This is a genomic window from Micromonospora sp. WMMD729, from assembly GCF_049315225.1.
Classification (GTDB): Bacteria; Actinomycetota; Actinomycetes; order Mycobacteriales; family Micromonosporaceae; genus Micromonospora.
The window spans coordinates 6,632,467-6,745,452 of record NZ_CP186059.1; the positions used below are offsets into that span (position 1 = coordinate 6,632,467).

109 protein-coding genes, 3 tRNA genes and 1 pseudogene (2 of these 113 cut by a window edge) are annotated in these 112,986 nt (G+C 71.6%); 57 read left to right on the forward strand and 56 right to left on the reverse strand.

Going from position 1 to position 112,986, the window contains the following annotated elements:
• Positions 1-18 carry the 5' portion of a winged helix-turn-helix domain-containing protein gene (locus ACN263_RS30630; protein ID WP_421473917.1) on the reverse strand. 210 nt of this gene lie to the left of the window's left edge, so only the first 18 of its 228 coding nucleotides appear in the window; its start codon is at positions 16-18; its stop codon lies beyond the left edge, outside the window.
• 13 nt (positions 19-31) lie between these two features.
• Between ACN263_RS30630 and ACN263_RS30635 the strand changes: the two genes are divergently transcribed.
• Entirely contained in the window at positions 32-175 is a 144-nt protein-coding gene (locus tag ACN263_RS30635; RefSeq protein WP_422740908.1) for a hypothetical protein, read from the forward strand.
• A gap of 71 nt (positions 176-246) precedes the next feature.
• Here ACN263_RS30635 and ACN263_RS30640 read toward each other — a convergent pair whose 3' ends face one another.
• Positions 247-1,380 carry an epoxide hydrolase family protein gene (locus tag ACN263_RS30640; protein ID WP_422737662.1) on the reverse strand — a complete coding sequence of 378 codons (1,134 nt, stop codon included), beginning with the start codon at positions 1,378-1,380 and terminating at the stop codon, positions 247-249.
• An 85-nt stretch (positions 1,381-1,465) separates the two neighbouring features.
• Here ACN263_RS30640 and ACN263_RS30645 point away from each other — a divergent pair, with 85 nt between their 5' ends.
• From ACN263_RS30645 to ACN263_RS30685, 9 genes are all read left to right on the forward strand, one after another.
• Positions 1,466-2,101: a TetR/AcrR family transcriptional regulator gene (locus ACN263_RS30645; protein ID WP_422737663.1), complete on the forward strand. Its 636-nt coding sequence runs from the start codon at positions 1,466-1,468 to the stop codon at positions 2,099-2,101.
• Positions 2,102-2,186: 85 nt separating this feature from the next.
• Positions 2,187-4,778 carry an ATP-dependent chaperone ClpB gene (clpB, locus tag ACN263_RS30650; RefSeq protein WP_422737664.1) on the forward strand — a complete coding sequence of 864 codons (2,592 nt, stop codon included), beginning with the start codon at positions 2,187-2,189 and terminating at the stop codon, positions 4,776-4,778.
• A gap of 101 nt (positions 4,779-4,879) precedes the next feature.
• Entirely contained in the window at positions 4,880-5,257 is a 378-nt protein-coding gene (locus tag ACN263_RS30655) for a hypothetical protein (RefSeq protein WP_422737665.1), read from the forward strand.
• A 145-nt stretch (positions 5,258-5,402) separates the two neighbouring features.
• Complete coding sequence (locus ACN263_RS30660) at positions 5,403-5,981, forward strand: DUF4178 domain-containing protein (protein ID WP_422737666.1); 579 nt, start codon at positions 5,403-5,405, stop codon at positions 5,979-5,981.
• Positions 5,982-6,071: 90 nt separating this feature from the next.
• A complete protein-coding gene (locus tag ACN263_RS30665; RefSeq protein ID WP_422737667.1) occupies positions 6,072-6,911 on the forward strand; it encodes a hypothetical protein in 840 nt (279 codons plus the stop codon).
• Between the two features lie 72 nt (positions 6,912-6,983).
• On the forward strand, positions 6,984-7,640 hold the full coding sequence (locus ACN263_RS30670; RefSeq protein ID WP_422737668.1) for a hypothetical protein: 657 nt from the start codon (positions 6,984-6,986) through the stop codon (positions 7,638-7,640).
• Positions 7,641-7,650: 10 nt separating this feature from the next.
• The gene (locus tag ACN263_RS30675) at positions 7,651-8,460 is read left to right on the forward strand and encodes an SDR family NAD(P)-dependent oxidoreductase (protein WP_422737669.1); all 810 of its coding nucleotides are present in this window, start codon (positions 7,651-7,653) and stop codon (positions 8,458-8,460) included.
• 168 nt (positions 8,461-8,628) lie between these two features.
• Entirely contained in the window at positions 8,629-9,168 is a 540-nt protein-coding gene (pyrE, locus tag ACN263_RS30680; RefSeq protein WP_355048453.1) for an orotate phosphoribosyltransferase, read from the forward strand.
• A gap of 57 nt (positions 9,169-9,225) precedes the next feature.
• A complete protein-coding gene (locus ACN263_RS30685; RefSeq protein WP_007454255.1) occupies positions 9,226-9,603 on the forward strand; it encodes an ArsR/SmtB family transcription factor in 378 nt (125 codons plus the stop codon).
• Positions 9,604-9,774: 171 nt separating this feature from the next.
• Here ACN263_RS30685 and ACN263_RS30690 read toward each other — a convergent pair whose 3' ends face one another.
• Together ACN263_RS30690 and ACN263_RS30695 are read right to left on the reverse strand one after the other, a co-directional pair.
• A complete protein-coding gene (locus ACN263_RS30690) occupies positions 9,775-10,602 on the reverse strand; it encodes a DedA family protein (RefSeq protein ID WP_422737670.1) in 828 nt (275 codons plus the stop codon).
• 140 nt (positions 10,603-10,742) lie between these two features.
• Positions 10,743-12,311 carry an LPXTG cell wall anchor domain-containing protein gene (locus ACN263_RS30695; RefSeq protein ID WP_422737671.1) on the reverse strand — a complete coding sequence of 523 codons (1,569 nt, stop codon included), beginning with the start codon at positions 12,309-12,311 and terminating at the stop codon, positions 10,743-10,745.
• 181 nt (positions 12,312-12,492) lie between these two features.
• Here ACN263_RS30695 and ACN263_RS30700 point away from each other — a divergent pair, with 181 nt between their 5' ends.
• Both ACN263_RS30700 and ACN263_RS30705 read left to right on the forward strand, forming a co-directional pair.
• On the forward strand, positions 12,493-12,978 hold the full coding sequence (locus ACN263_RS30700) for a SigE family RNA polymerase sigma factor (RefSeq protein WP_422737672.1): 486 nt from the start codon (positions 12,493-12,495) through the stop codon (positions 12,976-12,978).
• Positions 12,975-14,039, forward strand: a complete 1,065-nt coding sequence (locus tag ACN263_RS30705) for an LCP family protein (RefSeq protein ID WP_422737673.1) — start codon at positions 12,975-12,977, stop codon at positions 14,037-14,039. Before ACN263_RS30700 ends, ACN263_RS30705 begins: the two co-directional genes overlap by 4 nt.
• 72 nt (positions 14,040-14,111) lie before the next feature.
• Here ACN263_RS30705 and ACN263_RS30710 read toward each other — a convergent pair whose 3' ends face one another.
• Both ACN263_RS30710 and ACN263_RS30715 read right to left on the reverse strand, forming a co-directional pair.
• Positions 14,112-15,665, reverse strand: a complete 1,554-nt coding sequence (locus tag ACN263_RS30710; RefSeq protein ID WP_422737674.1) for an LPXTG cell wall anchor domain-containing protein — start codon at positions 15,663-15,665, stop codon at positions 14,112-14,114.
• Between the two features lie 146 nt (positions 15,666-15,811).
• Positions 15,812-16,024, reverse strand: coding sequence for a hypothetical protein (locus tag ACN263_RS30715; protein ID WP_422737675.1), 213 nt, complete (start codon positions 16,022-16,024; stop codon positions 15,812-15,814).
• Positions 16,025-16,146: 122 nt separating this feature from the next.
• Here ACN263_RS30715 and ACN263_RS30720 point away from each other — a divergent pair, with 122 nt between their 5' ends.
• Both ACN263_RS30720 and fbaA read left to right on the forward strand, forming a co-directional pair.
• On the forward strand, positions 16,147-16,530 hold the full coding sequence (locus ACN263_RS30720; protein WP_421473934.1) for a phage holin family protein: 384 nt from the start codon (positions 16,147-16,149) through the stop codon (positions 16,528-16,530).
• A 135-nt stretch (positions 16,531-16,665) separates the two neighbouring features.
• Positions 16,666-17,691: a class II fructose-bisphosphate aldolase gene (fbaA, locus tag ACN263_RS30725; RefSeq protein WP_422737676.1), complete on the forward strand. Its 1,026-nt coding sequence runs from the start codon at positions 16,666-16,668 to the stop codon at positions 17,689-17,691.
• Positions 17,692-17,742: 51 nt separating this feature from the next.
• On the opposite strand, the gene ACN263_RS30730 is transcribed toward fbaA, so the two are convergent.
• Positions 17,743-18,936, reverse strand: coding sequence for an LOG family protein (locus ACN263_RS30730; protein WP_422737677.1), 1,194 nt, complete (start codon positions 18,934-18,936; stop codon positions 17,743-17,745).
• Between the two features lie 248 nt (positions 18,937-19,184).
• On the opposite strand from ACN263_RS30730, the gene ACN263_RS30735 reads away from it, so the two are divergent.
• Positions 19,185-19,613 (forward strand): DUF3151 domain-containing protein, encoded by a 429-nt coding sequence (locus ACN263_RS30735; protein WP_422737679.1) that lies wholly within the window; start codon positions 19,185-19,187, stop codon positions 19,611-19,613.
• A 45-nt stretch (positions 19,614-19,658) separates the two neighbouring features.
• On the opposite strand, the gene ACN263_RS30740 is transcribed toward ACN263_RS30735, so the two are convergent.
• Together ACN263_RS30740 and ACN263_RS30745 are read right to left on the reverse strand one after the other, a co-directional pair.
• The gene (locus ACN263_RS30740) at positions 19,659-21,968 is read right to left on the reverse strand and encodes a chromosome partitioning protein (RefSeq protein ID WP_422737680.1); all 2,310 of its coding nucleotides are present in this window, start codon (positions 21,966-21,968) and stop codon (positions 19,659-19,661) included.
• Between the two features lie 71 nt (positions 21,969-22,039).
• Positions 22,040-23,050 (reverse strand): hypothetical protein, encoded by a 1,011-nt coding sequence (locus tag ACN263_RS30745; RefSeq protein WP_422737681.1) that lies wholly within the window; start codon positions 23,048-23,050, stop codon positions 22,040-22,042.
• Positions 23,051-23,174: 124 nt separating this feature from the next.
• Here ACN263_RS30745 and ACN263_RS30750 point away from each other — a divergent pair, with 124 nt between their 5' ends.
• From ACN263_RS30750 to purD, 3 genes are all read left to right on the forward strand, one after another.
• On the forward strand, positions 23,175-24,464 hold the full coding sequence (locus ACN263_RS30750; RefSeq protein ID WP_422737682.1) for an adenylosuccinate synthase: 1,290 nt from the start codon (positions 23,175-23,177) through the stop codon (positions 24,462-24,464).
• A gap of 168 nt (positions 24,465-24,632) precedes the next feature.
• Entirely contained in the window at positions 24,633-25,568 is a 936-nt protein-coding gene (locus tag ACN263_RS30755; RefSeq protein ID WP_422737683.1) for a type IV toxin-antitoxin system AbiEi family antitoxin domain-containing protein, read from the forward strand.
• A 148-nt stretch (positions 25,569-25,716) separates the two neighbouring features.
• Entirely contained in the window at positions 25,717-26,967 is a 1,251-nt protein-coding gene (purD, locus tag ACN263_RS30760; protein WP_422737684.1) for a phosphoribosylamine--glycine ligase, read from the forward strand.
• Positions 26,968-27,148: 181 nt separating this feature from the next.
• On the opposite strand, the gene ACN263_RS30765 is transcribed toward purD, so the two are convergent.
• Positions 27,149-28,216, reverse strand: a complete 1,068-nt coding sequence (locus ACN263_RS30765; protein ID WP_422737685.1) for a DUF418 domain-containing protein — start codon at positions 28,214-28,216, stop codon at positions 27,149-27,151.
• 146 nt (positions 28,217-28,362) lie between these two features.
• On the opposite strand from ACN263_RS30765, the gene ACN263_RS30770 reads away from it, so the two are divergent.
• Both ACN263_RS30770 and ACN263_RS30775 read left to right on the forward strand, forming a co-directional pair.
• Positions 28,363-29,508: a sensor histidine kinase gene (locus ACN263_RS30770; RefSeq protein ID WP_422737686.1), complete on the forward strand. Its 1,146-nt coding sequence runs from the start codon at positions 28,363-28,365 to the stop codon at positions 29,506-29,508.
• A 29-nt stretch (positions 29,509-29,537) separates the two neighbouring features.
• Positions 29,538-30,144, forward strand: a pseudogene (locus ACN263_RS30775) (response regulator).
• A gap of 7 nt (positions 30,145-30,151) precedes the next feature.
• On the opposite strand, the gene ACN263_RS30780 reads toward ACN263_RS30775, so the two are convergent.
• On the reverse strand, positions 30,152-31,714 hold the full coding sequence (locus ACN263_RS30780) for an AMP-binding protein (RefSeq protein ID WP_422737688.1): 1,563 nt from the start codon (positions 31,712-31,714) through the stop codon (positions 30,152-30,154).
• Between the two features lie 391 nt (positions 31,715-32,105).
• Here ACN263_RS30780 and ACN263_RS30785 point away from each other — a divergent pair, with 391 nt between their 5' ends.
• The gene (locus tag ACN263_RS30785) at positions 32,106-32,543 is read left to right on the forward strand and encodes a peptidase inhibitor family I36 protein (RefSeq protein ID WP_422737689.1); all 438 of its coding nucleotides are present in this window, start codon (positions 32,106-32,108) and stop codon (positions 32,541-32,543) included.
• 116 nt (positions 32,544-32,659) lie between these two features.
• On the opposite strand, the gene ACN263_RS30790 is transcribed toward ACN263_RS30785, so the two are convergent.
• Both ACN263_RS30790 and ACN263_RS30795 read right to left on the reverse strand, forming a co-directional pair.
• Positions 32,660-33,874, reverse strand: coding sequence for an acyl-CoA dehydrogenase family protein (locus tag ACN263_RS30790; protein ID WP_422737690.1), 1,215 nt, complete (start codon positions 33,872-33,874; stop codon positions 32,660-32,662).
• A gap of 1 nt (position 33,875) precedes the next feature.
• A complete protein-coding gene (locus tag ACN263_RS30795; RefSeq protein ID WP_422737691.1) occupies positions 33,876-34,328 on the reverse strand; it encodes an SCP2 sterol-binding domain-containing protein in 453 nt (150 codons plus the stop codon).
• Between the two features lie 68 nt (positions 34,329-34,396).
• On the opposite strand from ACN263_RS30795, the gene ACN263_RS30800 reads away from it, so the two are divergent.
• Entirely contained in the window at positions 34,397-35,035 is a 639-nt protein-coding gene (locus ACN263_RS30800) for a TetR/AcrR family transcriptional regulator (RefSeq protein WP_422737692.1), read from the forward strand.
• An 11-nt stretch (positions 35,036-35,046) separates the two neighbouring features.
• On the opposite strand, the gene ACN263_RS30805 is transcribed toward ACN263_RS30800, so the two are convergent.
• On the reverse strand, positions 35,047-35,670 hold the full coding sequence (locus ACN263_RS30805; RefSeq protein WP_422737693.1) for a DedA family protein: 624 nt from the start codon (positions 35,668-35,670) through the stop codon (positions 35,047-35,049).
• Between the two features lie 170 nt (positions 35,671-35,840).
• Between ACN263_RS30805 and ACN263_RS30810 the strand changes: the two genes are divergently transcribed.
• Positions 35,841-36,992, forward strand: coding sequence for a sensor histidine kinase (locus tag ACN263_RS30810; RefSeq protein WP_422737694.1), 1,152 nt, complete (start codon positions 35,841-35,843; stop codon positions 36,990-36,992).
• Complete coding sequence (locus ACN263_RS30815) at positions 36,989-37,630, forward strand: response regulator (protein WP_422737695.1); 642 nt, start codon at positions 36,989-36,991, stop codon at positions 37,628-37,630. The genes ACN263_RS30810 and ACN263_RS30815 overlap by 4 nt, the downstream gene beginning before the upstream one ends.
• Before the next feature lie 12 nt (positions 37,631-37,642).
• On the opposite strand, the gene ACN263_RS30820 is transcribed toward ACN263_RS30815, so the two are convergent.
• Both ACN263_RS30820 and ACN263_RS30825 read right to left on the reverse strand, forming a co-directional pair.
• Positions 37,643-38,263, reverse strand: coding sequence for a DedA family protein (locus ACN263_RS30820; protein ID WP_422737696.1), 621 nt, complete (start codon positions 38,261-38,263; stop codon positions 37,643-37,645).
• Positions 38,264-38,353: 90 nt separating this feature from the next.
• Positions 38,354-39,325, reverse strand: coding sequence for an SMP-30/gluconolactonase/LRE family protein (locus tag ACN263_RS30825; protein ID WP_422737697.1), 972 nt, complete (start codon positions 39,323-39,325; stop codon positions 38,354-38,356).
• A gap of 110 nt (positions 39,326-39,435) precedes the next feature.
• Here ACN263_RS30825 and ACN263_RS30830 point away from each other — a divergent pair, with 110 nt between their 5' ends.
• Positions 39,436-39,936 (forward strand): Lrp/AsnC family transcriptional regulator, encoded by a 501-nt coding sequence (locus tag ACN263_RS30830; protein ID WP_422737698.1) that lies wholly within the window; start codon positions 39,436-39,438, stop codon positions 39,934-39,936.
• A 3-nt stretch (positions 39,937-39,939) separates the two neighbouring features.
• On the opposite strand, the gene ACN263_RS30835 is transcribed toward ACN263_RS30830, so the two are convergent.
• The 6 genes from ACN263_RS30835 to ACN263_RS30860 all read right to left on the reverse strand — a co-directional run bounded on the left by ACN263_RS30835 (position 39,940) and on the right by ACN263_RS30860 (position 46,377).
• Positions 39,940-41,202: an adenylosuccinate synthetase gene (locus ACN263_RS30835; protein ID WP_422737699.1), complete on the reverse strand. Its 1,263-nt coding sequence runs from the start codon at positions 41,200-41,202 to the stop codon at positions 39,940-39,942.
• Positions 41,199-42,158: a hypothetical protein gene (locus tag ACN263_RS30840; protein ID WP_422737700.1), complete on the reverse strand. Its 960-nt coding sequence runs from the start codon at positions 42,156-42,158 to the stop codon at positions 41,199-41,201. The genes ACN263_RS30835 and ACN263_RS30840 overlap by 4 nt, the downstream gene beginning before the upstream one ends.
• Before the next feature lie 9 nt (positions 42,159-42,167).
• Positions 42,168-43,139: a serine/threonine protein kinase gene (locus tag ACN263_RS30845; RefSeq protein ID WP_422737701.1), complete on the reverse strand. Its 972-nt coding sequence runs from the start codon at positions 43,137-43,139 to the stop codon at positions 42,168-42,170.
• Positions 43,136-43,891, reverse strand: a complete 756-nt coding sequence (locus ACN263_RS30850) for an NUDIX hydrolase (protein WP_422737702.1) — start codon at positions 43,889-43,891, stop codon at positions 43,136-43,138. The genes ACN263_RS30845 and ACN263_RS30850 overlap by 4 nt, the downstream gene beginning before the upstream one ends.
• Positions 43,892-43,978: 87 nt before the next feature.
• Positions 43,979-45,031 (reverse strand): MaoC/PaaZ C-terminal domain-containing protein, encoded by a 1,053-nt coding sequence (locus ACN263_RS30855; protein WP_422737703.1) that lies wholly within the window; start codon positions 45,029-45,031, stop codon positions 43,979-43,981.
• A complete protein-coding gene (locus ACN263_RS30860) occupies positions 45,031-46,377 on the reverse strand; it encodes a 3-oxoacyl-ACP reductase (protein WP_422737704.1) in 1,347 nt (448 codons plus the stop codon). The genes ACN263_RS30855 and ACN263_RS30860 overlap by 1 nt, the downstream gene beginning before the upstream one ends.
• A 54-nt stretch (positions 46,378-46,431) precedes the next feature.
• On the opposite strand from ACN263_RS30860, the gene ACN263_RS30865 reads away from it, so the two are divergent.
• The gene (locus ACN263_RS30865; RefSeq protein ID WP_422737705.1) at positions 46,432-47,724 is read left to right on the forward strand and encodes an acetyl-CoA C-acetyltransferase; all 1,293 of its coding nucleotides are present in this window, start codon (positions 46,432-46,434) and stop codon (positions 47,722-47,724) included.
• Between the two features lie 54 nt (positions 47,725-47,778).
• Positions 47,779-49,203 carry an adenylosuccinate lyase gene (gene purB, locus ACN263_RS30870; RefSeq protein WP_422737706.1) on the forward strand — a complete coding sequence of 475 codons (1,425 nt, stop codon included), beginning with the start codon at positions 47,779-47,781 and terminating at the stop codon, positions 49,201-49,203.
• Between the two features lie 98 nt (positions 49,204-49,301).
• On the opposite strand, the gene ACN263_RS30875 is transcribed toward purB, so the two are convergent.
• Together ACN263_RS30875 and ACN263_RS30880 are read right to left on the reverse strand one after the other, a co-directional pair.
• The gene (locus tag ACN263_RS30875; protein ID WP_422737707.1) at positions 49,302-49,865 is read right to left on the reverse strand and encodes a YbjQ family protein; all 564 of its coding nucleotides are present in this window, start codon (positions 49,863-49,865) and stop codon (positions 49,302-49,304) included.
• 23 nt (positions 49,866-49,888) lie between these two features.
• Positions 49,889-50,572 (reverse strand): S1 family peptidase, encoded by a 684-nt coding sequence (locus tag ACN263_RS30880; protein ID WP_422737708.1) that lies wholly within the window; start codon positions 50,570-50,572, stop codon positions 49,889-49,891.
• A gap of 357 nt (positions 50,573-50,929) precedes the next feature.
• On the opposite strand from ACN263_RS30880, the gene purS reads away from it, so the two are divergent.
• Genes purS through ACN263_RS30900 form a run of 4 tightly spaced genes read left to right on the forward strand, consistent with a single transcriptional unit; the run spans position 50,930 to position 55,394 of the window.
• Positions 50,930-51,193, forward strand: a complete 264-nt coding sequence (purS, locus tag ACN263_RS30885; protein ID WP_007454310.1) for a phosphoribosylformylglycinamidine synthase subunit PurS — start codon at positions 50,930-50,932, stop codon at positions 51,191-51,193.
• Positions 51,190-51,873 carry a phosphoribosylformylglycinamidine synthase subunit PurQ gene (gene purQ / locus ACN263_RS30890; RefSeq protein WP_422737709.1) on the forward strand — a complete coding sequence of 228 codons (684 nt, stop codon included), beginning with the start codon at positions 51,190-51,192 and terminating at the stop codon, positions 51,871-51,873. The genes purS and purQ overlap by 4 nt, the downstream gene beginning before the upstream one ends.
• A gap of 55 nt (positions 51,874-51,928) precedes the next feature.
• Complete coding sequence (gene purL / locus ACN263_RS30895) at positions 51,929-54,634, forward strand: phosphoribosylformylglycinamidine synthase subunit PurL (RefSeq protein ID WP_422737710.1); 2,706 nt, start codon at positions 51,929-51,931, stop codon at positions 54,632-54,634.
• A 4-nt stretch (positions 54,635-54,638) separates the two neighbouring features.
• Positions 54,639-55,394, forward strand: coding sequence for a 2-phosphosulfolactate phosphatase (locus ACN263_RS30900; RefSeq protein WP_422740881.1), 756 nt, complete (start codon positions 54,639-54,641; stop codon positions 55,392-55,394).
• 188 nt (positions 55,395-55,582) lie between these two features.
• Here ACN263_RS30900 and ACN263_RS30905 read toward each other — a convergent pair whose 3' ends face one another.
• Complete coding sequence (locus ACN263_RS30905; protein ID WP_422737711.1) at positions 55,583-57,610, reverse strand: hypothetical protein; 2,028 nt, start codon at positions 57,608-57,610, stop codon at positions 55,583-55,585.
• Positions 57,611-57,770: 160 nt separating this feature from the next.
• Between ACN263_RS30905 and ACN263_RS30910 the strand changes: the two genes are divergently transcribed.
• From ACN263_RS30910 to amcA, 5 genes are all read left to right on the forward strand, one after another.
• Positions 57,771-58,124: a sterol carrier family protein gene (locus tag ACN263_RS30910; RefSeq protein ID WP_422737712.1), complete on the forward strand. Its 354-nt coding sequence runs from the start codon at positions 57,771-57,773 to the stop codon at positions 58,122-58,124.
• A 168-nt stretch (positions 58,125-58,292) separates the two neighbouring features.
• Positions 58,293-59,831, forward strand: coding sequence for an amidophosphoribosyltransferase (gene purF, locus ACN263_RS30915; protein ID WP_355048409.1), 1,539 nt, complete (start codon positions 58,293-58,295; stop codon positions 59,829-59,831).
• 62 nt (positions 59,832-59,893) lie between these two features.
• On the forward strand, positions 59,894-61,048 hold the full coding sequence (gene purM / locus ACN263_RS30920; RefSeq protein WP_355048408.1) for a phosphoribosylformylglycinamidine cyclo-ligase: 1,155 nt from the start codon (positions 59,894-59,896) through the stop codon (positions 61,046-61,048).
• Between the two features lie 126 nt (positions 61,049-61,174).
• Complete coding sequence (amcB, locus tag ACN263_RS30925) at positions 61,175-62,278, forward strand: cyclophane-forming radical SAM peptide maturase AmcB (RefSeq protein ID WP_422740882.1); 1,104 nt, start codon at positions 61,175-61,177, stop codon at positions 62,276-62,278.
• Positions 62,247-62,483, forward strand: coding sequence for a multiple cyclophane-containing RiPP AmcA (gene amcA, locus ACN263_RS30930; protein ID WP_422737713.1), 237 nt, complete (start codon positions 62,247-62,249; stop codon positions 62,481-62,483). The genes amcB and amcA overlap by 32 nt, the downstream gene beginning before the upstream one ends.
• Before the next feature lie 142 nt (positions 62,484-62,625).
• On the opposite strand, the gene ACN263_RS30935 is transcribed toward amcA, so the two are convergent.
• Complete coding sequence (locus ACN263_RS30935) at positions 62,626-62,841, reverse strand: DUF3073 domain-containing protein (protein WP_007454329.1); 216 nt, start codon at positions 62,839-62,841, stop codon at positions 62,626-62,628.
• A gap of 302 nt (positions 62,842-63,143) precedes the next feature.
• Positions 63,144-64,226 (reverse strand): Glu/Leu/Phe/Val family dehydrogenase, encoded by a 1,083-nt coding sequence (locus tag ACN263_RS30940; RefSeq protein ID WP_422737714.1) that lies wholly within the window; start codon positions 64,224-64,226, stop codon positions 63,144-63,146.
• A gap of 194 nt (positions 64,227-64,420) precedes the next feature.
• Between ACN263_RS30940 and ACN263_RS30945 the strand changes: the two genes are divergently transcribed.
• Together ACN263_RS30945 and ACN263_RS30950 are read left to right on the forward strand one after the other, a co-directional pair.
• A complete protein-coding gene (locus ACN263_RS30945) occupies positions 64,421-65,260 on the forward strand; it encodes a hypothetical protein (RefSeq protein WP_422737715.1) in 840 nt (279 codons plus the stop codon).
• A gap of 251 nt (positions 65,261-65,511) precedes the next feature.
• Complete coding sequence (locus tag ACN263_RS30950) at positions 65,512-65,721, forward strand: BldC family transcriptional regulator (protein WP_007073996.1); 210 nt, start codon at positions 65,512-65,514, stop codon at positions 65,719-65,721.
• 87 nt (positions 65,722-65,808) lie between these two features.
• Here the strand turns inward: ACN263_RS30950 and ACN263_RS30955 are convergent, their stop codons facing one another.
• Positions 65,809-66,204 (reverse strand): PPOX class F420-dependent oxidoreductase, encoded by a 396-nt coding sequence (locus ACN263_RS30955; RefSeq protein ID WP_422737716.1) that lies wholly within the window; start codon positions 66,202-66,204, stop codon positions 65,809-65,811.
• Between the two features lie 53 nt (positions 66,205-66,257).
• Between ACN263_RS30955 and ACN263_RS30960 the strand changes: the two genes are divergently transcribed.
• A complete protein-coding gene (locus tag ACN263_RS30960; protein ID WP_422737717.1) occupies positions 66,258-67,037 on the forward strand; it encodes a class I SAM-dependent methyltransferase in 780 nt (259 codons plus the stop codon).
• A 45-nt stretch (positions 67,038-67,082) separates the two neighbouring features.
• Here the strand turns inward: ACN263_RS30960 and ACN263_RS30965 are convergent, their stop codons facing one another.
• A complete protein-coding gene (locus ACN263_RS30965; protein WP_422737718.1) occupies positions 67,083-67,373 on the reverse strand; it encodes a hypothetical protein in 291 nt (96 codons plus the stop codon).
• 160 nt (positions 67,374-67,533) lie between these two features.
• On the opposite strand from ACN263_RS30965, the gene ACN263_RS30970 reads away from it, so the two are divergent.
• Both ACN263_RS30970 and ACN263_RS30975 read left to right on the forward strand, forming a co-directional pair.
• On the forward strand, positions 67,534-68,391 hold the full coding sequence (locus tag ACN263_RS30970; protein ID WP_422737719.1) for a 3-hydroxyacyl-CoA dehydrogenase family protein: 858 nt from the start codon (positions 67,534-67,536) through the stop codon (positions 68,389-68,391).
• On the forward strand, positions 68,388-69,131 hold the full coding sequence (locus ACN263_RS30975; RefSeq protein ID WP_422737720.1) for an enoyl-CoA hydratase/isomerase family protein: 744 nt from the start codon (positions 68,388-68,390) through the stop codon (positions 69,129-69,131). The genes ACN263_RS30970 and ACN263_RS30975 overlap by 4 nt, the downstream gene beginning before the upstream one ends.
• A gap of 66 nt (positions 69,132-69,197) precedes the next feature.
• On the opposite strand, the gene ACN263_RS30980 is transcribed toward ACN263_RS30975, so the two are convergent.
• Positions 69,198-70,541, reverse strand: a complete 1,344-nt coding sequence (locus ACN263_RS30980; protein WP_422737721.1) for an ABC transporter substrate-binding protein — start codon at positions 70,539-70,541, stop codon at positions 69,198-69,200.
• Between the two features lie 155 nt (positions 70,542-70,696).
• Between ACN263_RS30980 and ACN263_RS30985 the strand changes: the two genes are divergently transcribed.
• Positions 70,697-71,086 carry a hypothetical protein gene (locus ACN263_RS30985; RefSeq protein ID WP_422737722.1) on the forward strand — a complete coding sequence of 130 codons (390 nt, stop codon included), beginning with the start codon at positions 70,697-70,699 and terminating at the stop codon, positions 71,084-71,086.
• A gap of 39 nt (positions 71,087-71,125) precedes the next feature.
• Here the strand turns inward: ACN263_RS30985 and ACN263_RS30990 are convergent, their stop codons facing one another.
• Complete coding sequence (locus tag ACN263_RS30990) at positions 71,126-71,575, reverse strand: hypothetical protein (protein WP_422737723.1); 450 nt, start codon at positions 71,573-71,575, stop codon at positions 71,126-71,128.
• A gap of 128 nt (positions 71,576-71,703) precedes the next feature.
• On the opposite strand from ACN263_RS30990, the gene ACN263_RS30995 reads away from it, so the two are divergent.
• Positions 71,704-72,408, forward strand: a complete 705-nt coding sequence (locus ACN263_RS30995) for a DUF2786 domain-containing protein (protein ID WP_422737724.1) — start codon at positions 71,704-71,706, stop codon at positions 72,406-72,408.
• 12 nt (positions 72,409-72,420) lie between these two features.
• On the opposite strand, the gene ACN263_RS31000 is transcribed toward ACN263_RS30995, so the two are convergent.
• The 9 genes from ACN263_RS31000 to ACN263_RS31040 form a co-directional block, all read right to left on the reverse strand.
• Positions 72,421-72,942 carry an SRPBCC family protein gene (locus ACN263_RS31000; protein WP_422737725.1) on the reverse strand — a complete coding sequence of 174 codons (522 nt, stop codon included), beginning with the start codon at positions 72,940-72,942 and terminating at the stop codon, positions 72,421-72,423.
• A 384-nt stretch (positions 72,943-73,326) separates the two neighbouring features.
• Positions 73,327-73,400: transfer RNA gene (locus ACN263_RS31005), tRNA-Phe, on the reverse strand.
• A 99-nt stretch (positions 73,401-73,499) separates the two neighbouring features.
• Positions 73,500-73,573, reverse strand: a tRNA-Asp gene (locus tag ACN263_RS31010).
• Between the two features lie 31 nt (positions 73,574-73,604).
• Positions 73,605-73,677 (reverse strand) — tRNA-Glu (locus ACN263_RS31015).
• A 143-nt stretch (positions 73,678-73,820) separates the two neighbouring features.
• Complete coding sequence (locus tag ACN263_RS31020) at positions 73,821-74,627, reverse strand: polysaccharide deacetylase family protein (RefSeq protein WP_422737726.1); 807 nt, start codon at positions 74,625-74,627, stop codon at positions 73,821-73,823.
• A 76-nt stretch (positions 74,628-74,703) separates the two neighbouring features.
• A complete protein-coding gene (locus ACN263_RS31025; protein WP_422737727.1) occupies positions 74,704-75,648 on the reverse strand; it encodes a MerR family transcriptional regulator in 945 nt (314 codons plus the stop codon).
• Positions 75,638-76,258, reverse strand: a complete 621-nt coding sequence (idi, locus tag ACN263_RS31030) for an isopentenyl-diphosphate Delta-isomerase (protein WP_422737728.1) — start codon at positions 76,256-76,258, stop codon at positions 75,638-75,640. Before idi ends, ACN263_RS31025 begins: the two co-directional genes overlap by 11 nt.
• The gene (crtI, locus tag ACN263_RS31035) at positions 76,255-77,736 is read right to left on the reverse strand and encodes a phytoene desaturase family protein (RefSeq protein WP_422737729.1); all 1,482 of its coding nucleotides are present in this window, start codon (positions 77,734-77,736) and stop codon (positions 76,255-76,257) included. Before crtI ends, idi begins: the two co-directional genes overlap by 4 nt.
• Before the next feature lie 28 nt (positions 77,737-77,764).
• Positions 77,765-78,907, reverse strand: a complete 1,143-nt coding sequence (locus ACN263_RS31040; protein ID WP_422737730.1) for a polyprenyl synthetase family protein — start codon at positions 78,905-78,907, stop codon at positions 77,765-77,767.
• Positions 78,908-78,971: 64 nt separating this feature from the next.
• Between ACN263_RS31040 and ACN263_RS31045 the strand changes: the two genes are divergently transcribed.
• Both ACN263_RS31045 and ACN263_RS31050 read left to right on the forward strand, forming a co-directional pair.
• Complete coding sequence (locus ACN263_RS31045) at positions 78,972-79,895, forward strand: phytoene/squalene synthase family protein (RefSeq protein ID WP_422737731.1); 924 nt, start codon at positions 78,972-78,974, stop codon at positions 79,893-79,895.
• The gene (locus tag ACN263_RS31050) at positions 79,892-81,217 is read left to right on the forward strand and encodes a cryptochrome/photolyase family protein (RefSeq protein ID WP_422737732.1); all 1,326 of its coding nucleotides are present in this window, start codon (positions 79,892-79,894) and stop codon (positions 81,215-81,217) included. The genes ACN263_RS31045 and ACN263_RS31050 overlap by 4 nt, the downstream gene beginning before the upstream one ends.
• On the opposite strand, the gene ACN263_RS31055 is transcribed toward ACN263_RS31050, so the two are convergent.
• On the reverse strand, positions 81,218-82,294 hold the full coding sequence (locus ACN263_RS31055; protein WP_422737733.1) for a serine hydrolase domain-containing protein: 1,077 nt from the start codon (positions 82,292-82,294) through the stop codon (positions 81,218-81,220).
• Between the two features lie 90 nt (positions 82,295-82,384).
• Here ACN263_RS31055 and ACN263_RS31060 point away from each other — a divergent pair, with 90 nt between their 5' ends.
• The 8 genes from ACN263_RS31060 to ACN263_RS31095 all read left to right on the forward strand — a co-directional run bounded on the left by ACN263_RS31060 (position 82,385) and on the right by ACN263_RS31095 (position 97,224).
• Positions 82,385-83,860, forward strand: coding sequence for a dihydrolipoyl dehydrogenase family protein (locus ACN263_RS31060; RefSeq protein ID WP_422737734.1), 1,476 nt, complete (start codon positions 82,385-82,387; stop codon positions 83,858-83,860).
• Positions 83,861-83,961: 101 nt separating this feature from the next.
• On the forward strand, positions 83,962-84,966 hold the full coding sequence (locus tag ACN263_RS31065; RefSeq protein WP_422737735.1) for a LacI family DNA-binding transcriptional regulator: 1,005 nt from the start codon (positions 83,962-83,964) through the stop codon (positions 84,964-84,966).
• Between the two features lie 291 nt (positions 84,967-85,257).
• A complete protein-coding gene (locus tag ACN263_RS31070) occupies positions 85,258-86,637 on the forward strand; it encodes an ABC transporter substrate-binding protein (protein WP_422737736.1) in 1,380 nt (459 codons plus the stop codon).
• Positions 86,638-86,719: 82 nt separating this feature from the next.
• Positions 86,720-87,676, forward strand: coding sequence for a carbohydrate ABC transporter permease (locus ACN263_RS31075; RefSeq protein WP_422737737.1), 957 nt, complete (start codon positions 86,720-86,722; stop codon positions 87,674-87,676).
• A gap of 11 nt (positions 87,677-87,687) precedes the next feature.
• Positions 87,688-88,575, forward strand: a complete 888-nt coding sequence (locus tag ACN263_RS31080; RefSeq protein ID WP_422737738.1) for a carbohydrate ABC transporter permease — start codon at positions 87,688-87,690, stop codon at positions 88,573-88,575.
• A gap of 98 nt (positions 88,576-88,673) precedes the next feature.
• Entirely contained in the window at positions 88,674-90,335 is a 1,662-nt protein-coding gene (locus ACN263_RS31085; protein WP_422737739.1) for a glycoside hydrolase family 13 protein, read from the forward strand.
• A 153-nt stretch (positions 90,336-90,488) separates the two neighbouring features.
• Positions 90,489-93,380 carry a discoidin domain-containing protein gene (locus ACN263_RS31090; RefSeq protein ID WP_422737740.1) on the forward strand — a complete coding sequence of 964 codons (2,892 nt, stop codon included), beginning with the start codon at positions 90,489-90,491 and terminating at the stop codon, positions 93,378-93,380.
• Positions 93,381-93,513: 133 nt separating this feature from the next.
• Positions 93,514-97,224 (forward strand): discoidin domain-containing protein, encoded by a 3,711-nt coding sequence (locus tag ACN263_RS31095; RefSeq protein WP_422737741.1) that lies wholly within the window; start codon positions 93,514-93,516, stop codon positions 97,222-97,224.
• Between the two features lie 31 nt (positions 97,225-97,255).
• Here the strand turns inward: ACN263_RS31095 and ACN263_RS31100 are convergent, their stop codons facing one another.
• Entirely contained in the window at positions 97,256-98,026 is a 771-nt protein-coding gene (locus tag ACN263_RS31100) for a crotonase/enoyl-CoA hydratase family protein (RefSeq protein ID WP_422737742.1), read from the reverse strand.
• Between the two features lie 186 nt (positions 98,027-98,212).
• Between ACN263_RS31100 and ACN263_RS31105 the strand changes: the two genes are divergently transcribed.
• Positions 98,213-99,067 (forward strand): Rieske 2Fe-2S domain-containing protein, encoded by an 855-nt coding sequence (locus ACN263_RS31105; protein ID WP_422737743.1) that lies wholly within the window; start codon positions 98,213-98,215, stop codon positions 99,065-99,067.
• 337 nt (positions 99,068-99,404) lie between these two features.
• Here the strand turns inward: ACN263_RS31105 and ACN263_RS31110 are convergent, their stop codons facing one another.
• Genes ACN263_RS31110 through ACN263_RS31165 form a run of 12 tightly spaced genes read right to left on the reverse strand, consistent with a single transcriptional unit; the run spans position 99,405 to position 108,547 of the window.
• On the reverse strand, positions 99,405-100,700 hold the full coding sequence (locus ACN263_RS31110) for a LysM peptidoglycan-binding domain-containing protein (protein ID WP_422737744.1): 1,296 nt from the start codon (positions 100,698-100,700) through the stop codon (positions 99,405-99,407).
• 14 nt (positions 100,701-100,714) lie between these two features.
• Positions 100,715-101,149: a pilus assembly protein TadG-related protein gene (locus ACN263_RS31115; protein WP_422737745.1), complete on the reverse strand. Its 435-nt coding sequence runs from the start codon at positions 101,147-101,149 to the stop codon at positions 100,715-100,717.
• Positions 101,146-101,613 (reverse strand): TadE/TadG family type IV pilus assembly protein, encoded by a 468-nt coding sequence (locus ACN263_RS31120; RefSeq protein ID WP_422737746.1) that lies wholly within the window; start codon positions 101,611-101,613, stop codon positions 101,146-101,148. Before ACN263_RS31120 ends, ACN263_RS31115 begins: the two co-directional genes overlap by 4 nt.
• The gene (locus ACN263_RS31125) at positions 101,610-102,056 is read right to left on the reverse strand and encodes a TadE family protein (RefSeq protein WP_422737747.1); all 447 of its coding nucleotides are present in this window, start codon (positions 102,054-102,056) and stop codon (positions 101,610-101,612) included. The genes ACN263_RS31120 and ACN263_RS31125 overlap by 4 nt, the downstream gene beginning before the upstream one ends.
• A gap of 5 nt (positions 102,057-102,061) precedes the next feature.
• Positions 102,062-102,265, reverse strand: coding sequence for a hypothetical protein (locus tag ACN263_RS31130; RefSeq protein ID WP_422737748.1), 204 nt, complete (start codon positions 102,263-102,265; stop codon positions 102,062-102,064).
• A gap of 25 nt (positions 102,266-102,290) precedes the next feature.
• Entirely contained in the window at positions 102,291-103,160 is an 870-nt protein-coding gene (locus tag ACN263_RS31135; protein WP_422740883.1) for a type II secretion system F family protein, read from the reverse strand.
• 37 nt (positions 103,161-103,197) lie between these two features.
• Entirely contained in the window at positions 103,198-104,100 is a 903-nt protein-coding gene (locus tag ACN263_RS31140) for a type II secretion system F family protein (protein WP_422737749.1), read from the reverse strand.
• Between the two features lie 4 nt (positions 104,101-104,104).
• Positions 104,105-105,640 (reverse strand): CpaF family protein, encoded by a 1,536-nt coding sequence (locus tag ACN263_RS31145; RefSeq protein ID WP_422737750.1) that lies wholly within the window; start codon positions 105,638-105,640, stop codon positions 104,105-104,107.
• Positions 105,630-106,430: a ParA family protein gene (locus tag ACN263_RS31150; RefSeq protein ID WP_422737751.1), complete on the reverse strand. Its 801-nt coding sequence runs from the start codon at positions 106,428-106,430 to the stop codon at positions 105,630-105,632. The genes ACN263_RS31145 and ACN263_RS31150 overlap by 11 nt, the downstream gene beginning before the upstream one ends.
• A 2-nt stretch (positions 106,431-106,432) precedes the next feature.
• On the reverse strand, positions 106,433-107,092 hold the full coding sequence (locus ACN263_RS31155; protein WP_422737752.1) for an SAF domain-containing protein: 660 nt from the start codon (positions 107,090-107,092) through the stop codon (positions 106,433-106,435).
• A gap of 34 nt (positions 107,093-107,126) precedes the next feature.
• Complete coding sequence (locus ACN263_RS31160) at positions 107,127-108,029, reverse strand: hypothetical protein (protein ID WP_422740884.1); 903 nt, start codon at positions 108,027-108,029, stop codon at positions 107,127-107,129.
• Positions 108,030-108,037: 8 nt separating this feature from the next.
• Positions 108,038-108,547: a hypothetical protein gene (locus ACN263_RS31165; RefSeq protein WP_422740885.1), complete on the reverse strand. Its 510-nt coding sequence runs from the start codon at positions 108,545-108,547 to the stop codon at positions 108,038-108,040.
• 580 nt (positions 108,548-109,127) lie between these two features.
• Between ACN263_RS31165 and ACN263_RS31170 the strand changes: the two genes are divergently transcribed.
• Positions 109,128-109,985, forward strand: a complete 858-nt coding sequence (locus tag ACN263_RS31170) for a prepilin peptidase (RefSeq protein ID WP_422737753.1) — start codon at positions 109,128-109,130, stop codon at positions 109,983-109,985.
• A 4-nt stretch (positions 109,986-109,989) separates the two neighbouring features.
• Here ACN263_RS31170 and ACN263_RS31175 read toward each other — a convergent pair whose 3' ends face one another.
• Together ACN263_RS31175 and ACN263_RS31180 are read right to left on the reverse strand one after the other, a co-directional pair.
• Positions 109,990-110,616 carry a phosphatase PAP2 family protein gene (locus ACN263_RS31175; protein WP_422737754.1) on the reverse strand — a complete coding sequence of 209 codons (627 nt, stop codon included), beginning with the start codon at positions 110,614-110,616 and terminating at the stop codon, positions 109,990-109,992.
• 87 nt (positions 110,617-110,703) lie between these two features.
• A complete protein-coding gene (locus tag ACN263_RS31180) occupies positions 110,704-111,168 on the reverse strand; it encodes a hypothetical protein (RefSeq protein WP_422737755.1) in 465 nt (154 codons plus the stop codon).
• A 143-nt stretch (positions 111,169-111,311) separates the two neighbouring features.
• On the opposite strand from ACN263_RS31180, the gene ACN263_RS31185 reads away from it, so the two are divergent.
• Both ACN263_RS31185 and ACN263_RS31190 read left to right on the forward strand, forming a co-directional pair.
• Positions 111,312-112,109 carry an SAM-dependent methyltransferase gene (locus ACN263_RS31185; protein ID WP_422737756.1) on the forward strand — a complete coding sequence of 266 codons (798 nt, stop codon included), beginning with the start codon at positions 111,312-111,314 and terminating at the stop codon, positions 112,107-112,109.
• 73 nt (positions 112,110-112,182) lie between these two features.
• Positions 112,183-112,986, forward strand: partial view of a low temperature requirement protein A gene (locus ACN263_RS31190; protein WP_422737757.1) — the 5' portion only. It continues 360 nt past the right edge of the window; the window shows 804 of its 1,164 coding nt (coding positions 1-804); the start codon lies at positions 112,183-112,185; its stop codon lies beyond the right edge, outside the window.

The following is a 112,986-nucleotide window of genomic DNA, read 5'->3' on the forward strand; positions in this document are numbered from 1 at the left end:
ATACTGCTGCTTGGGCATACACACTCCCCGGATGGCACGCCCATTCGATCACGCGACCACCCAGGGCGTACGGCACCGGGTCTTCTGCGACCGACGGCTGGACGGTGGTCGGCGCTGCGTGCTCCGCGCCGACCACGAGACGCCCTGCACGGCCCGCCTACCCCGGCGAGCCTGATCGACTCGACATCACGCAAGTCGGGGTGTCCGGACGCCCATGACACCCCGACTTCCGGGAACACGAGTCGATCAAAGAGTCGCGAAGAACTCGCGGATGTCGTCGACCAGGACGTCGGTCGCCTGGTGGGCGGCGTAGTGGCCGCCGACGTCGCCGCGCCCCTCGACGTCCGTGCCGTACACCGTCCAGCGGACGATGTTCGCGTGGTCCCGCTCGGCGAAGCGGCGGATGGACTGGAAGTCGCCGGGGAACATGGCCACCGCGGTGGGCGCCGTGGTCGGCTCGGCCGGCTGCTCCCCGGCGTGCGCGTCCTCCCAGTAGAAGCGGATCGCCGAGGCGGCGGTGCCGGTGAACCAGTAGAGGGCCACGTTCGCCAGGATGAACTCGGCGTCCAGGCTCTCGTCGAAGAGTTGCGCGTTCCAGGCCAGCAGCCCGACGGGCGAGTCGGCCAGCGCGTACGCCAGGGTCTGCGGCTGCTGGCTGTGCACCTGGTTGAAGGAGAACTTGTTCTCGTAGAACCACTGGAGGTGCGCCAGCGCCGCCTGGTCCGCCTCGGACAGGTCGGCGAACTCGGCCGGGTCGCCGGACGGGAACGAGAAGATCTGGGTGACGTGCACGCCGAGCACATGCTTGCGGTCGATCCGGCCCAGCTCCGGCGAGATCAACGAGCCGCCGTCGTTGCCGACCGCGCCGTAGCTGTCGTACCCCAGGCGGTTCATCAGCTCGGCCCAGGCGCGGGCCGTGCGGTGCCGGTTCCAGCCGGCGCTGCGGGTGGGGCCGGAGAACCCGAAGCCCGGCAGCGACGGGATGACCACGTGGAAGGCCGGCGCGGCCGGGTCGTTCGGCTCGGTGAGCGGGCCGATGACGTCCAGGTATTCGAGCACCGAGCCCGGCCAGCCGTGGGTGAGCACCAGGGCGGTGGCGTCCGGTCGGGACGACCTGACGTGCAGGAAGTGGATCTGCTCGCCGTCGATCTCGGTGACGAACTGCGGGTGGGTGTTGAGCCGGGCCTCGACGGCTCGCCAGTCGAACCCGTCGCGCCAGCGGTCGGCGAGCGCGCGGACCCGATCGCCGCTCATCCCGTACGTGTCGCCGACGCCGGGCAGCTCGGCGGGCCAGATCGTGCGGCCCAGGCGGGCGGCCAGATCGTCGAGGGCGGTCTGCGGGATCTCGACGCGGAACGGACGGATCGCGGTGCCGGTCATCTCGGTACTCCTTCGGAACGGAATGTTTCGTTCTGCAACCACGGTAGCAGACCGGAACGATCCGTTCCAGTGTTAGGCTCAGGTCATGTCGACGAAACCTCTGGCCGGCCGCCGCGCCCAGGCCGCCCGTAACGACGAGGTGATCCTCGAAGCCGCCCGCGCCGTCTTCCTGGACGACCCGAAGGCCCCGATCGCCGCCGTGGCGGACCGCGCCGGCGTCGGGATCAGTGCGCTCTACCGGCGGTACGCGGGCAAGGAGGCGCTGCTGCGTCAGCTCTGCCACGACGGCCTGCGCCGCTACATCGCCGTGGCCGAGGAGGCGCTCGCCGAGCCGGACGACTGGGCCGCCTTCGCCGGGTTCCTGGCCCGGGTGGTCGACGCCGACGTGCACTCGCTCACCGTCCACCTGGCCGGCACGTTCACCCCGACCGAGGAGATGGGCCGGGACGCGGTCCGCGCCGGCGAACTGGCCTCGGACCTCGTCGGGCGGGCGCACGCCAGTGGGCGGCTGCGCCCCGACGTGGTCGTGCAGGACCTGGGGCTGGTGTTGGAGGCGTGCGCGGCCGTGCGCGTACCCGACGCGGAGCGCACCCGTGAGCTGCGCCGCCGGCAGCTCGCGGTGCTGCTGGGCGGCCTGTCGACGGCACCGGACCTCGGCGCGCTGCCCGGCCCGGCGCCGGCGGCCGGAGAGTTCGACTGGCGGTGGCGACGCCGGGAGTGACGGGCGTCACACGGTAAGGTTGAGTGGAATACGCTCAACTCTGGTTGCGTCCACAACAGTGGACAACGCCGATCCGGGGGAGCCCATGAACACCGAGAAACTCACCACCAAGAGCCGCGAGACCATCACCGGTGCCGTGTCGGTGGCCAACCAGCGTGGCCACGCCACCGTGGAGCCCTGGCACCTGCTGCTGTCCCTGCTCGACACCGAAGGCTCGACCGCCGCCGGTCTGCTGCGCGCCGTCGGGGCCGACCCCGCCGAGCTGCGCCGGGCCGCCGAGCGGGCGGTCGACGCCCTGCCGGCCGCGCGGGGCTCCAGCATCGCCGAGCCCACGCTCGCCCGCGAGTTTGTCAACGCCATCGGCGCCGCCGAGCAGATCGCCCGGCCGCTGGGTGACGAGTACACCTCCACCGAGCACCTGCTCGCCGGCCTGGCCCGGGTGGGTGGCGCGGTGTCGGCGGCCCTCAAGTCGGCCGGCGCCACCGAGGAGGCCCTGATCGCGGCCTTCCCGAGCGTCCGAGGCGGAGACCGGCGGGTCACCACCGCTGACCCGGAGCAGACCTACCAGGCGCTCAGCAAGTACGGCGTCGACCTCACCGCGAGCGCCCGCGACGGCAAGATCGACCCGGTCATCGGCCGGGACTCGGAGATCCGCCGGGTCATCCAGGTGCTCTCCCGGCGTACGAAGAACAACCCCGTACTGATCGGTGAGCCCGGCGTCGGCAAGACGGCCATCGTCGAAGGGCTCGCCCAGCGGATCGTGGCCGGTGACGTGCCCGAGTCGCTGCGCGACAAGAAGCTGGTCTCGCTGGACCTCGGCGCGATGGTCGCCGGTGCCCAGTACCGGGGCCAGTTCGAGGAGCGGCTGAAGTCCGTCCTGGAGGAGATCAAGAACTCCAACGGGCAGGTCATCACCTTCCTCGACGAGCTGCACACCGTCGTCGGCGCGGGCAAGGGCGAGGGCTCGATGGACGCCGGCAACATGCTCAAGCCGATGCTGGCCCGTGGTGAGCTGCGGATGGTGGGCGCCACCACGCTCGACGAGTACCGCGAGCACATCGAGAAGGACCCGGCGTTGGAGCGCCGCTTCCAGCCGGTGCTGGTCGGCGAGCCGACGATCGAGGACACGATCGGCATCCTGCGCGGGCTCAAGGAGCGCTACGAGGTGCACCACGGCGTACGGATCACCGACGCCGCGCTGGTCGCCGCCGCCACGCTCTCCGACCGGTACATCACCGACCGGTTCCTGCCGGACAAGGCGATCGACCTGGTCGACGAGTCCGCGTCCCGGCTCCGGATGGAGATCGACTCCCGGCCGGTCGAGGTGGACGAGATCGAGCGGGCCGTGCGCCGGTTGGAGATCGAGGAGATGGCGCTGGCCAAGGAGCCCGACGCCGCCTCCGCCGAGCGGCTGGAGCGGCTGCGCCAGGAGCTGGCCGACAAGCGCGAGCAGCTCACCGTGCTCTCCGAGCGCTGGCAGACCGAGAAGAGCCACATCACCAAGCTCTCCACCGCCAAGGAGGAGTTGGAGCGCCTGGGCGGCGAGGCCGAGCGGGCCGAGCGCGACGGCGAGCTGGAACGCGCCGCCGAGCTGCGGTACGGCCGGATCCCGGCGCTCAAGGTCGAGCTGACGCAGGCCGAGGAGGAGCTGGCCCGACTCCAGGCCGACGGCGCGATGCTCAAGGAGGAGGTCGGCTCGGACGACATCGCCGCGGTCGTCGCCTCCTGGACGGGCATCCCGGCGGGTCGGCTGCTCGAGGGCGAGACGGCCAAGCTGCTGCGGATGGAGGAGTCGCTCGGCGACCGGGTGGTCGGCCAGACCGAGGCCGTCGGCGCGGTCTCCGACGCCGTACGCCGGGCCCGGGCCGGTGTCGCCGACCCGGACCGCCCGACCGGCAGCTTCCTCTTCCTCGGCCCGACCGGTGTGGGTAAGACGGAGCTGGCCAAGGCGCTCGCCGAGTTCCTCTTCGACGACGAGCGGGCGATGGTCCGCATCGACATGAGTGAGTATGGCGAGAAGCACTCCGTCGCCCGCCTGGTCGGCGCCCCGCCCGGCTACGTCGGCTACGAGGAGGGCGGCCAGCTCACCGAGGCCGTTCGCCGCCGGCCGTACTCGGTGATCCTGCTGGACGAGGTGGAGAAGGCGCACCCGGACGTCTTCGACGTGCTGCTCCAGGTGCTGGACGACGGTCGGCTCACCGATGGCCAGGGCCGGACGGTGGACTTCCGCAACGCCATCCTGATCCTCACCTCCAACCTCGGGTCGTCGGTGATCAGCGACCTGACGCTCGCCGAGGAGCAGCGCCGCGAGGGCGTCCTCGCCGTCGTCCGGTCGCACTTCAAGCCGGAGTTCCTCAACCGGCTCGACGACATCGTGGTGTTCGCGGCACTGCGCGGGGACGATCTGCGCGCCATCGTGGACATCCAGCTCGACCGGATGCGACGCCGTCTGGCGGACCGCCGGCTCGGCCTGGAGATCACCGACGCCGCCCGTGGGTGGCTGGCCGAGCACGGCTACGACCCGATCTACGGTGCCCGCCCGCTGCGCCGACTGGTCCAGACCGCCATCGGCGACCAGCTGGCCAAGGCCCTGCTCTCCGGCACCATCCGGGACGGCAACACGGTCAAGGTCGACCTGAACCCCGCTGGAAACGCCCTGACGGTCACCCCCGCCTGAGCCCCGCGATCAAGAGGTTTGCGTCATCGGGACGTCTTCCCATGACGCAAACCTCTTGATCAACAGGGTGAGCGACGGGCCGGCGGGGAAAGGATGAGGACATGTTCGGGATGAGTGGGTGGGAACGCGAGCTTCGTGCCGCGACGGACGAGCTGATGACCGCCGACACGTTGGCCTTCGGCGGTGTCGGGTTCGCCGGTGAGGTGCTGCCGGTGACCGAGGCGTACCACCGCGTCGAGGCCGCGGTCGACAAGCACCCCGAAGAGGTACGCCGCCAACTCGATCGGCTGCTGGCCGAAGGCTCGCCCGCCGGCCGGGCGTACGCGGCGACGCTGCTGGAACGACTCGACCCGGCGGCCGCCCAGACGGCCTGGACGTCGCTGCGCGACGACTCCACCGAGTTCACCACCTTCGTCGGCTGCGTCATGGGCCGTTCCACCCTCGGCGACTACGCCACCCAGCGACTCGCCGCGGCCTGACGATCGCCCGCCACTCCACAGTGGCAGCCATCGACGGCCACCCCGGCGGTCCGCCGTCGGTAGCTGAGCTTTCGGTCACGACGCGACTCGTTCCGGTGCGCCAGGTTGTTACCGTCTGCGCCGACGTACCTGGGGAGGTGGTCGGGTGGACGGGTTGCTGGCGTCCCTGGTGGGGGCCGTCGTCGTACTCATGACGGTCGTGCTCGTGGTCGTCGTGCGCGCCCGGCGGCGGGCCGCCGCCCGGGCCACCGTCCGCCCGCCGACCCGTCGCCTGGCGCCGGGTGATCGCGTGCGGATCCGCCAGACGGAGTACGTCGTGAGCGGCACCATCCGCCTGGTCGAGGGGGGCTGGACCTGGGTGCAGCACCTCCTCGACGACGCCTCCGGCACGCCGCACCGGCTCTCCGTCGAAGGTGACGGTGGTCCCGAACTGGAGTTGGTGCTCTGGACCGCCGAGCCGGGCGCGACCGTCACCCCCGGCGCCCCGGAGATCGACCTCGGCGGGCGGCGGTACACCTGGGCCGAGACCGGGCAGGCGCGCTACACCGCCACCGGGGAGACCGGCCTGCCCGCCGCGGGGACGATGCGCTACCACGACTACGAGTCGGGTGGGGGTGCCCGGCTCTCCTTCGAGGCGTACGGCGAAGAGGGCTGGCGGGTCGCGCGCGGCGACCTGCTCGACCCGGCCGACCTGGCGATCCGACCCGCCGCCGACGCGGGCTGAGCGACCTCGCCGGGCGTGCCGCTTTCGTCACGGCATGCCGGAGTGGCCGGTTGCCGATACGGTGTGGGCCCGATCTAGGAAAGGAGAATCGTGGTCGACTCCCCGAGCACGCCGGCCCGTCAACGGCCCTCCACCGTGACGATTTCCAGCTATCTGCTCTACCTCTTCCTGGCGTGCCAGGTGATCAGTCTCATCATCACCCTCTCCACCATCGGCAAGACCCGGGACGTGCTCCGCGATGCATACGCGGGCAGCAGCGCCGACGGTGCCGATCAGGTGGCGAACTTCTTCTACGCCTTCGGCCTCGGCAGCGCCATCCTCGTACTCCTGCTGGCGGTCGTGCTGGGCGTGCTGGCCATGTTCAACAACCAGGGCAAGAACGGTGGCCGGATCACCACCTGGATCGTCGGCGGCATCATGGTCTGCTGCACGGGTGGCAGCCTGCTCAGCGGTGCGGCCGGCGGCTTCAACACCGGTGGGAACACCGGCGACGGCATGCCGAGCGCCGAGGAGATCCGGCGTCGCCTCGACGAGGCGCTGCCTGGCTGGGTCACCCCGGTCAGCCTCCTGCTCGGCGTGATCAGCCTGCTCGCGCTGCTGGCGGCTCTGGTCCTGCTGGCCCTGCCGAAGTCCAACGAGTTCTTCCGCAAGCCGGCCGCCGGGTGGGAGCCGCCGACCCCGGGCGCCAGCTACCCGGCCTACCCGCAGGCGTCCGGTCAGCCCGGCTACCCGCAGGTTCCCGGCCAGCCCGGTTACCCGTCGACCCCCGGACAGCCGTCGAGCGGAGAGCCGGCCTACCCGTCGACTCCCGGCCCGGCGTCCGAGCCGGAGCAGCCGACCACCCCGCCGGCGAACCCGTCCAGCCCGGACCGTCCGGACGACACGCCGCCGACGGACCGCCCCGGCACCACCGGACCGTCGACGAGTTGACCCACGGATAAGCACGACGCCGACGATCCCTCCGAGTAGGTTGCAACCCGACGCCTACCGGAGGGATCCGTCGTGTCGTACCCCGAACCGGCACTGCCCCGCCGGCCCGCCGTGGTCCCGTCGGCCACGGCCGTGCTGCTGCTGATGGCGGTCGGCGCGCTCGCGTACACCGTCGTCGACCTGGCGGTGCTGGGCCGGACGGTGGACGCGTTCCGCGCCGCGGCGCGGGACACCGCGGCCAGCCCAGAGCAGATCGACGACGTGGTGACCCTGCTGCGCGCGTCGGCGGCGCTGACCGCGGTGGTGGCCGCGCTGTCCGCACTCCTGCTCGCCGGCCTGGCCCTCGGCCTGTTGACGGGCCGGCGCGGCGTACGTGTGGCCACCTGGGTGGTCTGCGGGCTCGGCCTGCTCGCCGGCTGTTGCAGCGTGGCGGTACTCGTCGGTGAACGCGCCGCACCGCTGCGGCTGGGGGCGGACGAGCGGACCACCGCCGAGCTGTTGGGTCTCATCTCGGATGCGTACCCGTCCTGGTGGATCCCGCTCAATGCCGGGCTTTCCGTCGGGCAGGCCCTCGGTTACCTTGTGGTAGCCGCGCTGCTGGCCCTGCCGGCGGCGAACGCCTGGTTCGGTCGGCACCGCCGGACGGCACCGACCGCGCCGTCCGCGTTTGCGTCCGCGTCGTACCAGCCCCCGCAGGCGCCGGCCACGCCCCCGTACCCGCCCAGGTGAGGAACCGCCCGTGACGCTCGAATCCCCGACCGCCGAGCGACGGGCCCTGATCACCGGTGCCACCGCCGGCATCGGTGCGGCGTTCGCCCGTCGCCTGGCGGCCGACGGCTGGCACCTGGTGCTGGTCGCCCGGGACGCGGACCGACTGGCCGCGATGGCCGCCGAGTTGGGCGCCCGACACGGTCACGACGTCCAGACGCTCCCGGCGGACCTGTCCACCGATGACGGCTGCGCCGCCGTCGAACAGCGGCTGGCGTCCGACAGTCCCGTTCACCTGCTGGTCAACAATGCCGGCATCAGCCTGAACAAGCCGTTCCTGCGCTCCACAGCGGAGGACGAGGCGCGGCTGCTCCGCCTCAACGTGCACGCCGTCATGCGATTGACCCTGGCGGCGCTACGCCCGATGACCGAACGGCGCGACGGGGCAGTGATAAATGTCTCTTCGGTTGCTGGTTTTGGCGCGGTGATGCCGGGATCGACCTACTCGGCCAGCAAGGCGTGGGTCACCAATTTCAGCGAGTCCGTGGGCCAGTCGGCACGCCCTTTCGGGGTCCGGGTGATGGCTCTGTGCCCCGGCTACACCCGTACCGAATTCCACCAGCGGGCCGGCATCAACATGTCCAAGACGCCGGAGTGGATGTGGCTGCGAGCCGAGGACGTCGTCGACGAGGCACTGCGTGACCTGCGCAAAGGCAAGTTGGTGAGCATCCCGGCGTGGAAGTACAAGGTGGCCGTCGCCGGTCTGCGACACGCGCCGCGCCGGCTGCTCGAGGTGGTCTCCCGCGACACCCGCGGCCGGATCGGCCGCGAGGAGCGCTGAGCCGCCGGCGCGTCGTCGCGCCGGAACCGCCGCCGACGGTCGTTGGCGCACCGCGATCACGCCGGTCGCAGAGCGTAGTCGAACATAGCCAGTCATCGGTGTCTCACCGCTCCGATTCGGCCGGCCCGTCCACACGGCGTTCAGAGTTGCGCAGTAACCTCTATCGCCATGGGGGACCACGACGACCTGCGCAAATTCATTACCGACCTGGCCGTGGTCCACGGACGGGTCACGTTGTCATCGGGGCGCGAGGCAGACTGGTACGTCGATCTGCGACGTGTCACGCTCCATCACCAGGCCGCTCCGTTGGTCGGTAAGGCGCTGCTCGACCTCACCGCCGACTGGGAGTACGACGCGGTCGGTGGCCTCACCCTGGGCGCGGACCCTGTCGCGCTCTCGATGCTGCACGCCGCCGCTGGAACCGGCCGCGCCTTGGACGCCTTCGTGGTGCGCAAGGCGGGGAAGGCACACGGTCTACAGCGACGGATCGAGGGACCGGAGGTGGCCGGCCGCCGTGTGTTGGCGGTAGAAGACACGTCCACAACGGGCGGAAGTGTGTTGACCGCCGTCGAGGCTCTCCGCGAGGCCGGAGCCGAAGTCGTGGGCGTGGCGGTTATTGTTGATCGAGGCGCCGGCGACGCGGTGCGAGCCGCCGGATTGCCGTACCGGGCGGCCTATACGTTGGCTGACCTCGGCCTTGTGGCGTAAAAGTCTGCCGATTCGTATCTGCTGATATGCAGGCGGATCGATGCTGCTGGTGGAAGGATGGAATACGTGGGAACTGCGTTGGCCGAAATGACTATGCCTCAGATCTCGCCGCTTGCCGGTGAGCCGATCGAACGTGCCGATGCCGAGCGTCTCGCGGGGGTCCTCAAGGCCCTTGCGGATCCCGCCCGGCTGCGGCTGCTCAGCCTGATCCAGTCGGCCCCCGAGGGCGAGGCGTGCGTCTGTGACCTGACCGCGCCGCTCGGCCTCTCCCAGCCGACGGTCAGTCACCACCTGCGTATCCTCACCGAGGCCGGCTTGCTGGAGCGGGAGAAGCGCGGTGTATGGGCGTACTACCGGCTGGTCCCGAGCGCGATCGCGACGATCGCCGACCTGCTGACCCCGCCGCGTAAGCGGGCCACCAAGAAGGCTCGCTGACGTAAGGCGCTGCGCACCGTCTCGTACCCGGGGCGGTGTCCGGTGGCGAACCAGGGGTGGCGCCACCGGTAGCTGACACCTGCTCGTCCCCGGCCGCACCGCCGGAGGCCGGGTCCGACATGCCGACGGCCGACCCCCGCACCAGGGGGCCGGCCGTCGTCGTACCTGGGATCAGCGCTGCTGGCCGTACCCGTGCCCGTCCCCCCGACGGTCGTGCGGGTGCTCCTCGTGGTCGAACTTCTCGCGCACCGCGTCGACCGCGCCCGCGGCGCTGGCCGCCGCGACCACCGCGACCGCCTCGCCACGCTTGCGCGCCCGCCGGTCACGAAGGAACTCGAAGAAGATCGGCAGCACCGAGATCAGGATGATCAGCGCGACCACCGGCAGGATGTAGTGGTCGATCTTGTCGCCGATCGCCTTGTAGATCCGGTCAGCCAGCAGGTAGCCGATCAGCAGGATGCCGTCCACCCAGAGCACCCCGCCGACGATGTTCCACAGCAGGAACTGCCGAGCCGGCATGCCCAGCGCCCCGGCGACCGGGTTGAGGAACGTCCGCACGATCGGGATGAACCGCGCCAGCACCACGGCCTTGGCCGGGCCGAACTTCTGGAAGTAGTACTCGGCCTTCTCCACGTACTCCTTCTTGAAGAGCCGCGAGTTGGGCCGCTCGAACATCCGGCGGCCGTACCGCGCGCCGAGCCAGTGCCCCAACTGCGCGCCGACGATCGCGCAGATCGGCCCCCCGATCAGCAGACCGGCCAGCGAGAGCCGGGTGCCGTCGCCGAAGATGGCGTCCGCCACCGGCGAGGCGGCCACCCCGGCGAGGAACAGCAGCGAGTCACCGGGGAAGAAGAAGCCCACCAGCAGGCCGGTCTCGGCGAACAGGATCACCCAGACGCCGACCAGCCCGAAGGTCTGCAACAGGTCCTTGGGATCGAGCGGGTTCAGGGCGACGCTCTCCGTGAGAGCGCGGGTCTTCTCAGCTGTGTCCACGGCCACAAAGGGTACCGAAGCCCGGTGTCCGGGCCGCGCCGGACCAGCCCGCACCACCCGGTGGCCGGATACGACGGTGCCCCGCCGACCTGCGTGGTCGACGGGGCACCGGTACTGCTGGGATGGATCAGGTTACTCAGAGCGGGTCAGGCGACGAAGCGGGTCCGGCGGCGCTTCGCCACCAGGTAGCCGCCGACGCCCGCGGCGAGCAGCAGCGCGCCGAGGCCGGCGAGCAGGCCGGTCGACTGACCGGTGATCGGCAGCGCGCCACCGTCCCCGCCGCCCTGACCGGCGGCGGCGTTCACCAGGATCTTGGCGACGTCGTTCGCCGGCTTCAGGTCCTCGGTGAAGCCCTCGCACTCGCACTTGGCGTTGATGGTGACGGTGCCCTCCGCGTTCGGGATCACCTTGTCGATGCGCAGGCCGATCTCGACCGTCTGCTCCTCACCGACGCCGATGAAGATGTCCGGGTAGCACCGGTACAGCTTCGCGCCCGGCTTGCCGGCGTTCTCCCAGTCCTGCTGGTCGCCGTTGAGCGGCGCGCAGACCTCGGGCACCTCGACAGCGGTGGTACCCGCCGGCACCGCAACGTCGATCTTCGTGACCGGCGAGCCCCCGCGGCCAAAGTCCAGTGCGGCCGGACCGTCGTTGCGCACGCCCACGTTGGCGGTGACCACGTCGCCCGCCTTGCCGGTCAGCTTGTCGCCGATCGCGACCAGATCCGCGCCGTTCTTGCCGGTGACCTTGACGGTCATGCCGGACCAGTTGTTCATCGGGTCGGTGTCGGCCTGGAAGCCGCGCGCCGCAGCCTTGGACGGGACGGTCGGAAGGGTCAGCACCGAACCCTTACCCGGCTGCCCCATCGAGTAGCCCCCGGCCTGCAGGTACGTGCTGAAGTCCTCGAACTCCGCAGGGGTCATCCAGTTGTAGTAGCCGTAGTCGCTGCCCGGCGCGTACGTGTCCTTGCCGAGCACGTAGGGCACTGCCGCCGAGCGGGTCTCACCCGGGGCGGTCACCTCGGAGAAGGAGCAGGTCAGCAGGCGGCCGTCCTCGTACGTGCAGTTGCTGTACTGCTTGTCCGGGCGGATCGCGTAGTCGAGATCGAAGACCGCAACCGCGCCCTTCGCTGCCGTCTCACCGGCGTTGCTCAGCGTGAGCGGAGCGCTGAACTTGCTGCCCGGGGTGGCCGACAGCATGCTCTCCTCGCCCGGGGCGGCGAGGTCGACACCTTCGCCAATCCGGATCTTGGCAGAGTGGCTGGCCGGCGTGAGTCCCTCCGCGCTGACCGTGACCTTGAGGACGCCGGTGTCGCCGTCCGCAGCCTTCGCGGTCGGGGTCATGACGACGCTGAAGAGGCCGCCGAAGGCCCATTCGTCCAAGCCGATCTCGAAGTGCTCCGTGCAGACCAGGACGCCGGCCTTCGGTGACTCGCACTCGGTGCCTGCGCTGTCGCGCTTGACCTGCACCGTGCCGTCGAGATCGGTGTAGTCGTACGTGACCGTGAGGCCCTCGACGACCACCGGCCCGGAGGCGAACAGAAGAGGAGAGTCGATCTTGCCTTCGGAGCCGGTGGCAAGGGTGGTGTCGCTGAAGTACACGCCCAGTTCGAGCGGAGCTTCCTTGGCGGCGGCGAGGGCCGGGCTGGCGGAGGCGGCGACGAACGCGCCTGCGACGCCCAGTCCGGCGAGCCAGCGCCGGGTGGAGTGGGTGAGCATGAGGGGGATTCCTCCAGTAGGGGGATTCAGGTGCAGCCCGTGGATCTTAAGGAACCGCTAAGGTTCGGCGTCGTCCCTGATCACCGCCTGGTGACCAGGACGAGCCGAAAGGTTGATCGCCGCCACCGCAACGTTCAGCACGTCCGCTCCCGTCAACTGAGGCAGGGACCCGGGAGGTGCAGTGACGTACGAGGAGTTCGCGGACACGCGGCTTGCCCCGCTGCTGCGGTACGCGGTGATGCTCACCGGTGATCCGCACCAGGCGCAGGATCTGGTGCAGGAGACGATGGTCCGGGTCCAACTGAACTGGCGGCGGGTCGCCCGCGCGGACTCGCCCGAGCGTTACGTACGCCGGATGCTCACCAACCAGTACGTCGACTGGAAACGCGGCTCGTGGATGCGTCGGGTGCTGCTGCGCGGTGAACCCGACGAGTCCCTGCCGGCATCCACCGACCACGCCCAGTCCGCCGTGGACCGGGACCAGATCTGGACCTGGCTCTCCCGGCTGCCGCGCCGGCAGCGCGCCACCCTCGTCCTGCGCTACTACGAGGATCTGCCCGACGCCGAGATCGCCGACATCCTCGGCTGTGCCGTCGGGACCGTTCGTTCGTCCATCTCCCGGGCCCTGGCCACGCTCCGGGCCGAGTACGTGGAGGTTCCCTCATGATCGAGGATGACCTGCGTGCCGCCTTCGCCCGGCACGAGCCGCTCACCCCGCCGACCGGCCCGCTGCGCGCCGCGATCGACCGGCTGACCATCCGCCGTCGCCGTCGGCGTCGCCGCTGGCAGGCCGGTGGCATGGCGTTGGCCCTGCTCGGGGTGCTGGGGATCGGCGTGCCGCTGCTGACTCCGGAACGCGGGGGCTCGCCGCCGGCCACCGAACTGCTTGGCGAGTCCGCCCGGCCGGTGCCGCCCGGCCCGCTGAACATCCTGCTGCTCGGCATCGACGGCGACGGGTCGGCGGCCGCGCGGGCCGATGCGCTGCTGCTGGTGCACATCCCGGCCGATCGCAGCCGTCCCTACCTGATGTCGCTCCCCCGCGGCCTGGGGGTCCTGATCCCGGACCACGGCACCGACAAGTTGAACTCCGCGTTCCCGGCCGGGGCCGGGTCGGACCGGCCGGACATGACCAAGGGGTACGAGTTGACCCGGCGCACGGTGGCCGAGCTGACCGGGGTACGGGTCGACGCCGGCCTGGTGCTGACGTACCGGGCCGTGCGGGCACTGACCGACGCCGTGGGCGGTGTGCCGATCTGCCTGAGTGACCGGGTGCGTTCGGTCCACACTCGGCGGGTCTTCCCGGCGGGCTGCCAACACCTCGACGGCGCTGCGTCGGTCGACCTGCTCCGGCAGCGCTACGGGTTGCCCGAAGGCAGCCATGACCGGGACCGCAACGCTCGGCTCTTCGCCGCCGGTCTCGTCCGCCAGGCCACCGACCAGGGCGTACTGACCGATCCGGTACGCCTCGCCAAACTGTTGGTCACCGTCGGCCCGGACCTCGTGGCGTCGCCCGACCGGGCGACCGTCCTGGACCTGCTGCGGATTGCTCCCACGCTGCGGTCGGTCGAGCCGGTCGGGCTGGGCCTGCCGGTCGCCCAGCCGACCGCGAGGGACGGCTCCGTTCGTGCCGACCCGACGTTCGTGCCGGAGCTCTTCAGGGCGCTGCGGGAGGACCGCCTCGAGGAGTGGGCCGCCCGTCACCCGACGTTGGTGGACCGCCCTCGGTGACTCCGTGGACCGCGACGGCACCCCACCGCCGAGGGCAGGAACGGCGGCGGGGTGCCGGTCAGGCGGGGCTGATCAGCCGACGATGTGGGTGCTGCGACGTCGGGCCAGCAGGTGAGCGCCGAGGCCGGCGGCGACCAGCAGGACACCGAGGCCGGCGAGCAGACCCGTCGGGGTGCCGGTGATGGGCAGCGAACCACCGCCACCGCCGCCTCCACCGTCACCGTCGCCGCCACCCTGGCCCGGGTTGACCAGGATCGTGGCGCGGTCGTTGGCCGGCTTGATGTCGCCGGTGAAGCTCCCGCCGGCGGGACACTCGCACGGCGCGTTGACCCACACCGTGCCCTTGGCGTTGGGAACGACCTTGTCGACGCGCAGCCGGAAGTCCACGGTGTAGGTCTTGCCCGCGACCAACAGCATGTCCGAGGCGCACTGGTACGTCCGGGTGCCCGGTCGCAGTTCACAGCCGAGGGGAACCTCGACGGCCGTCGTGCCGGGCGGCAGCTCGACGAGCGTGTGGGTGGCGGCCTCCCATTCCTCGCTCACGTTGTCGAGCGTCGCCGGCCCGTTGTTGCGAAAGCCGACGGTTGCCGTCACGACCGTGCCGACCCCGCCCTTGAGGGTGGCGCCGATCGCCGCGAGGTCGGTGCCGTTCCTGCCGGTGACCTTGATGATCCAGCCCGTGTAGTCGTAGCCCGGTCCGACGTCGGTCTGGTCGGCCTGCCGCGCCCGGTTGGGCGCATCGGTCAGGGTCAGCTTCGGCCCGGCACCCGGTACGGCAGCTCGGGCGCCGACGGCTTCCCGTACCCGGGTCAGGTCCTCGAAGTCAGCAATGGTCATGAACTGCGCATAGCCGGACTGGTTGGTCGGGGCGTAGGTGTCCCTGGCGAGTTCGAGGTTCAGCGTCGCGGACAGTGCCCCGCCAGCCGGAATCTCCTCGTCGAACTGGCAGGACACCAGGTGGTCGTCGGAGTAGCGGCAGTTGCTGAAACGCTCCCTGGTCCGCATCGAGTAGGGGAGGTCGAAGACCGCGACGAAGCCGGTGACGGTCTTCGCGCCGACGTTGGACACGACCAGCGGCACCGGTACCTTTCCGCCCGGCTTCGAGGTGAAGGTGGTGAACGGCCCGCCGGCCAGGTCCACGCCCTCGCCGACGCGGACCCGCGAGGTGTAGCTGCCCCGCCGTCCGCCGGCTGCCTCATAGCTGACCACGAGGTCGCCGGCGTCGCCGAGCTGCGCGTCCTCGGTAGCGGCCATGTTCACCCGCTTGGTGCCGCTCCGGTAGATACCGCTGCCGAGCGGCGGTAGCTCGCTGAGGACGACATCGAACTCCTCCGCGCAGACGAGAACGCCTGGTTCCGGAGTCGTGCAGGCCTGCTGGTCGGCGGGCGTGATGCTGATCTTGTTGGCGAGAGAGCGGTAGTCGTACCGCACGGAGACGTCTTCGAGGGTCGTCGCCTCGTCGGCGTACAGGAGCAGGCCGGACATCTTCTCCGAGCCGACGGCCAGAGTGGCGTCCTGGAAGTACGGCTCGATCGTGGCCGCGGCGACGGCGGGGGTGGCGGACGCGGCGACCAGGGCGCTCACGGCACCCAGCCCGACCAGCCAGCGGATCGAGTGCTTGAGCACGAGGGTCCTCCCGGGGAGTAGACGACGCTCGTACAACCTAGGGAGAACCGGCGCCCTGCGCACGCCCCGTTCTATTGATGCGCGTCCGACTATCCGAACGGCGGTGCACCTCTGCCGTAACGGGCAGTCCGATGCTCACAGCGGGGTCAGCGGTAGTCGTCCTCGTCCGCGGTGACCACCCGGGCCTGCTCCATGGCGTCCCAGTCGTCGACCTCCATGCCGCGATGCGGCTCGACGTCGACGTCGGTCGGGTCGACCGAGGTGGCCTGCTCGACCGCGTCGGCCGGCTCCGCCTCCGGATCGCGTTCGTTGGCGGCGAGATGGTCGCCGGGGGTGAAGTCCTCGTCGGGCTGACCCATCGTCCCTCCCGGGGTCTCGGGGCACGGCTCCCACCACCGTACGGGCTGCGTCCGCTCTGCGCCGGCAAGCCGAGTCGGCCGAATCACCCCGGGACGGTGTGACCCGGTGCCAGGATGGTCCCGTGGGCTTCCTCATCCGACTGGCGATCACCGCGGTCGCGTTGTGGGTGACCACGCTGATCGTGCCCGGCGTCGACGTGCACGGACGTTCGGGTGGCAACACCGTGCTCACGCTGATCGTGGTGGCACTCATCTTCGGTGTGATCAACGCGGTGCTCAAGCCCGTGATCAGGGTGGTCGGCTGTGTGTTCTACCTGCTGACCCTCGGCCTGTTCGCCCTGGTGGTCAACGCGCTGCTCTTCCTGCTCACCGACCGGATCGCCCGCGGACTCGACCTGCCGTTCCAGGTGGACGGCTTCTGGGCGGCGTTCTGGGGAGCGATCGTGATGACCGTGGTCACCTGGCTGATCAGCGTCATCGTGCCGGACAGTCTGGACACCCGGTGAACGCCTGACACCCCCTCGGTTGGTCCTGCCTACCTCACCTGCGGGATACTGCCGGGCGGAGGACAGCGCGGTCCGGCGCACAGACGAACAACAGCGGCCAGCACGGCCGAGAGTGGTAAGTAAGGAGCGCATCACATGCCCATCGCTTCCCCCGAGGCCTACGCGGAGATGCTGGACCGCGCCAAGGCTGGCCGGTACGCGTACCCCGCGATCAACGTGACCTCCTCCCAGACGCTGAACGCGGCGCTCAAGGGCTTCGCCGACGCGGAGAGCGACGGCATCATCCAGGTCTCCACCGGTGGCGCGGAGTACCTGTCCGGTCCCTCGATCAAGGACATGGTCACCGGCGCGGTGGCGTTCGCCGCGTACGCGCACGAGGTCGCCAAGAAGTACTCGGTCAACATCGCCCTGCACACCGACCACTGCCCGAAGGACAAGCTGGACGGCTTCGTGCGTCCGCTGATGGGCATCTCGCAGGAGCGGGTCAAGCGCGGCGAGCAGCCGCTGTACCAGTCGCACATGTGGGACGGTTCGGCCGTGCCGGTCGCCGAGAACCTGCAGATCGCCGCCCAGCTCCTCGACGAGGCCGCCAAGGCCAAGATCGTCCTGGAGATCGAGGTCGGCGTCGTGGGTGGCGAGGAGGACGGCGTCGAGAACGCCATCAACGACAAGCTCTACACCACCGTCGAGGACGGCCTGGCCATGGTCGAGGCGCTGGGCCTGGGCGAGAAGGGCCGCTACATGGCGGCGCTGACCTTCGGCAACGTGCACGGCGTCTACAAGCCGGGCAACGTCAAGCTCCGCCCCGAGATCCTGAACCAGATCCAGGAGGCGGTGGGCGCCAAGTACGGCAAGGACAAGCCGCTGAGCCTGGTCTTCCACGGCGGCTCGGGCTCCCTGCTGAGCGAGATCCGCGAGGCGCTGGACTACGGCGTGGTGAAGATGAACATCGACACCGACACGCAGTACGCCTTCACCCGGCCCGTCGCCGACCACATGCTGCGCAACTACGACGGCGTGCTGAAGATCGACGGCGAGGTCGGCAACAAGAAGCAGTACGACCCGCGTACCTGGGGCAAGGCCGCCGAGGCCGGCCTGGCCGCCCGGGTGGTCGAGGCGTGCGAGCACCTGCGCTCCACCGGCACCACGATGACCAAGTAACACGACGTCCGTCGACGGCCGGCTCCCCAGGCGGGGGCCGGCCGTCGCCGTTCACGTCGTCAGCAGGCGGACGGCCTCGCGCACGTCGTCGGTGAGGTGGATCGTCGACGACAGGTCACCGAACGGCGAGGCGGCCAGCAGCGGACGCAGCAACGCCTCCACCGGCAGCTCCCGGGTCCAGTAGGAGCGGTCAAGGAAGACGTACGCGCCGCTGGCCCCGTCGGTGCCGTAGTAGGTCTTGGTGGCCGCCTGGAACACCTCCTGCACCGTGCCCGCCCGCCCGGGCGCGAACACGATGCCGCCCCGGGCGAGGCGCAGGATGGTGTCCTCCCGGATCGCGTTCGAGAAGTACTTCGCGATCCGTCCCGCGAACAGGTTCGCCGGCTCGTGCCCGTACAGCCAGGTCGGGATGGCCAGACCACCGGCCCGCGCCCACCCGGTGTCGCCGGTGCGCTGGCGCGGCACGACCCCGTACCGCTGCCGGACCGTCAACGCCACCGCCGTGTACCGGTGGTGGTCGGTGAAGTCGGGCGCGGTGGCCAGCAGGTCGATCGCGGCGGTCAGGTCCGCCGCCGGCCGGTCCGCCAGGTACGCGCCGAGGTTCGCCGCCTCCATCACCCCGGGACCGCCGCCGGTCACCACCAGCCGGTCGGCCCGCGCCAGCTCCCACCCCAGCACGGCGGCCATCCGGTACGCGGGACTGCCGCGTCGCACCGCGTGCCCGCCCATGATGCCCACCACCGACTGTGGCCCGTGCGCGGCCAGCCAGGCCCGGGTGGCGTCGCCCAGCGCGTTGTCCACGCCGTGGTCGTGCAATCGCTGGCCGAGCGCCTCCTTCACGTCCGGCAGCGCGCCGCCGTGCGCGCGGTAGTGCTCGTACACCCGGGTGTCGTACATCCCGGCGAACCCGCCCTCGGCGAACCCGGCGGCGAGGTCGTCCGGGGTGTAGAGGTGTGCCGGCTGGGTCGGGTACGGCAGCCCGGAGAACGGTGGCACCACGTTCGCGCCCCGCCGGACGAGGTCGGCGCCGACCTCCCGGGAGGCGAACCGGCAGCCGACGAAGAGGGTGCCGGTGACCTCGACATCGGTCAGGTCGGGCACCGGGGCGAGGTCGAGGCGGAGCCCCTGCACGGTCAGCCCGGTCAGTCGGCCGGTGACCAGTTGCCGGTCGAACTCGCCCCGGGTCTGGATCTCGTCGGCGTGCAGGTGCGGTTCGATGACGTCGGTGGGTGGTGGGGTCGGCACCGGGCCATATTGCCCCTTCGGCGACGCCGGCCACACCCCGGGCGGCCCTGGACGCGACAGGAGCCCGGTGGTCGTGGCCACCGGGCTCCTGCGTAACCGGGTCCTGGGGAGGCTCCGGACCATTAGTTGTAATGGAAAACACCTGGCGGCGGCATAGGCCGCAGGCGTGATGAACTCCTCAGCCGTTCAGCGGAACGCGCGGGCCGACCCGCTCGCATGTCGCCCTGTCCAGCGGGTTGAATGGGGCGATGCAGAACCTTTTGCCGGAGCCACCGGCCACCCTCCTGCCCGCGAACGACGAGGCCGACGCCGCCCTGGCCGCCGCCCAGGAGGCCGGCACCGACGAGGCGTACACCGAGGTCGCGGCCCGCTTCCCGACCTTCAGCGCAGCCTGGGGAGCGCTCGCGGCCCGGGCGTTCGCGGCCGGTCAGGTGGTGACGGGGTACGCGTACGCGCGTACCGGTTACCACCGTGGCCTGGACCAGCTCCGCCGCAACGGCTGGAAGGGCCACGGGCCCGTGCCGTGGTCGCACGAGCCCAACCAGGGCTTCCTGCGCTGCCTGTACGTGCTCTCCCGGGCCGCCGACGAGATCGGCGAGGCCGACGAGGCGGCCCGCTGCGCCCAGTTCCTGCGCGACTGCGACCCGGAAGCCGCGGACGCGCTGGCCAGCAACTGATCGCGCTCCGACGGCCGGCCCGACGCCGGGCCGGCCGTCGGCTGCTCAGAGCCCTTCGGCGACCGCTGCGGCGATCTTCAGCCAGGCGTCCCGGGTGGCCGAGGAGAGACCGCCGTACCGGATCGGCTCGCCGCTGTCGATGAGCCGCTCGTACGGTGCCAGCAGCACCGCCCGGGTCCGGGCCGCGAAGTGCTCCTGGATCGCCGGCAGGTCGATCTCCTTGCGGGACGGCGGCATCGACACCACGGTGACCGCCTGCCGGACCAGCCGCTGCCGGCCGCTCTGCTCCAGGTGGTCGAGCATCCGGGCGGCGGTCTCCGCCGAGTCGTTCCGGGCGGACATGGTGACCACGAGTTGGTCGGTGGCGTCCATCGACGCCTGCCAGTTCTGCGCCCGGACGTTGTTGCCGGTGTCCACGAAAATCAACTTGTAGAACCTGCTGACCACCTCGCGGATCTCGGCGAACGCGGCGGCGGTCAGCATCTCGCCGCCGGTGGCCGACTCGTCCGAGGCGAGTACGTCGAACATGCCCTCGCCCTGCGAACGCACGTACTGCGACAGGTCGCCGACCCGCCCGTGCGCCCCCTGGAACTGCCCGAGGTCACGCAGCATGTCGCGCACCGTACGGGCGTGGAAGTCCTGCTGGGCGCGCATCCCGAGGGTGCCCTGGGTCTCGTTGTTGTCCCAGGCCAGCACGTAGCCACCGCGCTTCTGACCGAACGTCATGGCGAGCAGCAGGATGGCCACCGTCTTGCCGGCGCCACCCTTCGGGTTGACCACGGTCACCTGCCGCAGCCCACCGAAGTTGCGGCGCACCATCTCGATGTCGCGCTTGAGCTCCTGCTCGTGTCGCCCCGGCGAGAGCCGGAGCAGGCCCATCTTGTTGACCACCGCCCGTACGCCCATGGTGGCCACCGGTTCGGCGGGCCGGACCTGCCGGCGGCGGGCGAAGTCCTCGGCCGTCGGCGCGGCCGTGGTCTCCGGCGTCCAGGTGGCGTCCGGGTAACCCGTGGCCGGCACCCGCGCCACCGGATCGGTCTCCTGGTACTGCTGCGGCGGCGCCGGTGGGACCGCGGCCGAGCCCTGCTGCCAGGGCGGCGGGTACCAGCCCGGCGACGGCGGGAACGGCCCCGGTGGCGGGGTCGGTACGGCGTCCTGCGGCTGCTCCACCGGTGCCGGACCAGCCTGACCAGGGATCGTCGGCTGGCCGCCGTAGATCTGCCCGGCGTACGGCTGCCCCGCCGCACCGCCGTTGTCGACGGCGGGCGTCGGTGGAACGGGCGGGGCGGGAATCGGTGGCGGCGGGATGCTGGCCTGCTGCTCGTTCGACGGGGCCGGGTTGGCCGGTCGCTGCGGCGGATGCGCCCAGGGTGACTCGGCAGTCGGTCGAGCCGCCCCGACGGCAGGCGTGGTCTCCCCGCCACCCGGCGACTCCGGTTCCGCCGCCGACCCTGCTGTGGCCGGGTCTACTGCGGTCGGGCCCACCGTGTCGGCGTCCGCTCCGGCTGGCCCGGCCGTGCCGGGGCGTGCGCTGGCCGCTCCCTCGGCCGCTACCACCGGCGGACGGTCCAGGGAGAACGGCAGGTCCAGGTCGACGCCGCCGGCCGTGCCGGGGATCGGGCCCGCGCCAGACTCCTGCGCCGACCCCGTCCCGGGCGTGACGCCGGCTCCGGGCGTCGCACCGGCTGTTCCGGGCGTTGCACCGGCCGTTCCGGGCGGGGTGGTAGCCGCTCCGGGGGTGGTGCCGGCTGCTGCCGGTGCGGTGCCGGCCGGCCCGGGCGAGCCGGTGCCGGTTGCTCCGTTCGCGCCGCCGGACGACGCGACGGTGGCTGCCGGGTTCGGCGCGGCGGCGGAGGGCGCAGTGTGGGACCCGACGAGCCCGCCCACCGCCGGGGGCAGCGGTGGTGTCGGCGGTACCGGCGGCGCGGCAGGAGCCGGCGGCGCGGGTGACGTGGCCGGTGGTTCGGCCGGAGGCCAGCTCGGCTGTGCCGGTGCCCAACCCGAGCCCGGCCCGCCCGGGGCGTTGGGACCCCAGCCGGTCGGCGGCGGCACCGCCCCGGTCAGCGACGGATAGTCCGACGGAGACGGCGGCGGCAGAGCCGCGGCGCCCGGCTGCCCGGGAACCGGCGGACGGCCGACCGACGGGGCGCTGATCGGCGGTGCGGCGACCGGCGGCGACACGGTCGGAGGCGAGGACTGCGACGGGGTGACCCGCCGCTCGGCGACCGCCGCCCACGGCGGTACCACCTCCCCCGCGCCCTGCTCGGCCGGATCCGGCGGCCACAGTGGTTCGATGTCCCGCTCCGGCACCGGCTGCTGGCCGGGCACCTGAGCCCGGTCGGCGTTCTTGTCCATTACGGTTCCTCCCCAGTCCTCCTGCGAGGATAGGCCCACCGGCCGACCAGGGCCGGTCGGCGCAACCAGGGTCAGACCACCCAGACCGCCCAGGCACCCGGTTCGACCCACCACGAGCGCTTGCGGGTCAGCTCACCCTCGACACCGTCGTCGAGGTAGGGCACCTTTCCCTCGCGGGGCAGCACCGACACCGCCCGTCCGCGAGCCCGCCGCACTTCGAGGCGTACCCGCTTGCGACCGAACGCCGACCGGACGACCACCGGGACCGCCACCGCGACCTCGACCTGGCCGTCCGCCGGGTCCGGCGCGGCCAGCAACGTCACGTCGTCGAGCGACGCGTACCCGCCGGCGTTCCCGACCGCGCAGGCCAGCAACGGTTCGTCACCGTTGGTGAGGACGGTGTCGTCGACCTCCACCCGGGCCCGCCAGTGCAGCGGACGCCCCGCGTCGTCGGCGGCCCCGAGCAGAGCGCCGTCCAGGGTCACCGAGCCGCCGTCGTTGCGCAGCAGGTCCAGCCGGCGGGGCGTGCCGTCCAGCACCGCGGCGGCCACCGTCGCCGGGTCGCGGGGCAACCCGAGCTGCGCGGCCAGGTCCCGCTGGGCGCCGCCGCGCGCCGGGTCGAGCGGCAGTACGGCCACCGGCGGCAGGTAGGGCAGGGTCCGGTTGTCGGGCAGGTCCGCCGGACGGCGACTCGGCGCTGGCGCGTACCGCCGGACCAGCCGGCGCAGCACGGCGCGCAACTGACCGTCGCTGGCGGTGGCGACGACCAGCCGGGTCTTGCCGTCCGTGTCCGGCCAGACCAGGCCGTCCGGACGGGCCGGGCCGTCGAGCTGGGCGAGTACGGCGTCGATCTCCGCGTCCGAGCGGGCGGTGACCGTCTGCACCCGCGCCCCCCGGGCGGTCAGCGCGTCGGCGCAGGCCAGCACGGGCACCCGAGGTTGGTCGGTGACGCAGTGATCACCCTCGGTGGTGGTCGAGCTGCCATCGTTCTCGGTCGCGCCGCCGCAGCAGGCTCCGCCGCTGCCACACGCGCCGGGAGCGTCCCGCTCCGACGCGAGGGTGAGCAGCACCACGTCGTACACCGAAGGAGCCTCCTGCCTCTCGACGCGACCCCTGCCGGTCGCGCCGTCACTACTTGTTAACCTGACACCCCGGGCTCGCCAACCGGTCGCCACCTGGCACCCGAGCCTTCTGGAGGCGGAAAAGATGCCAGCGATCGTGCTCATCGGCGCTCAGTGGGGCGACGAGGGCAAGGGCAAGGTTACCGACCTGCTGGGTGAGCGGGTCGACTACGTCGTGCGCTACTCCGGCGGCAACAACGCCGGGCACACGGTCATCACCCCGGACGGCCAGAAGTACGCGCTGCACCTGATGCCCTCCGGGGCGCTCTCGCCGAGCGCGATGATCGTCATCGGCAACGGCGTGGTCGTCGACCCGAAGGTGCTGCTCGCCGAGATCGACGGTCTCGCCGAGCGCGGGGTGGACGTGTCCCGGCTGCGGATCTCCGGCGACGCGCACCTCATCATGCCGCACCACCGGGCACTGGACCGGGTGGTCGAGCGGTACCTCGGCTCGTCCCGGATCGGCACCACCGGCCGGGGCATCGGCCCGGCGTACGGCGACAAGGTCGCCCGGATGGGCATTCGACTCCAGGACCTGCTCGACCCGGGCATCCTGCGCAAGAAGCTGGAACTCGCGCTGCGCGAGAAGAACCAGATGCTGTTCAAGGTCTACAACCGCAAGGCGATCGACCTCGAGGCCACCGTCGAGGAGTACCTGGAGTACGCGGAGCGGCTCAAGCCGTACATCGCCGAGACCCGGGCCATGCTCTGGGACGCGCTGGACCGGGGCGAGACGGTGCTGCTGGAAGGCGCCCAGGCCACCATGCTCGACATGGACCACGGCACGTACCCCTTCGTGACCTCGTCCAACCCGACCGCCGGTGGCGCCTGCGTGGGTGCCGGCATCCCGCCCACCGCGATCAACCAGGTGATCGCGGTGAGCAAGGCGTACACCACCCGGGTCGGCTCCGGGCCGTTCCCGACCGAACTGTTCGACGCCAACGGCGCGCACCTGCGCAAGATCGGCGCGGAGTACGGCACCACCACCGGCCGGGAGCGCCGGTGCGGCTGGTTCGACGCGGTGGTGGCCCGGTACGCCTGCCGCCTGAACGGCGTCACCGACCTGGTCATCACCAAGCTGGACGTCCTCACCGGCCTGCCGAAGGTGCCGATCTGCGTCGGCTACGAGATCAACGGCAAGCGGGTCGACGACATGCCGATGACCCAGACGGACTTCCACCACGCCACCCCGGTGTACGAGGAGCTGGACGGGTGGTGGGAGGACATCACCAAGGCCCGCACCCCGGAAGACCTCCCGGAGAACGCCCGCCGCTACATCGCCCGTATCGAGGAGCTCTGCAACACGAGGGTGAGCGTCATCGGCGTAGGCCCAGGCCGAGACGAAAACGTCCTCCAACACCCCCTCCTCCCCTAACCCCGGCCCCCATTAGTCCCGGTGATCAAGAGGTTCGCGTCAGGATCCGGCGTGAATTTGACGCCAACCTCTTGATCAACTGGAGATAGGTCATGTGGTTATCCACAGGAGGTTTGGGGTTATCCACAGGGGCTTCGGCGCGGGGTTGGCGGTGGGCAGGGTGTGGGGGTGGGACCACACCAGGTGCTTCGTGAGGTAGCGGCCAGGCAGGACGGCATCGTCACCCTGGCCCAGGCCCTGCGCGCCGGACTGACGAAGGACCAGGTCCGACAGTTGTGTCGGTCCGGCAGGTGGCAGGGGCTTCTCCGTGGGTGCTACGTACCAGAGGCGGAGTCATCCGATTCGACGCTGCGGCGCGCGCGCATCCGAGCAGCGCTCGCGAGCCTCGGGTCAGGCGCCTTCGCAGTCCTCGACACGGCGCTCGAACTGCACGGCATCGCCGGGCTGCGCCGGACCGCACAGGTACACGTATCGGTGCCGGTCGACAGTCCCCGCCCGCAGCGCGCGCTGGCACCCTGGCTGGCCGTACATCAGGTGACCACCGGTACCGGCGAGATCGCGACGGTCGCGGGTGTTCGCGCGACCACTCCCCTCCGCACGATTTCGGACGTCATTCTGCGTGCTGATCGGTATTCGGCGATCTCCGTCCTCGACTCGGCGCTGTACCAGGGCCTCGTCACGCCGGACGAACTCGCGGTGGTCCCTCGTCTGATCCGGGGACGACGGGGTGCGGTCGCGGCACGACCCTGGCTGGCGGAGGCGGATGGCCGCGCACAGTCGCCCCTGGAGACGCGTACCCGGCTGCGATGTGTCGACGGTGGGGTGCCGCCGGACGCCTTGCAGTTGGAGGTACGCGACGACGACGGCTATCTGCTCGGCATCGGCGACCTGGGGTGGCGAGTGTGGAGGGTGCTGGCGGAAGCCGATGGTCGCGGCGTCCATGACACCCCGGAGGCGGCCTTCGCTGACCGCCGCCGTCAGAATCGCCTGGTCAACGCCGGCTGGACGATCCTCCGTTTCACCTGGCAAGACACCCTCCACCCCGACTACATCCCGTGGACCGTCCGCCAGGCGATCACGAGAAACCAGGATCGACGCCGGTGATCAAGAGCTGCGCGTCAAATCCGCGCCCCTTCTTGACGCGAACCTCTTGATCACCGGGCCGGGCGGCGCGGCGGGTGGGGGCGTGCGCGGCGGGTGGGGGCGGCGCGGCGGGTGGGGTGGGGAGGGGTGGGCAGTAGGATGGCGCGTTGTGCGGGTTCTCTTGGTGGGTGGTGGGGGGCGCGAGCATGCGCTCGCCCTGGGGTTGGTACGTGATCCGGGTGTCTCCGCGTTGATTGCCGCTCCTGGTAATCCGGGGATCGCCGAGGTCGCCGAGTTGCGGGCCGTCACCGCGACCGATCCGGCCGCCGTCGCGGCGCTGGCGGTGGAGACCGCAGCCGACCTGGTGGTGATCGGGCCGGAGGCGCCGCTGGTCGCCGGTGTCGCCGACGCCGTACGCGCCAAGGGCATCGCCGTGTTCGGCCCGTCCGGCGCGGCCGCCCAGTTGGAGGGTTCCAAGGCGTTCGCCAAGGACGTGATGACCGCCGCCGGTGTGCCGACCGCCCGGGCGTACGTCTGCACGGACGAGGAGAGCACCGCGCGGGCGCTCGACGAGTTCGGCGCTCCGTACGTGGTGAAGGACGACGGGCTCGCCGCCGGCAAGGGTGTGGTGGTGACCGACGACCGGTCCGCCGCGCTGGCGCACGCCGCCGAGTGTGGCCGGGTCGTGGTCGAGGAGTTCCTCGCCGGTCCGGAGGTCAGCCTGTTCGTGGTGACCGACGGCGAGGCGGCCCTGCCGCTGCTGCCGGCACAGGACTTCAAGCGGCTCGGCGACGGTGACGCCGGCCCGAACACCGGTGGCATGGGCGCGTACGCGCCGCTGCCGTGGGCTCCGACCAGCCTGGTCGACGACGTGCTGCGGGACGTGGTCCACCCGACGCTGGCCGAGCTGCGCCGCCGGGGCACGCCGTTCGCGGGCCTGCTGTACGTCGGTCTCGCGATGACCGCCGCCGGCCCTCGGGTGATCGAGTTCAACGCCCGTTTCGGTGATCCGGAGACCCAGGTGGTGCTCGCGCTGCTGGAGACTCCGCTGGGCGGCCTGCTGCACGCGGCGGCCACCGGCACGCTGGCCGAGCACCCGCCGCTGCGCTGGCGCGACGGCGCTGCCGTCACCGTGGTGCTCGCCTCCGCGGGCTATCCGGCCGCGCCGCGTACCGGTGACGTGATCACCGGTGCGGACCGGCCGGGCATCATCCACGCGGGCACCGCCCGCCGGGTCGGCGACGGCGCGTTGCTGTCCGCCGGCGGCCGGGTCCTCTGCGGTACGGCCACCGGCCCCGACCTGGCGGCTGCGCGGGACGCCGCGTACGCGCTGGTGGACGGGGTGGAGTTGGCCGGCTCGCAGCACCGCACCGACATCGCTGCCGCCGCGATCGACGGCCGGATCACGATTCCCGGCTGACGCCGGGAGCGCTCCGGCGCCGGTTCACCCACGGGATGCCGTCCGGGTCGGCACCCGTCGGCCTGCCCAGCGCCGTCGGCGCGGGGGCGACGGGTTGACGCCGCCGGTCGGCGCGAGGGCGACGGGTTGACGCCGCCGGTCGGCGCGAGGGCGACGGGTTGACGCCGCCGGTCGGCGCGGGTCAGGCCGGGGTGGGTGAGTCCACGCCCCGCCGCCGGATCGGCGCGCGTCGCCACCAGGTCAGGCACCGCCAGGCCCACTCGACCGGGCCGTACCGGAACGCGCGGAGCCAGAGCGAGCTCCACACCGCCTGGACGATGATGATGCCGACCGTGAGGCCCACGATGCGGGGCAGGTCGCGGGTGCTGTCGATGCCCAGCGGTGGTCCGGCGAGCAGGAACAGCGCGGTGGCGCTCAGGTAGTTCGTCAGGGCCATCCGTCCCATCGGTGACAGGATCGCGGACAGCGCCGGTCCGGCCGGCGTGCGCAGGAGCAGCAACAGCCCGCAGCAGTACGCGAGGCCGGTGGCGATGCCGGCGAGCGGAGACAACAGGCTCACGCCGCCGCCCGGTCCACCGAAGACGTTGACGAACGGCAGGTCCACGGCGCGGACGGTCAGCACGATCCAGGTCACCGCGAGCGCGGCGCAGACGACGAACGCGACCGCCACCCGATTGGCGCGTCGTTCGAGGGCGGCCGGCACGCCCAGTTCGGCCAGCGCGTAACCGAGGGCGAGCAGGCCCGGGATGGGCCCGTAGCCGACGACGAGTTGCGCGCCGACGAGCAGCAGCACGACGGCGACGACGAGGGCGGTGCGTCCGCCGAGGTAACTGAGCGGCAGTAGCACCAGCAGACCGGCCACCGCGTACGCGGTCAGCGCCTCGCCGGGGTGGACGACGAAGTGCACGGCACCGATCAGCAGGAGGACGACGAGTCGGCGGGCCAGCACCACCCGGGGCCGACCGGTCCGGGTGGCGGCCCGTCGGAGGAAGATGCCGAAGCCGACACCGAACAGGATCGAGAAGATCGGATAGAACCGCTCGTAGAAGAGCAGTTGCACCGCCTCCGGCAGCTGCGACGAACTGCCGGCCGCCGCACCCCGGAAGACCACCTGCTGATAGATGTTGATGATCAGGATGCCGCAGAGCGCGAAACCGCGCAGCACGTCCAGCGCGCCGATCCGCGGTCCGACGGTGGACACGTCGGTCGGTGCCGGTGGCCGGTCAGTCGTCCGTACCGATTCGGTCATGGATCGATCCCACCGTGGGGCCGCCGAGCGTCGGCAGCGGAGAAAGTCGGGACCGCTACCTCCTTTCGTCGTACGCCGGTGGTGGGTTCGTCGGGTCCGGTCCCGCGTGGCGGGCCGTTCTTCGGGCGCCCGGTTACCCTGCTGCCATGGGCCGACGCCGGGTGCTCCGGGTCGCCGTGGACGTGCTGCTGGCGCTCCTGGCGACGGCGGCCGGCGGTGGTCTGGAACTGGCGGATCCGTCCGCCGACACCAAGCTGCTCACGGCTCCCACCTGGGCGTACGTGGTCGCGCAGGTGGTCGCCGCGGCGCTGCTGCTGAGCCGTCGGCAACGCCCGTACACCGCCGCGCTGGCCATCGCCGGGATCAGCCTCTTCGCGCCGGCCTGGGCCGCTGTCCTCGTCCCGTACGCCGTCACGGCGTACGGCCACGGTCGACGGTGGCGACAGTGGACGGTGATCGGGCTGCTGACGGTGGCGTTCCTGGTGGGGGCGAGCGCCTGGTCGATCGACGATCCGTTCACCGCGCCGGCGGTCATCCTCGTCGCGGCGCTGCTGGGCATGTACGTCCGGGCCCGGCGCAGTCTGCTGGCGGAGCTGACCGACCGGGCGGAGCGGGCTGAGCGGGAGCGGTCGCTGCTGGCCGACCAGGCCCGCGCCGACGAACGGGTGCGGCTCGCCGCCGAGATGCACGACGTGGTGACCCACCGGATCAATCTGATGGTGTTGCAGGCGGGCGCTCTGCGGGTCAGCACGGTCGATCCGGCGGTCCGGGCGGCGGCCGAGGAACTGCGGGCGACCGGTTGTCAGGCGTTGACTGAACTGCGCGATCTGGTCGGGGTGTTGCGGGGTGAGGGCGGGCCCCCGGTGGTCGACCCGCGTCCGGACGACACGCCCGAACTGGTCCGCTTGGTGGACGAGTCCCGTGCGGTCGGTCTGCCGGTGCGTCTGACCGAGGTGGGCGATCCGAAGGCGGTCGCGCCGACGGTACGGCGCACGTTGTTCCGGCTGGTCCAGGAGTCGCTGACCAACGTGCACAAGCACGCCCCGGGCGCCGCCGCCACCGTGTCGATCGAGTACGGCAGGCACACCGTGTCGGCGACGGTGGCGAACACCCCGGCGGCCCGTTCACCCGACACCGTCCTCGCGGCTGCGGGCGGTGGCACCGGCCTGGCCGGGTTGCGGCACCGGGTGGAGGTGCTCGGCGGGACGTTGACCGCCGAACCCACGGCGCGGGGTGGCTTCGCCGTCCACGCGGTGCTGCCGGTGCGGGTGTCGACGGCGGCACTGTCGTGATCAGGGTGCTCGTCGTCGACGACGAGCGGATGGTCTGCGCCCACCTGGGCACGATCCTCGGGTCCGCGCCGGACCTGGAGGTCGTCGGCGAGGCGTACGACGGTGCGGACGCCGTGGAGGCCGCGGTGCGGCTACGGCCCGATGTGGTGCTGATGGACCTGCGGATGCCGGGAGTCGACGGGATCAAGGCCACCGAACGGATGATGACGTTGCCCGCGCCGCCCCGGGTGTTGGCCCTCACCACGTTCGACCTGGACGACTACGTCACCGGCGCGCTGCGGGCCGGCGCGACCGGCTTCCTGCTCAAGTCGACGCCGCCCGAGGACCTGCTCGCCCTGGTCCGGGTGGCGGCCGCCGGGCACCGTGCTCTCCACGGCGGCGGCCGACCGGCTCGTCGCCCAGACCGGGCGTACCCAGCGAGCCCGTGACCTGGTCCGGTCGCTCACCGAGCGCGAGGTGGAGGTGCTGGAGAGCCTGGGGGCCGGGCGGTCGAACCAGCAGATCGCCCGTCGCCTGCACCTGTCCGAGGCCACCGTCAAGGGCTACGTGTCGCGCCTCCTGGTCAAGTTGGACTGCGCCAACCGCACCCAGGCGGCGTTACTGGCGCGGGAGGCGGGTCTGGTCCCAGACCCGTGAGGACGGGTCAGCCGTAGTAGCGGCGCAGTTCCCGGGCGAGCACCTTGCCGGTGGCGTTGCGGGGCAGGTACTTCACGTAGACCACGTCCCGGGGTACGGAGAAGCGGGCCAGGTAGTGCCGGACGTACTCGCGGACCGCCTCGGGGTCGAGCGTCTCGCCGGGGTGCAGGGCGAGGAACGCGGCGAGTCGCTGGCCGTACTCGGGGTCGGGTACGCCGATCACGGCGGCCTCGCGTACCTGCGGTAGCTGGGCGAGCAGGTCCTCCACCTCGGACGGGAACACGTTCTCGCCGCCGGAGACGATCATGTCATCGGCCCGGCCGTCCACGAAGAGCAGCCCGTCGGCGTTGAGCCGGCCGAGGTCGCCGGTGTCGAGCAACCCGTCGCGGGTCTCCCGGCTGGCACCCGAGGTGTATCCCTCGAAGAGCATCTCGTTCCCGACGAAGATCCGCCCGACCTGCCCCTGCGGCACCGGCTGGCCGGCGTTGTCGAGCAGTTCCAGTCGGGTGCCGTGCGGTGGTCGGCCAGCGGTGGTGGGCGCCTGGCGCAGATCCGCCGGGTTGGCGATGGACGCCCAGGAGACCTCGGTGGACCCGTACAGGTTGTAGAGGACGTCCCCGTACGCGTCCATGAACTTCGGGGCGAGCCCGCCGGGCAGGGCCGACCCGCTGACCGCGACGACCTTGAGCGACGGACGCGGGTCCGGCGGGGGCACCTCCAGCAGCCGCTGGAGCATCACGGGTACGGCGAAGAGGGCGTCACACCGGTGGGCGACCAGGGCGGCGAGCGTGGCGGCCGGGTCGAAGCGGCGGTGCAGCACGATGGTGGCCCGCAGCGCGAAGCACACCTGGAGCGCGGCGAATCCCCAGGTGTGGAAGATCGGGGCGGCGATCAGCACCCGGTTCTTCGCGTGCAGGGGGATGCGGTCGATGATGGACACGAGCGGCCCGAAGCCGCTGGGGGTGGGACGGCGGGCGCCCTTGGGGGCGCCGGTGGTGCCCGAGGTCAGCACGATGATCCGGCCGTCGCGCTCCGGCGGGTGCAGCTCGCCGGGCAGCGCCCCGGCCACCAACTCCTCGCGGGCGCGCTCGTCGAGACGGGGCAGTTCGGCGGGGAGGCCGAGCACCCGGTCGGCGAACTCGTCGTCGTGCACCAACAGCCGCAGTCGCTGCTCCTCGGCGACGGTCGCCAGTTGGGCGGCGGAGAGACCCGTGTTGACCAGGACCGCGTCGACGCCGAGCAGGGTCGCCGCGACGATCGTCTCGATCAGTCCGTGGTGGTTGCGGCAGAGCACGCCGATCCGATCGCCGGGCTGAACGCCGAGCCCGGACCGCATCGACCGGGCCATCCGTTCGGCCCGGTCGAGAAGCACCTGGTAGGTCAGCTCAACGCCGTCCTCGTCGATGACCGCAGGGCGGCCGGGGTCGCGGGCGGCGGCCTGGCGTAGCTCGCCGGCGAGGCTCCATCCCCAGGTACGCAGCGCGTTGAGCTGCGAGGCGACCCGGATCGGGCGGCCCGGGGTGAGCAGACCGCGACGGGTCAGCGTGGTGACGACGAACGGCAGGTCCATGCCGCAGACCTCCTTGGGGGGTGGTACGCGGACAGCCCCATCTCCTCGGGGCGTCTTCCTTGATCATGCACCCGGTGCGGCGGCGGGCCCAGTCGGCGTCGGCGTGAGGTGACGAAGACGGCACGGATCGTGGAATCCGCGGCCCCGGGGGCACCGCGAGGCCCCATGGTGGTGTAACCACGAGTCGACTTTCACCTGGCCGCGAATGAACAATGTAGAACCCAGATACCTCTATGCCGAGCCGAGTCGTCCAGTGAATATAAACAGTTCTTACAGACCGGCCGCGTATGTTCGTGGACGAAGACGTGCGATGGAGCAAAATGTGCGGCGTTGAGCGCTGTCGTGTTCGTTTCCATCGCCCAACTAACGCTTTCGAGAATTTGGAGGTTCGATGAACCTGTTGAAAAAGCGTACTCTTGCCGCGGGGGCAGGAATCGTCGTAGCCGTGACCGGCTCTCTCTTCGCGATTTCTTCGCCCGCCTCGGCGGACTACGCGTGCCCGTCGAGGCAGGTGTGCTTCTTCCAGGATAAGGACGGCCATGGAAGCCCGGCCACGCTGGCGGGTTTGGTCCAGGGTGGCGGCGGCGTCGCCAACTTCTCTGATCACAAGTTCCACAACGGTGTGAACCTCAATGACCAGGCCTCCTCCGTCTTCAACAACACCAACCAGTACCTCGGGGTCTACGAACACACCACCTACGGCGGGCGGTGGCAGCGGGTCAAGCCCTACGGGTGGGCCAATTTCGGCGGTGACCTCAAGAATGACACCGCCTCGTCCGCCCGGTTCGTCAGCGAGGGTTGCACGCCGGGGCCGGAGTGGTGCCTTTAGGCCCACCGCGTCGGGCCTGGATGGCGGGCGCGCCTAATGGTCGCGGTCAAGTGACAGAGCGAGGGCCGAAATACGCGGCCCTCGCTCTGCAGTCCTGCGGAACAGCGATGCGTCGATCAGCGGATCTGCATGCCGGAGATCGCTCGGGAGATCACCAAGCGCTGGATCTCGGACGTACCCTCGAAAATGGTGTAAATCTTGGCGTCGCGGTACCAGCGCTCGACCGGGTGGTCGCGCAGGAAGCCGGCGCCACCGAGCAGCTGCACCGCCTTCTCGGTGACGGAGACCGCGACCTCGCCGGCCTTGAGCTTGGACATCGAGCCCTCGCCCGCGGTGAACGGTCGGTTGTTGCGGCCCATCCAGGAGGCCCGCCAGACCAGCAGTCGCGCCGCGTCGATCTCCATCCGCATGTCGGCCAGCGTGAACGCGACCGCCTGGTTCTCGATGATCGGCCGTCCGAACTGGACCCGGTCCTTGGCGTAGTCGAGGGCGTACTCGTAGGCGGCCCGGGCCACGCCGAGCGCCTGCGCGCCCACGGTGGGTCGGGACAGTTCGAAGGTGCGCATGGCCGCCTGGCCGGAGGCCCGTTGCCCGGACCGGGCCCGGGCCAGCCGCTCGTCCAGGGCGTCCTTGCCGCCGAGCAGGCAGCGGCCGGGCACGCTTACCTCGTCGAGGAAGACGTCGGCGGTGTGCGACGCGCGCAGGCCGAGTTTGCGCAGCTTGCGGGTCGCGGCGAGGCCGGGGGTGCCCGGCGGTACGACGAACGCCGCCTGGCCGCGCGAGCCGAGCGTGGGGTCCACCGAGGCGGTGACCACGTGCACCCCGGCGATGCCGCCGTTGGTGGCGTACGCCTTCTGGCCGGTGAGCACCCACTCGTCGCTGGCCTCGTGGTAGACGGCCCGGGTGCGCATGGCGCCGACGTCGGAGCCGGCCTCGGGTTCGCTGGTGCAGAACGCGGCGACGGCGGGCGAGTCGACGTCGCCGAAGCACTGCGGCACCCACTCGACCATCTGGTCGGGAGTGCCGGCGCCGTAGATGGCGGCGACCGCGAGCGAGGTGCCGAAGATGCTCAGGCCGATGCCGGCGTCACCCCAGAAGAGTTCTTCGCTGGCGATGGGCAGGGACAGCCCGGTCGGGTCGGCCCAGCAGGTGGCGAGGAACTCGAAGCCGTAGAGGCCCACCTTGGCGGCCTCCTGGATCACCGGCCAGGGGGTGTCCTCGCGTTCGTCCCACTCGGCGGCGGCCGGGCGCACGACCTCGGCGGCGAAGCCGTGCACCCAGTCGCGTAGATCCCGCTGTTCCTCGTTCAGGTCGAGCGAGAACTCGGCCATGTCAGGCCTTGGGGATGTCGAACAGGTTGGCGATGTTGGCGGCGAGGCCCAGGTCGCCCTTCGCCTTGAGCTTGCCGGTCATGAACATCATGACCGGGTTGGCGCCGCCCGAGACGATCTTCAGGAACTCCACCGGGCCCATGGTGAGGCTCAGCTTCGGGTCGTGCTGCGGGGCCTCGTTCACCTCGCACTTGCCGTCGGCGATGACCACCTCGTAGGTGTCGCTGCCGCCGTCCGGGCGACCGGTGATGATCCAGTGGATGACCGCGTTGGTCGAGCCGGCCCGGTCCGCGCGGAACAGCGACGGCATCCGGCCGAACACCTCACCGAGGATCTTGCCGCGCAGGTCACCGGACATCACCTGGGCGATCTTGTCGTCCGGGGTGGACTTGACCAGCTGGGCGAACTCCTTGGGCCCGACGTTGGCGAAGTTGGCCGGGTCGAAGTCAGTCATGAGACGCGCCTTCCGGAAGATTTGGCTACTCGTGCGTAACCCTACGCACGAGTAGGTATGCTCGCAAGGTGTCCACGCCTCCCGCGTTCAAGCGCCTACCGCGCGCCGTACGCGAGCAGCAGATGCTCGACGCGGCCGTGAAGGTCTTCTCCCGACGCGGCTTCCACGCCGCCAGCATGGACGAGATCGCGGAGGACGCCGGCATCTCCAAACCCATGGTGTACGCGTACCTCGGCACCAAGGAGGAGCTCTTCGTCGCCTGCCTGCACCGGGAAGCAACCCGGATGATGCAGGCCATCGCCGGCGCCGCCGCCCCGGACCTACCGGCCGACGAGCGGCTGTGGCGAGGGCTGAAGGCCTTCTTCGGCTTCGTGGGCGCACACCGCGACGGCTGGGCGGTGCTCTACCGACAGGCCCGTGGCGAGCAGCCGTTCGCCGGCGAGTTGGCCACCATGCGCGCCCGGCTGGTCGAGGTGGTCGCCGGGATGCTCGACCACGCGCTGCGCGAGGAGGGCCGCGAGATCGCGCCCACCGACCTGGAGGTCGTCGCGTACGCGCTGGTCGGCGCGACCGAATCGCTGGCCGACTGGCTCGCGGACCACCCGGAGGCCGACCCGGAGAAGACGGCCACCCGGATGATGAACGTGGCCTGGCTCGGCGCGGCCCAGCTCCTGCACGGCGTCGTCTGGCGTCCGCCGGCCGACTGACTGCCCCGGGGTCACCGCACCGGGATCTCGGCCGTCGACCGCGCGGATCGGCGACGGTTGCCGAGCCAGCGGGCCAGCTCGACGACCACCGTCACCGTCAGGGCGAGGCCCAGACCGAGCAGGAGACCGCGCAGAGGATCCTGCTCGAACGCCAACCCGCCGACGTAGCCGACAAGCGCCGAGTAGAGCCCCCACGAGCCGGCGGCGAGCGCGTCGAAGGCCAGGAACCGCCGCCGAGGGAATCGCACCGCACCCATGGTGAGGGTGACCGCGGTCCGGCCGCCGGGCACGTAGCGGGCCACGGTGAGGATCAGGCCACCGCGCGTGGCGATTCCTCGACGTGCCCGCTCGATGGCGGTCCGGCGTCGGCCGTGCGGTAGCCGGCCGATCAGTCGTGCTCCGCCGCCCCGCCCGATGGCGTACGAGACGTGGTCGCCGACGAGTGCCCCGGCGGCGGCCACCAGGATCACGGCCGGCAGGTACGGCGTTCCCGAGACGGCGAACACACCGGCCGTTATCACTGCCGTCTCGCTCGGCACCACCGGAAAGAAGCCGTCGAGCACCGCGATCGCGAAGAGCGCCAGGTACACCCAGGGCGAGGACATCGTGTCGTGCAGCAGGCCGAGCAGATCCATGGTCCCGATGCTGGTGCGCGCGGCGGCGCTCGCCATCGGCCACTGGTCAGGCGGGCCGCACTACTTAGGTAGCTACCGGCCCGGACGACGGCTCAGGGTGTTCCCCCACCGCACCCCGGTCCTGAGGCGCGAGGCGGGTCGGCCCGTCCACCAAGCCCTACGCTCGCTACGTGGCATCCACCACCGTCACCGCCCGGCGAGCCCTCCAGCGGTACGCCTCGCTGCTGCTCGCGGTCACGGTCGCGGGAGCGGTGTACGCCAGCGCGTCCGGCGACATCGGGGTCCGCTCGCCGCTGCCGGGCGTCGTCACGGTGGTCCTCGCTGTCGCCTCCGGCTGGGCCACCGGTGCCGTCCGGACCCGTCGCTGGCCGTTGTTCCTGGTCGCCGCGGTTGGTTGGCTGGTGCTCGCCGCCGCAGCGGCCGGAGTGGTCGCCTCGTACCAGGCAGGGGCGCGGCTGCGCGGCCGTCCACTCGCCGGCTACCTCGCCGGTGCCGCCGCGGTGCTCGCCGGTGGGGTGCTGGTCGGGCAGCAGGTGGGCGGCGTACGCCAGATCACCACCGCCACCACCGGCAACGTGCTTCTGCTCGCCGTCTGCCTCGTCGGGTTTCCGTTGCTCTTCGGTCTCTGGATCCGTGCGCGTCGGGACACTCTCGCTGCCCTGCGAGACCGGACCGAACGGTTGGAACGCGAGCGCGAGGCGCACGCCGACCGGGTCCGGGCCGAGGAGCGGACCCGGATCGCCCGGGAGATGCACGACGTGGTGGCGCATCGGGTCTCGCTGATGGTGGTGCACGCAGGCGCGCTCGAGGTGACCACCACCGACCCGGCAACCACCGAGGCTGCCGCACTGATCCGCACGACCGGGCGGCAGGCGCTCACCGATCTGCGTGAGGTGCTGGGTGTGCTCCGACAGGGCGAAGCGGCCGTGGTGCCGGAGCGCGGGCTCGACGCGCTGGACGAGCTGATCGGGGAGTCCCGTACCGCCGGTCTGCGGGTGTCCCGGCAGGACGTGGGTGTGCCGACCGCACTGCCGGCGACGTTGGGGCGTACCGCGTACCGGGTCGTGCGGGAGGCGTTGACGAACGTGCGCAAGCACGCGGCCGACGCCGAGACGATCGTCCGCCTGCGCTACCTTCCCGACGGGCTGGAGGTCGTGGTGCGCAATGGTCCATCCGTGGCCGGACCGGAGTTGCCCGGCTCCGGGCAGGGTCTGCTCGGGCTACGCGAGCGGGTGGAACTGCTCGGGGGTCGGCTGGAGGCGACCCCCATCGACGGCGGTTTCCTGGTCCGGGCCCTGATCCCGCTGGCGGGTGCGGCGTGATCCGGGTGCTCGTGGTCGACGACGAACAGCTCGTCCGGGCCGGACTGCGGCTGATCCTGGAGGCGTCCGAGGACATCACCGTCGTCGGTGAGGCGGCGGACGGCGCCGCCGCGCGGCAACAGGCCGAGCGGCTGCGCCCCGACGTGGTGCTGCTCGATGTACGAATGCCGGGTGTCGACGGGCTGACCGTCGCGCCGGACCTGGTCGCGGCCGGCCCGAAGGTCATCATGCTGACGACCTTCGACCTCGACGAGTACGTGCACCAGGCGCTACGCGCCGGCGCGGTCGGCTTCCTGCTCAAGGACACCCCGCCCCGGGAGTTGGCCGCCGCCGTCCGCACGGTGGCCGCCGGGAACGCGATGCTGGCCCCCACGGTGACCCGGCGACTGATCAGCTCGTTCGCCGAGCGGGGTCCGGCCCGCCGGGAGGCGGCCCGCGACCGGTTGGCGGCGCTCACCGGGCGGGAGTTGGACGTCGTCCGTGAGGTGGCACTCGGCGACGGCAACGCGGAGATCGCGCGGCGGCTGACGATGAGCGAGGCCACCGTGAAGGCGCACGTCAGCCGGGCGCTGGCGAAACTGCACGTGGGCAACCGGGTGCAGTTGGCGATCCTGGTGCACGACGCCGATTTGTTGTGACGGGCGCAGCCGTCAACGTCGGGAGGCGGCCCGGCGGTGCGCCCGCCGGCGGAGCCACCGGATCCCCTCCAGGCCGAAGGTGATGACCAGGGAGACACCCACACCGACGAGTACGCCCTTCACCGGGTCCCGTTCGAAGGCCAGGCCACCGAAGTAGCCGAGCAGCCCGCAGTACACCGCCCAGGTGAACGCCCCGATGCTGTCGTACAGCAGGAACGCGCGGCGGGGATAGCCGACCGCCCCCATGGTGAGGGTGACGGCGGTCCGGCCACCCGGCACGTACCGGCTGGTGGTCAGGATCATCCCGCCCCGGCGGTCCACCGCCCGGCGGGCCCACTCGGAGCTGGCCCGCCGCCGGCTGCCGTCGGGGAGCCGGGCCAGCCGGCTCGCGCCGCCGCCGCGCCCGATGGCGTACGAGACGTGGTCGCCGACCAGCGCCCCGACGGCGGCGCTGACGATCACCAGCGTCAGGCTGGGGTGCCCTCCGCTCGCCGAGAGCACCCCAGCGGTGATCACCGCCGCCTCGCCGGGCACCGCAGGAAAGAACGCGTCGACCGCGGTGAGGCCGAAGATCACCAGGTACACCCATGGCGAGGTGACCGTCCCACGGAGGAGGTCGAGCAGGGCGTCCATGCCCCCATGTTTGATGGCTCGGCGGCGGTCGGTGGCGCTTCGCCGACATTGCGCCGAATGGTCAGCCGAGCACCGCCTCAGCTCGTTGCGTCAAACGACACTGCCGGGGCCGCTGGAAATCGACGCTCGTGGGCCGTGGTTCTCGCTGCTGGGCGGTGGGTAGTGGGCGCCGTTGAAGGTGACTCGCAGCGAGTACACCGAGGTTCCGGCGGTGATGAACAGGTGGTTGCGTTTCGGCCCCCCGAAGGTGAGGTTGGCTACCGGTTCGGGTAGCAGCAGCTTGCCGATGAGGGTCCCGTCGGGATCGAAGCAGTGCACACCGTCCCAGGCCGCCGCCCACACCCGCCCACCGTCGTCGAGACGAATGCCGTCGAAACGGCCGAAGTCACATTCGGCGAAGATCTTCCCCCCGCTGAGGGTGCCATCGGCGGTGACGTCGAAGACGCGGATGTGACTGGGGTCCTGTCGCGTGTCCACGATGTAGAGCTGCTGTTCGTCGGCCGAGAACGCCAGGCCGTTGGGGCGGCTGAAGTCATTCGCGACGACGCGCATGTCGCTCGTCGCGGGGTCCAGGCGGAACACGTAACAGGCGCCGTCGAACTCGCTGTCGCCTCTGTTGCCCTCGTAGTCGTTGTGGATGCCGTAACTCGGGTCGGTGAACCAGATCGTGCCGTCGGCGCGGACGGCCACGTCGTTGGGGCTGTTGAGCCGCTTGCCCTGGAAGCCGTCGGCCAGCACGGTGATCGTGCCGTCGTGCTCGGTGCGGGTGACCCGCCGATTGCCCTGCTCGCACGTGACAAGCCGACCCTGGCGGTCCACGGTGTTGCCGTTGGCGTAGCCCGAGCCGTGGCGGTAGACGCCGACACCGCCGGTGGTCTCATCCCAGCGCAGCATCCGGTCGTTGGGGATGTCGCTCCACACCAGGTAGCGGCCTGCCGGAAAATACGCCGGCCCCTCAGTCTTGCGTGCGCCGCTGTGTAGGAGTTCGACTACGAAGTCGCCGTCGCAGCCACGGAAGCGTTCATCCAGGAGGCGGAAATCAGTGGGAACAGTGTCGGCCATCGCCGTTCCTCCCCTTGCGCCGGAGCTTCATTCGGCAGAGACATGCAGGTTCCATACCTCGTAAGGTATACAAGCCAGTCAACCGAACTGCGTTCAACGGAGATGCCGCGTTGGTAGATGACATCGACCGCGCACTGCTGATGCACCTGCAGCGCGACGCCACCCAGTCCTACGCGGCACTGGCCAAGGCGGTGGGACTGTCCGCAGGCGCGGCGCATGACCGCGTACGCAAGTTGCGCGAACGCGGCGTGATCCGCCGGACCACCGTCGACGTCTCCCCGGCGCTCGTCGGCCGTGGCGTGTCGGCTTTCGTGATGGTCAGTGCCGACTCTTGGATGGGTGACGTTCCGACCCGCGACGCGCTCGCGGCTATCCCCGAGATCCAGGAAGCGCACATCATCGCCGGCGCGGCATCACTGCTGGTGAAGATCCGCACCGCGACGACCGAAGACCTGCAAGCGGCGCTGCGCCGCATCTTTGGCGTCGACGGCGTCACCGGTACCCAGGCCATGGTCGTACTGGAGACATTCTTCGAACGTTCGGTGAGCGTGCTCGACCAGCCCAGCGACCCGCACCCGGCGGATACCGACGCCTCTACGTCAGGTCCGTAGGAATCAGCCGGCGGGCACCAGGGTCGGTGGGGCGAGAAGCGGACCGCACGGGATCTTGTCGTCGGCGGTGGGCCCGTGCGACGTCAGCACCACCGGCGTGCCCAACTCCGCGCCCACCGCCTCGGCCCAGTCGGCCGGCGGGTCGTCGTACACCGGGTGGGAGCGCAGCAGGCGGTCGGTGAGCGCGGCCTGCCGGTCCAGGTCGCCGGGCGGGCCCGGGGTGAGCCGGTCGCCCGTGTCGTAGCGGCGGCAGATCCGCAGGTCGGGGCCGGCGAGGTCGAGGTGGGTCAGCGCCAGGCCGTCGACCCCGCCGGCGACGTCGAGGGCGTACCGGTGGGCGACGGCGTCGAAGTGGCCGAACCGGAACCGGCCCTGCCACGGGTTCGTCGGGTTGTGCGGGTCGGCGAGGGGCAGCGTCGGGTCCTCGGTCACCAGCGGGCCGGGGCCGTGCCGGGTGGTGACGGTCCGCAGCACGCCGATCCGGGTCACCTCGCCGGCCTGCCCCGCCTCGGCGAGCAGGCGGTCGGCGTTGGTGAAGGTGGTGGTGCTCCACGTGGTGTACGGGTGGAAGCCGTGCCACTCGTCGAGCAGCACCCCCTGCGCGCCCTCGAAGACGCAGGTCCCCGAGCGCAGCGCTCCGGCGAGCCAGGTCCGGTCGACGACGGCGACCCGCCCGGCGAACCCGGTGAACGCGGGCAGGCAGTCGTCGACCGGCGGCGCGTCCAGCGGGCCGAGTTCGGCGGTCAGCCGGTCCCGCAGCGCTGCCAACCGGCGGCGCAGCACCGCTGGTCGCAGACAGTCGCCGACCCGGGGCGCGTCGTCGGGGTGGGCGAGGCCGTACGCGACGGCCTCGCCCACCCCCAGCCCGCAGGAGCCGTGCCGGTCGGCGCCCCGGGCGATCTCGCGGGCCCGATTGGCGGCCCGGTGGTACGGCGTGGCGAGCAGCGCCTCGGCGTCGACGGTCAGCCGGTCCAGCGCGTCGGGCACCCCGACCGTGGCGAGATGGTCGGCCTCGGCAGCCAGCGCCAGCGGGTCCACCACCACCTGCCGGGACAGGTGCGTCCGGACACCGGGGTGGAACGTGCCGGCCCCGAACTGGGCGAACGTGTGGTGCCGCCGGTCGCGCAGCACGACGTTGTGTGCCGCCTGCGCGCCCCCGTTGAAGCGGACCACCGTGTGCACCGGGCGGGTGGCGCAGAGCCAGTCCACGACCGTGCCCTTGCCCGCGTCGCCGTACCCGAGGTCGACCACCGCCACATGCGTCACAGCCGGGTCACCCCGCCCGTGGTGTCGCGGAACGCCGGCAGCGTCGACACCTCGGCCCGCCGCCCCCGACCGAGCCGGGCCAGCGCCTTCGACACGGTGCCGGTGGCGCGCGAGCCGGCGCGGTCCAGGTGGCGCAGGCCCTCGTCCAGGTCGATGGCCTGCTCCCCGAGGCCGATGGCGAGGGCGATGGCCTCGCAGACCGCGTCCAGGTCGTCGAGCACCACGGCGTTCTGCCCGAGCAGGTCCCGCCAGAAGTCGAGCACCTTCGAGTTGCCGGCGTGGCTGCTGCCGGCGGGGAGCAGGTAGTAGGTGTCCCACCGTCGGGTCACCTCGTCGACGACCTGCCGCAGCGGTACGTCCTCGGTGAGGCCGTCGCCGATCAGGCTGGCCACCTCCCGGGCCTTCACCCGCTCGTACGCCAACTCGTCGCCGATGACGAACAGGTAGCCCCGTCGGCCGCGCTTCTCCCAGTTGTCGGTCACGGTGTGCCGGGCCATGAAGTACAGAGCCAGCTCGTACGACTCACTCATCTGCCCGCCGCCACCGCCTTCGAGGACGATCCGGCCGAGGTCGTCGTCCATCCGGTTGTCCGACTCGAACTGGCCGACCTGCAACGGCACCCGGTCGCAGGTGGCGTCGCCGATCGCGCCGAACATGATCTGCGGGTCGCTGGCGTAGCCCTGCCGTTGCAGCAGCCCGAGCAGTTGCGGCAGCTTGGTCTGCAGCACGCGCGGCACCTTGAGCATCGAGCCGGTCACGTCGAAGAGCACCGCGACGGGCGTCGAGCGGGGGTGTTCGGCGGAGTCGCGGCTCTCCCGGGTCGCGTCCCGGGGGTCGAGCGCGGGGTGCACGGTCCGCGCCCCGCTGTCGCTGTAGGAGAACGCGCTGCGGCCGGCGGCGCGCCGGTAGCGGTCGGCGGCGTCGTACACGTCGGTGGACCAGGTTCCACTGCCCATGACAGCTCCTTAGGGGGTGAGGGTGAAGGGTCGGAAGGTGCGTGGCCCGTAGAGCCGGTCCAGCACCTGGTCGAGTTCGCGCAGCAGGGCCCAGGCGTCGTCGGGTCGGGCGTTCAGCGCGTCCTGCCGGCAGCCCTGCGCGAAGGCGTGCAGCTCACGAGGGGCACGGGGCCCCATCAGCCAGCTCATGCACCGGCTGGCCAGCGCGATGTCGGTGCCCGGTCCGCAGGGCCGCTTCCGGATCACCTCCGGCGGGTACCAGTCCTCGTGGCCGGGCACGAGCGCGGGGATCGTGCCGTCGGTCGGGGCCGCGAAGCACCAGTCGACGAGCACCACGCCGTGGGCGTCCGGCTCGATCAGCACGTGCCGTGGCAGGACCGCGCCGTGCACGATGCCCGCGCGGTGGGCCAGGCCGAGCGCCACCAGCAGCCGCCGCCACATCCAGGCCGCGTCCCGGGCGTCCAACCCGTCGGGGTACGCGCGCCGTACCGCGTCGAGGTCGTGCAGGCCGGGCGCGGTGGCCAGCACGTTGATCCGCCGTTCGGCGCCGGTCGCCGAGTCGCGGTGCGGGAACTCGTCGACCAGCCGGGGCACGTACGGGAGGTAGCGCGGGTCGCCGCGCTCGGCGATGGTGCGCAGGGCGTGTGCCTCGCGGGCCATCAGGTCGTTGTCGGTGGGCCGGCGGGGGAGTTTGAGCAGCCGGTCGTCGCCCACGTCGTAGAGGTCGGCCAGGTCACCGGATTGGGCCGGCGGGCCGAGCCGGTAGTCGCCGAGGACGGTGGTCCGCCGGGCCTGCCACCGGGTCGTGACGTGGACGTACGCGTCGAGGGCTTCGGCGCGTACCCCCGGGTCCGTCGGCAGCCGGTCGGGGTGCAGGGCCGCGACCAGCTCGCGGTAGCGGCGGGCCGGCTGGTCGGTGCCGAACAGGTCGGCGTCGGTGCGGGCGGCCGTGACCAGGTCGATGGCCTCGGCGGTCCTCATCGCACCGTCTCCTCGCGGGCCGGTCGCAGCAGCGCCGGGTGCAGCAGTCGGGCGTCGCCGGCCCGGTAGAGCCGGGCCCGGGGACCACCCCGGGCGCCGCCGCGTTCGGTGCTCGCGCCGGTGCTCTCCACGAAGCCCGGCACGGAGAGCACCTTGCGGTGGAAGTTGCCGGCGTGCAGCGGGTGACCCCAGACCGTCTCGTAGACGGCCCGCAGCTCGCTGATCGTGAACTCGGCGGCGAGGAAGCGCGTGGCCAGTGGGGTGTACTCCAGCTTGGACCGGGCCCGCTCCAGCGCATCGTCGATGATCTGGCCGTGGTCGAAGGCGAGCTGCCGGTTGGTCAGCGCCGTCACCGGCAGCCAGCTCGCCTCGTCGGCGTCGGTGCCGGCCGCCGCATCCGGCAGGTCGGGAGCGAACGCGAGGTGCGCGATCGAGACGACCCGCATCCGCGGGTCCCGGTCGGGAGCGCCGTAACTGCCCAACTGCTCCAGGTGTACGCGGGCCAGCCCTTCGCCGCCGAGCCCGGTCTCCTCGGCCAGCTCCCGTCGGGCGGCGGCGCTCAGGTCCTCCTCGGGGCGGACGAAGCCGCCGGGCAGCGCCCAGTGCCCCGCGAAGGGCGCCTCGCCGCGCCGGATCAGCAGCAGGTGCAGCTCGCCGTCGCGGATGGTCAGCGCCACCACGTCGACGGTCACCGCGACCGCCGGATAGTCCCGGGGGTCGTACGCGGCCAGGAATTCCCGCTCGTCCACCATGTCACTCTCATTCTGAGAACATCTCGTTGTGAGAACAACTTAGCGTAGACGTGCGTCCCTGCCAACCCCCGGGTCGGCAGGGACGCGTCAGCGCACGAGACCCACCAGATGCGGCCGCCCGCGCGAGTCGTGCAGGGCGAAGCCGTCGTCGGGCAGGAGGGCGAAGTTCACCGTGCTCGGCAGCGGTACGGGCAGCTTGAAGGCGACCTCGACGGTGTAGGCGTCCGGCAACCGCGTCTCGAGTGCGGCGAGGCAGCGCGCCTTGCTCCACATGCCGTGCGCGATCGGCCGCTGGAAGCCGAACAGCCGCGCGCCGAGCCGGGAGGTGTGGATCGGGTTGTGGTCCCCGGAGACACGCGCGTACGCGGTGCCCACCCGGGGTTCGACCCGCCACCGGGCGGTGGCCGTGGGCGGGGTCGGACGTTCGCCGCGCTCGCGTCCGCCGGGTGTGCGCTCCCGACCCAGGTACGTCGAGACGCCCCGCCAGACCTCCTCCCCGTCGACCGAGCCGACCAGCACCACGTCCACCTGCCGCCCCCGGTCGTGCGGGCGCAGGTCCTGGGCGTACGTCGTGAAGTCGATGGTCTCGTCGGCGCTGATCGGCCGGTGCACGGTGATCCGGTTGCCGACGTGCACCACGCCGGTCGGCGCGATCGGAAAGCCCGGCGCGGTCATCAGCCGCAGAGCCAGCGGAAAGCCCAGGACGTGCGGGTACGTCCCGGGCAGCCGGTCGGTGAGCCGGAACCCGCACACCCGGTCGTAGTCGGCCAGGTGGCCCCGGTCGACCTGCACGCCGCGTACGGCGAACTCGACCGCCGGCAGGTCGTTGCTCTTTCGCCCCCGGCCCAGGCCGGGCAGCGCGCCGAGCACGGCCCGCCGGTACAGCGCCCCGGCCGCCGGCACCCGGGTCAACTCGACGCGCTCCCGGCCACCCGTGGCGGCCGGTCCGTGGCCGCTCAGGTCGGCGGTCACCTCGGCCGCCGCCGCGCTCAGGTCGTGCGTCTGCTCCACGCCCGGGTCGGCGTCCGCGGCTCCCGGCCGGCGGATCGCGTCCAGCGTCTCGGACGACAGGATCTCGGTCGGGCCCTCGATCAGCTCGTGGACCGACAGGTCGTCGTCCGGCTCTCTCCTGCGGGCCATCACGCCCCCAGCAGACTCTGGCCGCAGACGCGGACCACGTTGCCGCTGATCGCGCCGCTCGCCGGCCAGGCCAGCCAGCCGATCGTCTCGGCCACGTCCACCGGCAGCCCGCCCTGGGCCAGGCTGTTCATCCGCCGGCCCGCCTCCCGGACGACGAGCGGGATGCGGGCGGTCATCCGGGTCTCGATGAAGCCCGGGGCCACCGCGTTGACGCTGATCCCCCGCTCGCGCAGGCTCGGGGCGAGCGAGTCGACCAGCCCGATCACGCCGGCCTTGCTGGTGGCGTAGTTGGTCTGCCCCCGGTTGCCGGCGATCCCCGCGATCGAGGACACCCCGATGATCCGGCCGCCGGCCGGAATCAACTCCCGTTCCAGCAACACGTCGTTGATCCGCTCCTGGCTGGACAGGTTGACGTCGATGACCTGGTCCCACCGGTCGGCGTCCATCCGGCCGAGCGTCTTGTCCCGGGTGATGCCGGCGTTGTGCACCACCGCGTCGACGCGTCCGTGCCGGCCGGTCAGGTGATCGGCGAGCCGGGTCGGCGCGTCCGGGGCGGTCAGGTCGAGCTGCACCGCCGTACCGCCGATGTCGTTCGCCACGGCGGCGAGGGCGTCCCCGGCCGCCGGGACGTCCAGCGCGACCACCTGGGCGCCGTCGCGGGCGAGCACCTTGGCCAGGGCCGCGCCGATGCCCCGGGCCGCCCCGGTGACGAGGACGACCTGCCCGTCCAGCGGACGGTCCCAGTCGGCCGGGGCGGTCGCCGTACCGGTGCCGACCCGGACGACCTGCCCCGAGACGTACGCGGACCGCCCGGAAAGGAGGAACCGGAGGGTCGATGCGAGGCTGATGGCGTCACCGTCGCGCGCCACGTAGACGAGCTGGGCGGTGGTGCCCCGGCCGAACTCCTTGCCGATGCTCCGGACCAGCCCTTCCAGGGCCCGCTGGGCGGTCGCCTCGCGCGGGGTCGGGCACTCCTGCGGCGGGGTGCCGAGCACGATCACCCGGCCGCTGGGCAGCAGGGTGCGGGCGTGCGGGTGGAAGAAGTCGTAGAGCTGGCGGAGCTGGGTCGAGTCGGTGATGCCGGTGGCGTCGTACACCAGGGCGCCGAAGCGGTCCTCGGCGGCGACCGCGCCGGTGTCGCGCAGCTCGACCCCGGCGGCGGTCAGGATCGTGCTGACCGGCTCGGCGAGCCGGCCGCCGTCGGCCGCGCCGAGCAGCGCGGGCCCGGGCAGCAGCGGGTCGCCGGGCTGGTGTCGGCGCAGTCGCGGCGGATCGGGCAGCCCGAGACGCTTCACCAGCGTGCGGCCGGCGGCCGATTGGACGAAGCTCGCGTACCTGTCGGTCATGGGCGTAGCCTACTGGCGAGTAAGGTTCGAGCAACACTCGCGAGGAGGCGGATCGTGCAGAGCATCCGGAGGGTCGCGGTCATCGGCGGCAACCGCATCCCCTTCGCCCGTTCCAACTCCCGCTACGCGGACGCGTCCAACGCGGACCTGCTCGGCGCGGCGCTCGACGGTCTGATCGCCCGGTACGGGCTGGCCGGGCAGCGGGTCGGCGAGGTGGTGACCGGGGCGGTGCTCAAGCACTCCCGCGACTTCAACCTGACCCGCGAGGTGGTGCTCGGGTCCCGGCTCGACCCGCACACCCCGGCGTACGACATCCAGCAGGCCTGCGGCACCGGCCTGGAGGCGGCCATCCTCGTCGCCAACAAGATCGCCCTCGGTCAGCTCGACGTGGGCATCGCGGGCGGTGTCGACACCACCTCGGACGCGCCCCTCGCGGTCAACGAGGACATGCGTCGTACGCTGCTCAAACTCAACTCCGCCCGGACGGTAGGCCAGCGGCTGAAGATCGCCGCGAAGCTGCGCCCGCTCCAGCCGTTCAAGCCGGACATCCCCCGCAACGCCGAACCGCGTACCGGCCTGTCCATGGGTGACCACGCCGCCCGTACCGCCCTGCGCTGGCAGATCGACCGGCGCCCCCAGGACGAGCTGGCGTTGCGCTCACACCAGCGGCTCGCCGCCGCGTACGACAAGGGCTTCTTCGACGACCTGATGACGCCGTACCTGGGGCTGACCCGCGATCAGAACCTGCGCCCGGACACCAGCCTGGAGAAGCTCGGCGCGCTCAAGCCGGTCTTCGGCACCCGGGGTCCGGACGCCGAGCAGGCCACCATGACCGCCGGCAACTCCTCACCCCTCACCGACGGCGCGTCCACCGTGCTGCTGGCCAGCGAGGAGTGGGCCGCCGCACACCACCTGCCGGTGCTGGCCTGGTTCAGCTGGTCCGAGACGGCGGCCGTCGACTTCGTGCACGGCGACGAGGGCCTGCTGATGGCCCCCGCGTACGCGGTGCCCCGGATGCTGGCCCGGGCCGGGCTCACGTTGCAGGACTTCGACTACTACGAGATCCACGAGGCGTTCGCCTCGCAGGTGCTGGCGACCCTCGCCGCCTGGGAGTCGCCGGAGTTCTGCAAGGACCGGCTCGGCCTGGACGCCCCGCTGGGCGCGATCGACACCGACCGGCTCAACGTGAACGGCTCGTCGCTGGCCGCCGGGCACCCGTTCGCCGCGACCGGCGGACGGATCGTGGCCACGCTGGCCAAGCTGCTGGCTGCCAAGGGCAGCGGACGTGGGCTGATCTCCATCTGCGCGGCCGGTGGCCAGGGCGTGACCGCGATCCTGGAACGCTGAGCCCTGCCGGCCCTCCTTCCCGGGCTGCTCAACGGGTGCGGGACAATGAGGTACGTGACGACGATCCCGAACGTGCTCGCCAACCGGTACGCCTCGCCCGAGTTGGTCGCCCTCTGGTCGCCCGAGGAGAAGGTCCGGATGGAACGGCGGCTCTGGCTCGCCGTGCTCCGCGCGCAGCGTGACCTGGGCGTGGCCGTCCCGGACGGGGTGGTCGAGGCGTACGAGCGGGTGCTCGACCAGGTCGACCTGGCGTCGATCGCCGAGCGGGAGCGGGTCACCCGGCACGACGTGAAGGCCCGCATCGAGGAGTTCAGCGCGCTGGCCGGGCACGAGCACGTGCACAAGGGGATGACCTCGCGGGATCTCACCGAGAACGTCGAGCAGCTTCAGGTGCGCGCCTCGCTGGAGCTGATCCGGGACCGGGTGGTGGCGACCCTGGCCCGGCTGGCGTGGCTCGCGTACGAGCACTCCGAGCTGGTCATGACCGGCCGCTCGCACAACGTGGCGGCGCAGGCCACCACGCTGGGCAAGCGCTTCGCGTCGGCGGCGGAGGAGCTGCTCATCGCGTACGAGCGGCTGGAGGAGCTGATCGCCCGCTACCCGCTGCGCGGCATCAAGGGCCCGGTGGGCACGGCCGCCGACCAGCTCGACCTCTTCGACGGCGACGCCGACAAGGTCGCCGAGCTGGAGCGCCGGGTCGCCGAGCACCTGGGCTTCTCGCGGGTGCTGGACAGCGTCGGGCAGGTCTACCCGCGTTCGCTGGACTTCGACGTGCTGGCCGCGTTGGCGCAGACCGCCGCCGCGCCGTCGTCGCTGGCCACCACGATCCGCCTGATGGTCGGCCAGGAGCTGGTCACCGAGGGCTTCAAGCCGGGTCAGGTCGGTTCCAGCGCCATGCCGCACAAGATGAACACCCGTTCGTCCGAGCGGGTGAACGGCTTCGCGGTGATCATCCGGGGTTACCTGTCGATGGTCGGCGAGCTGGCGGGCGACCAGTGGAACGAGGGGGACGTGTCCTGCTCGGTGGTCCGCCGGGTGGCCCTGCCGGACGCGTTCTTCGCCGCCGACGGGCTGTTCCAGACCTTCCTGACGGTGCTCGACGAGTTCGGCGCGTACCCGGCGGTTATCAACCGGGAGCTGGAGCGCTTCCTGCCCTTCCTGGCGACCACCAAGATCCTGGTGGCGGCGGTCCGGCGTGGCGTCGGCCGAGAGGTCGCCCACGAGGTGATCAAGGAGCACGCGGTGGCGGTGGCGCTGGCCATGCGCGAGAAGGGCGCCCCGGAGAACGATCTCTTCGACCGCCTGGCCGCCGACGGCCGCCTCGGCCTGTCCCGCGCCGACATCGACACCCTGGTGGCCGACCGCACCGCCTTCGCAGGAGCGGCCAAATCCCAGGTGGAGTCGGTAACCCGCAGAATCACCAAGGTCGTGGAAACCCACCCCCACGCCGCCACCTACACCCCACCCCCCATCCTGTAACCCGGGGGGTTTGGCCCGGTGATCATGAAGTTATTGCCGCGACACGCCGGTGCGCAGGGCAATAACTTCATGATCAACCGGATCGGATCGGGTCCTAGCTAGTCGCCGGTGGGGGTTTCGGCGGCTGTTCTCAGGTTCGGGGCGCTCGCGGGTTCGGCGATGCCGCCCAGGGACTCCGCGAAGGCCGGGTCGGTGGCGGTCTCCGCCGCCACCGCCGGCTGGTCGGGCGGCATGGTCTCGGGCATCGTGGGTACGGCGACGACCGCCGTGCCGTACGCGCAGATCTCCATCCACATCTCGCCGCAGTCCCGGCTGTCGAAGCGCATGCCGATCACGGCGTTCGCGCCGAGTCGCAGGGCCTCCTCGCCGAGGCGGGTCACCGAGTCGGTACGCCACCGGGTCAGGTTGTCCGGGGCCATCGGGTCGTACGCGCCACCGCGCAGGTTCTTGACCCCCTCGCGGTACGGGTTGCGCGTCCTGGCCATCGATGACACCACCTCACCGAGAATCTGGCGGATCTCGTAGCCGGGCAGTTGCTCTGTCGTCACGACCAGCACGTTTCCGATGCTGTCAGGAGTAGCGCGACCCGATCGGGTGGCGTGTTCACCTGATCGGATGCTGCAAAACGGCGCGGCGCGGACGGCCGGCGCGCAGCCGACCATCCGCGCCGCACGGGCGCTAACCGTCAGACACCGGCCACCGAGGTGATCCAGGCCCGGTTGTACGCGACGCTGCCGTAGTTCTGGATGTTGTAGCCGTCGGCCGTGGAGGCGACGCCGACCTGCTGGCCGTTGTAGAACTGCGGGCCGCCGGAGTCGCCCCGCCAGGCGTTGCCGTTGATCCGGGTGCTGCGAATGGCCTGACCGCCGTACGCGTCGGTGACGTTGGTGCTGGTCACCTGGACGGTCGCGGTCTTGAGCTGGCTGGACGCGGAGCAGCCGCTGTAGCAGGTCATGCCCCAGCCGTAGATCGAGTTGGTCGAGCCGACCGGCGGGTTGCTGTTCGCCAGGGAGACCGTCGAGGTGCTGACGGTGCTGGAGAGGCGCATGAGGGCCAGGTCGTTCCGGGTGTAGGTGGCGCTGACGGTACGGGTCACCCCGCCCGAGGCGCGGTAGACGCTGCCGACCCGGACGGACATCGTGCCGCTGATGCAGTGCCGGGCGGTGAGTACCCACTGCGCGGCGATCACGCTGCCGGAGCAGGTGAACGAGCCGTTGCTGAACACGGCGGCGGCCCAGGGCGCGGACGAGACGGTGCCGCCGCCGATGATGGGTTGCGGGCCGGCCGGGGCGGCGGACGCGCCGGTCGGGGCGGCGAGGGCGCCGACCAGCGCCGTGCTGATCAGGGCGAGCAGGGGACGAACGCGCATCGCTGGACTCCTTGGGGCGGGATGGGGCCCGGGGTCGCCGGGTGCCCGGTGGCGGCGACGGGAGGTCCCCGTCGCCGCTGGCATCGAGCCATGTCGATGTACTGTAGGGCCGACGAGGATCATTTTCAAGAACTTGATCGAGATCGTTCAATGTAACGATTCGGCCACCCGCTGCGCCGTATATGCCCTGCTGAGGTGGCCTGTCCCGCGTGGCGGAGCGCACTCGCCGCCGGTTATGTGGATCACTGCCTGAACTGCGCCCGGCCGGTGCGTCCGCGACGGAATCTGCCAGGTACGCTGGCTGCGCTCGCCCGTTGTGGGTAGGCACCCAACTGCGTACACAGTCAGGAGTGCCCAGTGCCTCGCGTCGTCGTCGACGTCATGCTCAAGCCCGAGATCCTCGATCCGCAGGGCCAGGCCGTCGCAAACGCGCTGCCCCGGCTCGGCGTCAGCGACGTCGCCTCAGTCCGGATCGGCAGGCGGATCGAGATCGACTTCACCGGTGAACCGGACCTGGACCGGGCCCGGGAGATCGCCGACAAGCTGCTCGCCAACCCGGTCATCGAGGACTTCACCGTCCGCCTGGTCGAGACCGACGAGACCGCGGACGCCCGCTCGTGACCGCCCGGGTCGGTGTGGTCACCTTCCCCGGCTCGCTCGACGACGGGGACGCGGCCCGCGCCGTCCGGATCGCCGGCGCCGAGCCGGTCCGGCTCTGGCACGGTGACGAGAGCCTGCACGGGGTGGACGCCGTCGTCCTGCCCGGCGGCTTCTCCTACGGCGACTACCTGCGCTGCGGCGCCATCGCCCGGTTCGCCCCGGTGATGGAGACGATCGTGGACGCCGCCCAGGGCGGTCTGCCGGTGCTCGGCATCTGCAACGGCTTCCAGATCCTCTGCGAGGCGCACCTGCTGCCGGGCGCGCTCACCCGCAACCAGCACCTGCACTTCCGCAACCGGGACCAGGTCCTGCGCATCGAGTCGGCCGGCACCGCGTGGACCAACGCGTTCCAGGCCGGCCAGGAGGTGCTGATCCCGGTCAAGAACGGCGAGGGCTGCTACGTCGCCGACACCGCGACGCTGGACCAGCTCGAAGCCGAGGGTCGGGTCGTCGCCCGCTACGTCGGCGGTAACCCGAACGGGTCGCAGCGCGACATCGCCGCGATCACCAACCCCGCCGGCAACGTTGTCGGCATCATGCCGCACCCCGAGCACGCGGTGGAGGCGCTCACCGGCCCCTCGCTGGACGGCCTCGGCTTCTTCACCTCGGTCCTCAAGCACCTGGTGGGGACCCCAGCGTGAGCATCGGTCAGCTCAACCGCCGGCCCGGCGGGCACGAGCGCAGCGAGGAGAGGTCATGACCACCCATCCGGACCCGGTACGGGACACTCCGGAGGCGTACTCCGCCCCGGCGCAACCGACCGAGCCGCCGGCGCAGCCCACCGCCCCGGCGGCCGCTCCCGCGCGGCCGGCGACTGCCGACTGGACCGACGGCGTGGACACCGTGCCGCGTGCCGACGGCACCCCGGGCGAGTTGCAGCCGTACACCGAGCTGGGCCTGCGCGACGACGAGTACGACCGGATCCGGCAGATCCTCGGCCGTCGACCCACCCAGTCCGAGCTGGCCATGTACTCGATCATGTGGAGCGAGCACTGCTCCTACAAGTCGAGCAAGGTGCACCTGCGCCAGTTCGGTGAGAAGGCCCCGCAGAGCGACCGCCTGCTCGCCGGCATCGGTGAGAACGCCGGTGTCGTGCAGGTCTCCGACAAGCTGGCGGTGACCTTCAAGGTCGAGTCGCACAACCACCCGAGCTTCGTCGAGCCGTACCAGGGCGCCGCGACCGGCGTCGGCGGCATCGTCCGGGACATCCTCGCCATGGGTGCCCGCCCGGTCGCGGTCATGGACCCGCTGCGCTTCGGTGCCGCGGACCACCCGGACACCGCCCGGGTGCTCACCGGCGTGGTCGCCGGCGTCGGCGGCTACGGCAACTGCCTCGGTCTGCCCAACATCGGCGGTGAGCTGGTCTTCGACCCGTCGTACCAGGGCAACCCGCTGCTCAACGCGCTCTGCCTGGGCGTGCTGCCGGTCGACCGCCTGCAGAACAAGGCCGCCGCCGGCCCCGGCAACGTGGTCGTGCTGATGGGCGCCAAGACCGGCCGGGACGGCATCGGCGGCGTGTCGGTGCTGGCCAGCGCCACCTTCGACGAGGGCAGCGAGGGGCGTCGCCCCGCCGTGCAGGTCGGTGACCCGTTCACCGAGAAGCTGCTGATCGAGGCGTGCCTGGAGCTGTACGACGGCCAGCTCGTCGTCGGCATCCAGGACCTGGGCGGCGCCGGGCTGACCTGCGCGCTCACCGAGACCGCCGCGGCGGCCGGCACCGGCATGCGGGTCTGGCTGGAGCGGGTCCCGCTGCGCGAGCCCTCGATGGACCCGCACGAGATCCTGGCCAGCGAGTCCCAGGAGCGGATGCTGCTGGTCGTCGAGCCGGACAAGCTCGAAGCGGTGCTGAAGACCTGTGAGAAGTGGGGCGTGCTCGCCACCGCGATCGGCGAGGTCACCGCACCGGAGCCGGACGGCCGCCCGGGTCGCCTGCTGATCACCTGGCGGGACCACCTCGTCGTGGACGTGCCGCCGGGTTCGCTCGTCGACGACGGCCCCGTCTACGCCCGGCCGATGCGTGAGCCGGCCGACCTGATCCTGCTCCAGGCCGACCGGGCCGAGACGCTGCCCCGCCCGGCCGACCCGGACGCGCTGCGGGAGACCCTGCTGCGCATGATCGCGTCGCCGAACCTGGCCGACAAGACCTGGGTCACCGAGCAGTACGACCGCTACGTGCTGGGCAACACCGTGCTCGCCCAGCCGGAGGACGGCGGCGTGATCCGGATCGACGAGCAGACCGGGCTCGGTGTGGCGCTGTCGGTCGACGGCAACGGCCGGTACGCCCGGCTCGACCCGTACCACGGCACCAAGCTGGCGCTCGCCGAGGCGTACCGGAACGTGGCGGTGACCGGCGCGAAGCCGATCGCCGTCACCAACTGCCTCAACTTCGGCTCGCCGGAGGACCCGGGCGTGATGTGGCAGTTCGCCGAGGCCGTGCGCGGCCTCGCGGACGGCTGCCTGGAGCTGGGCATCCCGGTGACCGGCGGCAACGTCAGCTTCTACAACCAGACCGGCGCGGCGGCCATCCACCCGACCCCGGTGGTCGGCGTGCTGGGCGTGCTGGACAACGTGGCCGACCGGGTGCCGATGGGCTTCGTCCCGCGTCCCGGCGGCGACCACGACCAGCTCTACCTGCTCGGTGAGACGAACGTGGAGCTGTCCGGCTCGGAGTGGGCCTGGGTGACGCACGAGCACCTCGGCGGCATCCCGCCGCAGGTCGACCTGCTCCGCGAGAAGGCGCTGGCCGACCTCCTGGCCGAGGCCGCCCGGGTGGGCCACCTCAGCTCGGCGCACGACCTGTCCGACGGTGGTCTCGCCCAGAGCCTGGTCGAGTCCTGCCTGCGGCGTGGTGTCGGTGCCCGGATCGCGGTGCCGGAGCAGTTTGCCGAGGGCTCGATGCCTTTCGTCTACCTGTTCAGCGAGTCCGCCACCCGGGCGCTGGTGTCGGTGCCGCGTGGCCACGACAAGGCGTTCGCGGCGCTCTGCGCCGAGCGGGGCGTGCCGTTCGAGCTGATCGGTGTCACCGACCCGTCCGGCGGGGCGCTCGAGGTGCACGGGCAGTTCCGGATCGGCCTGGACGAGCTGCGCGCCGCGCACACCGAGACGCTGCCGCGCCTCTTCGGTGGCACCGCCGCCGTCGAGGCGTCCGAGCCGGCCGCTGCCGCGACCGGGGAGCCCGCCGTCGCCGAGGTGCCCGCCCCGGCCGCCGGCGTGGCGGGTGCGGTCGAGGCCGTGCCGCTGCCGGGCGACCCGGCCGAGCCGGTGGACCCGGCAGAGGTGCTCTCCGAGCCGATCGCCTCGGCCGGCCCGTCCCCGCAGACCGGGGCTGTCGACCCGATCGGGTCGGAGCAGCCGTCCGAGTCTGAGTCCGGTGCCACCGAGTCGTCGCCTGACGAGCGCTGAGGCGTTGGCGGCGGCCGTCTACGGCCAGCCCGGGTCAGGCGCCAGGTTCGACTGGGGCCTGACCGGGGCGGCCGAACTCGGCCGGGTCTGCGCGGCGCTGGTGGTGGTGGACGTGCTCTCGTTCACCACCGCCGTGGAGGTGGCGGTCGCCCGGGGCATGCGGGTGCACCCCTTCCCGTGGGGTGAGCAGGCCGCCGAGTACGCGCTGCGGGTCGGCGCGGTCGCGGCGGTCGGACGTCGCCGGGTGACAGCCGATCACCCCTGGTCACTCTCACCCGCCGCGTTGAGCGCCGCGCCGGTGGTCGCGGACCTGGTGCTGCCCTCGCCGAACGGCTCGGCCATCAGCGCCGCCGCCAGCGCCACCGGACTGCCGGTGGTCGCGGCGTGCCTGCGTAACGCACGCGCCGTCGGGCGTTGGCTGCGCCGCCAGGGGTACGGGACGACGGACGCCCCGATCGGCGTGGTCGCCTCGGGAGAGCGGTGGCCGGACGGGTCGCTGCGCCCCTCGGTCGAAGACCAACTCGGCGCGGCGAGTGTGCTGGATGCCCTGTCCGGTGTGCCGGGCGGTCTCTCCGTGGAGGCGGCCATGGCGCTCGCCGCGCTGGCCAGCACCCCGGACGTACCCGCCGCGGTACGCGGCAGCGTCTCCGGTCGGGAGCTGACCGAGGGCGGTTTCGAGGCCGACGTCGACATCGCCGTCCAGGTGGGCGTGTCCGATGTGGTGCCGGTCCTCCGCCAAGGCGTCTTCTCCACCCCCTGACCCACCCCCCACCGGCCCCGTCCCTCCCCGTTGATCATGAAGTTATTGCCCCCGCGCTCGGCGTGTCGGGGCAATAACTTCATGATCAACGGAGTGAGACGGGGTGAGACGGGGTGCGGGGGGACAGCGGAACGGCCGCCGGGTTTTCCGGGCGGCCGTTCGGCTGTGGTGTGGGTGATGTCTGGTGCTCAGTCGTCCAGCCAGTCGAGGCGGCGGCCGCCCCGCTCGGTGGGCGGGGGAGTGTCCGGACGGGCCCGGCCACCCTGCTGCTGGCCGTAGCCGCCCTGGTCGTAGCCCCGGTCGTCGTAGCCGCCGCGTTGCTGCGGGGGTTCCTGGCCGTAGCCGCCCTGCTCGTACCCGCCACCGCCCTGGCCGTAGCCGCCCTGGTCGTAGCCTCGCTCGTCGTAGCCGCCGCGTTGCTGCGGGGGTTCCTGGCCGTAGCCGCCCTGCTCGTACCCGCCGCCGGCCTGACCGTAGCCGCCTTGGTCGTACCCGCTGGTCTGCTGGCCGTAGCCGCCGGTCGGTTCCGCCCCCCGACCGCCGCCGTACGGGGCGGTCGGATCGGGCTGGCCGTAGCCCTGGCCCTGCTCCGGCTGGTACACGCCGGTGGCGTACGGGTCGGCCGGTGCCGGGTACTGCGTGCTGTCGCCGTTGTACCGGCCGGTCGGCTCGTCGAAGCGCTCGCCGTAGCCACCGGCCGCCCCACCGGCCGGAGCCGGCGGGTAGCCGGCCGCGCCGGCCGGCGCGGTGTAGTCCCGGCTGCCGTAGCCACCGCCCGAGGAGGGGGCGCTACCGTAGCCGCCGCCCGGGGCCGTGGCGCCGCCGTAGCCCGCGCCGGAGCCGGGTGCGGTGCCGTAGCCGTCCGCACCACCGCCGTAGCCGCCGTCCGGCGTCGCCGCCGTGCCGTAGCCGCCACCGGAGGCGGGGGCGTTGCCGTAGCCGCCGTAGCCACCCTGGCCGGGTTCGTCGTCGTAGCCGGTGCCACCCCACCCTTGCTGGTCCGCCGCGCCGTAGGGCTGCGCCGGCGCGCCGTACGGGTCCGGCGGGACGTCGTCGACGACCGGGCGGTGCATCATCGTCGGCGCCTCGCTCAGCGCCGCGCCGCCGACCATGGTCGGGTCGGGGCCGGCACCGGCGCGGTTGACCACCCGGGTCTGGTCGTCGGCTCCACGGAAGGCACCGCGGGCCGCCGGCACCGCACCACCGGCACCGGCCGCGCCAGCCGTCGCCAACTCGTCATCGTCGTCGCCGCTCTCGCGGCGCTTCATCCAGAGCAGGACGATGGTGCCGACGCCGGCCGCGACCAGCAGGCCGCCGAGCAGGATGATCAGGTACGAGCCGAAGCCGCCGCCGTCGTCCTCCTCCTTGCTGGCGTTCGCCGGGGCACCGGGGCTGGCCTCCTCGGAGGGCTGCTCCTCGGCACCCTCCTCGGTCGCCTCGTCGGTGGGGGTGGCGTCGGCGGTGGGCGACGGGGTGGCGCTCGGCGTCACCTCGACCTTGATCTCCAGGCTGATCCGCTGGCCGGTGATGGTCTGCCCGGCGCTGGCGTTGAAGCTCTTGATCGCATTGATGTTGTTGGCCGACGCGCCCACGTCGATCCGGCCGGGCGTGATCGGGTTCTGGCTGCTGCCACTGAACCGGAAGTTGCCGCTGCCGTCGCTGATCGTGTCGTAGCGGTGGCCGCCGGTGTCCTGGAGGATCACGATCGCGTTCGGCACGGCCTCGCCGTTCGCCTTCACGACCACCTTGCCGGAGACCGACTTCACCGTCTGGTTCTGCGGCGGAGGCGGTGGTGCGGCCTTGCCCTTGACGGTCAGCGAGACGTTTGCGGTGTCGGGGCCCGAGGCGGCTTCGACCGCCACCGTGATGTTCGTGGTCGCGTCGCCGGCGTTGTCGTTGGCCGCGATCCGGACCAGCACCGACCCCTTCGGGCCGCCGAGGCCGCCGCCGGAGAGTTTGACATCGCCACAGCCGCTGGCGCAGCTGACGCCGGACGGCAGGCCGGAGAGGCTGACCTTCGCCGATTCGTCGTTGTCACCGCCGGTGATGCGCACGGTGATCGTTGCGTCGCTGCCGGCGTTCACCGTGACCGAGCCGGGGGAGACGTCGACCTCCGCGGCCATGGCCGGTGTGGCGGGGACGGCGAGCAGAGCGCCGGCAACCAGCGCTACGACCACACCGGCCCGCTGCTTCCAGGCACGTCGGTGTGTTGACACGTCCACCGCCTTCCGGGCTGACGTCCCTCGGTCGGCGGGGCGCCGGGCCGGGGATCATCACGGTACGAATACGCCGTCGGCCACTATGCCTTGTCTCACTGGATCGGCGCGACCCAGGGCCAGCGTCAGGTGCTCCACCTGTGGGTCGTATCGTCCCGTCGTGTCCTCTCCGCACAGTAAGTCCGCCGCCGTCGTGGCGGCTCTGTCGGCGCTCGACGAGGGGCGTACGCCCGAACGGCCGGTACTCCGGGAGGCGGTCCGGTCCTTGTTGGCCGTCCTCGCGGAGCGCGCCCCCGGCCGATCGGTGGAGGTGCGCGTCCCACCATACGGTGCGATCCAGTGCGTCCCCGGTCCTCGACACACCAGAGGAAACCCGCCGAACGTGGTCGAGATGTCGCCGCAGACCTGGTTGGAGCTGGCCACCGGCCGGATCGAGTGGGCTGACGCGGTCACCGATGGTCGTGTTCAGGTGAGTGGCATCCGGGCGGACATCTCGGCATATCTGCCCCTCTAGCTGCGCCGATGTCCGAGTGATGGTGACTCTCGGCAGGGAAATCGTGACTATCTGTATTGACACCGACTCGCGTACACTGTCAGGCGACGACAGTGGTCCCGGCCGAGAAGTGTGGATCCGCCCCGTGATCCCCGCCAGGCCGGTCCAGACCAGCATGAGGGAGCGGTAGTGCCCCGAGGCGACGGCCGGCTGAGCCACGACCTTGACCCCCAACGACCTGGCCCCCAGGATGCCTGCGGCGTCTTCGGCGTGTGGGCCCCCGGCGAAGAGGTCGCGAATCTGACCTACTTCGGTCTCTACGCCCTACAGCACCGCGGCCAGGAGGCGGCGGGCATCGCGGTCAGCGACGGCTCGGGCGTGGTGGTCTACAAGGATCTCGGCCTGGTGGCCCAGGTTTTCGACGAGCCCACCCTGGCCAGCCTGCGCGGCCACCTGGCGATCGGGCACGCCCGGTACTCCACGACCGGCGCGTCCAACTGGGAAAATGCCCAGCCGACCATCCGGTCGACCGATTCCGGCACGACCATCGCGTTGGCCCACAACGGCAACCTGGTCAACACCGCCGAGTTGGAGAAGGAGGTCGCCGAGCGCGGCCTGGTCGCGGACGGCTCGACCAACGACACCTCCCTGGTGACCATGCTGCTGGCCAGCCGCCCCGACCTGTCGGTCGAGGCCGCCGCGCTCGAGGTGCTGCCGCAGCTTCGCGGGGCGTTCAGCTTCGTCTTCATGGACGAGTCGACGCTGTACGCGGCCCGCGACCCGCACGGCGTACGCCCGCTGGTGCTCGGCCGGCTGGAACGGGGCTGGGTGGTGGCGAGCGAGACCGCCGCGCTGGACATCGTCGGCGCGAGCGTGGTGCGCGAGATCGAGCCCGGCGAGCTGATCGCGATCGACGAGGAGGGGTTGCGGTCCACCCGGTTCGCCGCGCCCGAGCCGAAGGGCTGCCTCTTCGAGTACGTCTACATCGCCCGTCCCGACGCGACCATCGCCGGGCGCAACGTGCACGCCGCGCGGGTGCAGATCGGCCGGCAGTTGGCCAAGGAGCACCCGGTCGAGGCCGACCTGGTCATCCCGGTGCCGGAGTCCGGCACGCCGGCCGCGATCGGTTACGCGGAGGCGTCCGGCATCACCTACGGCGCGGGCCTCATGAAGAACCCGTACGTGGGGCGTACCTTCATCCAGCCGTCGCAGACCCTGCGTCAGCTCGGCATCCGACTCAAGCTCAATCCTCTGCGGCAGAACGTCCGGGGCAAGCGGCTGGTGGTCGTGGACGACTCGATCGTGCGCGGCAACACGCAGCGGGCCATCGTCCGGATGTTGCGCGAGGCGGGGGCGCTCGAGGTGCACGTCCGGATCTCCTCCCCGCCGGTCAGTTGGCCGTGCTTCTACGGCATCGACTTCGCCACCCGGGCGGAGCTGCTGGCCAACGGGCTGGACAACGACGGCATCCGGCGCTCCATCGGTGCCGACACGCTGGGCTACGTCTCACTTCCCGGCCTGATCGCCGCGACCGAGCAGCCGAAGACTCGGCTGTGTCGGGCGTGTTTCGATGGGGAGTACCCGATCGAGCTGCCGGCTGGCAACCTGATCGGCAAGCACGTCCTCGAAGGGATGGGCCGCCGGGTCGCCAACGCGACGCCGGAGGCTCCGGAGAGCTTCGGCTCGCTCGTCGCCACTCCGGGTGGCGTGACCGCAAACCGCCCGTAGCACCAACCGGCGCGGCCCGGCCACCGCCGGCGCGGCACCGAGAACCACAAAAGGGGAGAACCGTGACGCACGTGTCCGAGCGCAGCGGCGCAGGAAGCAGCCCGAACGGCGCTGGTAGCGACCACCAGCCGTGGACGGGTGGTGCCGGCCGCCAGCGGGGCAAGCGCTCCGTCTCGTACGCCGACGCCGGGGTCTCCATCGACGCGGGCGACCGCGCGGTCGAGCTGCTGAAGTCGAAGGTGCGGGAGACCCGGCGCCCCGAGGTGCTGGGCGACCTCGGCGGCTTCGCCGGCCTGTTCCGGCTGGACACGAAGAAGTACAAGAACCCGATCCTGGCGTCCTCGACCGATGGTGTGGGCACCAAGCTGGTCATCGCCCAGCAGATGGACATCCACGACACGGTCGGCATCGACCTGGTCGCGATGGTCGTCGACGACCTGGTGGCCTGCGGCGCCGAGCCGCTCTTCCTGCTCGACTACATCGCCACCGGCGAGGTCGTGCCGGACAAGGTGGCCGAGATCGGCGCGGGCATCGCCGACGGCTGCCGGTACGCCGGCTGCGCGCTGCTGGGCGGGGAGACCGCCGAGCACCCCGGTGTGCTGCGCCCGGACGAGTACGACATCTCCGCGACCGGCGTCGGTGTGGTCGAGGAGGCCGACATCCTCAGCCCGGAGCGCGTCGAGGTGGGTGACGTGGTCATCGCCATGCGCTCCTCCGGTCTGCACTCCAACGGCTACTCCCTGGTCCGGCACGTGCTGCTCGGTGCGGCCCGGATGCGACTGGACATCGTGATCGACGACTTCGGCCGGCAGCGGACCCTCGGTGAGGAGCTGCTGACTCCCACCAAGATCTACGCCAAGGACTGCCTCAAGCTGATCGAGGAGGCCGAGGTGCGGGCGCTGTCGCACATCACCGGCGGCGGCATCCCGGGCAACCTGGTGCGGGTCCTTCCCGAGCACGTCGACGCGGTGGTCAACCGGTCCACCTGGAAGCCGCAGCCCATCTTCGACCTGATCCAGTCCAAGGGTCGGATCGACGACCAGGACATGGAGTCGACGTTCAACATGGGCGTCGGCATGTTCGCGATCGTCTCCGCCGAGGACGCCGACCGCGCCCTGGCCACGCTCACCGGCCGTGGGGTCGAGGCATGGCAGGCGGGCGAGATCATCGAGGGCACCGGCAACGTGCAGATGGTGGGTCAGCACACCCGGGGATGATCACGCTCCGGTGACCGTACGGGTACCTGATCAGGGCTTCACCCGAGTGGCCGGCGCCGCCTAGCCTGAAAGGCTCGGGCTGGGCGGAGGAGGGTGATGGCTGCTGGGGAACCGATGTTCAGCGGGATGCGCGGACTGGCCGCGGTCCCGTCGTACGTCGTCATGCAGCCCACCACCCTGTGCAACCTCGACTGCGCGTACTGCTACCTGCCGTTCCGGGCCGTCGACCGGCGGATGTCGGTGCCGGTGGCCGAGGCGGTGGCGGCGGCGGTCAATCCGTGGGCGGCCGCCGGGCGCTTCTCCGTGGTGTGGCACGGCGGCGAGCCGCTGGCGGCCGGTCGGGACCACCTGGCCGCCCTGATCGCGCCCTTCGGCCCGGAGGTCGAACACCATGTGCAGACGAACGCGACGTTGATCGACGACGAGTGGTGCGAGTTCTTCGCCCGGCACGAGATGCGGGTGAGCGTGAGCGTCGACGGGCCGCGCGAGCGCAACGGGGACCGGGTCAACCGGGGCGGTCAGCCGGCGTACGACCGGATCCTGCGCGGTGTGGCCGCGCTGCGTCGGCACGGCCTGCCCTTCTCCGCGCTGGCCGTGGTGTCCCGGCCGGCGCCGGGGCTCGCCGCGGAGCTGTACGACTACTTCCTCGACCTGGGCTGCGATGTGCTGGGCATCAACATCGAGGAGACCGAGGGCGTCAACACCCGGGACAACAGCCACGACCCGGCGGCGGTGACCACGTTCTGGGCAGAGTTGGTGACGGCCTGGCGGCGGGCCCCCCGGATCCATCTCCGGGAGGTCGAGTGGTCGTTGCGGTACGCGGCGGCGGTCCTCGACGGCACGGCGGACGGTGTGTTGCCCCGCCGGTTGGATCCGATACCGACCATTGGGCACGACGGGTCGGTGACGGTGCTCTCCCCGGAGTTGGCCGGCTTCACCGATCCGCACTACGACGACTTCAGCAGCGGGAACGTGCTGACCACCCCGCTGGCCCGGATCCTGGCCGGTGCCACGTCGACTCCGTGGGTCGGCGAGTTTCTGACCGGGGTGGAAGCGTGTCGGGCGTCGTGCCCGTACTTCGGCTTCTGTGGTGGCGGCCACGCCGCCAACCGTTACTTCGAGCTGGGGCGTTTTGACGGTACGGAGACCGAGCACTGCCGCAACAGCAAGATCCGCCTATTGGAGGGAGTGTTGGAGCATGCCCGAGACCACCAGTCACCGGCGGCCTGAGCGCGAAGCGGACGATGCCCCGGACGACGTCACCGAACGCGTGCGGGAGGCCGCCCCCGGGCTTGTCGCGCTGTTGCAGGAGGCCGCGGACGCGCGGCGGCTGCGGGCCGAGGTGCCGGGCGGCGACGGCGTCAGTGCCGTCTGCGCCTGGAACCACTTCGAGAACATCCCGACCTTCTACAACTGGAACAACCGGCCGCGCTAGGGCGGCCGTGATCAGGGGCCTGTCGGTCGGTCGGAGTTGTCCCCGGCCAGGGCAGGCCCCTGATGATCGGCACCGATCTCGCTCCCGAAGGACACATGCGTGAGCACGCGGGGGTTACCGCGTGCTCAGCTGCGTCGAGAGGTCAGCGGGTCGGACGGACCCAGGGATCCGGGTCGTCGTCCGCGTGATTCTCATCATCGTCGTCGACGAACTCTTTTGAGTCGTCGTCGAAGTGGTGCTCAGACTTACCAGCACCCGCCAGTTCGCGCTGCAAGGCGGTGAGGTCGGTGTTCGGGGAGTGGTACTTCAACTCCCGGGCCACCTTCGTCTGCTTGGCCTTAGCACGGCCGCGCCCCATGGCTCGACCCCCTCGCACAGAATGCGGGGCAGCCCGAAGGCGGGCCCCGATGACGTCAGGCATCTCTCGTGGCTCTTACGGTACATGGGGATGCCATCGTTCGGCACCTCGGGTTACCGTCAGCCGGCTCTGCGCGTCGCGGCGATCCGGCCGTCACCCAGTGTACCTGGTAAGGAGCGGAACGGAGAGCACCCGTGACACCGGGCAAAACACGCCAAACGTGACCCGGGGCTCAGCTTACCGAGTCACGCCGGTACGGGAGGCCCGGAGGCGGATCCCGGTCGATCCGCCTCCGGGGTGGGTCAGCGCAGGTGGATCGTGCGCAGCCGGCCGACCTCGGCCATCCGCCGCTCGGCGAGCCGGTCCGCGGCGACCGCGGGCGGCACGCCCTCGGCGTCCGCCAGGCGCAGGATCTCCCGGGTGGTGTCGTAGATCCGGGTGGCCCGCAGCTTCGCCCGGTCGAAGTTGAAGCCCTCGATCTCGTCGGCCACCTGGATCACGCCGCCGGCGTTGACCACGTAGTCCGGCGCGTAGAGGATGCCCCGGTCGGCCAGCAGCTTCTCGATCCCGGGGTGCGCGAGCTGGTTGTTCGCCGCGCCGGCCACCACCTTGGCGCGCAGTGCCGGAACGGTGTCGTCGTTCAGCGCGCCGCCCAGCGCGCAGGGGGCGTACACGTCGATGTCCGCCGCGGTCAGCGCGCTGGCGTCGTCCACCAGGGTGACCTGCGGGTGGTTGGTGCGTACCCAGGCCAGGGCCTTCGGGTTGACGTCGGTGGCGACCACCTCGGCGCCGTCCTCCAGCAGGTGCCCGGTCAGGTACTTGCCGACCTTGCCCAGGCCCGCGACGCCGACCCGACGGCCGCTCAGGCTCGGCGTGCCCCAGACGTGCTCGGCGGCCGCCCGCATGCCCTGGAAGACGCCCCAGGCGGTCAGGATCGACGAGTCGCCGGCACCCCCGTGCTCCACGCTGCGGCCGGTCACGTAGCGGGTCTCCCGGGCGATGACGTCCATGTCGGGTACGTAGGTGCCGACGTCGCAGGCGGTGTAGTAGCGGCCGGCCAGCGACTCCACGAACCGGCCGTACGCGCGCAGCAGCGCCTCGCTCTTGATCTGCTCCGGGTCACCCCAGATGACGGCCTTGCCGCCGCCCAGGTCCAGGCCGGCGAGCGCGTTCTTGTACGCCATCCCCCGGGACAGGTCGAGCACGTCGGCGAGGGCGTCGTCCTCGCTGGCGTACGGGTAGAAGCGGGTGCCGCCGAGCGCGGGCCCCAGCGCGGTGGAGTAGATCCCGATGATCGCCTTGAGGCCGCTCTGCTTGTCCTGGCAGAAGACGACCTGCTCGTGGCCGGTTGATACCGGGTCGTCGGTGCTCGCGAATACGCCCATGACTGGCTCCTACGGTGGTGTGCGTTCCTTGTGGGACGCGGACCTGGTGGACCCCGGCGGGGATGCTGCCGGTGTGATCGAGCCTAGTATCGGCCGCCCTGCGGATGCCCGACGCGCCGCCGCCGTCCCACGGTGCGGCGCGCACGGTCCGGCCGCTGGCCGCGCGGGGATGCGGTTCGTGGGAGGATCGCGCGGTGCCGTCGCTCTTCGCTTCTTACCTGCGCGTGTACGAGCCGCTGACCGCCTTCGACCGGGACCGGCAGAGTTACTGGCGTCGCTACGTCTCGGAGGGACGGGCGGTCGCCCCGGTCGAGGGACCCGGCCGGCAACGGACGGCGGTGATCGAGGCACTGGGCGCGGGCTGGACCCGGCTGCCCGACCTGCCCGAGGAGGCGTACGTCCTGGAGACGGATGAGAGCCTGCTGGTCTGCCCCTGGAACCTGCGCATCCGGGTCGCTGAGGCGGCGCTCAACGCCCGGGACGGGGTGCCCCCGGTGCTCGCCGACGCCTTCGTGCCGCCGGTGCTCGCCGGGCAGGCCCGGGCGGTCGTCGACGACTGGCGCAGCGGCGCGCGGGTGTTGGAGCACGGGGTGCCCCGGGTGCACGAGCAGATCGCCACCTGGGGCGTACCCCTGCGGTGGTTCGTGCTCTTCGACCCGGCGGAGCGGGACCACGTCACCCAGCCCGGCCGGCGGGCGCTGCGCTACCGGACGGAGATCTCCAAGGCCCGTCGCCGTTCGTCCCGGGCGTTGTCGGTGCTGCGCAAGTCGGTGGGCGAGGCGCCGATCACCGAGGCGGTCCAGGAGGCGGCCCGCTGGCTGGAGGAGTTCCACCCGCGCTCGGTGGTGGAGCTGGACTACGGCGGCCTGGTCGACCTGCTCTCCGACGAGACCCTCGCCGCGGACGACTCGCCCGAGCTGGTCGCCGGTGGTCTCGCCGGCCTGTCCCGGGGGGAGGCGGACGAGGCGTCGGCCGCGTACGACAAGTTGGTGGCCCGCTGGCGCGCCGTGCAGCTCCTGGAGCGGTGCAACTAAGGCAAATCGCCCCTAGGAGCGCTCCCAAGGCGAGGGTGTCTCGTAGTTGACGCATCACGAACCGTGATCATGAGTCCGAATAAGGTACTTTCTGCCGTGTAAAAGTCGTAAAAATCGGGCATGGTTCATCCGTCCGTCTAGGGACCTTCATCCGTTCGGCCCATGTCGGACATCGGGGACTAGCCGGACCATGGGAGACGCGTCGGCCGGCGGGACCCCGGCCGATGTCTATACATGTGGAGGAGTGACCGATGGCATCGCGAACGCACGAACCAGAGCCGCTGCTCACACCGGCCGAGGTGGCGTCGATGTTCCGTGTCGACCCGAAGACGGTGACCCGGTGGGCGAAGGCCGGCAAGCTCAGCGCCATCCGCACCCTGGGTGGCCACCGTCGATACCGCGAGTCGGAGGTCAGGGCGCTGCTACAGGGCCAGATCCCGCAGCAGCGGCAGGGCGACTGACCGATAGAGCTTTCCGAAAAGGGGCGGTGGATCTCGATCCACCGCCCCTTTTCCTGTCTGCTTCGGGCCGCCCTCGGTTTCCGCGCGTCAGTCCGCGTCGTCGGGGCCGGTCAAGGTCACCCGGATGCCGATCGTGCCGCCCTCGCCGCGCCGCAACCGGCTGCCCAGCAGGCTGAGCCGACCGATCAGGCGGTACTTGTGCTTGAGCAGGTCGCGGACCCGGCCCGTGTCGCGCCCTCCGTAGAGGGTCGCGTGGGCGGGCACCTCCGCACCGTGCGGGCGGCCCCGTACGTCGCAGGGCGCCACGGTCACCTCGCCGTTGTGGCGGATCCGCTTGACCTTCCCCGAGTCGGCCCGGGTCCACACCGCCAACGCGTCCCCGTCGCGGACCGCCCACACCGGGGTCGGCACCGCCCGGCCGTCCTTGCGGAAGGTCGTGAGCAGGAGGTACTTCTCGGCCGACAGCCGGTCCAGGGTGGTCACGCCGACAGGATAGGCCGCTGCGGGCCGCTGAGCGGCCAGATAGCGTGAACGCCGTGACGGGCGAGCCTGCAATCGGTGACGTGGTCGGCGAGCTGCTGCGGGACGCGCTCGCCGTGGCGACCGGGGTCGGCCCCCGGCCGATGGTCGGGGGTCGGCTGCCCCGGCCGGTCATCGAGATCATCGAACGGGACGACGGCCTGATCAACGGCGCTCCGGCGGCGCACTACCTCGACGGGCCGGCCGACTGGCAGCCGTACGACCACCGGGCCGTCGACCGGGCCCGGGGCGAGACCCTGGATGTCGGTACCGGGGCGGGCCGGATCGCGCTGCTGCTCCAGGAGCGCGGGGTACCCGTCACCGGGCTCGACACCTCGGCGGGCGCGTTGGACGTGAGCCGGCGTCGGGGCGTACGACGGCTGGTGCACGGCACGGTGGACACGCACGTGGCCGACGGCCGGCGGTACGACACGTTCCTGCTGCTCGGTAACAACCTCGGGCTGTTCGAGGGGCGCGAGCGGGCTCCGGTGTTCCTCGACGCACTCGCCGCGCTGGCCCGACCGGGTGCCCAGATCATCGCGCACGGCACCAACCCGTACGGCACCCGCGACCCGGTGCACACCGGCTACCACGAGCGCAACCGGCGTCGGGGGCGGTTCGGTGGCCAGCTCCGGCTCCGGCTGCGCTACCGGGAACTGGGCACCGAATGGTTCGACTACCTGGTCTGCTCGCCGGACGAGTTCGCCGAGTTGGTACACGGCAGCGGGTGGCGGTTGACCGATGTGGACGACCGGGACGCCCCCTACTACCTGGCCACCCTGCGGCTCGCCGGCTGAGCGACGGCTCCTGCGCCGTGTCTGGTGCAGGAGCCGTCGTACGGCTCAGACCTGAACGGTCGGGGGCAGCGGCTCGGGCGGGAGGCCGCCGTCGCCGTCGACGACCTCGTCGGGGGTGCCGTCCTCGTCGATGTCGACCATGGTGATGTCCACCTTGCCGTCACCATCAGTGTCGAACTGGAACAGGTCGGCCTTGCCGTCGCCGTCGGTGTCCACCACCCACACGTCGGTCTTGCCGTCGTTGTTGGTGTCGGCGCGCAGCAGGTCGACCCGCTCGTCGCCCCGGGTCTCAACGGTCTCGGAGTCGGCGGTGACGCTCTCCGGTGCCTGGCTCATCTCGATGCGGTCCTTCCCTTTGGTTGACGGGCCGTACGTACCCGATCCCGCGCTCCCCCACGCATCGGCCGGCTCGGGCGCTGTCTAGGGTCGCACCATGAGTGAGCGTGGCTGGCGTGGCGGAGATCCCGCGCGTCGCCGGGGCGGACAGGGAGGCGTGATGAACGATCGTTTCGTGGTCGTCGGTGCGGGCACGATGGGGCTCGGCATCGCGTACGTGGCGGCCGGCGCCGGCCACGCCGTCGAACTGGTCGAGGTGGACGCGGACCGGGGCGCGACCGCGCTGACCCGGCTCGCCGACCTGTGGGAGCGCGCGGTGCAGCGCGGCAAGCTGACCGCCGACCAGGCCGCCGCGAACCGGGAGCGGGTGCTCCTGCGGCCGAGTCTCGCCGAGGTCGCCGCCGCGCCGCAGGTGGTCGTGGAGGCGGTGCCGGAGCGGCTGGACCTGAAGCGGGCGGTGCTGCGCGACGCCGCCGCCCTGGAGCCGGCCCTGCTCGGCAGCAACACGTCAAGCATCGCCATCGGCGAGCTGGCCGCCGGGCTGGCCGCCCCGGAGCGCTTCCTCGGCCTGCACTTCTTCAACCCCGTCTGGGCGATGCCCCTGCTGGAGATCGTGGTCGGCCCGGCCACCGCCGAGGAGACCACCACCGCGGCCGTCGCGCTCGCCGGTCGGTTGGGCAAGGACCCCGTCGTCGTACGCGACATGCCCGGCTTCGCGACCTCCCGCCTCGGGGTCACCCTCGGGCTGGAGGCGATCCGGATGGTCGCCGACGAGGTGGCCAGCCCGGCCGACATCGACAAGGCGATGGTGCTCGGCTACCGGCACCCCATCGGGCCCCTGGAACTGACCGACCTGGTCGGCCTGGACGTGCGCCTCGACATCGCCCGTACCCTCCAGGCCGCGTACGGGGACCGCTTCGCGCCACCGGAGCTGCTGGTGGAGATGGTGGCCGCCGGGCGGCTGGGCAAGAAGTCCGGGCACGGCTTCTACCGCTGGGAAGGCGGTGTCAAGCAATGAGTGGTCTGCGGATCGAGGAGCGGTCGGACCGGCTCGTGGTGACGCTGGCCCGGCCGGAGAAGCGCAACGCCATCGACGCCGACCTGATCGGCGAACTGCACGAGGTCTGCGCCGAGTTGGAGGCCCGCCCCCGGCTGCTGCTCCTGACCGGCGGCGCGGAGGGCATCTTCGCCGGCGGCGCCGACATCGGTCAGCTCCGCGAGCGGGGCCGCACGGACGCCCTGGCCGCGATCAACTCGGCCGCCTTCGCGCGGATCAGGGCACTGCCCATGCCGAGCGTGGCCGCCGTCGACGGGCCGGCGCTGGGCGGCGGCGCGGAACTGGCGTACGCCTGCGATCTTCGGGTGTGTACGGCCCGGGCGGTCTTCGGTCAGCCGGAGGTGCGGTTGGGCATCCTGGCCGGCGCCGGCGCGACCCACCGGCTGCCGGCCCTCGTCGGCGAGGGGCGGGCCAAGGAGTTGCTGTTCACCGGCCGTCGGGTGGACGCCGCGGAGGCCCTGCGGATCGGCCTGGTGAACCGGGTGGTGGACGAGCCCGGCGAGCTGCTGACGACGGCGCACGGGCTGTTGGACGAGATGGCCCAGGCCTCGCCTCTGGCATTGCGGCTCACCAAGCTGGCCGTCGACGCGCCGGCCGCCGCGCACCCGCAGCTCGACCTGGTGAGTCAGGCGGTGCTCTTCGAGGACGAGGAGAAGCACCGCCGGATGACCGAGTTCCTGGACCGCCGCCGGGCCCGCTGACGCGGCGACGGAAACGGCCGCACCGGCTGCGGAGCCGGTGCGGCCGTCGAGGTCCGCGGATGACGCTCAGTGCCGGATCTGCACCCCGGAGTCGGCGAGCGCCCGGATCACCTGGGCCGACTCACCGAAGCCGATGATCAGCACGGCGTCGGCGCCGAACTCCTTGATCTCCTTCGCGCCGCCGGAGAAGTCCACCGGCGCCGCCTTGGCGTCGGCCGGCGGGTCGTACGTGAGCAGCTTGAGCCGGTCACCGGGGATGCCGGCCTTCTCCAGTTCGTCCCGGACGGTGGCCTGCAGACCCTCACCGTAGGAGTCCTTGCGGGCGACGATGACGATCTTCTGCGACCCGTCGCGGAGGACCACGTCGGCCAGTGCCCGGCCCTGGAGGCTGTCCGGCGGGGCGGTACGGAAGTAGAGGCCCTTGTCCTCGACGTCGGTCAGGCTGGCGTCGGTGTTCGACGGCGAGAAGAGGATCTTTCCGGCCTTGACCACGTCCGGCAGCACCTCCCGGGAGATGCCCGAGGCGCCCGCGCCGATGATGATGCTGACCCCGTCCGCCACGTGCTTGGCGACTGTCGCCTTGGCCACCGCCGGGCTGGTGCCGTCGTCGCCGTCCTTCCACGTCACCGGCTTGCCCAGCACGCCGCCAGCGGCGTTGATCTCCCGGATGGCCAGTGCCGCGCCGGCCGCCATCGGCGGGTACGCGATCGCCAGATCACCGGTCTTCGGCAGCAGACCGCCCACGATCAGCGGCTTCTGGTCGTCGGCGTCACCGGCGCGTGGCTTCTTGCCCTTCGGCGGGGTCTTGGTGCTCGCCGCCGACTCGGCGCCCGCGCCGACGAACTCGGTCTTGCCGTCGTTGAGCTGCTGGCCGTCGAAGGTCAGCGTGGCGTAGCTCGCGGTGGCCGGCTCGCCCTTGTCGGTGAAGCCGGCGCGGGTCAGCGAGACGCTGCGGTACTCGATGTCCTGCCCGGCCCGGGCCAGCGTGAGACAGCTGGCCGGGTCCTCGCAGCGCTGACCGTTGTTGGTCACGCCGACGATCTGCTTGGCGATGGCGGCCGGGTCGGTGCTGCCGGCCAGTTGCGCGGCGAGCACACCGATGACCACCGCGTCGTACGTCTCGGCCGAGTAGAGGTAGTCCGTCAGCGCCGGATTGACGGACCGTAGCCGGCTCTTGAAGTCATCGGGCAGCGGTGTGAGCGGCGTGGTCCCCTTCATTCCGTCGACGAGGTCGGCACGCTCCTTCAACTCCGCTGGGTAGGAGTTCAGCATGTTGCCGTCCGTGCCGTAGAGGCGCACCTGTTGGGCGCTCCCCTCCTCGGCCTTGTCATCCCCGCAAGCGCTCGTGGCGAGCAGGATCGTCGCGCAGGCGGCCAGTGTGGCCACCCGCGAGCGGCGTGATACGAGCATGGTCGTCCTTCCTCCGGCGAAGGTCCGCTGCGCACATTAGCGTGCCGGGGCCGGTCGCGGTGCCGTGGAGGTGGCGCAATGCGTAGGTAGCTCACGTTGAATACGCAGAGTGACGGAAGTGTGAGGGCTTGACCCCTCCTCCTACTGTGCGCTGGGTGACGGACCTACCACAGCAGACGTTCGACGACGCGACCGCCGTACTCCGTTCGGCGCTGTCCGGGGACTCCGACGCCGTGACGGGTGCGTTCGACGCCGTCGTCGACCGGGACGGCCTGTCCGGGGCGTACGGGGTCGCCTGGTGCCTCGCCGCGACGATGGTCGGTGACGCGCCGACGAGCACCGGATGCGCGCTCGACTTCCCGGGCATCGAGCAGGCGGACTACGACACCCGCTGGGTGGCCCGCTTCGTGAGCGCCTACGCCAACCGGGACGTACCGACCGGCGAGGCACTGTTCGGCGCGGCGGCGGCCGACGGGCTGCTCGCCGACTGCCTGCGCACGCTGGCCGGTTCGACGATCGCCACCCTGCGCAGCCGCGCCGAGTGAACGCGGCACCCGCGTCGGGCGCCGCGTCCCCGGGGCCGTTCAGAAGGCGTGGTACGCGACCAGCGGCTCGTACTCGTAGCGCAGGTTCTCGAAGCGGACCCGGAAGTTGACCCCGTCCTTGACGTTCGTCGCGACGACGGTCCAGCCGGAGTTGGCCGGCAGGTAGGTCCAGTAGTTGCACTTGCTGGTCTTGTCGATGAAGATCACGCAGGCTTCGGTGGCGTACGCGCTGGCGTTGCGGACGTTGATGTCACGGCACCGGGTCGTGGTGCGGTACGGGCCGGCCTGGCCGCCGTACCCGCCGGTCTGAAAGAACGAGCGGACCGCGCCGCCGTAGCAGGTGGCGAGCGGGGCGAAGAGGTTCGGCCCCGAGGTGAAGTCGGTGGAGCCGGTGCCCGGGGTGGCCGTGGCGGCCCGGGCGGGCGCGCCGGTGGCGAGCAGCGCGGCGGCGGTGGCGACGGCGAGCAGGCGAGCGGTCGGGGATGACATGCAGGCGGCCTCCGGAAACAGTTAACTGACTGTCCGTATTGGACGGACGAGCTGACCGTGACGATGATACTGATCGATCAATGGCGGCGTGATCCCGGATCGTCGGTCGGGTGTGATAGCTCTGGGGCATGTCCGAGGCCATGCTCAGCAAGGTGCGCAAGCTGCTCGCCCAGGCCGAGGACCCGGCCTGCACACCCGCCGAGTCGGCGGCGTTCACCGCCAAGGCGACCGAGCTGATCGCCCGCTACGGCGTCGACCGGGCGCTGCTCGCGGTCCGCGACCCCGCCACCGACCCGGTCGGCGACCGCGTGCTCGACATCGTCGCCCCGTACGCGCGGGACAAGGTCGGCCTGCTCGCGGCGGTCGCCGAGCCACTGCGCTGCCGCTGCGTCCGGCGCAAGCAGGGCAACGGGTTCGTCGCCCACCTGTTCGGCTTCGCCAGCGACCTCGAACGCGTGGACCTGCTCTTCACCTCACTGCTCGTGCAGGCCGCACACGGCCTGGCTGCCACGGCGGTGCCGGCGGACGACCATCCGGCCGCCTTCCGGCGGTCCTGGCTCGCCGGCTTCGCGGAGGTGATCGGTGGGCGACTCTGGGCGGCCGAGTCGGCGGCGGCCAGCGAGTCGGGGGCCCCGTCGATGGCGTTGGTCCTGGCCGACCGCTCCGATCGGGTGCAGCGGCGGCTCACCGAGGAGTACCCGCGACTGCGTACCGCCCCGGCCCGTCGGCTCGGTGGCACGGGCTTCGGCTCCGGCGCCGAGGCGGGCAGTCGCGCGCACCTGGGCGGCCGGAACCTCGACACCGGCCGGGTCGGCCGACAACTCGGCCGCTGACACGCGCCCTGGTCAGGCGGTCTGCTGGCCGCGGGACACCGCGGCGAGATAGCGGGTCAGCAACTCGTGCCAGCCCGCGGTGAGCGCCTTGCGATAGCCCTCGGCCGCCTCACCGTGCCGGTCGAAGTGCCGGTGCTCCAGCTCCACCCGGGTCCGCTCCGGCCCGTCGGCCAGGAACAGGACCTCGACCTCGCTCGCCTTCGCCGGGTCCGGCACCGGTACCCGGTCCGGCCCGATTTGCCAGGCGAAGACCAGCCGTCGCGGCGGATCCCAGGTGAGCACCCGACCCCAGTCGGCACGGAAGCCGTACGGGCCGATCTCGTAGAGCATGCCGCCGGCCTGCGGCTCCATGCCCAGCTCGGCGAGAGCCTCCGGCCCGGACCAGGTGTACTCGGTGACCCACCACTCGGTCAGCTCATCGGTGAACACGGCGAACGCCCGCTCGGCGGAACCGGGGACGAGGAGGCTGCACCGTAAGGAGAACCGCTCCAGGTCCTGCCGGATGTCGGCCGGATCAGCCATCCCCTGTCCCATAGGCCCGGACCATACCGGCTGATGCCCGGGTGTGCAGCTTCGCGCGGTGCCCTGTTCCAGACAGTGGGTTGCCGAGCCGTCACGGACGGGATGCCCCGCCGGAAAGCGGGTAACCGCGCCGGACGGTCCGAACGACCGGGTCGGCGCGACGGGCGGAGCGGGAGAGCATGAGCGAGGACGCGCAGCAACGAAGGCCGGACCGCGTCCGACCCGGTTGATCGACTCGACTTCGGCGACATCGCGGTATCCCGGTCGCTGCGATACCCCGACTTCGCCGAAAGCGAGTCGATCAAGGGGTAGGCAGGGCGCTCAGGGCACAAAAAAGCAAGATCCCCACCTGCGTATTCGCTGGTGGGGACCTCTGTAGCCCGGCGAAAGGCTATGTGGCCAGGGGCGGGGTCGAACCGCCGACCTTCCGATTTTCAGTCGGACGCTCGTACCAACTGAGCTACCTGGCCGCGTTGCTCGGCTCATGCTACCCGTCAGCAGATTGAACTGCTCACAGGATCACACGCTCCGATACGCAGAACGCCGCGCGATGCGCGGCGTCAGCGCTGCGGTCCTGACGGGACTTGAACCCGCGACCTCCGCCTTGACAGGGCGGCGAGCACTCCAACTGCTCCACAGGACCTAGCTTGTGTTGCTCCGACTTGCGCCGGTCGTGCCCCCAACGGGATTCGAACCCGTGCTACCGCCTTGAAAGGGCGGCGTCCTGGGCCGCTAGACGATGAGGGCGGCCCCGCCATCATTGCACATTCGCAACTTCAAGCGGACTTGCTCCCATCCGGCCCCGCCGGAGGCTTGGAAAGCATACGTGATGCCTGGCCGGTCGACAAAACCGGTATGGCCGGGGCCGTCGTGGAGCGCATAACCGCAGGTCAGAGCCCATCTGCCTTGAGTCGGGTGATGCCGTAGCGGTGCTTCAGGTCGGCGATCAGGTGGGGGCAGGCGGCGAGCGTCGCGGCCCGGTTTCCGCCTCCGTCGTGCAGCAGCACGATGGAACCGGGACGTGCCGCGTTGTGGACCCGCTTGGCGATCGTGGCGGCGGTCGGCTTGTCCCAGTCCTGCGGGTCGACGGCCCAGTGCAGCGGACGCATGCCGAGCTCCTTGGCCACGGTGAGGACTTCCGGCGTCCACCGGCCACCGGGCTGGCGGTAGAAGGGGACCGGTGTGCCCGGGGCGGCCGTCTGGATGGCCTTGTTGGTGCGGGCCAGGTCGGCCTTGATGTCGGCGACCGGCCGGCGGGCGAGGTCGAGGTCGTGTCGCCAACTGTGGTTGCACAGTTGGTGGCCCTCCCGGACGATCCGTCGGATCAGCTCCGGGTGTCGCTGGGCTTCCTGGCCCACCACGCAGAAGGTGGCCGTCACATGGGCCGCCTTCAGTTGGTTGAGCACCTTCGGTGTCCAGGCCGGGCTGGGACCGTCGTCGAAGGTCAGCGCCACGGGTCGTACGCCGGTGTTGCGCCGCAGCCCGGCCGGGAGCTTCGCCGGCAGCGGTCGCAGCGGCGGCTTGGTGGGCTTGGCGTGGGTGGCGCTCGGCGAAGGGGTGGGCTTCGGCGTGGGTACGGCGGACGACTCGACGGGCTGCGGTGGCCCGGCGACGTGGATGGCAGTGTCTGGCTGAGCGCAACCGGACAAGACCAGCACCACGGCGAGGACGGACGCCAGGGCGGCGCGGGCTTGCATCTGTTCGCTCCCGGAGGGTCGGGGTGGGCGGACCACTCCGACGGTAGTGGAAGCGACCAGGGAGCCGACAGGTCGGTCAGGCCTCCCGCGACTGGTCCAGCGAGTCGCGGACCGCCACCGCCAGCGAGACCGCTTCGGCCAGGTCGACCGGGCGGACCACGCCGGCGGGTAACCCGTCGGCCCGCCAGCCCGGGCCGGCGGCGAGGATCAGCAGCGGGCGGCGGGGTGCGGCGAGCAGCGCGCTGAGCTGGGCCGGGTCGGCGGTGGCCCGGGTGTGTGACCAGAGCACCACGGCGGCCGGTCCGGTCCGGTTGACCGCCTCGACGAGGGCGGCCACCGGCACCCGGGCGCCCAGCATCCGGTAGCCCACCCCGGCCTCGGCGAGCGCGGCGGCCAGTGCTTCCAGGGGGAGGGTGTGCTGCTCCTCGTCGGCGCAGGAGAGCAGGATCCGGGCCGGCCCGGCGGGCGGGTTGGCCCGGCTGGCCGCGGCGAACGCCTCCGACACGCACCGGGAGACCAGGTGTTCCACCTCGATGAGGCCGGAGGTGGCGACGTGCCGCTCACCGATGCCGGCGAGCACGGGCCGCAGCAGGGTCTCCCAGGTGGCGATGATCCCGCTGGCGGCGATCGTGTGCGCGATCGTCTCGTTGATCGCCGCCGCGTCCAGGCGCATGGCGGCGCGGGCCAGGCCCCGGGCCGCCGGGCCGGCACGGCCCACCCCGATGGCGCCGCCCCCGTCGCGGCTCGCCGGTCGGATCCGGCCCCGGGTGGCGGCGTCCAGAAGGGTACGGTCCGGCGTCTGCCGGGCCCACCGGGCCGCTTCGGCCGGGCTGACGCCCTCGGCGGTCAACCGCCGCATGGTTTCGAGGCGGGCCAGGTCGGCCGGCGTGTACCGACGGTGATGGCCGGGTACGTGCTCGCTGGGCCCGAGCCCGTAGCGCTGGTGCCAGGTGCGCAGGGTGGTGACCGCGACCCCCAGCCGGCGCGCGACGGCGCCCGCGCTCAACGCCTCATCGGCCACCCGACCGCTCCGCCGCGTCGTCCGCCGGCGCTCCGGGCGGGGTCGTGGTGAAGCCGGGGGCGTCCGACGAGGACCCCGAGGGGCGCAGCAGCCGGTTCACCACCCCGCCCAGCCAGGGGGCGTACGACCGGGGGTCCTGGTCGAGTTCGGTCTCCAGGGCGGCCGGGTCGGCCCAGCGCAGCTCGGCCACCTCGTCCGGGTCGGGGCGCAGTGGCGCGGCGGGTAGGAACTCGCCGCGCAGCACATGGTCGTACTCGAACTCGACCCGGCCGGTGGCGGGGTCCTCGGCGTAGTAGACGTAGACGCCCACCTCGGTCAGCTCGACCGGACCGGTGCCCAGTTCCTCGCGCAGTCGTCGGTTGGCCGCCTCGGTGAGCGACTCACCCGGACGCGGGTGGCCGCAGCAGGAGTTCGCCCAGCGCAGCGGGAACCGGGTCTTGACCGCGGCCCGTCGTTGCAGCAGCACCTGGCCGTCCGGGTCGACGAGCAGCACCGAGAACGCCCGGTGCAGTTGCCCCGGCGGTTGGTGAGCGGCGGCGACGGTGGTGTCGCCGTGGGCTCGCCCGGCGTCGTCGACCAGCTCGACGAGATGGTCCTCGCGGCTGCTCATCGTCCCTCTCCCGTGATCCGGCCGGCGGCCAGCTTGCCAGAGATCAACACCATCGGTACGCCCACGCCGGGCTGCGTGCCGGAGCCGACGAAGACGACGTTCGACAGGTGGCGGTGCAGGTTCGACGGGCGGAACGGCCCGGTCTGGAAGAGGGTGTGCGCGGCGGCGAACGGTGTGCCGGCGGCCATCCCCTGTTCGGCCCACTCGGCGGGGGTGATCGCCCGCAACACCTCCACCCCGGCGCCGAACCCGACGTAGCCACGCTCCTCGAGCGTCGCGATGAGCTGGTCGCCGTAGCGCTGGGTCAGGTCGCCGCGCCACTCGAAGGGTGCCCGGTCGAGGTTCGGCACGGGCGCGAGCACGTAGTAGGTGTGCCGATCCGGTGGTGCCACCGACGGGTCGGTCCGACTGGGATTGGTGACCAGCAGCGACGGATCGGTCATCAGCTCGCCCCTGCGGATGACCTCATCGAAGGTGCCCTTCCACGCGCGTCCGAAGTGGATGTTGTGGTGGGCGATCTTCGCATAGCCCTGCCGCGAGCCGACGTGCAGGACGACGCAGGACGGCGAGTAGGTGAGGCGGCGCGCGGGCGCGGCGGGGAGCAGGTCCCGGTAGGCGACCGGCAGGTCCGGGTTGAGCACCACCACGTCCGCCGGCACCAGCTCGCCGTCGGCGGTCAGCACGCCGGTGGCCCGCCCGTTCGCGGTCTCCACCCGGGTCACCGTGGTGTCGTACCGGATCTGCACGCCGTGCTTCTCGGCCGCGCCGGCCATCGCCCGGGAGACCGCGTGGATGCCGCCGCGGGGGAAGTAGACCCCGGCCACCGAGTCGAGGTACGCGATGACCGCGTAGATGGCCAGCGCGTCGTGCGGGGCGAGCCCGGCGTACATCGCCTGGAAGGAGAAGATCCGCTGGGTACGGGGGTCCCGGAAGAATTGATTGATCTTGGTCTGGAGGCGGCGGAAGGCCCCACCGGTGAGCAGCTTGAGCAGGTTGCCGGTGAGCAGGTCGGTCGGCGCGTCCAGGTTGCGCTCGATGAAGTCGGCCCGCTCCAGCCGCCACAGCTCCCGCGCGTAGTCGACGAAGCGCAGGTAGCCGTCGGCCTCGCGGGGACCGCAGACCCGGGAGATCTCGGCCGCCATCCGGGTGGTGTCGGTGCGTACGTCGAGGGTCGACCCGTCCGGGTAGTACGCCCGATACGCCGGGTCCAGGGGAGTCAGGTCGAGCCAGTCGCGCAGCTCCTCGCCGACCGCTCCGAGCGCCTCGGCGATGAGGTCGGGCATGGTGAGCACGGTCGGGCCAGTGTCGAACTCGTAGCCGTCGACCGCGAGCCGCCCGGCCCGCCCGCCGGGGACCGACTCGCGCTCCAGCACCGTCACCTGCCGGCCGCTGCCGGCCAGGTGCAGCGCGCAGGCGAGGCCGCCCAGCCCGGCGCCCACGACCACCACCCGATCCGTTCGTCCCGTCACCGTCCGCACGTGACCACCTCCTCGAGATCCTCGATCATCAAGCCCGCCGACTGGTGGCAGCGGTGGCCAACCCGGTCAGCGCGGTACGCGCCGTCCGGTCCACGGGCGCGCTGTCGAGCGCGGCCAGGGCCTCGCCCACCCGCTCGGCGATCATCCGCTCCACCCGGGCCACCGCGCCGGTCTCGGCGACCACGTCGGCGAGCCGTTCCACAGGTTCGTCGTCGATCTGCTCCAGCGCCCGGAGCTGGCCCGGCGTGGCGAGTTGGCGGGCCAGCATGAGCAGCGTGGTGGGCTTGCCGACGCGCAGGTCGTCGCCGGCCGGCTTGCCGGTCGCCGCCGGATCGCCGTAGACGCCGAGCAGGTCGTCGCGGAGCTGGAACGCCTCGCCGACGGCCAGGCCGTAGCGGGTGTACGCGGTGACCAGCGCGGCGTCGGCCGTCACCCCGGCCAGGCACGCGCCGAAGAGCAGTGGTCGTTGCACGGTGTAGCTGGCGGTCTTGTACCGGGCCACCCGCAGCGCCCGGTCGACCGACCAGCTGTCCGGGTCGTTCTCGCCGAGCACGTCCAGGTACTGCCCGGCGACCGTCTCGACCCGCATCTGGTCGTAGCAGCGGCGGACCTCGAACAGTCGGGCCGGGGTGATGGTGGCGCGGGCGAGCAGCTTGTCGGCCCAGACCATGCAGAGGTCACCGATGAGCACGGCGGCGGCCTCACCGAACCGGTCGGGGTCGCCCCGGTGGCCGGCGGCGACGTGCTGGGCGGCGAGCGCGACGTGCGCGGTGGGCCGGCCGCGACGGGTGGTGGAGGCGTCCATCACGTCGTCGTGGACCAACGCGAAGGTGTGCAGCAGTTCGAGGGAGGCCAGCGCGGGTAGGACTGCGGGAAGCGGTTCGTCGCCACCGACCGCCCCGCGCCAACCCCAGTAGCCGAACGTGGACCGGATCCGCTTCCCCCCGGACAGCACGGCCGAGCGCGCGGCGGACGCGAATCCGCCCATGGCTGCGTCGATCTCGGTGAGTGCGTCGACTTCGGCGGTGAGGAAGGTGGACAGGGTCTCGTTGACCGCCGTGATCAGGTCCTGGGTGTAGGCGGCCAGGACAGCGCGGACCGGATCGTCCCGCTCGCCCGGCTCCACCGGCGCCACACGTACCGCGTTGCCCGCAACTGCGTCGTTGGCCATGTGGGCGAGCGTACCCTAGGGTACGAGTTGCGTCGATTGGTGCGTCGATATTTGAGGAGGGCCGGTGGACGTCGATCTCACCGCTGCCTATGACCGGTGCCGTGAGCTGCACAAACGCCATGGCCGCACCTACTATCTCGCCACCCGGCTGCTTCCCGCGTGGAAACGCCGACATGTGCACGCTCTCTACGGATTCACCAGGTACGCCGACGAGATCGTGGACAGCACCGAGGACCTTCCGCCGGCCGAGCGTTCCGCCCTGCTCGACGACTGGGCCAGCAGGTTCGTGGCCGGACTGCACGGTGCGTCGGTTGACGATCCGCTGCTGCCGGCCGTGCTGCACACGATCGCCATCTTCGATCTCGACCGGGACGACTTCGCGTCGTTTCTCAAGAGCATGGCGATGGACCTGACGGTCACCTCGTACCCGACGTACGACCACCTGCTCGACTACATGGAGGGTTCGGCGGCGGTGATCGGCACCATGATGCTGCCGATCCTGGGCAGTTCCGACCCGGCGGCGGCCCGCGAGCCGGCCCGGCAACTCGGCTTCGCCTTCCAGCTCACCAACTTCATCCGGGACGTCGCCGAGGACCTCGACCGGGGCCGCACCTACCTCCCCGACGAGGACCTGGCGAAGTTCGGCGTTACCCGCGAGGAGCTGATCGAGGCCCGCGACCGGGGACGGGGCACGCCCCGCACGCGCGAGCTGATCGAGTACGAGGTGACCCGGGCCCAGGCGCACTACGCCGCCGCCGCGCCGGGCATCACCATGCTCGCTCCCGCCTCACAGGCGTGCATGCGCACGGCGTACGCGCTCTACGGCGGCATCCTCGACGAAGTGGCCGCGCAGGACTACGACGTCTTCACCCGCCGCGCCCTGGTGCCGCAGCGTCGACGGATGGCGGTGGCCGTGCGCGCTCTGCTCACGTCGACGGGTACCCCGGTCACCATCCCCGGGCCGACGGTCCAGCCGGCGGCCCGGTGAGCGGGGGCACCGCGGTCGTGCTCTTCACCCGCGACCTGCGGGTGCACGACCACCCGGCGCTGGCCACCACCTGCGCGGCGTTCGACCGGGTGGTGCCGCTGTACGTGCTCGACCCGACCCTGGCCGGGCTGTCCGCCAACCGCACCCGGTTCCTGCACCAGGCGCTCGCCGACCTGCGCGACGCGCTGCGTGAGCGCGGCGGCGACCTGGTGGTGCGCCGCGGCGACCCGGTGGCCGAGACGATCCGGCTGGCCGGCAAGGTCGGTGCCACCGCCGTCGCCCTCTCCGCCGACGTCAGCCACTACGCCTGTCGCCGGGAGCGTCGACTGCGCGCCGAGTGCGAGCGGCACCGGCTGCACCTGCGGCTCTTCCCGGGGCTGACGGTCGTCGAGCCGGGTGACCTGCGGCCCGGCGGAGGTGGCGACCACTACCGGGTGTTCAGCCCGTACCACCGGGCGTGGGCCGGCGCGCGGTGGCGCGAGGAGTTGGCCGCGCCCCGCCGGGTCGTCCTGCCCGACGGGGTGGGCGTGGGCCGGTTGCCGGCGCCGCCGGCGGGGGAGTCGCCGGAGGCGGCCGTCGGCGGTGAACGCGTGGCCCGGCAGCGCCTCACCGACTGGCTGCCCGAGCTGAGTCGGTACGACGACCAGCACGACGACATGGCCGGCGACGACACCTCCCGACTCAGCCCGTACCTGCGCTTCGGGTGCGTGTCGCCGTTGTCGGTGGCCAACCGTGCCGGCGACCGGTCCGGGCCGTTCGTGCGGCAGATCTGCTGGCGCGACTTCTACTACCAGGTCACCGGCGCCTTCCCGGACATCTCGACGGCCGCCTACCGGCGGGGTGCCACCGAGGAGTGGCGCTACGACGACGACGCCCTCGCGGCCTGGGCCGAGGGCCGGACGGGCATGCCGATCGTGGACGCCGGCATGCGGCAGATGCGGGCCCAGGGGTGGCAGCACAACCGGGCCCGGCTGATCACCGCCGGCTACCTGACCAAGCACCTGGGGCAGGACTGGCGGGCCGGCGTGCGGGTCTTCTTCCGCTGGCTCCTGGACGGCGACGTGGCCAACAACTCGGGCAACTGGCAGTGGGTCGCCGGCACCGGCAACGACACCAAGCCGTACCGGGGGTTCAACCCGGTCCGGCAGGCCGAGCGGTACGACCCTGCCGGCGACTACGTACGCCGCTGGGTGCCGGAGTTGGCGCAGGTGGCGGGCAAGGCCATCCACCAGCCGTGGAAGCTGCCGGACGACGTGCGCCGCACGCTGGACTACCCGCCGCCGCTCACCGTTCCGGGCACCGATCCGGTCTGGTTGCGGTGATCAGAGGCAGGAGTGCAGCGCCTCGGCCACCTCGTCGACCCGGTCGTGCTCGGCGAGGTGTGCGGTGACGTACGCGAGCGTGTACCCGCGCACCGGGTCGGCCCACGCGCTGCTGCCGCCGATCCCGCCCATGCCCCAGCTCCCGTCCGGCTCCCACTGCATGCCCAGCGTCCATCGGGCCCGGCGGTCCAGCACCAGGTCCGGCCCGTCGTACTGGACCCGGGTCGCCTCGTCGAGGAGGGCGTGGCTGAACAGTCGTACGCCGTCCAGGACGCCGCCGGCCAGCAGACCCGTGTAGAGCCGGCCCAGGCCGACGGAGGTGGCGTGCAGGTTCACCGCCGGCATCTCGGCACCCCGCCACAGCGGGCTGTTCAGCACGGTGAGGTCCAGCCCACCGGCCGGGTTGCCCAGGGCTCTCGCCCGCAGCGTGCCGGGGTCGCCCAGCTTGCGGACCGGCCACTCCGGGTCGCCGTAGCGCAGGTCCGCACAGCGCCGCTGGTCCGCCTCGGCCAGCCCGAACCCGAGGTCGAGCTGCCACGGGCCGGCGATCTCGTCGGCCAGGAAGCGGCCCACGCTCCGGCCGTCGACCCGGCGGACCAGCTCGCCCACCAGGTGGCCGTACGTCCAGGCGTGCTCGCCGGCCAGCGTGCCCGGCGGCCATTCGGGCTCGGCGGCGGCCAGGTCGCCGGCGAGCAGGTCCCAGTCCGCGACCGCGGTGGCCGACCGGGGCACCGGGAACGCGGGCAGCCCGGCGGTGTGCGACAGGACGTGTCGCACGGTGGCCGGGGTGCGGAACTCCGGCCAGTACCGCGCGACGGGCGAGTCCAGGTCGACGCGTCCCCGCTCGACGAGCAGCAGCAGGCACAGCGCGGCCACCGGCTTGCCCACCGAGTAGACGTTGACCAGGGTGTCCGGCCGCCACGGTTGCCCGGACGCCCGGTCGCCGACCCGGATTCCGCCCACCAGGTCGACCACCGGCTGGCCGTCGTACCAGATGGTGAGGCCGGCGCCGGTCTCCCGGCCGGCGGCCAGCAGGTCGTGGAAGCAGTCCCGGACGGGGGCGAAGCGTGGGTGCATCCGATCACCGTAGGCGCTCCGGCACGGTGAGCCCGCCGACTTTTCCGGACCCCGGTGGCTGGGGCGGGGCCGCTGGGGGATGCTGTCGGGGTGGCAGAGCCGGAGCTGGTTGACGTTGTCGTGGTGGGGCTCGGGGTCGGCGGCGAGGAGGTGGCCGAGCGACTCGCCGACGCCGGCCTGAGCGTCGTCGGCATCGAACGGGACCTCGTCGGCGGCGAGTGCCCGTACTGGGGCTGCATCCCGAGCAAGATGATGATCAGGGCCGCGAACGCGCTGGCCGAGGCGCGTCGGGTCGACGGGCTGGCGGGCACCGCGCAGGTCCGGCCGGACTGGGCGCCGGTGGCGAGGCGGATCCGCGAGGAGGCCACCGACACCTGGGACGACAAGGTCGCGGTCGACCGGTTCACCGGCAAGGGCGGCCGGTTCGTCCGGGGCAGCGGCCGGCTCGACGGCCCCGGCCGGGTCCGGGTCGGGGACCAGGTGTTCCAGGCCCGGCACGGCATCGTCCTGGGCACCGGCACCCGGCCCTCGGTGCCGCCGATCGACGGCCTGGCCGACACGCCGTACTGGACGAACCATCAGGCGATCGAGGTCGAGGAGCTGCCGGGGTCGCTGCTGGTGCTCGGTGGCGGCGCGATCGGGCTGGAGTTGGCGCAGGTCTTCGCGCGCTTCGGCGTCCGGGTCACCGTGGTGGAGGCGTTGGACCGGGTGCTGGCCGTGGAGGAACCGGAGGCGTCCGAGGTGGCCGCCGCCGCGCTGCGCGCCGACGGCGTCGAGATCCACACCGGGGTACGCGCCGAACGGGTCGAGCACGACGGCGACCGTTTCACGCTGCGCGGCGGGGGCGGAGCGGAGTTCACCGCCGAGCGACTGCTCGTGGTGACCGGCCGCCGGGCGCACCTGGAGGAGTTGGGGCTGGACACCGTCGGTGTCGACGCCAACCAGCGTTTCCTGCCGGTGGACGACCGGATGCACGTCACCGAGGACATCTGGGGGGTGGGCGACCTGACCGGCGAGGGGGCGTTCACCCACATCGCCATGTACCAGGCGGCCATCGTGGTGTCCGACCTGCTCGCCCACTACCGGCAGGCGACGGCCGGCCCGGACGCCAGCGGGACCGCCAGCGTCGTCGGTGGCGCGATGGGCGCCTCCAGCGCGCTGGCCGCGAGCGGATCGAGCGGATCGGCCGGCACCGTCCCGCGCGCCGACTACCGGGCGCTGCCCCGGGTGACCTTCACCGATCCCGAGGTCGGCGCGGTCGGACTGACCGAGCGGCAGGCCCGCGAACGCGGCATCAACGTGCAGGTCGGGTTCACCAAGCTGAGCAGCTCGACCCGGGGCTGGATCCACCAGGTCGGTGACGAGGGCTTCATCAAGCTCGTCGCGGACGCCGACCAGGGTGTGCTGATCGGCGCGACGTCGGTCGGCCCGGCCGGTGGCGAGGTGCTGTCGGCGCTCGTGGTGGCGGTGCACGCGGCCGTGCCGCTGAGCCAACTGCGGCACATGATCTACGCGTACCCGACCTTCCACCGGGCCATCGAGGACGCGTTGCGCAACCTGTCCTGACGACGAACCGGCGGAATCCTGGCAAGCTACGACAGTTGCACAGCAAAACCCGACCGTTTTCCGGTTCATTTCTTTCATTTCCGTGACGTACGATTGCGGCCGTGACCAAGCGGTTGACTGAAGTTGCCAAGAAGGCGGGCGTCAGCGAGGCCACCGTCAGCCGGGTGCTCAACGGTCGGGACGGTGTCTCCGAGGCGACCCGGACGGCGGTGCTCACCGCGCTCGACGTGCTCGGCTACGAGCGGCCCACCAAGCTGCGCGGCGAGCGTGCCCGGCTGGTCGGGCTGGTGCTGCCCGAGTTGCAGAACCCGATCTTCCCGGCGCTCGCCGAGGTGGTCACCGGCACCCTGGCCCAGCGCGGCTACACCCCGGCGCTCTGCGCCCGCACCATCGGTGGCGTGTCCGAGATGGACTACGTCGAGATGCTCCTCGACCACCAGGTGTCCGGCGTGATCTTCGCCGGCGGCTCGTACGCGCTGGCCGACGCCAAGCACGACCACTACCGGCGGCTGACCGACCGGGGTCTGCCGGTGGTGCTGGTCAACGCCGGCGTGGACGAGTTGGGCTTCCCCCGGGTCTCGACCGACGACGCGGTGGCGGTGGAGCAGGCGTACGGGCATCTGCGCTCGCTCGGCCACGAGCGGATCGGGATGGTGCTCGGCCCGGAGGGGCACGTGCCGTCCCGCCGCAAGCTGGACGCGATGGTCCAGGCCGCGGACTGGGGCGCCGCCGAGCGGGAGTGCGTCGAGCGGTCCAGCTTCTCGATGGAGGGCGCGCGGGTCGCCGCGACGAAGCTCGTCGAGCGCGGCGTGACCGGCATCATCTGCGCCAGCGACGTGCTGGCGCTGGGCACGATCCGGGCCGCCCGACGGCTGGGCCGGGCGGTGCCGACGGACATCTCGGTGGTGGGCTTCGACGACTCGGCGTTCATGACCTGCACCGATCCGCCGTTGACCACGGTCCGGCAGCCGATCGAGACGATGGGCCAGGCCGCGGTGGACCTGTTGGTGACTCAGATCGAGGGGGTCGGCGTGCTCCAGGACGAGCTGCTGTTCGAGCCGGAACTGGTGGTCCGCGGCTCCACCGCGCCCGCGCCCGCTCGCTGACCCTGCTCACAGCCTACTGATCGACCTTCTCGAAGGCCGCCGACCGCACTCGCGGTCGGCGGCCTTTTTGGTGCCCAAGTAGCCCCATAACGGGTGCAATCCCGCATCCTGTCGCCCTCTGCCGTCAGGATGTCGCGTCCTTTCAAAACATCGTCGACACCTTGCTGAAATGAGTCGTGCTCGTTACAGTGACTCCACTCACACCTGGCTCCGGCGCAGCTACAGGGCGTCAGGTCGTATCACCGCATCAGCGCACCTCACGGAGACACCCGTTCCCGAAGGGATGGACAGATGTCCGTACCGCAATACCGAAGGGCTGCCACCCTGGCGCTCGTGGCCGGCCTGGGGCTGAGCCTCACCGCCTGCTCCACGAAGAGTGACGACAAGGACGCGACCGCCGGCGGCAAGGTCACCATCACCGTCGACTGCCAGCCGGTCGGCGCCCAGAAAGAGCTGTTGCAGAACTGGAACGACGACGTCGCCGCGTTCCAGAAGGAGAACCCGGACATCGTCGTCAAGAGCGTGAGCGTCGGCGAGCAGTGCAACAACCCGCCGGACTTCACCGCCCGGCTGGCCGGTGGCACCGTGACCGACGTGTTCTACGGCTACATGACCGACGTCCAGCAGGTGCTCGACTCCGGCCAGGCGATGGACATCACCGAGTACGCCAACAAGGACACCATCCCCACCTGGGACAGCGTCGACCCGGCGCTCAAGGAGGTCTTCACCGACGGCGGCAAGCTCTACGCCGTACCGGTGAAGAACTACTCGATGGGCCTGATCTACAACAAGGTGCTGTTCCAGCAGGCCGGCCTGGACGTGAACAACCCGCCGAAGACGTGGGCGGACGTCCGCGCCGCCGCCAAGAAGATCTCCGCCCTCGGCAACGGCATCGCCGGCTACTCGGAGTACAGCGCCGGCAACACCGGCGGCTGGCACTTCACCTCGCTGCTCTACTCGCAGGGCGGCCAGGTGCTCACCGCCGACGGCAAGAAGGCCGACTTCAACAACGCCCAGGGCAAGCAGGTCCTGCAGAACCTCAAGGACATGCGGTACGGCGACAACAGCATGGGCGCCCGCCAGCTGCTCCAGTGGGGTGACCTGCTGACCAACGCCGGCGCGGGCAAGGTCGGCATGTTCATCGGCGCACCCGACGCCACCCAGGCCATCGTGAGCCAGTTCCAGGGCAAGTTCCAGGACTGGGCGATGGCCCCGCTGCCCGGCCAGGACGGCCCGGCGAAGGGCACGCTCGGCGGCGGCGAGGGCTACTTCTTCAAGAAGGGCCTCTCCCCGGAGCAGGTCAAGGCCGGTCTGAAGTGGATCGCGTACCAGAAGCTGACCCCGGGCAAGGGCCAGTTCGACTACGTCCGGTCCAAGCCGCAGAACTACCCGGTGGGTCTGCCCCAGCCGCTGCTGTTCGCCAACGGCAGCGACGCGCAGAAGCAGGAACTCGACCTGCGCAAGGCGAACGCGAACGTCGACACCGCCAACTTCGCCCTCTTCGAGGCGACCCCGGTGCCGATCAAGGGTGAGCCGCGGAACGCACAGGCGATCTACGCGGTGCTCGACGCCGCGATGTCCGGGGTGCTGACGAACCCGAACGCGAACATCGACGCGCTGCTCAAGACGGCCGAAGACAAGGTCAACCAGCTCCTGGCCGCACAGAGCTGAGCCACGGGTGTGGGGGTCGGCACGCCGGCCCCCACACCCCGCGCCGCACCGTCCGCCTCACCGACCTTCGCAGGAGAGTGCCGTGGCGATCACCGCCGCCCCCCAGGCCCCCGGGAGACCGGGCCGCCCGATGCCGTCGTACGCGGCAGGGCCGAAGCGTACGAGCCTCGGCCGCAAGGTACGGGACAACCTCACCGGGCACGCCTTCCTGATCGGCGCCGTGCTCTGCTTCGTGGTCTTCTCCTGGTACCCGATGGTCCGTGGCGTCGTGATGAGCTTCCAGCGGACCAGGCGCGGCGAGACGACCTGGGTGGGCTGGGACAACTACACCCGTCTTCTCGCCGATCCCAGCTTCTGGCCCGCGTGGAAGAACACCTTCTACTTCACGCTGCTCGCGCTCGTGCTCGGGTACGCGGTGCCGTTCTTCGTGGCGATCCTGCTCAACGAGTTCCGGCACGCCAAGGGGTACCTGCGGATCCTGGTCTACCTGCCGGTGATGCTCCCGCCGGCCTCGGCCCTGTACCTGTTCAAGTTCTACGCGTACGACCCGAGTGAGGCGGGCCTGTTCAACGCGATCCTCAAGGCGCTGCACCTGCCGACGTCGCAGTGGATGCAGTCGCCCGAGATGACGATGCCGGCCATGGTGATCGCCTCCACCTGGATGAACATGGGTGGCGCCGTGCTGATCTACCTGGCGTCGTTGCAGAACATCCCCGGCGAGCTGTACGAGGCCGCCGAACTCGACGGCGCCGGGATCCTCAAGCGGATCCGGCACGTGACGATCCCGCAGACCCGGCTCATCCTCGCGCTCCTCGCGATGATCCAGATCGTCGCCACCATGCAGCTCTTCATCGAGCCACTGATCCTCGCCAACGGCGCGGGCGCGGAGGATTCCGCGACCACCGTGGCGTACCTCATCTACCAGCACGGGTTCTTCCAGAACGACCTCAACGGCGCGGCCGCCCTGGGCGTGCTGATGCTCGTGGTGCTGGCCGGCTTCTCCGCCGTGTACGTGCGGCTGACTGCGAAACAGGACTAGGACGGCGCGCGATGGCACAGGATTCCGGCACCCGGACCCTCATCTCCCCTGCCCAGATCAGCCGGGGACGCGGGCGGGTCATCTACTGGACGCTGCTGGTCGTCGTCGTGACGGCGTTCACGCTCGTCTTCCTCGGACCGCTCTACTGGATGGTCACCGGCGCGCTCAAGTCCGGCCAGGAGATCGCGCAGACCCCACCCACGCTGTTCCCGAAAGATCCGCAGCCGCAGAACTACATCGACGCCTGGAACAATCTGGAACTCGCCAAGCTGCTGTTCAACACGTTCTACTACGCGATCGGCGCGGTGCTGTTCCAGCTCGTCCTGGACGCCGCCGCCGCGTACTCGCTGTCGAAACTGCGACCGATCTTCGGCAACGTGATCCTCGGGCTGATGCTCGCCACGCTGATGATCCCGGCGATGGTGCTCATCGTCCCCCAGTACGTGACCGTGATCGACCTGCCGATCCTGCACATCAATCTGCTCGACTCACCGTTCGCCATCTGGCTGCCGCTGGTGGCGAACGCATTCAACATCTTTCTGCTGAAACGGTTCTTCGACTCCATTCCCGAGGAGTTGATGGCGGCGGCCCTGGTGGATGGCGCGACGTCACTGCGTACGCTCTGGTCGATCATTCTGCCGATGTCGCGCCCGATCCTCGGCGTCGTCGCGATTCTGGCCATGACGGCGGTCTGGAAGGACTTCCTCTGGCCGAAGCTGGTCATGCCCTCGCCGGAGACCCGGACGGTCAGCGTCGGTATCTACTCCTTCGCGGGTGGGACGCCCATGAACGTCGTGATCGCCGCATCGGTCATCGCCGCCATCCCGACCGTTATCGTCTTTTTGATCTTCCAGCGGAACATCATGTCTGGCCTGACCGCCGGCAGCATCAAGGGATAGCCACCCTCGCAGGCAGCGGAGCGAACAACGGCCGTTCGTCCGACACACAATCGCCACCGGCGTACCCGGCGACGTACCGACGCAGAAAGCAGGTGCTCGTGTCCACAGCAGACAGCAGTCCGTGGTGGCGTGGAGCCGTTATCTACCAGGTGTACCCACGCAGCTTCGCCGACGGCAACGGCGACGGCATCGGTGACATCGCAGGTATCCGGTCCCGCCTGAACCACCTGTCCGCGCTTGGCATCGACGCGATCTGGTTCAGTCCCTGGTATCCGTCGCCGATGGCCGACGCCGGGTACGACGTGTCGGACTACCGCGACATCGATCCGGTCTTCGGCACCCTCGCCGAGGTCGAGGCGCTGATCGCGGAGGCGCACGAGCTGGGCATCCGGACCATCGTCGACGTGGTGCCCAACCACTGCTCCGACGCGCACCCGTGGTTCCAGGCCGCGCTGGCCGGCGGTCCGGGAGCGCCCGAGCGGGACCTGTTCTGGTTCCGTCCCGGTCGGGGCCCGAACGGCGACCAGCGCCCCACCGACTGGGTCGGCGAGTTCGGGGGCGAGACCTGGACGCGCACCACCAACCCGGACGGCACGCCCGGCGACTGGTACCTGCACCTCTTCGCCCCCCAACAGCCGGACTTCAACTGGGACCACCCCCGGGTACGCGCCGAGTTCGAGGACATCCTGCGGTTCTGGTTCGACCGGGGCGTCGACGGCATCCGGATCGACTCCGCCGGGCTGCTGGTGAAGGACGGGACGCTGCCGGAGGTCGAGCCCGACCGGCCGCACCCGTTCCACGACCTGGACGGCGTACACGACATCTACCGGGGTTGGCGGCGGGTCGCCGACTCGTACGCGGACCGCGCCCTGATCGGCGAGGTGTGGCTGCCGGACCGGCAACGGTTCGCCAACTACCTGCGCCCCGACGAGTTGCACGCCGCGTTCAACTTCGACTTCCTCGGCTGCGCCTGGGACGCGTCGGCGCTGCGGGAGAGCATCGACGGCACGTTGAGCGCCCACGCCCCGGTCGGCGCGCCGGCCACCTGGGTCCTCTCCAACCACGACGTGACCCGGCACGTCACCCGCTACGGCCGGGCGGACACCACGTTCAGCTTCGCCGCCAAGCGCGAGGGCATCCCCACCGACCTGGAGCTGGGCACCCGCCGGGCACGGGCCGCCGCCCTGCTGTCGCTGTCGCTGCCCGGCGCCGTCTACGTCTACCAGGGCGAGGAGCTGGGCCTCTGGGAGGTCGAGGACATCCCGTACGCGCTGCGGCAGGACCCGATGTGGGAACGCTCCGGTCGGGTCGACCCCGGTCGGGACGGATGCCGGGTGCCGTTGCCCTGGGCCGGTGACGAGCCGCCGTTCGGGTTCAGCCCGGAGGGCTCGGCGACGCCGTGGCTGCCGCAGCCGGCCGACTGGAAAGACCGGACGGCCTCGGCGCAGACCGGCGACGCCGCATCGATGCTGGAGCTGTACCGGGCGGCCATCCGCATCCGGCGGGCCGAGGCGGCGCTCGGCGACGGCGACATGACCTGGCTGCCCGCCCCGGACGGCGTGTTGGCCTTCAGCCGTGGCGGCGGCTTCCGCTGCCTGGTCAACCTCACCGACACGGCGGTGCCGATGCCCGCCGACGGGGAGGTGCTGCTGGCCAGCGGCCCACTCGACGACGGGCTGCTGCCGTCGGACACCGCCGTCTGGCTGCGTACCCCCGAGAAGGTGGACGGGCCACGCGCGGACGCCGCCGCCCTGACCTGACCTGATCCGACCCGACGTGGTGCCGGCGGTCCCGTCCCGGCCGCCGGCACCCACACCACCCGCGCACCGCGCCCACGAGAGGAGGACGAGGGACCGCCACGCCGCACCGACACGGGGGACCTGGCCTGCCTGACGAAAGGGAGAGCGCAGCTCATGGCCAACCACACCACCGGCACGTCGTACCAACTCAGACGCCCGACCCGGGCGGGGCTGGCCGCCGTCGCCGCCACCCTGCTCGCCGCGACCTCACTGACCGCCCTGGCGGTCACCGGCGGCGCCACCCCGGCCTCGGCGGCCGGGTTGTCCCCCTTCGACATCTCGGGCCGTGGCGCCACCGTCCCCTTCATCGAGCAGGAGGCCGAGAAGGCCGCCCACAACGGCACGAAGATCGGCCCGGACCGGCGCTACGGCACGCTGCCGTCGGAGGCGTCCGGCCGGGAGGCGGTCACCCTCGACGCCGTCGGTGAGTACGTCGAGTTCACGCTCACCGCCCCGGCCAACGCGGTCACCTTCCGGTACAGCCTGCCGGACAACTCCGCCGGCACGGGCCGGGACGCCACCATCGACCTGCGGGCCAACGGCAACCTGCTGAAGTCGGTCCCGGTGACGTCGAAGTACGGCTGGTACTACGGCGGCTACCCGTTCAACAACAACCCGGGCGACACGAACCCGCACCACTTCTACGACGAGACCCGGGCGTTGTTCGGAAGCACCCAGCCGGCCGGCACGAAGATCCGGTTGCAGGTCTCCTCGACCGCCCAGTCACCCACCTTCACCATCGACCTGGCCGACTTCGAGGTGGTCGCGCCGATCGCCAAGCCCTCCGGTGTCATCGACGTGGTCACCGACTTCGGCGCGGACCCGACGGGCGCGACCGACTCGACCGCCAAGTTCCAGGCGGCGGTCGACGCCGGCAAGGCCCAGGGTCGCGCGGTCTGGATCCCGACCGGCACCTTCACCCTCTGGGACCACGTGGTGGTCGACGGGGTGACCCTGCGCGGTGCCGGCCCCTGGTACTCGGTGCTCGGCGGTCGGCACCCCACCGACCGCAAGCGGGCCGCCGGCATCTACGGCAAGTACGTCCCCGGCGGCGGCTACACCGGTGAGATCCGGTCGCACGAGGCGAACGGGCCGAGCCGCAACGTCACCCTGCGGGACTTCGCCATCATCGGCGACATCCGCGAGCGGGTGGACGACGACCAGGTCAATGCGCTGGGCGGGGCGATGACCAACTCGGTGGTCGACAACCTCTGGTTGGAGAACACCAAGGTCGGCGCGTGGATGGACGGGCCGATGGACAACTTCACCATTCGCAACAGCCGGATCCTCGACCAGACCGCGGACGGGGTGAACTTCCACACCGGCGTCACCAACTCGACGGTGACCAACACGTTCGTCCGCAACACCGGCGACGACGCCCTGGCCATGTGGGCGCAGAGCGTGCCGAACGTCAACAACTCGTTCACGCACAACACCATCGGCGTGACGCTGCTGGCGAACCACCTGGTCAGCTACGGCGGTCGGGACATCAAGATCACCGACAACGTGACGGCCGACTCGCTGACCAACGGCGGCGGCATCCACGTCGCCAACCGCTACCCCGGCGTGCAGGGCGACACCGCGGTCCGGGGCACCTGGACCATTGCCCGGAACACGTTGATCCGCAACGGCAACTCCGACTACAACTGGAACTTCGGCGTCGGGGCGATCTGGTTCTCCGCGCTCAACGAGGCGTTCCAGCAGGCCACCATCAACATCACCGACACCGACATCCTGGACAGCTCGTACGCGGCACTGCACTGGATCGAGGGTCAGACCAGCGGCATCAACCTCACCAACGTCCGCATCGACGGCGCCGGCACGTACGCGCTCCAGGTGCAGGCGCCCAGCCAGGTGTCGTTCACCAACGTACGGGCCACCAACATCGCGCAGAGCATCCCGATGCACAACTGCGTGGGTGGCGGTTTCCAGATCACCCAGGGCGCCGGCAACTCGGGCTGGTACACCTCGACCCCGTACTGCGGCCCGTGGCCGGAGCCGCAGTGGGGTGGTGGGCCCAGCACCCCGCCGACCACCGGCCCGACCACCGCGCCGCCCACCACCGCACCCCCGACCACGGCACCGCCGACGACCCCGCCGCCCAGCGGTGGAAACCTGGCGTTGAACCGGTCGACGACCGCGACCAGCACCAACCAGAACTACACGGCGGGCAACGCGGTGGACGGCAACGCCTCGACCTACTGGGAGAGCGCCAACAACGCCTTCCCGCAGTCGGTCACCATCGACCTGGGCGCGGTCCGCTCGGTCGACCGGGTGGTGCTCAAGCTGCCCGCCGGCTGGGAGCAGCGCACCCAGACGCTGTCCGTGCTCGGCTCCACCGACGGCTCGTCGTACGGCACGCTGGCGTCGTCCGCCGGTCGGGTCTTCGCCCCCGGCTCGGGCAACACCGTGTCGATCGGGCTGCCCTCCGGTGACCGCCGTTTCATCCGGGTCACCGTGACCGGCAACACCGGCTGGCCGGCCGCGCAACTCAGCGAGGTCGAGGTGTACGGCGGCACCCAGAGCACGCCCCCGCCCACCACCGCGCCCCCGACGACCACCCCGCCTCCGACCACGCCCGCCCCCACGGGCAACCTGGCCGCCGGGCGGTCGGTCACCGAGACCAGCCACTCCGACGTGTACGCCGGACCCAACGCGGTGGACGGCAACGCGAACACCTACTGGGAGAGCGCCAACAACGCCTTCCCGCAGTCGTTGACCGTCGACCTGGGCGCGACCCGAACGGTGTCCCGGGTCGTGTTGAAGCTGCCGCCGTCATCGGCCTGGCAGACGCGTACCCAGACGCTGGCGCTGCTCGGCTCCACCGACGGCTCGTCGTTCAGCACCGTCAAGGGGTCGGCGGGCTACACCTTCAACCCGGCCAGCGGCAACACCGCCACGCTGACCTTCACCGCGACCAACCAGCGGTACCTGCGCCTCACCGTCACCGGCAACACCGGCTGGCCCGCCGGTCAGCTCGGCGAGTTCGAGGTCTACTCCAGCTGACCCGGTGGCCCCCGCCCAGCCAGGGCGGGGGCCGTAGCACCGTCCCCCACCTGTCGCGGCACGACGGGCGTACCCCTGCACCCGTCACCGGGCAACGCACCCCACACCACCCCCGAAAGAGGTGTAGCGACCGATGTCCAGAAACGGCCCCACCCGAGGCACCCCGCGAACCGGCTCGCCCGGTTCCGCCCACCCGACCGGCCGAGCGCCGGCCCGCCGACGGCTGCTCGCCGGTGCGCTCGCCGGACTGCTCCTCGCCGCCGTTCCCGCCGTCACCCCCGCGACCGCGGCACCGGCGGCGACGCCCGCCTCCGCACCGGCGGGCTCCGCCCGCGCGGCCCTGCTCGCCGGGGTCTCCGCCACGATGAGCGCCAGCAGCTACAACCAGAACTACGTGGCGAGCAACGCGAACGACGGCAACGCCTCGACCTACTGGGAGAGCGCCAACAACGCCTTTCCGCAGTGGATCCAGGCCGACCTGGGCGCCACGCTGAACGTGGACCGGGTGGTGCTGAAGCTGCCTCCGTCCGCGGACTGGCAGACCCGTACCCAGACGCTGTCGGTGCTCGGCTCCACCAACGGTTCGTCCTTCAGCACCCTGAAGGCGTCCGCCGGCTACACCTTCAACCCGAGCAGCGGCAACACCGCCACCGTCAGCTTCACCGCCGCCAGCACGCGCTACGTACGGGTGCAGGTCACCGGCAACACCGGCTGGCCGGCCGCGCAGTTCTCCGAGGTGGAGGTGTACGCCGCCAGCGGCAGCACCGACACCCAGGCGCCGAGCGCTCCCGCCAGCCTGGCGTACACCCAGCCGGCCAGCGGCCAGATCCGACTCACCTGGTCGGCGTCGAGCGACAACGTCGGTGTCACCGGGTACGACGTCTACGCCAACGGCGCGTTGCGCGGCAGCGTCGGCGGTTCGACGCTGACGTACACCGACAGCCAGGCGGACAGCGCCACGGTCTCCTACTACGTACGGGCCAAGGACGCGGCCGGCAACCAGTCGTCGAACAGCAACACGGTGACCCGTACCGGCACCGGCAACCCGCCGACCGGCAGCAACCTGGCGATCGGTAGGCCGATCAGCGCCTCCGGGTTCGTGCACACGTTCGTGGCCACCAACGCCAACGACAACAACGTGGCCACCTACTGGGAGGGCAACGGCAACCCGAGCACGCTGACCGTGCAGCTCGGCGCGAACGCCAGCCTCAGCCAGATCGTGCTGAAGCTCAACCCGGACTCGGCGTGGGGCACCCGTACCCAGAACATCGCCGTCCTCGGCCGGGACCAGAACTCGTCGAACTTCACCACCCTGGTCGGCGCGACGAACTACACGTTCAACCCGGGCAGCGGCAACACGGTGACCATCCCGGTCTCCGCGTCCGCCGCCGACGTCCGGCTCTCGATCGCCTCGAACACCGGCGCACCGGCCGGTCAGGTGGCCGAGTTCCAGGTCTTCGGCACCCCCGCGCCGAACCCGGACCTGACCGTGACCGGCATGTCGTTCAGCCCGTCCGCGCCCGTGGAGACCAGCACCATCACGCTCTCCGCGACCGTCCGGAACGCCGGCTCGGCGGCCTCCGCCGCGACCAACGTCAACTTCTACCTGGGCTCCACCCGGGTCGGCACCGCGTCGGTCGGTGGTCTCGCGGCCGGCGCGTCGACCACGGTCAGCGCCAGCATCGGCACCCGCGACGCGGGCAGCTACCCGCTCAGCGCGAAGGTCGACGAGTCGAACACCGTCGTCGAGATCGACGACACCAACAACAGCTACACCAACCCCAGCCCGCTGGTGGTCAGCGCGGTCGCCAGCTCCGACCTGGTCGCCTCCGCCGTCGACTGGTCGCCGGGCAACCCGCCGCCGGGCAGCACCGTCACCTTCTCGGTGTCGCTGCGCAACGCCGGCAACCAGGCGTCCGCGTCCGGCGCGCACGGCATCACCCTCACCGTGCTCAACGAGTCCGGCACGGTGGTACGGACCCTGACCGGCTCGTACTCCGGCGTGATCAACGCGGGCGCGACGGTCGGCCCGATCAACCTGGGCACCTGGACCGCCGCGAACGGCAAGTACACCGTCCGGGTGGTGGTCGCCGTGGACGGCAACGAGCTGCCCGTCAAGCAGACCAACAACACCAGCGACAAGCCGCTCTTCGTGGGTCGCGGCGCCAACCTCGGCTACGACATGTACGAGGCCGAGGACGGCACCATCGGTGGCGGCGCCGGGCAGGTCGGACCCAACCGGGAGATCGGCAACCTGGGCGGCGAGGCGTCCGGGCGGCGGGCGGTCACCCTCAACAGCACCGGCGCGTACGTCGAGTGGACCACCCGGGCGGCGACCAACACCCTGGTCACCCGCTTCTCCATCCCCGACTCGGCGGGCGGTGGAGGCATCGACTCGACGCTGAACATCTACGTCAACGGCACCCTGCACAAGCCGATCAACCTGACCTCCAAGCACATCTGGCTGTACGGCGCGGAGGCCGGCCCGAGTGACTCGCCCAGCGCCGGCGCGCCTCGCCACCTGTACGACGAGGCGAACGTGATGCTGAACTCGACCATCCCGGCCGGCAGCAAGATCCGTCTCCAGAAGGACCCGGCCAACACCACCACGTACGCGATCGACTTCATCAACCTGGAGCTGGTCGCGCCGCGCGCCAACCCGGATCCCTCGCGGTACCGGGTGCCGTCCGGCTTCAGCCACCAGGACGTGCAGAACGCCCTGGACGCGGTCCGGATGGACACCACGGGCAACCTGGTCGGGGTCTACCTGCCGGCCGGCACCTACGAGACCGCGCAGAAGTTCCAGGTGTACGGCAAGCCGATAACCGTGACGGGCGCGGGCATGTGGTACACCCGCTTCCAGACGCCGACCGGCCAGCAGAACACCGACGCGGGTTTCCGGGTGGAGTCCTCGGCCAGCGGGTCGACCTTCTCCCACCTGGCGTTCTTCGGCAACTACACGAACCGCATCGACGGGCCGGGCAAGGTCTGGGGTGAGCTGAAGGACGTCGACAACATGACGCTTGACAGCGTCTGGGTCGAGCACACCGTGTGCGCGTACTGGGGGGTGAGCGTCAGCGGGTTGACCATCCGCGACAGCCGCTTCCGCAACACCTTCGCCGACGGGGTGAACCTGACCAACGGCAGCACCAACAACCTGGTCACCAACACCGAGGGGCGGTCGAACGGGGACGACGCGTTCGCCCTCTTCTCGGCCACCGACCAGGGCGCGTCGGTCGGCAACAACGGCAACGTGTTCGAGAACCTGACGGCCACGCTGACCTGGCGGGCGGCCGGGCTCGCGGTGTACGGCGGCTACAACAACATCTTCCGCAACCTCTACATCGCGGACATGTTGACGTACTCCGGCATCACCATCAGCTCGCTGGACTTCGGGTACCCGTTCATCGGGTTCGGATCCAGCCCGCCCACCCAGTTCCAGAACATCTCGATCGTCCGAGCGGGCGGACACTTCTGGGGCTCGCAGACGTTCCCCGCGATCTGGGTGTTCTCGGCGTCCAAGGAGTTCCGGGGCATCCGGGTGTCCGACGTGGACATCGTCGACCCGACATACACCGGGATCATGTTCCAGACCAAGTACAACGGGTCGCAGCCGGAGAACCCGATCACCGACACGGTCTTCACCAACATCTCGATCAGCGGCGTCCGCAAGAGCGGTGACGCGTACGACGCGAAGTCGGGCTACGCGGTCTGGGCCAACGAGATGCCGGAACCCGGTCAGGGCCCGGCGGTCGGCTCGGTCACCTTCAACAACCTGCGGCTGACCAACAACTACCAGGACATCCGCAACACCACGACGACCTTCACCATCAACCGCAACTGATTCACCCGGTAGCCGACGCCGTCGGGAGGTCTCACCCTCTCGGCGGCGTCGTGCCGTGCCGGCCCTCGCCCGCGGCGAACCGGGCGGCGCCGGCCGTCGCGTCGGTGGCCAGCGAGTCCATCCCGTACGCCAGCTCGGTCGCCAGGGCCTCCGCCTCGGGTCGCCCGGCGCCGGCCAGCAGGGCCGCCCGGTCGTTGCGCAGGCAGGTCTGCGGATGCCGGGCGATCTCCGCCGCCAGTTCCTCGGCCGCCGCCCGGGCCTGGCCCGGCGGCACCACCCGGTTGACCAACCCCATGGCGTACGCCTCGTCCGCCGGCACCGCCCGCCCGGTGAGGATCAGGTCCATCGCCCGGCTCTCCCCGATCAGTCGGGGCAGTCGGACCGTGCCGCCGTCGATCAGCGGTACCCCCCAGCGCCGGCAGAACACCCCGAGCGTGGCGTCGGATTCGGCGACCCGCAGGTCACACCAGAGCGCCAACTCCAGGCCGCCGGCCACCGCGTACCCGGAGATGGCCGCGATCACCGGCTTGCTGAGCACCATCCGGGTGGGACCCATCGGGCCGTCCCCCTCCGGCTCCACCCGGTTGCCCCTCGACGTGCCGATGGCCTTCAGGTCGGCTCCGGCGCAGAACGTGCCCCCCGCACCCCACAGCACGGCCACCGCCGCGTCGGGATCGGCGTCGAAGGCGCGAAACGCGTCGGCGAGCGCCCGGGCAGTAGCCCCGTCAACAGCGTTCCGCGCCGCCGGCCGGTCCAAAATAACGGTGCTGACGACCCCGCGACGCTCCACCCGCACACCCACCCCGCCAGCATGCCCCCTGCCCCGCGCCCCCACAATCCTCGTCGATCTTGCACTTTGGGTTGTCGATTTGTGCTCTTAGGTCGGGTTTGTCGCAGCAGAAACCGCAAGATCGGCGGGAGAGGGGGGCGTGGCGGGTTTGTCGTTGACTTCCGGTTTGGGAGGGGGAGGGGTGGGAAGTCGGTAGTTGTGCGAGCGCTATTGACGAAAGTTGAGCAGGACTCCCGGCTGGACCGCGCGGGTGACCGGTTGCAGAAGGCGGTCCTGGGGACGCTGCGCCCGCGGCGTCTGCGGGACCTGCTGCACGGCGTGACGCTGGGGCATCCGCTGCATCCGGCCATGGTGCAGGTGCCGGTCGGGGCGTGGATCAGTGCCGCCGTGCTGGACCTGATGCCCGGGCAGCGTCGGCCGGCGACCGTGCTGGTTGGCCTCGGGACGGTCAGCGCCCTGCCGGCGGCGGTAGCCGGGCTGAACGACTGGGCGGCGCTCTCCCGGGACCAGCGCCGGGTCGGTCTCGTGCACGCCGCCGCGAACACCGTCGGGGTCGGCCTCTACGCCGGCTCTCTGGCGGCGCGGCTCTCCGGGCGAAGCGGCGTCGGCAAGGCGCTCGGCTTCCTCGGCCTCTCCGCCGTCAGCCTCGGCGCGTACATCGGCGGGCACCTCGCGTACAAGCAGGGCGCCCAGGTCAACCAGAGCGTGTCCGAGCTGCACCGGATGAGCGACGGGTGGCACTCGCTGGCCGACATGGCCACCCTGCCGCAGCGCACGCTGATCACCCGAGAGGTGGACGACGACATCTCGGTGATCCTCTACCGGCACGGTGACGAGGTCACGGTGATGCTGGAGCGGTGCCCGCACCAGAGCGGACCGCTGGGCGAGGGCCAGGTCCAGGAGATCGACGGCCACGCGTGCGTGGTCTGCCCGTGGCACGGCAGCGCGTTCCGGCTCAACGGCGGCGAGGTCGTGCAGGGGCCCTCCGGCAACGACCAGCAGATCCTGCCCACCCGCATCCAGGACGGCGTGCTGCAGACCCGCCTCCCCTGACAGCGACCGGTCGCACCCTCAACGTGCTGATGCCGCACAGTCATCTTGTTGACTGTGCGGCATCAGCGTCTGTGGGGTGTCCGCTCCCGCGCGCCGGGCCGGGTGCCGGCCTCGACTGCGGGCGTCGGCCCCGCCCGGGCATCGGCCCTGCTCGGGCCACCGCGCTCGGGCAGTAGCCGCACCGCTCCCACACCGTCGGCCCTGTGCGGGCCACCGCACCCGGGCATCGGCGCCGCTCGGGCCACCGCGCTCGGCATGGGCCGTGCGTGGACCCCAGCTCCCGGTCATCGTCGGCGCGCCGACCTCGACGTCCGGGCCGCGACCTACGCGTGCCGGCTCAACCGCGCCGGTGCCGACCGCCCTGGACGCCGTCGTCGGTGTCCCACTCGCCGACAGCTCCGGCACTGTTACCGGGCAGGGCCAGCGGCGTGCCGGTCGGCGGTGCGGGCGTCTCGGTGGCCGCCGCCGCACGACTGGCGGCCCAGGCGGCGCCACTGCCAGCTCGGCCCGCGGTACCGCTTCGACCGGAGCTGCCGATGCGAGCGGCGCGGCTCTCGCTGATGGAACTGCCGCCGGTTGCACGGCGTCGCGGCGTACGGGCGGCCGTGCTCAACCGAGGTGCCGCCCCGCCCGTGGCGGGCCGCCGGCGCAGACCGAGAACCGCGCCGATCTGAGCGCCGACGATGCTCGCCACGGCCAGCACGGCGGAAACGGCAAGCGGTCGGTTCACCCGGTCGGTGGTGCCGGCCCGGGCCGCCCCGACGGTCATCGTGGGGGCCTGGCCCGTCGACTCCGTACCGCTGGGTGGTGCCTGCTCCGCGCGCTCGGGTGCCGACCGCTCGGGCGTCGGTCGCGCTGCGGGCGGTTTGGGCGCGGCGGGCCGACCGACGAGTTTGCCGGTCGCGTGCGGGCGTGCGCCCTGGTCGGTGGCCTCCGCCGGGAGCCGGAGCAGCTGCCCGGGGCGGATCCGGTCCGGGTCGTCCAACCGGTTCAGCTTGGCGAGTTGCCGGTAGTCGTCGAACTCGTCCAGGTACCGCTCGGCCACCTCGCCGAGGTAGTCGCCCCGGGCGACGCGGTACACCGGCGCGGCCTGGTCGCCGGCGTCCGGCCTGCTGGGCGCGGGCGCGACACGTCCGAGCGGGCCGCTCCCGGTCAGGCCCAGTGGCGCACTCTCCGTGACCCGGGCGGCGGCCGACGCGCTCGGCTGGGCGTACGCCGGACCGGCGTAGACCGCGGCGGCGCTGGCGGCGGCCGGGCTGGCGGCGAGGATCAGGGCGACCGAACCGACCAGCGCGGCGGCTGCCTTCTGCTGGCGGCTCATCCCGGGCAGCTTCGGCGCCGGCCGGCGCAGGGTCTGCGCGCCCAACTCGACGAGGACGGAGAAGGTGAACGTGGCCCACCCGAACCAACCGGCCAGCGCCAGCGCCCGCAGGAAGAGTTGCCCGTCGTCCCGGCTGGTCAGGGTGGTGCCGACCTCGGCGAGGGTGGGCAGATGGTCGGGCAGGGGATTGCCGGCGAAGGCGAGCAGCGCGACCGGCGCGCCCGCCACCAGGGCGCAGAGCACGACGAGCGCGCCGAGGCCGGTGAGGACGCGTCCCGTCCGCCGTACGACGGACCGACCCGATGCGGACATGGCTGCCTTCCTTCCTACGGTCCTGCGGTGATGGCCCGCGCGGTCGCCTCGCCGGTGATGGTGACCTGGTCGGCGAAGCCGAACAGCCCGAGCATCGAGCGGCGGTAGGTGATCGTGAGGCGGACCCGGACGACGGTCTCCCCGGCGATCTGCGGGAAGCTCACGGTGTGGCCGGTGGTGGTGCCGGCGGCGGCGAGAAAGTCGGCGACCGCGTCGCGCGCCTGCGGCTGGTTGATCCGCGTCGGCCCGCCCTCGATCGCGGTGGCCCGGTCGATGGCCTGCCCGCCCGCGCGGGCCGCCTCCGCGGCCAGGTTGTCGGCGCGTTGCAGCGTGCGGAGCTGGCCCGCGCCGTCGAACGAGAGCCCCACGATGGCGAGTACGCCGATCATCGCCACGGCCAGGAAGATGCTGACCCGGCCCTGGTCGCCGGCGAGCGCACGATCGTTCATCGTCGGCTCCGGTAGCGGTCCAGTGGGGAGGTGAAGCTGGCCTCGACGCGGTTCTCGGTGGGCATGCCGGGGATGGCGTTGAGCCGCAGATCGCGGAACGAGACCCGGCACTCGACCGTGACGGTGACCGTCGCGGCCTGGCCGAGGGCGCTGCTGTACGCCTTGTCGAAGCCGGTGATGTCGCCACCGACCGAGCCGCTGAACCTCAGGGTCGGCGTGCCGTCGCAGTTCAGCCCGTGCCAGTCCAACTGCTCCTGCGCCGCCTTGCGCGCCTGCTCCTGGCCGTCGGCCGCGGTACGGGAGATCGAGGCGGCGCGGGCCGCGTCGTGCGCGGCGGCGTCGACGGCCTCCGCCGCGACGGCACTGCGTCCGGCCACCCCGGCCAGCACCATCAGCGCGATGAACGCGGGCGCGAGCACCGCCACCTCGATGGAGACCGAGCCCCGCTCGGCGGTCCGGTTCACGGCGCGGTCACCCGCTCCACCGGTCCGTGCGCGGTCTGCTCGATCGGGAAGTCCACACCGGGTACGACCGACAGGGACCGGCCGCTCACCGTGCAGGTCACGTCGACGTCGCTGGTCACGCAGCTCGGGCCGCCGGCCTTGCTCCAACCCAGCAGCCAGCCGCCGGTGGTGGACAGGAACCGGGTGGCGCTGGCCACCCCGGCACCGTCGGCCGCGTTGTACCGCCGCTGGGCGTTCACCCCGCTCTGGGCGGCGTTCAGCGCCGTGGACCGGGCCAGGAAGACGGCCGCCACCTGGAGCGACCCGAACAGCAGCACCAGGATCAGCGGCATCACCACGGCCAGCTCCACCGGGTTCGCGCCCCGCTCCCGGTCGCCGGCCACGAGACGACGCCGGGCGGCGAGAACCGCCCGGCGCCACCTCGGGTACGTGGCTCGGCGCATGCCGGCTACTTCGGGTTCGTGTGGTTCGGGATGGCCTTCATCCAGTCGTTGGCCTTGCCGAGGGCCAGGCCGGTGACGATTGTCGCCACGAAGACCAGGCCGAAGATGATCACAGCGGTCGGTACCGGGCTGTCGCCCCGCTCGCTGTCCCGGCGTAGCTCGGCGAAGCGCGTCGTCACCACGACGTGCAGGTAGGTGAGGATGGACATGGCGTACTCCTTCTCGGGGGTCGGGTCAGACACGGGCGATGAACGGGTAGACGACGAAGCCGAGCAGCACGAAGACGAGCAGCGCGCCCGGGATGTCGAGTCGGCTGGTCACGCCCTCGGCGCGGGCCAGGTTGTCGGTACGGATCTGGTCGCGCAGCGAGTCGGCCCGGCTGCGCAGGGTCTCGTGCACCTGCGCGCCCTCGCTGCCGGAGGAGCGCATGATCGCGCCGACATCGCCCAGCTCCGGGATGCCGATCTTGTCGGCGAGGTCACGTAGCTCGTCCCAGGGCGCGTGCATCTGCATCTGGGCGATCCGCAGCGCCTCCTGGAGGCGGTCGAACACCCAGCCGTCGCAGACCGCGGCGGCCCGCTCCAACGACTGCACCGGCCCGTGCGCGGCGGAGAGCTGCAACGCCACCAGATCCAGGTAGGTGCAGACGGCCTGGCGGAACTCGTCGCGGGCGGCGTCCGCCTTGGCCAGCACCGACCGGTGCGCCAGCAGGCCGGCGATCAGCGCCATGCCGAGGCCGCCGAGCACCGGTACGACAAGCGGCAGCGAGATGCCGAGGACGAACAGCGCCACCCCGAGCAGGGTCGGCGTGGCCAGCCCGATCAGCGCGGACAGCAGCACCGACAGCGCGTACTGCTCGGGGGTCTGGCCGATCAGGGCGAGTTGCCGGTGTGGCGGTCGCAGCCAGCGGGACAGCCCGGTCAGCCAGTCCAGTCGTCGGGAGGCCGGAGCGGCTACCCGGCCGGTCCCGGGCGGTTGGTGCAGGCGACGCAGCGCCGGACCGAGCGCGGGAGTGGCCGGGACCAGTTCCCGGATCACCAGGAACAGGCCCAACCCGATCGCCGCGCCGCCGGTCACGGCCACGCCCAGGAGCCAGTTGACGATCATCGGGGGTCTCCCGCCGGCCTGGTGACGCTCGCGCTCATGCGACGACCTCCTGCGGGTCGGGCGCCGGCAGGAACCGGGCCGGCCGCTGCGGCTGGCTCATCGAGCGCACCCAGGCGAGCAGGCTGATGAAGGCGACGCCGAGCGCGGCCATCACCAGCTGACCCGTCGCGGTGCCGTACGGCTCGATGTACTCGGTGTTGATCAGCCCGTACGCCAGCGTCGCCAGCGTCATCCCGGTCAGGAAGCGAACCGCGAACCGGGGCTGGGTGCGCTTGGCCTCGATCTCCCGCCGGGTCGCCACCTCGGCGGCCGCCGCGCCGGCGATCGACCCGAGCACGTCGCCGAGCCGCTCACCCCGGTCGGTGAGGTGCAGGATCAGCGCCGCCACCACCTGGTCGCAGACCGGGTCGCCGATCTCGTCGGCGAACGCCAGCAGCGCGGAGCGGGCCAGCCAGCCGGCCTGCAACCGGGCGGCGAGCAGCCGTACCTCGTCCTCGATGCCGGGCGGGACGCTGCCGATCGTGCTGATGATCGACTGTTGGAGGCCCTGGCCGGTACCGGAGACGTCCTTGAGTCGGCGGGTCCACTCGCCGACGGCCTCGATCCGCGCGATCGCCCGCTGCTCCGCCTTGCCGACCGCGAACAGCCACGGCGTGCCGGGCACCGCCACCGCCACCAGCAGGCCCACCACCGGCAGCCCGGTCAGCAGGAACGCCAACGCCCCGGCGACCACCGCGGCGAGCAGCAGCGCCTGGTAGGCCCGCCGCTCGGCGGGCGTCGCCCCGGAACCGCGCCAGAGGCGGCTGAGGCCGGGCCCCGCGCCGGGGCCGGGACCGGCGGGTCGGCGGGTGCCCACCAGGGCGACCACCGCCAGCAGAAGTCCCGCCACGCAGGCGGCCCCGGAGACCACCGCGATCAACTCCAGGCTGTTCCCCATCAGGTCACCGCCGGGCCAGTCGGGTCTGTCGGGGTCGCCGCCACGCGCCCGTGCCGGCCTCGATCCACCGGGTCAGCAGTCGGGAGTCGTACCCCACGCGGAGCAACTGGTCGCGGACCCGCTCGGGCAGGTGGCGGGGGACCGCCCGGCCGTCCGGACCGGGGCCGAAGACCGTGGTGGTGGTGATCCGTCCGGCCTCGCCGGCCCCGATCACCTCCTCGACGTGCGAGACGAACCGGTGCTTACGCCCGCCGATCGCGCTCTCGTCCTCGACGGTGACGTAGACGATCAGGTCGAGGGCGTTGCCGGCCATCCGACGCGCCTGGTCGACGGTCATCTCGCGGCCGTGCGCCAACGCCAGCTCGACGATCCGTTCGCCCACGCCGGCGGCCGTCCGGGCGTGGATCGTGCACATCGACCCCCGGCTGGTGGTCATGGCCTGGAGCATCGGCACGATCTCGCGGGACCGCACCTCACCCACGATGATCCGCAGCACACCCATCCGCAGCGACAACGGGATCAGGTCGGCGATCGTCACCTCGCCCGCCGGACGGCCGTCGAAACCACGCTCGCCGTGCCCCTCCCGGGCCTCGAAGCTCATCACCGCCCGGTGCCGCTCGCGGCGGCGGGCCGGCAGCAACTCCCGGCTCTCCTCCAGCAGCACGTACGGCTCGTCGGGCGGGATCTCGTTCATCAACGCCCGGATGATGGTGGTCTTTCCGGCGCCGGCCAGCCCGGCGACCATGATGTTCAAACCGGCGCGCATCGCCGCGCGCAGGAAGTCGCGCAGCAGCGGGTCGATCATCTCGTCCAGGTCGCCCCGGCTACCGGCCACGTCGTCGAGGCTCACGTCCAGGGTGTTGTGCTTGCGGATCACCGCGTACGGGCGGTGGCTGACCAGGAACACCGCGGCGAGCCGGCTGCCGTCGGGCAGTTGCAGGTCGAGGGTGGGCTTCACGGTGGACAGGGACCGCTCGGTCGCGCCCGCCCGCCGGGCCGCCGCCTGGAGGATCTCCACCAACTCGGAGTCGCTGTCGGCGATCGGCTCGCCCCAGTCCACGCCGCCGCCGTGCCGGGTGATGCGCACCTGGTCGCAGCCGAGGATGTGCACCTCCTCGATGGTGTCGTCGACCAGCAGGGTCTGTAGTCGACCGAGACCGACCAGCTCGGCGGTCACCTGGTCGAGCAGCAGGCGTTCCGCCCCGGCGGCCATCGGTGTGCCGGCCCGGCGGACCGCGTCGGCGTACTCGGCGACCACCTGGACGGCCAGCCGGGCCCGCTCGGTGTCCTCCTCGTCGACGGTGAACTCCCGGCCGCGTTGCCACAGCGTGAGTCGTTCGGTGAGTTCCCTCCGCAGCTCCCGGACGACCTGGAAGTCCATCCGGCGTCGGGGCTCGGGCGGCGGCGTGGCCGTGGGCATCGGCTGCGGCATCGGCGTCACCTGGTGGTGCCGACCGTTCGTCGGGGCCAGCGGCGGCGCGGTGGACGTCGCGCCCGGCGGCTGCTGACGCGGGTCGGCGGAGACGGGTTCAAACCGCATCCGGCACCCCCTGCTGGACCGGCCAGGCCAGTCGGGCCCGTCGGCGTTCCAGCAGCGCCCCGACCGGCACCTCCAGGGCGGTCGCCGCGCGCAGCAGCGGCCGTCCGGCCCGCACCGTCCCACCGAGGGCGAGCACCCCCGCGGTACGGGGGTCGTGCGGCAGCCGGGCGATCACCGGCAGCTTCAGCCCGCGACTGATCTCCGCGCGCCCGTGCCCGTCGCCGACCAGCAGCAGCCGCAGGGTGCCCGGCGGTACCCGGTGTTCGGCGAAGTCCCGCTCGATCGCGGTGACCACCGCCCGCGTCCCGGACAGGTCGGGCAGGTTTGCCCGGCTCACCAGCAGCACCACCGAGGCGGCCCGCAGCAGTGGCCACGGTGGGCCGTTGACGTGCAGTCGGCCGCAGTCGACGAGCACGTCGTAGCCGGGAGTGCCCCGGTCCAGGGCGTTGAAGTAGTCGGCGAAGCGCTGCCACAGCGGGGTGACACTGCCGGCCTGCGCCGGGTCGACCAACCCGGGCAGCAGCAGCCGTTCCCGGCGCGGCGCGTCCAGGTCAACCAACTGGGACCAGAACGCGGTCTCCAGGTTGCCGTCGCGTAGCTCGCCGACGGCCAGCTCCCCGATGCCGCGCGGCCCGTCCAACTGGCCGCCCAGGTAGCCGGCGAGGATCGACCCGCCGGCCGGGTCGCACTCGGCGAGCACCAGTCGGCGGTGCCAGGTCAGGGCGCAGGCCAACGCCGAGGTGGTCACGCCGGGCGAGCCCTTCGCGGACACCAACGCGATGATCGCCATCGTCAGGCCGCCTCGGTCAGCACGACGGCGACCCGCTCTTGGGCGGCCAACGCCACCACGGCGGGTACGTCCCGGATGAGGAGCGCAAGGTACAGCACCTTCTCGTCGTCCGTCGGGCTGACCATGTCGATGACGGTGGCCGCGAACCGGGTGCCCGCCGTGGCGGCCGCCCCGGTGGCGTTGTCGTCCGGGGTGCTGACCAGCAGCACCTTGTCACCGGGGTGCAGTTCGCGGGCCGGCACCTGGGCGGTCTTCAGGCCGAGCGCGATCTGCTGCTGCCCCGGGCCGAGCAGGGGATCATCGGTGACCTGCCCGCGGGTGAGCAGGGTGCCCGGCACCAGCGCCACGGCGGCCCGCTTGCCGACGATCTCGTCCAGCCGGCCCGCGGGTACCGGGTTCAGCCCCTGACCGCCGGCGACCTGCACGGTGATCAGGTCGGCGGCGGTGACCTCGCGGCCCACCTCCACCGGCCGGGCGACCGCGAGGTAGCTGCCGGTGGCCCGGACCGAGGTGACCGCGAACGCGGCCCCCAGCCCACCGAGGGCGATCAGGAGTACGGCGAGACCCAGCAGCCCTGGGCGGACCCGGCGCTGCCGGACCACCTTGGGCGGGGTGACCGGCGCGTCCACCGGGCCGGTCGCGTCACGCGTCGCCACACTCACCGTTCGATCTCCATTCGTGCCTGGGGTGCTCGCATTACCTGGTCACCACTTGGAGTTCGTTGATCCGTACCGGCACGGTGCCGCTGGTCCGGGTCTGCGCGATCGGGTCGCCCTCGACGCCGTTGTCGGTCCACCACCGGACCGTCCAGTACGTGGTGGCGCCCACCCGGTACGTGCCGGCCTTCGGATAGCCGTTGTGGTAGCCGCAGTCCGGGGAGCGCTTACCGGCGTACCTGCCCTTGGCGTCGTACGGGGTGCCGGGGGTGGTGCAGGGGACCTTGTCGCCGTTGCCCATGTCCCACTCGATCCGGTCGACCTTGGCCTCGATGGAGACGGTCAGCCCACGGTCGGAGGCGGAGGCGTGCAGCGGCCCGAAGTAGCTGGCGCTCGGCGTGGCCCACATCCACACCGGAAGGCCCACGAGGCCGGGGCCGATGTCCTTGCGGGGCGCGACCCGGAGGTGTGCCGGCAGCAGCTTGATCGACGCCAGGGCCCGGCGGGCCAACTCCTCCGGGTCCGGTGGGGCGCCGAAGCCGGGCGGCGGCCCGTCACGCAGCACGGTGTCCTGCGCGCCGAGGTCGCCGCCGTTGCAGGTCTGCACGTACCACTGCTGGCCCTCTTCGGCCGGCTTCTGCGGCACGGCGAGTTTGTAGTAGCAGCCGTCGCCGTTGTTGAACCAGCCCAGCAGGTCGTCGTAGCAGGGGATCGTCTTTCCGCCCCACTGGCAGACGCCGCCACCCCCACCGCCACCGGAGTCTCCGCCGCCGTTGTCCCCGCCGCCGCCGGGGTCGCCGGGATGGCCGGGCTCGTCGTCCCAGACGTTGCAGTCCGGTTGGCCGGGCGGGCACTCCACCCCCGGGCCGGCGCGTCGGGCGGCGGCGGCCGGCAGGGTCGTACCGAGCAGCAACAGGACCGCCAGGCCGGCTCCCGCGGCCATCCGGCGGCTCAGCACGGCTGGTCCTGGTGCGCGGTGCCGGAGCTGATCAGCCACCGGCCGTCCGGATAGCGGGTGGCGGTGGCGGTGGCCAGGTGTCTGCCGCCACCGCTGCCCGGCACCACCCGCTGATCCTTGGTGTAGACCAGCCGGTAACCCGTGGCGTCCAGGCAGTCCTGGATCTCCACGGTTGCCGGGTCCGACTCGAGGTCGACAGCGATCACGGCGGGGTCGGATCTCAACGTCCCGGTACGCATCGCGCCGTGCTCCTTAGCGTCGCGAATGGACAATTGCACCCGGGTCAACAGTGGATCAGCGAGAAACTTGGACAGTTCCGGCGCGTGCGGATCGCTGCGCCGACTCGCCGCCCGCGAGGCCGCGAGATATCCGGAGTACGCCTCGAGCGCGGCCTTTTCCGCCGCCCGGTGCTCGGCATCAGAATCCGTTCGCGCCCTGTCGTTCCGCTCCGACGTCGGTCGGTCGACCGCCTCCGGCCCGCTGCCACACGCGTTGACCGACATCGTCGCCACGATCGCCAGCAGGCAGGTTGCCGCTCGCCCGAGCTGCCGTCCGCGCACTGCCGAACCCTCCTCGTGATAGCCCGACGTGGCGACGGGGCGCCGGTGTCGGGCATGCGAAAGCGCGCCCGGATCAATACCTCCGGCCGTTCATTGCGCTTCTGCATTCACCGTTGCGGATCTTCTACAAATGCAAGGTCCCGTGTTGTCCGGTCGTCGAGGTGAGGCTTGCGTCACACCCAAGGGGCGAGCATAAGCTCACGATCGCCGATGCAACAGAGGCAATTCAAGCGAACACTCAGCGTGATGACGGGTGGTGGTGGCGGGTGTCCGAGCCGTACTGCGGGCGGCGACCGGTCGAGGGGCCGCCGGCGGTCTGGTCCCGTCGGCGCGGGTCGATCCGCCGTGCCCCCTGTCCCCCGTGCGGAAGTGGGACATCACGTCCGCATCCCGGCACCCGACCCGCCCTCCGCCGCTCCCTGCAGCGTGCCTCGCCAGGTCCGATCCGGGATGGAGGTGGCCGGCGGTGGACGTCGCTTTCCGCGCCATCCGCCACACCCGAGTTAACGTTCAGTCACGATCCGTGTTCACCTTCTGCGACGACCGTCCGACGATCGGCGGGGTCGACATGGCGCTGACGGCTGAACCGTCCGGCCGACCGGCCGCCTCCACCGGCCCTGCGGCCACCGAGGTGGGACCGGTCCCGGGTGCCGCCCGCCGCCGGCTCACCCCGGTGGCGGCATCCCTGCTCGTCGTTCCGCTGTTGCGGCTGGCTGTCGCGCGCCACGCCGTACCGTCGGGCACTCGTCGCCGGACCGGCTGCGACGCCTGCGGGGCCGCGATCAGCCTGGCCGGGCCGTGGCCCGCGCTCGGCCCGGCGGGCCGGTGCGGCCGGTGCCGCGCCCGGGTCGGGCCGCCGCCCGGCACGGTGGAGGTGGCCGTGCTCGCCGCCGTGGTGCTGCTCGTGTTCGTCGGCCCACCGCTGGGCGCGTTACCGGCCGTGGCCTGGTGGTTGGGTTGGACGCTGCCCGCGGTCTTCGTCGACCTGGTCGTGCACCGGCTACCCGACCGCCTCACGCTGCCTGCGGCCGCCGGGACGTGGCTGCTGCTCGGCGTGGCGGCACTCGTCGACGCCGGGGCCGGTCCGTGGCTGCGAGCCGTTGCCGCCGGTACGGGGCTGGCGCTCTTCTTCGCCGCCAGCACGCTGCTGCTCGGTCGTCGGGGCTTCGGGCTGGGTGACGCCAAGCTGGCGCTCGGCGTGGGCGCGCTGCTCGGCTGGTACGGCTGGCCCGTGCTGGTGTTCGGGCTGCTGCTCACGTTCGGGCTGTCCGCGCTGGTGAGCCTGGTACTGCTTGTCGCCCGACGGGCACGCTGGACCAGTCACCTGCCGTTCGGTCCGTTCCTGCTGCTCGGTACGGCGGGTGCCCTCCTGACCGGCTGACCGGCTACGGGCGCGGTCGGCCGGCCAGGTCGGGTACCGGGCGGCGGGCGTCGGTGCGGCGACGCAGCGCCTCGGCGGTCGGGCGGGCCAGCAGCGGGGTCGCCACGAGCGCGACCAGTGCGCCGAGCAGCAGGCCCGCGGCCACGTCGTGCGGGTAGTGCACGCCCACGAAGACCCGGGAGAACGCGGCCAGGACGGCCAGTGGCAGCGCGACCAGCCCGAGCCGCCGGGAGAGCAGCAGGGTGGTGACCGCCAGCGCGCCGGCGAGGGTCGCGTGGTTGCTCGGGAACGAATAGTCGCCCGGTGGTGGACAGGCGCCCGCGATGATCGCCCGCCCTATCGTCCGGCACGGCCGGTCCTCGTCCACCACCGTCTTGATCCACTCGCTGCTCGCGTACGCCAGGAGCGTCGGCAGCGGCGCGACCAGGGCGAGTGCCCGGTTGTGTGGGCCGCCGGCCAGGCGGCGCAGCGCGGCCGTCACCAGCAGCGCGCCGAGCAGCAGGATCACCCCCTCGGTGGCGTGCCCGACGAACCACTGCACCGGGTGCGGGGTGCCGGCGGCGGTGTCGACGATGTCGCGGTACCACTCGGCGCTGATCTCTGGGACGTCCGTGCTGCCGTTGTCGGCCATGAATCACCTCACCAGACGTTCATACCGCGTTCACCTTGGAGGCAACTTGGAAAACGCGAAGGTGGGGCAACCGAGCGGGCCGAACGCTCAGGGCTGCGCTGGGCCGCCGTTCATCCGCTCCCGGACCGCCTCCAGCGCTTCGAAGGCGTACGCCCAGTTGTGGCACTTGAAGCTGCGCAGGCCCGCGATGGGGGTGTGGCAGTCGGCGCAGTGCACTCCCGCGATGGCGTCCGGGACCTCGGTGTTGACGTACTTGTGGTCGCCGAGGATGACCTCGGCGATCATGCCCTTGTCGTGCAGCCCGGTGACCGCCGAGGAGACGATGTCGTACCAGGTGATCCGGCGGCCGCACTTCGGGCAGTCCGGCTCGTCGCCGCTGACCCAGAGCGGGGCGCCGATGGTGCGCGTGGGCATGCCGAGCAGCTTCTCCAGCCGCCGGACGTCCGATTCCGGGGTGGTCCACCGGTGTCGGCCGGGCAGCGACGCGGGCGAGTCGTACACGGCGCGGAACAGGTCCTTCTCGACCCGTACGGTCTCCCGTTGACTGGTCATCGGCGTCCCTCCTCGTGCGCGGGTGCCCCCACCGTGGTCGGCGCTGACCAGGGGTGCAGCCGGATCAACGACACGAGGGGGCGGCGGGTCGTCGGCTCAGCTGTTACACATCGAGATCCGACCGTGCCTCGAAGGGATCCCTCGTGACCGAGCAGCCGGCACCCGACACCACCGACGTCACCGCCCGCCCCAACGTCGCCCGGATGTACGACTACTTCCTGGGTGGCAGCAACAACTTCCCCGCCGACCGGGCCGCCGCCCAGCGGGTGCTGGAGATCTTCCCGGACACCGGGGCGGCCGCCCAGATGAACCGGCAGTTCCTGCGCCGGGCCGTGCGGTACGCCGTCGAGCAGGGCGTACACCAGTTCCTGGACATCGGCGCGGGGCTCCCCACCCAGGGCACGGTGCACGAGGTGGTGCGCGCGGTGACGCCGGACGCCCGGGTGGTCTACGTGGACTACGACGAGGTGGCTGTCGCGTACGCCAAGCGGTTGTTGACGGACGTGCCCGGCACCGCCGTCGTGCAGGGTGACCTGCGACGGCCCGACGACCTGCTGGCCGACCCCGGCGTGCGGCGCACGCTCGACCTGGACCGCCCGGTGGCCGTGCTGCTGCTCGCGGTGCTGCACTTCGTCCCGGACGGGGACGACCCGTGGGCGGCCGTGGCCCGGCTGCGCGACGCGACCGTGCCCGGCAGCCACCTGGCGTTGTCGCACCTGACGCTGGACGGCATCCCGCCAGAGTTGGCCGAGCGCGGTCAGGCCGTGTACCGCAACAGCAGCGCCCCGCTGGTGCCCCGCACGCACACCGAGACGCTGCGCTTCTTCGCCGGGTACGACCTGGTGGAGCCCGGTCTGGTGGAGACCACCCGGTGGCGGCCGGACGGGGAGTCCGAGGTCGTGGAATCGCACGGGTACGCGGGGGTCGGCGTCCGCCGCTGACCCGCATTCACCTCCGGCGGCCGGCTCCGGATGGTACGAACGGAGTCAGGGCGTGCCATCGGGAGGAGCGCCGATGGCGAGCCGGCCCGAACGGTTGCTGCGGGGAAGCGACACCCCGCTAAGCGCCTCATTCCTGGAGTTGTTCTTCGACCTGGCGTTCGTCCTCGCCCTCAGCCAGTTGGCCGACCATCTGCTGCACGACCTGACCGTGGTCGGCGTGCTGCGGACCGGCCTGCTGCTGACCGCGATCTGGTGGATCTGGGTGACCACCACCTGGTTCGCCGACTGGTACGACCCGGAGAGCCCGTTGATCCGGTTGCTGCTGCTCGCCGCCGCCCTGAGCAGTCTGCTGGCCGGGGTGGCGATCCCGCAGGCGTTGGACGGTCGTGGTCCGCTCTTCGCCGGCGCGTACGTCGGGCTGGTCGTCGGTCGGGGCGTGGTCACCGCCATGACGCTGCGGGGCCACCCGCGGCAGCGCCGGGCGTTGCGGATCCTGATCTGGTACAGCGTCTCCGCCGTACCGTGGCTGGCCGGTGCGTTCCTGGTGGGCTGGCGGGTTCCGCTGTGGCTGCTGGCGCTGGCGATCGACCTCAACGGACCACGATTCGGCTGGCCCACGCCGCGCCTCGGCCGCGCCAAGCCGGAGGAGTTGCGCCTGGCCAGCGGACACTTCGCCGAGCGGTACCAACAAATCATGATCATCGCGCTCGGTGAACTCGTCCTGGTGGCCGGTCTCTCGTACGCCGACACCGACCTGCACCTGCCGGAGACCGCCGCGTTCCTGCTGGTGTTCGCCACCGCCGTGCTGATCGGCCTGCTCTATCTGACGCCCGCCGGCCGGCGGTTGGCCCCGGCCATCGAGCACGCCAATCCCACT

Bases quoted from the DNA above. Each gene is read 5' to 3' on its own strand.
- ACN263_RS30970 (WP_422737719.1), top strand. From the start codon at position 67,534: ATGAACGATCGTTTCGTGGTCGTCGGTGCGGGCACGATGGGGCTCGGC.
- ACN263_RS30790 (WP_422737690.1), bottom strand. From the start codon at position 33,874: ATGGCCGAGTTCTCGCTCGACCTGAACGAGGAACAGCGGGATCTACGC.
- ACN263_RS31095 (WP_422737741.1), top strand. From the start codon at position 93,514: ATGTCCAGAAACGGCCCCACCCGAGGCACCCCGCGAACCGGCTCGCCC.
- ACN263_RS30965 (WP_422737718.1), bottom strand. From the start codon at position 67,373: ATGAGCCAGGCACCGGAGAGCGTCACCGCCGACTCCGAGACCGTTGAG.
- ACN263_RS31125 (WP_422737747.1), bottom strand. From the start codon at position 102,056: ATGCGCCGAGCCACGTACCCGAGGTGGCGCCGGGCGGTTCTCGCCGCC.
- ACN263_RS31165 (WP_422740885.1), bottom strand. From the start codon at position 108,547: ATGTCGGTCAACGCGTGTGGCAGCGGGCCGGAGGCGGTCGACCGACCG.
- ACN263_RS30940 (WP_422737714.1), bottom strand. From the start codon at position 64,226: ATGGGCGTATTCGCGAGCACCGACGACCCGGTATCAACCGGCCACGAG.
- ACN263_RS30935 (WP_007454329.1), bottom strand. From the start codon at position 62,841: ATGGGGCGCGGCCGTGCTAAGGCCAAGCAGACGAAGGTGGCCCGGGAG.
- ACN263_RS30735 (WP_422737679.1), top strand. From the start codon at position 19,185: ATGCAGAACCTTTTGCCGGAGCCACCGGCCACCCTCCTGCCCGCGAAC.
- ACN263_RS30770 (WP_422737686.1), top strand. From the start codon at position 28,363: ATGGGCCGACGCCGGGTGCTCCGGGTCGCCGTGGACGTGCTGCTGGCG.
- ACN263_RS30705 (WP_422737673.1), top strand. From the start codon at position 12,975: ATGATCGAGGATGACCTGCGTGCCGCCTTCGCCCGGCACGAGCCGCTC.
- ACN263_RS30950 (WP_007073996.1), top strand. From the start codon at position 65,512: ATGGCATCGCGAACGCACGAACCAGAGCCGCTGCTCACACCGGCCGAG.
- ACN263_RS31020 (WP_422737726.1), bottom strand. From the start codon at position 74,627: ATGCAAGCCCGCGCCGCCCTGGCGTCCGTCCTCGCCGTGGTGCTGGTC.
- ACN263_RS31115 (WP_422737745.1), bottom strand. From the start codon at position 101,149: ATGAACGATCGTGCGCTCGCCGGCGACCAGGGCCGGGTCAGCATCTTC.
- ACN263_RS30715 (WP_422737675.1), bottom strand. From the start codon at position 16,024: ATGGGTCAGCCCGACGAGGACTTCACCCCCGGCGACCATCTCGCCGCC.
- ACN263_RS31110 (WP_422737744.1), bottom strand. From the start codon at position 100,700: ATGTCCGCATCGGGTCGGTCCGTCGTACGGCGGACGGGACGCGTCCTC.
- ACN263_RS31145 (WP_422737750.1), bottom strand. From the start codon at position 105,640: ATGCGGTTTGAACCCGTCTCCGCCGACCCGCGTCAGCAGCCGCCGGGC.
- amcA (WP_422737713.1), top strand. From the start codon at position 62,247: ATGCCCGAGACCACCAGTCACCGGCGGCCTGAGCGCGAAGCGGACGAT.
- ACN263_RS31080 (WP_422737738.1), top strand. From the start codon at position 87,688: ATGGCACAGGATTCCGGCACCCGGACCCTCATCTCCCCTGCCCAGATC.
- ACN263_RS30880 (WP_422737708.1), bottom strand. From the start codon at position 50,572: ATGCGCGTTCGTCCCCTGCTCGCCCTGATCAGCACGGCGCTGGTCGGC.
- ACN263_RS31160 (WP_422740884.1), bottom strand. From the start codon at position 108,029: ATGGCCGCGGGAGCCGGCCTGGCGGTCCTGTTGCTGCTCGGTACGACC.
- ACN263_RS30850 (WP_422737702.1), bottom strand. From the start codon at position 43,891: ATGGTGGACGAGCGGGAATTCCTGGCCGCGTACGACCCCCGGGACTAT.
- pyrE (WP_355048453.1), top strand. From the start codon at position 8,629: ATGGGGGACCACGACGACCTGCGCAAATTCATTACCGACCTGGCCGTG.
- ACN263_RS30635 (WP_422740908.1), top strand. From the start codon at position 32: ATGGCACGCCCATTCGATCACGCGACCACCCAGGGCGTACGGCACCGG.
- fbaA (WP_422737676.1), top strand. From the start codon at position 16,666: ATGCCCATCGCTTCCCCCGAGGCCTACGCGGAGATGCTGGACCGCGCC.
- ACN263_RS30995 (WP_422737724.1), top strand. From the start codon at position 71,704: ATGTCCGAGGCCATGCTCAGCAAGGTGCGCAAGCTGCTCGCCCAGGCC.
- ACN263_RS30780 (WP_422737688.1), bottom strand. From the start codon at position 31,714: ATGGACCTGCCGTTCGTCGTCACCACGCTGACCCGTCGCGGTCTGCTC.
- ACN263_RS30825 (WP_422737697.1), bottom strand. From the start codon at position 39,325: ATGGCCGACACTGTTCCCACTGATTTCCGCCTCCTGGATGAACGCTTC.
- ACN263_RS30990 (WP_422737723.1), bottom strand. From the start codon at position 71,575: ATGTCATCCCCGACCGCTCGCCTGCTCGCCGTCGCCACCGCCGCCGCG.
- ACN263_RS30860 (WP_422737704.1), bottom strand. From the start codon at position 46,377: ATGACCGACAGGTACGCGAGCTTCGTCCAATCGGCCGCCGGCCGCACG.
- ACN263_RS31040 (WP_422737730.1), bottom strand. From the start codon at position 78,907: ATGGCCAACGACGCAGTTGCGGGCAACGCGGTACGTGTGGCGCCGGTG.
- ACN263_RS30875 (WP_422737707.1), bottom strand. From the start codon at position 49,865: ATGGTCGGCTGCGCGCCGGCCGTCCGCGCCGCGCCGTTTTGCAGCATC.
- ACN263_RS30785 (WP_422737689.1), top strand. From the start codon at position 32,106: ATGAACCTGTTGAAAAAGCGTACTCTTGCCGCGGGGGCAGGAATCGTC.
- ACN263_RS30855 (WP_422737703.1), bottom strand. From the start codon at position 45,031: ATGGCCCGCAGGAGAGAGCCGGACGACGACCTGTCGGTCCACGAGCTG.
- ACN263_RS31140 (WP_422737749.1), bottom strand. From the start codon at position 104,100: ATGGGGAACAGCCTGGAGTTGATCGCGGTGGTCTCCGGGGCCGCCTGC.
- ACN263_RS31175 (WP_422737754.1), bottom strand. From the start codon at position 110,616: ATGGCCGACAACGGCAGCACGGACGTCCCAGAGATCAGCGCCGAGTGG.
- ACN263_RS30795 (WP_422737691.1), bottom strand. From the start codon at position 34,328: ATGACTGACTTCGACCCGGCCAACTTCGCCAACGTCGGGCCCAAGGAG.
- ACN263_RS30750 (WP_422737682.1), top strand. From the start codon at position 23,175: ATGCCAGCGATCGTGCTCATCGGCGCTCAGTGGGGCGACGAGGGCAAG.
- ACN263_RS31070 (WP_422737736.1), top strand. From the start codon at position 85,258: ATGTCCGTACCGCAATACCGAAGGGCTGCCACCCTGGCGCTCGTGGCC.
- ACN263_RS31055 (WP_422737733.1), bottom strand. From the start codon at position 82,294: ATGCACCCACGCTTCGCCCCCGTCCGGGACTGCTTCCACGACCTGCTG.
- ACN263_RS30685 (WP_007454255.1), top strand. From the start codon at position 9,226: ATGGAATACGTGGGAACTGCGTTGGCCGAAATGACTATGCCTCAGATC.
- idi (WP_422737728.1), bottom strand. From the start codon at position 76,258: ATGAGCAGCCGCGAGGACCATCTCGTCGAGCTGGTCGACGACGCCGGG.
- ACN263_RS30845 (WP_422737701.1), bottom strand. From the start codon at position 43,139: ATGAGGACCGCCGAGGCCATCGACCTGGTCACGGCCGCCCGCACCGAC.
- ACN263_RS30765 (WP_422737685.1), bottom strand. From the start codon at position 28,216: ATGACCGAATCGGTACGGACGACTGACCGGCCACCGGCACCGACCGAC.
- ACN263_RS30980 (WP_422737721.1), bottom strand. From the start codon at position 70,541: ATGCTCGTATCACGCCGCTCGCGGGTGGCCACACTGGCCGCCTGCGCG.
- ACN263_RS30840 (WP_422737700.1), bottom strand. From the start codon at position 42,158: ATGGGCAGTGGAACCTGGTCCACCGACGTGTACGACGCCGCCGACCGC.
- ACN263_RS30805 (WP_422737693.1), bottom strand. From the start codon at position 35,670: ATGGATCTGCTCGGCCTGCTGCACGACACGATGTCCTCGCCCTGGGTG.
- ACN263_RS30655 (WP_422737665.1), top strand. From the start codon at position 4,880: ATGTTCGGGATGAGTGGGTGGGAACGCGAGCTTCGTGCCGCGACGGAC.
- ACN263_RS31090 (WP_422737740.1), top strand. From the start codon at position 90,489: ATGGCCAACCACACCACCGGCACGTCGTACCAACTCAGACGCCCGACC.
- purL (WP_422737710.1), top strand. From the start codon at position 51,929: ATGACCACCCATCCGGACCCGGTACGGGACACTCCGGAGGCGTACTCC.
- ACN263_RS31000 (WP_422737725.1), bottom strand. From the start codon at position 72,942: ATGGGACAGGGGATGGCTGATCCGGCCGACATCCGGCAGGACCTGGAG.
- ACN263_RS31150 (WP_422737751.1), bottom strand. From the start codon at position 106,430: ATGGCGATCATCGCGTTGGTGTCCGCGAAGGGCTCGCCCGGCGTGACC.
- ACN263_RS31180 (WP_422737755.1), bottom strand. From the start codon at position 111,168: ATGACCAGTCAACGGGAGACCGTACGGGTCGAGAAGGACCTGTTCCGC.
- ACN263_RS30740 (WP_422737680.1), bottom strand. From the start codon at position 21,968: ATGGACAAGAACGCCGACCGGGCTCAGGTGCCCGGCCAGCAGCCGGTG.
- clpB (WP_422737664.1), top strand. From the start codon at position 2,187: ATGAACACCGAGAAACTCACCACCAAGAGCCGCGAGACCATCACCGGT.
- ACN263_RS30695 (WP_422737671.1), bottom strand. From the start codon at position 12,311: ATGCTCACCCACTCCACCCGGCGCTGGCTCGCCGGACTGGGCGTCGCA.
- ACN263_RS30640 (WP_422737662.1), bottom strand. From the start codon at position 1,380: ATGACCGGCACCGCGATCCGTCCGTTCCGCGTCGAGATCCCGCAGACC.
- ACN263_RS31130 (WP_422737748.1), bottom strand. From the start codon at position 102,265: ATGTCCATCCTCACCTACCTGCACGTCGTGGTGACGACGCGCTTCGCC.
- ACN263_RS30820 (WP_422737696.1), bottom strand. From the start codon at position 38,263: ATGGACGCCCTGCTCGACCTCCTCCGTGGGACGGTCACCTCGCCATGG.
- ACN263_RS30975 (WP_422737720.1), top strand. From the start codon at position 68,388: ATGAGTGGTCTGCGGATCGAGGAGCGGTCGGACCGGCTCGTGGTGACG.
- ACN263_RS30645 (WP_422737663.1), top strand. From the start codon at position 1,466: ATGTCGACGAAACCTCTGGCCGGCCGCCGCGCCCAGGCCGCCCGTAAC.
- amcB (WP_422740882.1), top strand. From the start codon at position 61,175: ATGCGCGGACTGGCCGCGGTCCCGTCGTACGTCGTCATGCAGCCCACC.